Source organism: Oxalobacter vibrioformis (genome assembly GCF_027118995.1).
Lineage (GTDB): Bacteria > Pseudomonadota > Gammaproteobacteria > Burkholderiales > Burkholderiaceae_D > Oxalobacter > Oxalobacter vibrioformis.
Genome location: NZ_CP098242.1, coordinates 2063357 through 2178699, shown reverse-complemented (window position 1 = coordinate 2178699; position 115343 = coordinate 2063357). Strand labels below are relative to the sequence as shown.

Annotated in this window: 106 protein-coding genes, 4 pseudogenes and 1 riboswitch (2 of these 111 running past the window's edge); of the genes and pseudogenes, 45 read left to right on the top strand and 65 right to left on the bottom strand. The window is 53.5% G+C overall.

Annotated elements, in window-relative coordinates; genetic code table 11:
- The 3 genes from NB640_RS10660 to NB640_RS10650 form a co-directional block, all read left to right on the top strand.
- Positions 1–1601: the 3' portion of a methyl-accepting chemotaxis protein gene (locus NB640_RS10660; protein ID WP_269308682.1), read on the top strand. 73 nt of this gene lie to the left of the window's left edge; the window shows 1601 of its 1674 coding nt (coding positions 74–1674); its start codon lies beyond the left edge, outside the window; the stop codon is at positions 1599–1601.
- A gap of 95 nt (positions 1602–1696) precedes the next feature.
- Complete coding sequence (locus NB640_RS10655; protein WP_269308681.1) at positions 1697–2227, top strand: DNA-deoxyinosine glycosylase; 531 nt, start codon at positions 1697–1699, stop codon at positions 2225–2227.
- Between the two features lie 113 nt (positions 2228–2340).
- Positions 2341–3213, top strand: coding sequence for a fumarylacetoacetate hydrolase family protein (locus NB640_RS10650; RefSeq protein ID WP_269308680.1), 873 nt, complete (start codon positions 2341–2343; stop codon positions 3211–3213).
- A 14-nt stretch (positions 3214–3227) separates the two neighbouring features.
- On the opposite strand, the gene NB640_RS10645 is transcribed toward NB640_RS10650, so the two are convergent.
- Positions 3228–4142, bottom strand: coding sequence for a universal stress protein (locus NB640_RS10645; protein ID WP_269308679.1), 915 nt, complete (start codon positions 4140–4142; stop codon positions 3228–3230).
- 165 nt (positions 4143–4307) lie between these two features.
- On the opposite strand from NB640_RS10645, the gene NB640_RS10640 reads away from it, so the two are divergent.
- On the top strand, positions 4308–4601 hold the full coding sequence (locus NB640_RS10640) for a DUF1330 domain-containing protein (RefSeq protein WP_269308678.1): 294 nt from the start codon (positions 4308–4310) through the stop codon (positions 4599–4601).
- Positions 4602–4719: 118 nt separating this feature from the next.
- On the opposite strand, the gene NB640_RS10635 is transcribed toward NB640_RS10640, so the two are convergent.
- Entirely contained in the window at positions 4720–7461 is a 2742-nt protein-coding gene (locus NB640_RS10635; RefSeq protein WP_269308677.1) for a cation-transporting P-type ATPase, read from the bottom strand.
- 274 nt (positions 7462–7735) lie between these two features.
- On the opposite strand from NB640_RS10635, the gene NB640_RS10630 reads away from it, so the two are divergent.
- Together NB640_RS10630 and NB640_RS10625 are read left to right on the top strand one after the other, a co-directional pair.
- Positions 7736–8176 carry a low molecular weight protein-tyrosine-phosphatase gene (locus tag NB640_RS10630; RefSeq protein WP_269308676.1) on the top strand — a complete coding sequence of 147 codons (441 nt, stop codon included), beginning with the start codon at positions 7736–7738 and terminating at the stop codon, positions 8174–8176.
- A gap of 4 nt (positions 8177–8180) precedes the next feature.
- A complete protein-coding gene (locus NB640_RS10625; RefSeq protein WP_269308675.1) occupies positions 8181–9464 on the top strand; it encodes a DUF445 domain-containing protein in 1284 nt (427 codons plus the stop codon).
- On the opposite strand, the gene NB640_RS10620 is transcribed toward NB640_RS10625, so the two are convergent.
- The 4 genes from NB640_RS10620 to dusA form a co-directional block, all read right to left on the bottom strand.
- On the bottom strand, positions 9461–11140 hold the full coding sequence (locus tag NB640_RS10620; protein WP_269308674.1) for an FAD-dependent oxidoreductase: 1680 nt from the start codon (positions 11138–11140) through the stop codon (positions 9461–9463). The two genes, NB640_RS10625 and NB640_RS10620, sit on opposite strands and share 4 nt — an antisense overlap.
- A 132-nt stretch (positions 11141–11272) precedes the next feature.
- The gene (mdtD, locus tag NB640_RS10615; protein WP_269308673.1) at positions 11273–12718 is read right to left on the bottom strand and encodes a multidrug transporter subunit MdtD; all 1446 of its coding nucleotides are present in this window, start codon (positions 12716–12718) and stop codon (positions 11273–11275) included.
- Positions 12719–12812: 94 nt separating this feature from the next.
- Positions 12813–14696, bottom strand: coding sequence for an ATP-dependent zinc metalloprotease FtsH (gene ftsH / locus NB640_RS10610; protein ID WP_269308672.1), 1884 nt, complete (start codon positions 14694–14696; stop codon positions 12813–12815).
- A 440-nt stretch (positions 14697–15136) separates the two neighbouring features.
- On the bottom strand, positions 15137–16132 hold the full coding sequence (dusA, locus tag NB640_RS10605; protein ID WP_269308671.1) for a tRNA dihydrouridine(20/20a) synthase DusA: 996 nt from the start codon (positions 16130–16132) through the stop codon (positions 15137–15139).
- A gap of 175 nt (positions 16133–16307) precedes the next feature.
- Between dusA and NB640_RS10600 the strand changes: the two genes are divergently transcribed.
- Complete coding sequence (locus NB640_RS10600; protein ID WP_269308670.1) at positions 16308–19160, top strand: GDYXXLXY domain-containing protein; 2853 nt, start codon at positions 16308–16310, stop codon at positions 19158–19160.
- 17 nt (positions 19161–19177) lie between these two features.
- The gene (locus tag NB640_RS10595; RefSeq protein ID WP_332880213.1) at positions 19178–19582 is read left to right on the top strand and encodes a zinc ribbon domain-containing protein; all 405 of its coding nucleotides are present in this window, start codon (positions 19178–19180) and stop codon (positions 19580–19582) included.
- Between the two features lie 42 nt (positions 19583–19624).
- Here the strand turns inward: NB640_RS10595 and NB640_RS10590 are convergent, their stop codons facing one another.
- Positions 19625–20206, bottom strand: a complete 582-nt coding sequence (locus tag NB640_RS10590) for an NAD(P)H-dependent oxidoreductase (protein WP_269308668.1) — start codon at positions 20204–20206, stop codon at positions 19625–19627.
- A 67-nt stretch (positions 20207–20273) separates the two neighbouring features.
- Entirely contained in the window at positions 20274–20474 is a 201-nt protein-coding gene (locus NB640_RS10585) for a hypothetical protein (RefSeq protein WP_269308667.1), read from the bottom strand.
- 139 nt (positions 20475–20613) lie between these two features.
- Here NB640_RS10585 and aspT point away from each other — a divergent pair, with 139 nt between their 5' ends.
- Positions 20614–22350 (top strand): aspartate-alanine antiporter, encoded by a 1737-nt coding sequence (gene aspT / locus NB640_RS10580; protein WP_269308666.1) that lies wholly within the window; start codon positions 20614–20616, stop codon positions 22348–22350.
- A gap of 19 nt (positions 22351–22369) precedes the next feature.
- Here the strand turns inward: aspT and NB640_RS10575 are convergent, their stop codons facing one another.
- Positions 22370–22879: a GNAT family N-acetyltransferase gene (locus NB640_RS10575; RefSeq protein WP_269308665.1), complete on the bottom strand. Its 510-nt coding sequence runs from the start codon at positions 22877–22879 to the stop codon at positions 22370–22372.
- Between the two features lie 779 nt (positions 22880–23658).
- Here NB640_RS10575 and NB640_RS10570 point away from each other — a divergent pair.
- Entirely contained in the window at positions 23659–24048 is a 390-nt protein-coding gene (locus tag NB640_RS10570; protein WP_269308664.1) for a rhodanese-like domain-containing protein, read from the top strand.
- A 220-nt stretch (positions 24049–24268) separates the two neighbouring features.
- Here NB640_RS10570 and clpB read toward each other — a convergent pair whose 3' ends face one another.
- Positions 24269–26869, bottom strand: coding sequence for an ATP-dependent chaperone ClpB (gene clpB / locus NB640_RS10565; protein ID WP_269308663.1), 2601 nt, complete (start codon positions 26867–26869; stop codon positions 24269–24271).
- Between the two features lie 124 nt (positions 26870–26993).
- Positions 26994–27326, bottom strand: coding sequence for a fluoride efflux transporter CrcB (gene crcB / locus NB640_RS10560; protein WP_269310452.1), 333 nt, complete (start codon positions 27324–27326; stop codon positions 26994–26996).
- An 87-nt stretch (positions 27327–27413) separates the two neighbouring features.
- On the opposite strand from crcB, the pseudogene NB640_RS10555 reads away from it, so the two are divergent.
- Positions 27414–28455: pseudogene (locus tag NB640_RS10555) on the top strand (IS481 family transposase).
- Between the two features lie 124 nt (positions 28456–28579).
- Here NB640_RS10555 and NB640_RS10550 read toward each other — a convergent pair.
- The 17 genes and pseudogenes from NB640_RS10550 to NB640_RS10470 form a co-directional block, all read right to left on the bottom strand.
- Complete coding sequence (locus tag NB640_RS10550) at positions 28580–29044, bottom strand: molybdenum cofactor biosynthesis protein MoaE (protein WP_269308662.1); 465 nt, start codon at positions 29042–29044, stop codon at positions 28580–28582.
- A 299-nt stretch (positions 29045–29343) separates the two neighbouring features.
- A complete protein-coding gene (locus NB640_RS10545; RefSeq protein ID WP_269308661.1) occupies positions 29344–30636 on the bottom strand; it encodes a DUF3300 domain-containing protein in 1293 nt (430 codons plus the stop codon).
- 519 nt (positions 30637–31155) lie between these two features.
- The gene (locus NB640_RS10540; protein WP_269308660.1) at positions 31156–31461 is read right to left on the bottom strand and encodes a VanW family protein; all 306 of its coding nucleotides are present in this window, start codon (positions 31459–31461) and stop codon (positions 31156–31158) included.
- A gap of 216 nt (positions 31462–31677) precedes the next feature.
- Entirely contained in the window at positions 31678–32583 is a 906-nt protein-coding gene (gene nadC / locus NB640_RS10535; protein WP_269308659.1) for a carboxylating nicotinate-nucleotide diphosphorylase, read from the bottom strand.
- The gene (nadA, locus tag NB640_RS10530; RefSeq protein ID WP_269308658.1) at positions 32580–33737 is read right to left on the bottom strand and encodes a quinolinate synthase NadA; all 1158 of its coding nucleotides are present in this window, start codon (positions 33735–33737) and stop codon (positions 32580–32582) included. Before nadA ends, nadC begins: the two co-directional genes overlap by 4 nt.
- A gap of 243 nt (positions 33738–33980) precedes the next feature.
- Complete coding sequence (locus NB640_RS10525; protein WP_269308657.1) at positions 33981–35579, bottom strand: ABC-F family ATPase; 1599 nt, start codon at positions 35577–35579, stop codon at positions 33981–33983.
- A 160-nt stretch (positions 35580–35739) separates the two neighbouring features.
- Positions 35740–35955, bottom strand: a pseudogene (locus NB640_RS10520) (IS3 family transposase); the annotation flags it as partial.
- A gap of 11 nt (positions 35956–35966) precedes the next feature.
- Positions 35967–36893, bottom strand: coding sequence for a muramoyltetrapeptide carboxypeptidase (ldcA, locus tag NB640_RS10515; protein ID WP_269308656.1), 927 nt, complete (start codon positions 36891–36893; stop codon positions 35967–35969).
- A gap of 62 nt (positions 36894–36955) precedes the next feature.
- On the bottom strand, positions 36956–37477 hold the full coding sequence (gene tadA, locus NB640_RS10510) for a tRNA adenosine(34) deaminase TadA (protein ID WP_408637929.1): 522 nt from the start codon (positions 37475–37477) through the stop codon (positions 36956–36958).
- A complete protein-coding gene (gene queD, locus NB640_RS10505; RefSeq protein WP_269308655.1) occupies positions 37443–37895 on the bottom strand; it encodes a 6-carboxytetrahydropterin synthase QueD in 453 nt (150 codons plus the stop codon). Before queD ends, tadA begins: the two co-directional genes overlap by 35 nt.
- A gap of 23 nt (positions 37896–37918) precedes the next feature.
- Positions 37919–38553: pseudogene (gene queE / locus NB640_RS10500) on the bottom strand (7-carboxy-7-deazaguanine synthase).
- A 105-nt stretch (positions 38554–38658) separates the two neighbouring features.
- Positions 38659–39210, bottom strand: a complete 552-nt coding sequence (locus NB640_RS10495; protein ID WP_269308654.1) for an EAL domain-containing protein — start codon at positions 39208–39210, stop codon at positions 38659–38661.
- A complete protein-coding gene (locus tag NB640_RS10490; RefSeq protein WP_269308653.1) occupies positions 39138–39431 on the bottom strand; it encodes an EAL domain-containing protein in 294 nt (97 codons plus the stop codon). Before NB640_RS10490 ends, NB640_RS10495 begins: the two co-directional genes overlap by 73 nt.
- A gap of 518 nt (positions 39432–39949) precedes the next feature.
- Positions 39950–40759 carry a tetratricopeptide repeat protein gene (locus NB640_RS10485; protein ID WP_269308652.1) on the bottom strand — a complete coding sequence of 270 codons (810 nt, stop codon included), beginning with the start codon at positions 40757–40759 and terminating at the stop codon, positions 39950–39952.
- The gene (locus NB640_RS10480) at positions 40756–41967 is read right to left on the bottom strand and encodes a tetratricopeptide repeat protein (protein WP_269308651.1); all 1212 of its coding nucleotides are present in this window, start codon (positions 41965–41967) and stop codon (positions 40756–40758) included. The genes NB640_RS10485 and NB640_RS10480 overlap by 4 nt, the downstream gene beginning before the upstream one ends.
- A gap of 117 nt (positions 41968–42084) precedes the next feature.
- Positions 42085–43320 carry an MFS transporter gene (locus tag NB640_RS10475; RefSeq protein WP_269308650.1) on the bottom strand — a complete coding sequence of 412 codons (1236 nt, stop codon included), beginning with the start codon at positions 43318–43320 and terminating at the stop codon, positions 42085–42087.
- 104 nt (positions 43321–43424) lie between these two features.
- Positions 43425–44402 (bottom strand): SEL1-like repeat protein, encoded by a 978-nt coding sequence (locus NB640_RS10470; RefSeq protein ID WP_269308649.1) that lies wholly within the window; start codon positions 44400–44402, stop codon positions 43425–43427.
- A 571-nt stretch (positions 44403–44973) separates the two neighbouring features.
- On the opposite strand from NB640_RS10470, the pseudogene NB640_RS13065 reads away from it, so the two are divergent.
- Positions 44974–45626: pseudogene (locus NB640_RS13065) on the top strand (transposase).
- A 3-nt stretch (positions 45627–45629) separates the two neighbouring features.
- Here NB640_RS13065 and NB640_RS10460 read toward each other — a convergent pair.
- The 11 genes from NB640_RS10460 to NB640_RS10410 all read right to left on the bottom strand — a co-directional run bounded on the left by NB640_RS10460 (position 45630) and on the right by NB640_RS10410 (position 55947).
- Positions 45630–46405, bottom strand: a protein-coding gene (locus NB640_RS10460; protein ID WP_408637928.1) for an IS5 family transposase whose coding sequence is annotated in 2 segments (ribosomal slippage) — positions 45630–46033 and positions 46033–46405 — 777 coding nt in all. Because the reading frame shifts where the segments join, the coding sequence is not laid out codon by codon here.
- Between the two features lie 211 nt (positions 46406–46616).
- A complete protein-coding gene (locus tag NB640_RS10455; RefSeq protein WP_269308647.1) occupies positions 46617–47231 on the bottom strand; it encodes a hypothetical protein in 615 nt (204 codons plus the stop codon).
- A 39-nt stretch (positions 47232–47270) separates the two neighbouring features.
- Positions 47271–47897: a hypothetical protein gene (locus NB640_RS10450; RefSeq protein ID WP_269308646.1), complete on the bottom strand. Its 627-nt coding sequence runs from the start codon at positions 47895–47897 to the stop codon at positions 47271–47273.
- Positions 47894–48526 (bottom strand): hypothetical protein, encoded by a 633-nt coding sequence (locus tag NB640_RS10445; protein ID WP_269308645.1) that lies wholly within the window; start codon positions 48524–48526, stop codon positions 47894–47896. The genes NB640_RS10450 and NB640_RS10445 overlap by 4 nt, the downstream gene beginning before the upstream one ends.
- A gap of 298 nt (positions 48527–48824) precedes the next feature.
- A complete protein-coding gene (locus NB640_RS10440; protein WP_269308644.1) occupies positions 48825–49175 on the bottom strand; it encodes a hypothetical protein in 351 nt (116 codons plus the stop codon).
- A 37-nt stretch (positions 49176–49212) separates the two neighbouring features.
- Positions 49213–49845, bottom strand: a complete 633-nt coding sequence (locus NB640_RS10435; RefSeq protein WP_269308643.1) for a hypothetical protein — start codon at positions 49843–49845, stop codon at positions 49213–49215.
- A 36-nt stretch (positions 49846–49881) separates the two neighbouring features.
- On the bottom strand, positions 49882–52212 hold the full coding sequence (locus NB640_RS10430) for a hypothetical protein (RefSeq protein ID WP_269308642.1): 2331 nt from the start codon (positions 52210–52212) through the stop codon (positions 49882–49884).
- A 52-nt stretch (positions 52213–52264) separates the two neighbouring features.
- The gene (locus tag NB640_RS10425; protein WP_269308641.1) at positions 52265–52885 is read right to left on the bottom strand and encodes a hypothetical protein; all 621 of its coding nucleotides are present in this window, start codon (positions 52883–52885) and stop codon (positions 52265–52267) included.
- 12 nt (positions 52886–52897) lie between these two features.
- Positions 52898–53410 carry a DUF2569 family protein gene (locus NB640_RS10420; protein WP_269308640.1) on the bottom strand — a complete coding sequence of 171 codons (513 nt, stop codon included), beginning with the start codon at positions 53408–53410 and terminating at the stop codon, positions 52898–52900.
- Between the two features lie 19 nt (positions 53411–53429).
- Positions 53430–53933 carry a DUF2569 family protein gene (locus NB640_RS10415; protein WP_269308639.1) on the bottom strand — a complete coding sequence of 168 codons (504 nt, stop codon included), beginning with the start codon at positions 53931–53933 and terminating at the stop codon, positions 53430–53432.
- Entirely contained in the window at positions 53923–55947 is a 2025-nt protein-coding gene (locus tag NB640_RS10410) for an ATP-dependent DNA helicase (RefSeq protein ID WP_269308638.1), read from the bottom strand. Before NB640_RS10410 ends, NB640_RS10415 begins: the two co-directional genes overlap by 11 nt.
- Positions 55948–56077: 130 nt before the next feature.
- Between NB640_RS10410 and NB640_RS10405 the strand changes: the two genes are divergently transcribed.
- The 8 genes from NB640_RS10405 (at position 56078) to NB640_RS10370 (ending at position 61439) form a co-directional block, all read left to right on the top strand.
- Positions 56078–56239 (top strand): hypothetical protein, encoded by a 162-nt coding sequence (locus tag NB640_RS10405; RefSeq protein ID WP_269308637.1) that lies wholly within the window; start codon positions 56078–56080, stop codon positions 56237–56239.
- A 188-nt stretch (positions 56240–56427) separates the two neighbouring features.
- A complete protein-coding gene (locus tag NB640_RS10400; protein WP_269308636.1) occupies positions 56428–56580 on the top strand; it encodes a hypothetical protein in 153 nt (50 codons plus the stop codon).
- Positions 56580–57044: a LysE family translocator gene (locus NB640_RS10395; protein WP_269308635.1), complete on the top strand. Its 465-nt coding sequence runs from the start codon at positions 56580–56582 to the stop codon at positions 57042–57044. Before NB640_RS10400 ends, NB640_RS10395 begins: the two co-directional genes overlap by 1 nt.
- Before the next feature lie 132 nt (positions 57045–57176).
- Positions 57177–57485 carry a hypothetical protein gene (locus NB640_RS10390; RefSeq protein ID WP_269308634.1) on the top strand — a complete coding sequence of 103 codons (309 nt, stop codon included), beginning with the start codon at positions 57177–57179 and terminating at the stop codon, positions 57483–57485.
- A gap of 61 nt (positions 57486–57546) precedes the next feature.
- A complete protein-coding gene (locus tag NB640_RS10385; protein ID WP_269308633.1) occupies positions 57547–58308 on the top strand; it encodes an exodeoxyribonuclease III in 762 nt (253 codons plus the stop codon).
- A 189-nt stretch (positions 58309–58497) separates the two neighbouring features.
- A complete protein-coding gene (locus NB640_RS10380) occupies positions 58498–58851 on the top strand; it encodes a hypothetical protein (RefSeq protein ID WP_269308632.1) in 354 nt (117 codons plus the stop codon).
- Positions 58852–58877: 26 nt separating this feature from the next.
- Complete coding sequence (locus NB640_RS10375) at positions 58878–59087, top strand: hypothetical protein (RefSeq protein WP_269308631.1); 210 nt, start codon at positions 58878–58880, stop codon at positions 59085–59087.
- Positions 59088–59306: 219 nt separating this feature from the next.
- Positions 59307–61439: a hypothetical protein gene (locus tag NB640_RS10370; RefSeq protein WP_269308630.1), complete on the top strand. Its 2133-nt coding sequence runs from the start codon at positions 59307–59309 to the stop codon at positions 61437–61439.
- Between the two features lie 259 nt (positions 61440–61698).
- On the opposite strand, the gene NB640_RS10365 is transcribed toward NB640_RS10370, so the two are convergent.
- Positions 61699–61938, bottom strand: a complete 240-nt coding sequence (locus tag NB640_RS10365) for a hypothetical protein (RefSeq protein WP_269308629.1) — start codon at positions 61936–61938, stop codon at positions 61699–61701.
- Positions 61939–62045: 107 nt separating this feature from the next.
- Positions 62046–62327 carry a hypothetical protein gene (locus NB640_RS10360; RefSeq protein ID WP_269308628.1) on the bottom strand — a complete coding sequence of 94 codons (282 nt, stop codon included), beginning with the start codon at positions 62325–62327 and terminating at the stop codon, positions 62046–62048.
- A 199-nt stretch (positions 62328–62526) separates the two neighbouring features.
- Between NB640_RS10360 and NB640_RS10355 the strand changes: the two genes are divergently transcribed.
- Genes NB640_RS10355 through NB640_RS10345 form a run of 3 tightly spaced genes read left to right on the top strand, consistent with a single transcriptional unit; the run spans position 62527 to position 63989 of the window.
- Positions 62527–63117 (top strand): hypothetical protein, encoded by a 591-nt coding sequence (locus NB640_RS10355; RefSeq protein WP_269308627.1) that lies wholly within the window; start codon positions 62527–62529, stop codon positions 63115–63117.
- Positions 63089–63712 (top strand): HAD family hydrolase, encoded by a 624-nt coding sequence (locus NB640_RS10350; RefSeq protein WP_269308626.1) that lies wholly within the window; start codon positions 63089–63091, stop codon positions 63710–63712. Before NB640_RS10355 ends, NB640_RS10350 begins: the two co-directional genes overlap by 29 nt.
- A 31-nt stretch (positions 63713–63743) precedes the next feature.
- On the top strand, positions 63744–63989 hold the full coding sequence (locus NB640_RS10345) for a hypothetical protein (protein WP_269308625.1): 246 nt from the start codon (positions 63744–63746) through the stop codon (positions 63987–63989).
- Positions 63990–64229: 240 nt separating this feature from the next.
- Here the strand turns inward: NB640_RS10345 and NB640_RS10340 are convergent, their stop codons facing one another.
- The 3 genes from NB640_RS10340 to NB640_RS10330 all read right to left on the bottom strand — a co-directional run bounded on the left by NB640_RS10340 (position 64230) and on the right by NB640_RS10330 (position 68561).
- Entirely contained in the window at positions 64230–65927 is a 1698-nt protein-coding gene (locus NB640_RS10340) for a methyl-accepting chemotaxis protein (RefSeq protein WP_269308624.1), read from the bottom strand.
- 313 nt (positions 65928–66240) lie between these two features.
- Positions 66241–67803, bottom strand: coding sequence for a diguanylate cyclase (locus NB640_RS10335; protein ID WP_269308623.1), 1563 nt, complete (start codon positions 67801–67803; stop codon positions 66241–66243).
- Between the two features lie 305 nt (positions 67804–68108).
- Positions 68109–68561, bottom strand: a complete 453-nt coding sequence (locus NB640_RS10330) for an RrF2 family transcriptional regulator (RefSeq protein WP_269308622.1) — start codon at positions 68559–68561, stop codon at positions 68109–68111.
- A gap of 81 nt (positions 68562–68642) precedes the next feature.
- On the opposite strand from NB640_RS10330, the gene NB640_RS10325 reads away from it, so the two are divergent.
- The 5 genes from NB640_RS10325 to NB640_RS10305 all read left to right on the top strand — a co-directional run bounded on the left by NB640_RS10325 (position 68643) and on the right by NB640_RS10305 (position 75105).
- On the top strand, positions 68643–69191 hold the full coding sequence (locus NB640_RS10325; RefSeq protein ID WP_269308621.1) for an HPP family protein: 549 nt from the start codon (positions 68643–68645) through the stop codon (positions 69189–69191).
- A gap of 65 nt (positions 69192–69256) precedes the next feature.
- Positions 69257–69619, top strand: a riboswitch (cobalamin riboswitch).
- Positions 69620–69832: 213 nt separating this feature from the next.
- Entirely contained in the window at positions 69833–72133 is a 2301-nt protein-coding gene (gene metE, locus NB640_RS10320; protein ID WP_269308620.1) for a 5-methyltetrahydropteroyltriglutamate--homocysteine S-methyltransferase, read from the top strand.
- Between the two features lie 337 nt (positions 72134–72470).
- On the top strand, positions 72471–72653 hold the full coding sequence (locus NB640_RS10315; RefSeq protein ID WP_269308619.1) for a hypothetical protein: 183 nt from the start codon (positions 72471–72473) through the stop codon (positions 72651–72653).
- Between the two features lie 163 nt (positions 72654–72816).
- Entirely contained in the window at positions 72817–74061 is a 1245-nt protein-coding gene (locus NB640_RS10310) for a hypothetical protein (RefSeq protein ID WP_269308618.1), read from the top strand.
- Between the two features lie 66 nt (positions 74062–74127).
- The gene (locus NB640_RS10305) at positions 74128–75105 is read left to right on the top strand and encodes a tetratricopeptide repeat protein (protein WP_269308617.1); all 978 of its coding nucleotides are present in this window, start codon (positions 74128–74130) and stop codon (positions 75103–75105) included.
- 41 nt (positions 75106–75146) lie between these two features.
- Here the strand turns inward: NB640_RS10305 and NB640_RS10300 are convergent, their stop codons facing one another.
- Genes NB640_RS10300 through NB640_RS10285 form a run of 4 tightly spaced genes read right to left on the bottom strand, consistent with a single transcriptional unit; the run spans position 75147 to position 77220 of the window.
- A complete protein-coding gene (locus tag NB640_RS10300) occupies positions 75147–75668 on the bottom strand; it encodes an STM3941 family protein (protein WP_269308616.1) in 522 nt (173 codons plus the stop codon).
- A 32-nt stretch (positions 75669–75700) separates the two neighbouring features.
- Positions 75701–76348 (bottom strand): tetratricopeptide repeat protein, encoded by a 648-nt coding sequence (locus NB640_RS10295; RefSeq protein WP_269308615.1) that lies wholly within the window; start codon positions 76346–76348, stop codon positions 75701–75703.
- Positions 76309–76695: a tetratricopeptide repeat protein gene (locus NB640_RS10290; protein WP_269308614.1), complete on the bottom strand. Its 387-nt coding sequence runs from the start codon at positions 76693–76695 to the stop codon at positions 76309–76311. The genes NB640_RS10295 and NB640_RS10290 overlap by 40 nt, the downstream gene beginning before the upstream one ends.
- 24 nt (positions 76696–76719) lie before the next feature.
- The gene (locus tag NB640_RS10285) at positions 76720–77220 is read right to left on the bottom strand and encodes a MarR family winged helix-turn-helix transcriptional regulator (RefSeq protein ID WP_269308613.1); all 501 of its coding nucleotides are present in this window, start codon (positions 77218–77220) and stop codon (positions 76720–76722) included.
- A 172-nt stretch (positions 77221–77392) separates the two neighbouring features.
- On the opposite strand from NB640_RS10285, the gene NB640_RS10280 reads away from it, so the two are divergent.
- Genes NB640_RS10280 through NB640_RS10270 form a run of 3 tightly spaced genes read left to right on the top strand, consistent with a single transcriptional unit; the run spans position 77393 to position 82418 of the window.
- Entirely contained in the window at positions 77393–80560 is a 3168-nt protein-coding gene (locus NB640_RS10280; protein WP_269308612.1) for an efflux RND transporter permease subunit, read from the top strand.
- A complete protein-coding gene (locus tag NB640_RS10275; RefSeq protein WP_269308611.1) occupies positions 80553–81695 on the top strand; it encodes an efflux RND transporter periplasmic adaptor subunit in 1143 nt (380 codons plus the stop codon). The genes NB640_RS10280 and NB640_RS10275 overlap by 8 nt, the downstream gene beginning before the upstream one ends.
- A gap of 54 nt (positions 81696–81749) precedes the next feature.
- Entirely contained in the window at positions 81750–82418 is a 669-nt protein-coding gene (locus tag NB640_RS10270) for a hypothetical protein (RefSeq protein WP_269308610.1), read from the top strand.
- A gap of 526 nt (positions 82419–82944) precedes the next feature.
- On the opposite strand, the gene NB640_RS10265 is transcribed toward NB640_RS10270, so the two are convergent.
- The 3 genes from NB640_RS10265 to NB640_RS10255 all read right to left on the bottom strand — a co-directional run bounded on the left by NB640_RS10265 (position 82945) and on the right by NB640_RS10255 (position 84947).
- Positions 82945–83787, bottom strand: a complete 843-nt coding sequence (locus NB640_RS10265; protein ID WP_269308609.1) for a tetratricopeptide repeat protein — start codon at positions 83785–83787, stop codon at positions 82945–82947.
- Between the two features lie 112 nt (positions 83788–83899).
- A complete protein-coding gene (locus NB640_RS10260; protein WP_269308608.1) occupies positions 83900–84424 on the bottom strand; it encodes an imm11 family protein in 525 nt (174 codons plus the stop codon).
- A 19-nt stretch (positions 84425–84443) separates the two neighbouring features.
- A complete protein-coding gene (locus NB640_RS10255) occupies positions 84444–84947 on the bottom strand; it encodes a thermonuclease family protein (RefSeq protein WP_269308607.1) in 504 nt (167 codons plus the stop codon).
- 352 nt (positions 84948–85299) lie between these two features.
- Between NB640_RS10255 and NB640_RS10250 the strand changes: the two genes are divergently transcribed.
- From NB640_RS10250 to NB640_RS10195, 12 genes are all read left to right on the top strand, one after another.
- Complete coding sequence (locus tag NB640_RS10250) at positions 85300–87576, top strand: alpha,alpha-trehalose-phosphate synthase (UDP-forming) (protein ID WP_269308606.1); 2277 nt, start codon at positions 85300–85302, stop codon at positions 87574–87576.
- Positions 87573–88358 carry a trehalose-phosphatase gene (gene otsB / locus NB640_RS10245; protein WP_269308605.1) on the top strand — a complete coding sequence of 262 codons (786 nt, stop codon included), beginning with the start codon at positions 87573–87575 and terminating at the stop codon, positions 88356–88358. The genes NB640_RS10250 and otsB overlap by 4 nt, the downstream gene beginning before the upstream one ends.
- 4 nt (positions 88359–88362) lie before the next feature.
- Positions 88363–90150, top strand: coding sequence for a glycoside hydrolase family 15 protein (locus NB640_RS10240; protein WP_269308604.1), 1788 nt, complete (start codon positions 88363–88365; stop codon positions 90148–90150).
- A gap of 435 nt (positions 90151–90585) precedes the next feature.
- Positions 90586–90735: a hypothetical protein gene (locus NB640_RS10235; protein WP_269308603.1), complete on the top strand. Its 150-nt coding sequence runs from the start codon at positions 90586–90588 to the stop codon at positions 90733–90735.
- A gap of 97 nt (positions 90736–90832) precedes the next feature.
- A complete protein-coding gene (locus tag NB640_RS10230) occupies positions 90833–92800 on the top strand; it encodes an autotransporter domain-containing protein (RefSeq protein WP_269308602.1) in 1968 nt (655 codons plus the stop codon).
- Positions 92801–92840: 40 nt separating this feature from the next.
- Complete coding sequence (locus tag NB640_RS10225; RefSeq protein WP_269308601.1) at positions 92841–93059, top strand: hypothetical protein; 219 nt, start codon at positions 92841–92843, stop codon at positions 93057–93059.
- 266 nt (positions 93060–93325) lie between these two features.
- A complete protein-coding gene (locus NB640_RS10220; protein ID WP_269308600.1) occupies positions 93326–94114 on the top strand; it encodes a methyltransferase domain-containing protein in 789 nt (262 codons plus the stop codon).
- Positions 94115–94390: 276 nt separating this feature from the next.
- Positions 94391–94807 carry a hypothetical protein gene (locus NB640_RS10215; RefSeq protein ID WP_269308599.1) on the top strand — a complete coding sequence of 139 codons (417 nt, stop codon included), beginning with the start codon at positions 94391–94393 and terminating at the stop codon, positions 94805–94807.
- A 201-nt stretch (positions 94808–95008) separates the two neighbouring features.
- The gene (locus NB640_RS10210; RefSeq protein WP_269308598.1) at positions 95009–95746 is read left to right on the top strand and encodes a tetratricopeptide repeat protein; all 738 of its coding nucleotides are present in this window, start codon (positions 95009–95011) and stop codon (positions 95744–95746) included.
- 39 nt (positions 95747–95785) lie between these two features.
- Entirely contained in the window at positions 95786–96769 is a 984-nt protein-coding gene (locus tag NB640_RS10205) for an aldo/keto reductase (RefSeq protein WP_269308597.1), read from the top strand.
- A 426-nt stretch (positions 96770–97195) separates the two neighbouring features.
- Positions 97196–97699: a hypothetical protein gene (locus tag NB640_RS10200; protein ID WP_269308596.1), complete on the top strand. Its 504-nt coding sequence runs from the start codon at positions 97196–97198 to the stop codon at positions 97697–97699.
- A gap of 265 nt (positions 97700–97964) precedes the next feature.
- Positions 97965–98492, top strand: coding sequence for a hypothetical protein (locus NB640_RS10195; RefSeq protein WP_269308595.1), 528 nt, complete (start codon positions 97965–97967; stop codon positions 98490–98492).
- 69 nt (positions 98493–98561) lie between these two features.
- Here NB640_RS10195 and phoR read toward each other — a convergent pair whose 3' ends face one another.
- From phoR to pstS, 7 genes are all read right to left on the bottom strand, one after another.
- Positions 98562–99860 (bottom strand): phosphate regulon sensor histidine kinase PhoR, encoded by a 1299-nt coding sequence (gene phoR, locus NB640_RS10190; RefSeq protein ID WP_269308594.1) that lies wholly within the window; start codon positions 99858–99860, stop codon positions 98562–98564.
- Positions 99861–100052: 192 nt separating this feature from the next.
- A complete protein-coding gene (locus NB640_RS10185; protein ID WP_269308593.1) occupies positions 100053–100748 on the bottom strand; it encodes a response regulator in 696 nt (231 codons plus the stop codon).
- A 431-nt stretch (positions 100749–101179) separates the two neighbouring features.
- Positions 101180–101884, bottom strand: coding sequence for a phosphate signaling complex protein PhoU (phoU, locus tag NB640_RS10180; RefSeq protein ID WP_269308592.1), 705 nt, complete (start codon positions 101882–101884; stop codon positions 101180–101182).
- A 9-nt stretch (positions 101885–101893) separates the two neighbouring features.
- Positions 101894–102685: a phosphate ABC transporter ATP-binding protein PstB gene (gene pstB / locus NB640_RS10175; RefSeq protein ID WP_408637927.1), complete on the bottom strand. Its 792-nt coding sequence runs from the start codon at positions 102683–102685 to the stop codon at positions 101894–101896.
- Between the two features lie 9 nt (positions 102686–102694).
- The gene (pstA, locus tag NB640_RS10170) at positions 102695–103555 is read right to left on the bottom strand and encodes a phosphate ABC transporter permease PstA (protein WP_269308591.1); all 861 of its coding nucleotides are present in this window, start codon (positions 103553–103555) and stop codon (positions 102695–102697) included.
- Complete coding sequence (gene pstC, locus NB640_RS10165; RefSeq protein ID WP_269310449.1) at positions 103552–104523, bottom strand: phosphate ABC transporter permease subunit PstC; 972 nt, start codon at positions 104521–104523, stop codon at positions 103552–103554. The genes pstA and pstC overlap by 4 nt, the downstream gene beginning before the upstream one ends.
- A gap of 165 nt (positions 104524–104688) precedes the next feature.
- Entirely contained in the window at positions 104689–105708 is a 1020-nt protein-coding gene (pstS, locus tag NB640_RS10160) for a phosphate ABC transporter substrate-binding protein PstS (protein ID WP_269310448.1), read from the bottom strand.
- A gap of 237 nt (positions 105709–105945) precedes the next feature.
- Here pstS and NB640_RS10155 point away from each other — a divergent pair, with 237 nt between their 5' ends.
- A complete protein-coding gene (locus tag NB640_RS10155) occupies positions 105946–106632 on the top strand; it encodes a hypothetical protein (protein WP_269308590.1) in 687 nt (228 codons plus the stop codon).
- A 610-nt stretch (positions 106633–107242) separates the two neighbouring features.
- Here the strand turns inward: NB640_RS10155 and NB640_RS10150 are convergent.
- From NB640_RS10150 to NB640_RS10125, 6 genes are all read right to left on the bottom strand, one after another.
- On the bottom strand, positions 107243–108706 hold the full coding sequence (locus NB640_RS10150) for a flagellin N-terminal helical domain-containing protein (RefSeq protein WP_269308589.1): 1464 nt from the start codon (positions 108704–108706) through the stop codon (positions 107243–107245).
- A gap of 459 nt (positions 108707–109165) precedes the next feature.
- On the bottom strand, positions 109166–109453 hold the full coding sequence (locus tag NB640_RS10145; protein WP_269308588.1) for a hypothetical protein: 288 nt from the start codon (positions 109451–109453) through the stop codon (positions 109166–109168).
- A 7-nt stretch (positions 109454–109460) separates the two neighbouring features.
- A complete protein-coding gene (locus tag NB640_RS10140) occupies positions 109461–109991 on the bottom strand; it encodes a Spy/CpxP family protein refolding chaperone (RefSeq protein ID WP_269308587.1) in 531 nt (176 codons plus the stop codon).
- 251 nt (positions 109992–110242) lie between these two features.
- Entirely contained in the window at positions 110243–110818 is a 576-nt protein-coding gene (locus NB640_RS10135; RefSeq protein ID WP_269308586.1) for a GNAT family N-acetyltransferase, read from the bottom strand.
- A 14-nt stretch (positions 110819–110832) separates the two neighbouring features.
- On the bottom strand, positions 110833–111600 hold the full coding sequence (locus NB640_RS10130; protein ID WP_269308585.1) for a class I SAM-dependent methyltransferase: 768 nt from the start codon (positions 111598–111600) through the stop codon (positions 110833–110835).
- A gap of 46 nt (positions 111601–111646) precedes the next feature.
- A complete protein-coding gene (locus NB640_RS10125; protein ID WP_269308584.1) occupies positions 111647–112738 on the bottom strand; it encodes an SEL1-like repeat protein in 1092 nt (363 codons plus the stop codon).
- A gap of 285 nt (positions 112739–113023) precedes the next feature.
- On the opposite strand from NB640_RS10125, the gene NB640_RS10120 reads away from it, so the two are divergent.
- A complete protein-coding gene (locus NB640_RS10120) occupies positions 113024–114490 on the top strand; it encodes a flagellin N-terminal helical domain-containing protein (RefSeq protein ID WP_269308583.1) in 1467 nt (488 codons plus the stop codon).
- 168 nt (positions 114491–114658) lie between these two features.
- On the opposite strand, the gene NB640_RS10115 is transcribed toward NB640_RS10120, so the two are convergent.
- Positions 114659–115343 carry the 3' portion of a hypothetical protein gene (locus NB640_RS10115; RefSeq protein WP_269308582.1) on the bottom strand. Its footprint extends 494 nt past the window's final position, so only the last 685 of its 1179 coding nucleotides appear in the window; its start codon lies off the right edge, out of view — the gene reads right to left on this strand; the stop codon is at positions 114659–114661.

The following is a 115343-nucleotide window of genomic DNA, read 5'->3' as shown; positions in this document are numbered from 1 at the left end:
GTATCTGGGAACTGCAGCAAGTCGCAGATGCATCCGACCACCTGATGACACATACCGTCAACCTGGAAAAAGACGCTGTCAATTGGCTGTCAAAAACCACCCTGAACGGCGAACGGGCCTATGTCCTCGCACTGGGACAGGAGCCGGAAGACGAAAAGGCCATTGAAGCCTCAATGAAGCAAACCAGTGCCCAGATCAGCGAAATCCAGAAACGCCTCCAGGAGGCGGTTGCAACCGATACCGGACGTCAACTCCTTGCCACTATTGCCGAAAAACGCAAGATTTATGTGGATATCCGCAAGGAAGTCATCAAGCTGCAGCATGAGCAGAAATACGATGCGGCAAAAGTCCACTTGCACCAGAAAATGGTGCCTGCACGCGATGACTATGTAAAAAGCATTAATGATTTTGCTGACGCTCAGGCAGAGCGGTCCGCAAAAACCCACCAGGAAATCCTTTCTATTTACCAGACAGGCCGCTCCATCATTATCGGCATTACCGCTGTGGCGCTGATCCTCTCCATCATTATTGCCTGGCGCCTTACCACCGGCATTACCCGCCCGTTAAACCGTGCGGTGCAGGTCGCAGAAACGGTCGCATCGGGAGACCTTACGGTACAGGTTGAAATTACCGGCAATGATGAGACCGCCCAGCTTATGCGGGCAATGAAAAACATGGTGGACAGCCTGCTGAAAGTCATCGGGGAAGTGAGCAACAGCGCCAGTACGATTGCTACCGCCTCGGAACAGATTGCATCCGGCAACCTGGACCTTTCCTCCCGCACCGAACAGCAGGCCAGTTCGCTTGAAGAAACCGCTTCAGCAATGGAAGAGCTGACATCCACTGTCCGCCAGAATGGCGATAATGCCAGACAGGCCAACCAGTTGGCGACTTCCGCCTATGATGTCTCTGTCAAAGGCGGCGAAGCGATTAACCGGGTTGTCGCCACCATGAACGATATTGATGAGTCCGCCAACAAGATCGTGGATATCATCAGCGTGATTGACGGGATTGCTTTCCAGACCAATATTCTTGCACTGAATGCCTCCGTGGAAGCGGCCCGTGCCGGTGAACAGGGGCGTGGATTTGCCGTCGTTGCCAGTGAAGTGCGTAGCCTGGCACAGCGTAGCGCAACCGCAGCCCGCGAAATCAAGTCCCTGATTGATGACTCGGTGGATAAGGTCCGTTCAGGCAGCCAGCTGGTACATTCCGCGACGGAAACCATGAATGAGATCGGCACGAGCATTCGCCGGGTAAATGACATCATGAACGATATCACGCAGGCCACCCAGGAACAGATTTCCGGTATCGAACAGATCAACATGGCGGTAACGGAAATGGATACCGTTTCCCAGCAGAACGCGGCGCTCGTCTCACAGGCAACCTCAGCCACAAGCAGCCTGCGTGACCAGGCAAGCAACCTGGCAGAGCTGGTGCATGTCTTTAATATCGGCTCCTATCACTCTACAGTCAAACCGGTTGCCAAGCTAAAATCATCCAAACCGGCAACGCCAGCCAGAAAACCGGCACAGCTTGCCAAGCCATCATCACAAAAAGTGGCGGCAATAACAAACGAAGAGGATAACTGGGAAGAATTTTAAGCCCGTCCTTCCCCCACAAAAAAGCCGGATAACCCTCCGGTTTTTTGTGCATGAAAAGATAAAACTCCCTGCCCGTCTGTCGGATAATATAGAGGTTGAATCAACCGCCAATAACCATCAGCATGCGCCAGACGCCGACATCCATACCGCTGCCGTCACTTCACGGACTGGGTCCGGTTATGCAACCGGATGCCCATACCCTTATCTTATGCAGCTACCCGGGAAAGGACGCCCTGGAAAAAGGGCAATACTATGCCGGGAGCCAGAACCAGTTCTGGTTACTCATGTCTGCCGCCCTGGATACTTCCCTGTCTGACATGCCATACGAAAAAAAGCTGCAGATCCTGTTTTCACATGGTATTGGTCTTTGGGATGTTATTTCCGCATGCCAGAGCAAAGGCCCCCTGAAGTCCGTCCTGGCCGAAGACAGGCCGGATCGTTTCGATTTTCTCCGTACAAACTATCCTCTTGTGCGGAAAATCTGCTTTAACGGCCAGCCTGCAGGCGAATATGCCCCCCTGTTTGATGCTGCCGGCTATACCACCCTGATCCTCCCCTCCTCTTCCCCGGCCTATTCAAAACAGTCCCTTGAAAAAAAGGGGGAGACATGGCGGTATGTTTTATGAGCAGGATTGATACGTCTGCTACAGCTCTCAGGTACAATTCACCTGATTTTGCATATGAGCGCATCCCTTGAAAACACTGTATTCTGTTTTTCAATCTCCTGAAGGAAACGAGAATGAAACTGGTTCGCTACGGCCATCCCGGTAAAGAAAAACCGGGCCTGATTGATGAAAGCGGAAATATCCGTGATCTCTCCGGTGTTATTGATGACTTCACTGCCGGGCAACTGTCTGACACCGCTTTGGCCCGCATTGCCGCGATGAACCATGCCTCACTGCCGCTGGTATCCGGCAATCCCCGCCTGGGTGTCCCGGTTGCCCACGTCGGCAAATACATTGCCATCGGCATCAACTACATCGAACATGCGAAAGAAGCCAACATGCGGCTTCCCAAAGAACCCATTGTCTTCATGAAGGCAGTGACCTGCCTGTGCGGCGCAACCGACAACATCATCCTGCCGAAAGATTCAAAAAAATCCGACTGGGAAATCGAACTTGGCGTCATCATCGGCAGGAAAGCCCAGTACATTACCGAAGAAGAAGCACTGGATCATGTTGCCGGGTATTGTGTTGCCAATGATCTTTCGGAACGGGAATTCCAGATTGAACGTGGTACCCAGTGGGACAAGGGAAAAGGATGCGATACTTTCGGGCCGGTCGGACCCTGGCTTGTCACCCGTGACGAAGTGCCTGACCCGCAAAATCTGGACATGTATCTGGATGTCAACGGTGTTCGGATGCAGACAGGAAACACCAGAACCATGATCTTTTCTGTGGCAAAAATTGTCAGTTACCTCAGCCATTTCATGACACTGTTGCCGGGTGACATCATTGCGACAGGCACACCTCCCGGTGTGGGTATGGGCAGGGAACCGCAACTGTTCCTCAAACCGGGAGATAACGTGAGGGCGGGGATTGCCGGGCTGAGTGAGCAGAATCAGGACGTCATTGCCTGGTCGCGCACCCAGGAGGTGCCAGCACCCCCTTAACCGGTTTCGTTTTCTCAGGCAGCAGGCGCAGGCTGTTGCATTAAGGGGACAACCAGGATGTCACAGGACGTTTCGTTGACCGTATTCCTGGTCGTGCTGCCCAGCAGCAGGTTTTCCAAGTTGGAACGCCCCTGCTTGCCCATGACGATCAGATCCGGGTTGTTTGCATTGACATAATCCTCAATGATTCTCACCGCCCCGCCATACTGGATAACCTGTGAAATCCGATTGTCACTGCCTAATGACGCAATGAGTCTTCCCATTTCATCTTCCGCTTTTCTTTTTGCCTCTGTCCGGTAACTACCAATCAGGTCAGACGATACATTGGCATAGCGCATCAGGCCTTCATTGGGAATATCATAGGCATGCAAAAAGATTTTTCGGGACGCCGGCAGCATCATATCCACGGCAACCCGGGCAGCGTAGATCGAATTTTGCGAAAAATCGACAGGAATCAGGGCATTCTGGTACGGACTGTCAGGCTCCTGTCTGACAATCAGGAGGGGTACCGGGGTAATGTGCAACAGTCTGTCCGGTGTATTGCCCAAAAAGAATTTTTTACCGAGACCGGGACGTTTTGCCCCGGCAACAATCAGATCGGTACGGCTCTCTTTCGCGTATCGGGCAATTTCGATGGAAGGACGCCCGAACAGGACCGTCAGTTTTGTGCTGATACCGAATGAATCCGCAATCCGTTTTCTGACCGGTTCAAAGTCTCTGGTTACCTGCTCAATAACCAGTTCCTCGCTTTTCTTTTCCGTACCCGCCAGAATCTGGCCCAGTACCTCGACAAATCCCGTATCCTGGACATTGACCAGTTCCAGTTCAGTCAGTCCAAAGCGCAGGCAGAGTTTTGCCGCCCGTGTTTCAGCCAGCGCTGAACTTTCTGACATATCACTTGCTACAAGAATACGTTTGACGTCCAGCATCCTATTCCTCCTGAAAACCGACCTGCCGAATGGCAACCATGCGTTTCCTATATTATTTTTTTATCCATTTTTTGTCAAAAATCCAAGCATGAAATTATTTACTCAGCGAGATCATCAACCTGACGGTACAATAAAAGGATTAGAAGAGCAATAAAAGGAAAAATTATGTCTATATTTTTTATCATGAATATCGAGATTTCCAATCCGCAAGAACGCCGCGATTCCGATCTTTACACAGAAAAAGTCAGGCCGATTGTGGAAAGTTATGGCGGTGAATATCTTGTCAGAAGTGACAACATTACTTCACTTTCGGGAGAAAAGGCGCCTGACAGGCTCATTATTATCCGCTTTAAAACCCGTGAACAATTGCAGGCCTGCTTTACCTCCCGCGAATATGCCGGTATTCAGGATTTGCACCAGACGTCAGTAAAACTCCACGCTTTTATCGCCGAACAATAAGTACTGATTGTCCCTTCATTTCTGGCATCTGATACAAAAAAACAGGGACAGGATAACATGTTGTTCTGTCCCTGTTTTTCATACCGAAGCGAAACTCTCCTCGCCTTAGGCGGCATATTCAAGCCACAATAGCGTCCCTTTTTTCCGCCAGCTTTCGCTGAAAAAATTTATCCAGTTCCATCAGGAAAAAGGTCGTTATACCCACACAAATAACCAGCATCCACTCTTTGAGAGTCAGGTTGTCCGTACCAAAAAGATTATGCATCGTCGGCGTGTAGGTATACAGCAGTTGCAATGCAATCAGAACAGCAATAGCAATCCATATGGATTTATTGCCTGTCAGTGCACGAACCGACAATGAGGTTTCATAGAGGAACCGGCAACTCACCAGGTAAAACATCTGCCCGACGATGATGGTATTGCCGGCAATGGTTCGCGCCACCTCAATACTCTTCCCCCTGTCCAGTTCCCAATGAAAAAGCATGAGCGCTGCCGCCATCAGGATGACCGACGTGAAAAAAATGCGCCATATCATATAGCCCGGTACAGCAGCTTCCCGTGTGTTTCTGGGCTTTCTTCGCATGATGTTTTTTTCCACGGGCTCAAAAGTCAGGGCAATACACAACGTCACCGAAGTGATCATGTTGATCCACAGGATCTGCTTTGACGTCAGCGGCAATGCCATATCCATGAATACCGCGGCCATCACTACAAACGTCTGGCTGCCGTTGGTCGGCAGCAGAAAGAGGATACTTTTTTTCAGGTTGTCATAAATCCGGCGGCCTTCCCGTACGGCACAGACAATCGTGGCAAAGTTATCATCCGCCAGGATAATGCCAGCGGCCTCTTTCGCTGCCTCGGTTCCCTTCAGTCCCATTGCCAGGCCCACATCTGCCCGTTTCAATGCCGGTGCGTCATTCACACCATCCCCCGTCATGGCAGTGATCTCGCCATTGGCCTGCAATGCCTGGACAAGGCGCAGCTTGTGTTCGGGACTGGCCCGGGCAAAAACATCCACATCCCGAACAATCTGCTGCAGTTCTTCATCCGATTTTTCTTCAATCTCGGCACCCATCACAGGGCGTTTAGCAATACCGATACCCAGCCGTTCACCAATCACCCTTGCCGTTTCAGCATGATCCCCTGTAATCATGACAACCCGGATGCCGGCAGAATGACAGTGTCGCACTGCCTCAACGGATTCGTCACGCGGCGGATCAATAATGCCGAATACCCCCATTAGTATCATTCCGGTTTCAACGTCCCTGAAATCCAGTTCGTTCTGGCTACCGTCGACCGGTTTCATGGCAATAGCCAGCGTCCGCTGGCCTGACAGGGCGATTTCATTGATGCGCTTTTCCCAGTAGGAAAAGTTGATGGGACGTGCCCCGCACTCCAGATCACTTTCCATTGTGCACATGACCATCAGGCGCTCAGGCGCGCCCTTGACATAGATGAAGCGCTCTCCCCGGTGGGTGTGGTTAAGCGTCGCCATAAAACGGTGCTGTGATTCGAAAGGAATCGCATCATTTCTGGGCATCCTGGCTTTTTCCACTGCCGGATCAAGTCCTGCCTTCATCGCCAGGGACAACAGTGCGCCTTCTGTGGGATCACCCGCAACAAACCATTCCTCATTTTTCTGGTTCAATGATGAGTCGTTGCAAAGCACGGATGCGTGGGCAATATGATGAAGCTCCGGGCACTCCTGCAAAGCGACAGGCTTTCCATCCACAGAAAATCCACCTTCGGGGTAGTAACCTGTTCCGCTGACTTCATATACCCTGTCTGCGGTAACGAGCGTCTGCACAGTCATTTCATTGCGCGTGAGTGTGCCGGTCTTGTCTGAACAAATAACCGTCACAGAACCCAGGGTTTCCACTGCAGGAAGCTGTCTGACAATGGCGTGTTTTCTTGCCATACGCTGGACACCGAGCGCCAGCGTGATCGTCATGACGGCGGGCAGCCCCTCGGGAATCGCTGATACGGCAAGCGCAACCGACATCAGCATCATGTCCCCTATCTCGTGGTCCCGAATGAATACACCGATAAAGAACGTCACAACAGACAGTATCAGAATGCCAACCGTCAACCATTTTCCAAAATTGCCGATCTGCCGCAAGAGTGGCGTGGCGATATCCTCCATCTCATTCAAGAGTTTGCCGATACGGCCGAATTCAGTTTTGTCTCCTGTTGCAACCACAATACCGACAGCCGTGCCATAGGTGACAAGCGTGCCGGAATACACCATATTGGTCCGGTCACCCAAAGAAGCATCCTCATCAACCGTCCCTGTCGATTTTTCGACCGGTGCGGATTCACCAGTCAATGCAGACTCATCGACAGAAAAATTATTCTCTTCCATGAGGCGGATATCCGCCGGTATCCTGTCACCGGATACAAGGCTGACAATATCCCCCGGGACAAGTGACTCACTGAGCACCGTAAACCGCCGCCCGCCCCGCAGAATCGTCGCCTGAAGGGAAAGCATCTTGCGGATGGATTCCATAGCGCTGGCGGCCTTGCCTTCCTGAACGAAACCGATAATGGCATTAATCAGCACCACCCCCAGGATAACGCCGGTATCCACCCAGTGTTTCATGAAAGCCGTCATGATCGCTGCAAAGAGCAGCACGTAAATCAGGGCATTGTGAAACTGCATGAAAAAGCGATGCAATGCGCTCGGCGGCTTTGTCAGTGTCAGCGAATTAGGGCCATACAACTGCTGGCGCCGCTGGATTTCCTCCAACTGCAACCCTTCCGGCGGCACATTCAGGTAAGCCCTGACATCCTCAACCGAGTGACTGTGCCAGGAAAAATCGCTCGCCACAGGTGTCTTCGCGTTTTTTTTCTTGTTGATCATCGTTCTGCTCCGGCTGATTGTCGTTATTCCAGCAGGCATCTGGACTGCTGCTATGCCTGTTTCATCAGGAAAACCAGTTAACAAGAATAAGCTTTAGCATGACAGGCTTGCCTGATTTACCTCTATTTATCAGAAAAGAGGGGGCAAACTGCCATAAGCGGGCTCATGTTCCTTTATTCTTGCATAGATCAATACGATTATTAAACGCTTTGGTTATCATTACCCTGAAAAACCTGTCTACAATGCAACCTGCCGACTGTTTTCTGGAATTGCCGTGATTAACAATATTCTTGTACTCTGCCTGGGCAATATCTGCCGAAGCCCGATGGCCGAAGGATTGCTTAAAGAAAAATTTCCCGAAAAAACCATCAGTTCTGCCGGGCTGCGGGGCATGACAGGCTGGACAGCAGACCCCTCTTCCATCCGTATCATGCAGGAACACGGCATTGATATCACATCGCACCGCGCACGCAACCTGACCAGGGAAATGATCGAGCAAGCCAATCTGATACTGACAATGGAAGAACAGCAGACACGCACTGTTGAGTCACGTTTTCCCGAGGCACAGGGAAAAGTGATGCGCCTGGGAGAGTATGGAAGGTATGATATTGCTGATCCATTTAATCGAAGTATTGAATTTTTCATGAAAACCTACGAGCTGATTGAGCAGGGTGTCGACCAGTTGATCAGTAACAAACCGGACCTGAATGCCTAGACCAATGAAAAATTTATCCCGAAAGCAGCAGCTTGACCGCATGAAGCTGATTGCCACAGGACTGATGCTCCTGATGGCTGCTGTCCTGGTTTATTCACGTCTGCAGGCAGGGCGTGGGATATGGCACTGGGTCACGGCCTTTTCCGAAGCCGCACTGATTGGCGCGCTGGCCGACTGGTTTGCCGTTGTTGCGCTTTTCAGGCATCCGCTCAAACTCCCGATTCCCCGGACAGCGATCATCCCGGAAAACAAGGAACGTATTGCAGAAAGCCTTGCTGTCTTCATCCGGAACAACTTTCTGAGTTCGACCATCCTGATGGAAAGAATGCGTGCATTTCATCCTGCACAGCGTATTGGCGCATGGCTGTCATCACGGGACAAGGCCGATATGTTGTCCCGCCAGATGATCCTGGTCCTTGTTGGCGCACTGGCTTTCATTGACGACCAGCGTGTTGGCCGCATCCTGCGCAACACCATCTACAAACGGCTGCAGCAGGCAGACCTGGGTAGTCTCATTGGCCAGTTGCTCGATGTCCTGACACAGAATGACCAGCATCAGGCATTGTTGAATGAAGGACTGAGAAGGCTCTCAACCGTGCTTGACGAGCCGTCAACACAACGCCATGTTGCCAGCATTATCATTGAAGTATCCCGGCGCGAACATCCCAAGCTGTTGGCCATGCTGGGGATTGTCATGGATACGGAAGAATTCGGTATGCGGCTGTCAGCAACGCTTGTGGAAAGTATGCAGAACTGGCTGCATGATATCGGGAAGAACCCGTCTCACCCGAGACGCAAACAATTTGATGCGGTTGTCGAAAATTTCATCAGCAGCATGAAAAATGATCCGGGCTATCACCGGCGCGTGGAAAACTGGAAACAGCAACTGCTGACAACACCTGTTGTCGCTGATTATTTTGAAACCCTCTGGGTGCAGTTGCGCCAGTGGCTGCAAAAGGATGCCGGGAAAAGCGAATCGCGCATGCAGGTGCGTCTGTCCCACACTTTCCGTCATTTTGGCCGCTGGGTACTGGATAATCCTGACTTGTGTGATTCCATCAATGAACATCTCATTAAAATCACCAGCAATCTGTCAGAAGAACTGCGCACGTCCGTTAGCCAGCATATTGTCAGCACGATCGTCCAGTGGGATGACAAATCGCTCGTGCGTGAACTGGAACTGACCGTAGGCAGAGACCTTCAATTCATCCGGATAAACGGCACACTGGTCGGCGGCATCATCGGTGTTACGCTTCACGCCTTCGTCCTGCTGCTGTCAGCAGGCTAAATCGAAGAACAGGTTGTACAAGGCGTATATACCCCGCTTTTTTCTGTATGCCCCAACCCCCTGATACCTCCTGTGAGGCTCACTGCATGAAAACCGTTCTGTGACAGGACACGTGAAGCAAAATAACTCGTCCTGCCCAACTGGCAGATAACGATGACGGGCTTGTTTTTGTCCAGCTTGCCCAGATTTTTTCTCAGGGCGGGGAAAGGAATGTGAATCGCCCCCTCAACAGGGCTTCTTTCAACCAGTTGTCGCGAACGCACATCTAAAAGCTGCACTGCGGGATCATCCGGAATAGTGTGAATCAGCCTGATCAAGCCATCCCGCATATTGGTCGCCGCAAAACCGGCAATATTGATGATATCGCGCGCCGTGCCGAAAGGCGGCGCATAAGCCAGCTCAAGATGACAGAGATCGTCGATGGTCATGCGCCCGATAATGGCTGTTGCCAGCACATCAATACGCTTATCCACCCCGTCTTTTCCCGTTGCCTGGGCACCTAATATCTTCCCGGACTCCGGCTCCCAGATCAGCTTTAACGTAATCATTTCGGCGCCGGGATAATAGCTGGCATGCTGGTGTTCGTGCACGGTAACCGTGTTGTAGCTGCGACCGCTTTCGATTAAGGCCTGCTCTGTCCAGCCGGTTCCGGCTGCCACCATGCCAAAAAGACGCACAATGCTGGTGCCGATGCTCCCGGGATAAGGCTGTGCAAATATCTCCTGGAAAATATGATCCGCCGCCACGCGTCCCTGCCGGTTCGCCGGGCCTGCCAGGGCAATGGCAACCCGCTGTCCGTAATGGCGCTCACGGGTCTGCACAACGTCCCCCGCCGCATAAATGTCCGGATCCGAGGTCTGCATGAATTGATTGACCACCACATGACCGGCTTCGCTCAGCACGAGGCCAGCCTCTCTTGCCAGATCACTTTCAGGGCGTACACCGATGGAAAAAATCACCATGTCGGTCTCGACAACATCTCCTCTGGCAAGCTGGCACTTCAGTACCTCCCCCTCTCTGGAAAAGGAGGTGAAATGATTGTTGAAATACGTTTGTACCCCATTGGCTTTCAGCTCATTTTGCAGTGGCTGGATAACCTGGCTGTCAAACTGGTGAAGCACATGGGAATGCAGGTGCACCAACGAGGTTTTAAGGCCCTTTTTGTGCAATTGCTCTAACAGTTCCAGCCCGACATAACCGCCTCCCACGACAACAGCGCGCATATCAGGCCTGGCAATGGCAATAATACGATCCATATCCTGCAGATTGCGCAGGGTAAAGACAGCAGGATCATCGATACCCGGTATGTCCGGCATTGCGGGGCGGGCGCCCGGCGCGAGCATGAGCTTGTCGTAGGCAATCCACTCCTGTTCATTGCTGATACGGTCAACGACAAGTACCCGTTTTTTTTCACGGTCAATCTGGAGCGCGTTGCAATTGATACGCACATTCAGGCGGAACATGTCCTTCAGGCTCTGGGGCGTCTGAATGGTCAGAGACTGCCTGTTGGGTATTTCACCGCCGATATGATAGGGAAGTCCGCAATTGGCAAAGGAGATATCAGGCCCCCTTTCCAGGACCGTAATTTCGGCCTCTTCGTTAAGACGTCTTGCACGTGTTGCGAAAGAAAGGCCTCCGGCAACACCACCGATGACCAGCAATTGCATGGGTTTCATCTGCCACCTCAAAAAACAGTCCATCAGGCTTGTATTATGCCAACCGCTAAAATCAGCCTGCAGACGGACACTGCACAGGAAATCTCTTTAGGAATTATATGCTGTATTTCGTAGCGCCAAAAGGAAAAGCGCTCAATGCTCCATTTTCTTTTCCTGTTGATACACGTTTTTTTTCGTTCCTTTTTTACCGGCCGAAGGAGTAACGTGATAGAAAATCAGGGCAGAAAGAATGGCCATGAACCCCAGACACAGGTAGGTGCTTCTGAATGCGCTAGCCAGATCGCCTGTCGCCGAGAAAGAACGGATACCTGAAAATTCACCAAGAATAGCGGCCGCAATGGCAACCCCCATACTCATCGATAGTTGCATGATGACAGAAAGCAGGCTGTTACCGCTGCTGGCCTGTTCATCGCTCAAATCCAAAAGCGTGATGGTATTCATGGCGGAAAACTGCATGGAATTGATCATGCCGAATACCGTAAAAATCAGCAGGATCACCGGGTACGGCATCTCCTTGCTGATCAGGGAAAATCCCGCGATCATGATACCCAGGAACACGGTATTAATGGAGAGCAGCAGGCGATAACCCAGATGGTTTACCAGTGGGGTTACCACACTCTTGGCAATCATCGCCCCGAGTGTCATGGGAATCATGGTCATGCCTGCCTTTAAGGGCGTAAACCCCAGGCTGACCTGCAAAAGCAGTGGCGTCAGAAAAGGCATCGCTCCCGTGCCCAGGCGGGCAAACAGATTGCCTGCAATACCGACAGAAAAATTACGGACCCGGAAAAGATCAGGACTGAAAAGCGGATTCTCCGAACGGCGCGCATAAAAACAATACACCGCCAGGCTGACGAACCCTGTCACCAAAAGCAGAACCAGTTTGGTGTAAGCCGTGCTGTGCTCCCCTATGCCTTCCAGCGCGATTGTCAGTGTCAGCATGAAGGTGCTGAAAAAGAGAAAGCCGAATTTATCAAAGGGATTGAGCGCACCTGCCCGCGGAATATTCGGCATATAACGAAGCGCGCAGATGACACCAAGAATCCCGACCGGCAGATTGATCAGGAAAATCCAGTGCCAGCTGGCATAGTTCACCAGAAAACCACCCAGTGTCGGCCCGACCAGCGGCCCCAGCAGGCCGGGGATCGTAATAAAACTCAAAATCCGGACAAGCTGGTCACGCGGGTAGGCACGCAGGATACTGAGTCTTCCCACCGGCACCAAAATGGCACCGCCAATGCCCTGCAACACCCTTGACGCAATCAGAAGATCAAGCGTCGGCGACATCGCACAAGCCAATGATCCCAGCGTAAAAACAAAAATCGCCGCCAGAAATACCTGCCGGATGCCGAAGCGGTCTGCCAGCCACCCGGAAACCGGTATCAGCAATGCGACAGTCAGCATGTAGGCAATAACCACACCCTGCATCTGCAAAGGGTGTGTGCTGAGGCTTGCCGCCATACTTGGCAAAGCGGTATTGAGAATCGTCCCATCCAGTGTCTGCATGAAAAAAGCGATCGCGACTACCCATGGCAGTATGCGGGCGGTTCTGGCATCTATCTGGATGGTATCAGGCATAAGATCAGCTTATAGATTTACTATTCCCGCAGCATCGGCAGACAACGGTGCGCTGTTTATCCCTGTCATGACATATTCCTTTCCAGTGTTTTACTCATTTCACAACCTCATCCTGGTTTTCATCACCGAGATGGGCAATTGCCAGCGGAGCGGGGGCGCTTCCCCGCGCAATCGCCAGCACCTCCTCTTCCGTCAACGTCTCTTTTTCGAGGAGCGCCTTTGCCCCGGCCAACAAGGCATCATGTTTTCGGGCCAGTACCTCTGTCGCCTTCACGAAGGCATCGTTAATCAGGTGGCGAACCTCATCATCAATCTCCCGTGCGGTATGCTCGGAATAGTTCCGGAATTCGGGCATGTCGCCAGGCCGCGCAAGGAAGGTGTTCCGGGTATTTTCATACGCTATCTGGCCAAGTTTTTTGCTCATGCCATAACGCGTTACCATGCTTCGGGCTATCTCGGTTGCCCTGACAAGATCGTCTGCAGCCCCCGTTGTCACCGTGCCAAAATGCAGCATCTCGGCAGCACGCCCTCCCAGAAGAACTGCCATCTTGTTTTCCAGTTCTTCCTGTGACATCAGGTAACGGTCTTCTGTCGGACGATTGATGGTATAGCCCAGCGCCCCGATACCCCGGGGAATGATAGACACCTTGTGCACTACGTCGGTTCCCGGCAGTTCAATGCTGACCAGTGCGTGTCCCATCTCGTGATAAGCCACGATTTCCCGCTCAAGCGGATTAATCAGGCGGTTTTTCTTTTCCAGCCCGGCAACAATCCGTTCAATGCCGCCGGTAAAATCATCCAGCGTCACAAAATCATGGTTGCGCCGCGTAGCCAGCAATGCCGCCTCATTGACCAGGTTGGCCAGGTCCGCACCGGAAAAACCGGCGGTCAGTGCTGCAATCTGTTCCACATCGATATCCGGTGACAGCTTGATTTTCTTTACATGCACATTCAGGATCTGGATACGTCCTGTCTTGTCGGGCCGGTCCACCAGGATCTGCCGGTCAAACCGCCCGGCACGCAAAAGCGCCGGGTCCAGGATTTCCGGCCGGTTGGTTGCCGCAAGCAGTACCAGGCCGGATGCGGAATCAAATCCATCGAGTTCGGCAAGCAGTTGGTTCAATGTCTGCTCTTTTTCATCATGCCCGCCCAGGCCACCGGCACCGCGCGCCTTGCCAAGCGCATCGATTTCATCAATAAAAATAATGGCGGGCGCCTGTGCCCGCGCCTGCTGGAAAAGATCACGAACTCTTGCTGCGCCGACGCCCACAAACATCTCCACAAATTCCGATCCATTGATGGAAAAGAAAGGAACCCCTGCCTCACCCGCTACGGCGCGTGCAAGAAGGGTCTTGCCGGTTCCTGGCGGGCCTACCAGCAAAATGCCATGCGGCACCCTGCCGCCCAGACGCCCGTAGATCCCGGGATTGCGCAAGAAGCCGATCACTTCCTGCAATTCTTCCTTGGCTTCATCCACACCGGCAACATCGGCAAAAGTCACCCGGATATCCTTTTCCACATACACCCTGGCCTTGCTCTTGCCGATAGCCATAAATCCGGTGCCGCCGCCCATACCGCTTTGTGAAGCCATCCTGCGCATGAGGAAAAACCAGATTCCCATAAAAAACACCACCGGCACGATCCACCCCAGGATATCCCGCAGGAAAGTATTTTCAATCACACCGGTGAATTTCACATTATGTTTTGCCAGCAACTCGGATAAACCATCATCCACCCGTGTCGTGCTGAATTCCGATTTGCCGTCCGGCAGCGGTTTGACAAGATATCCCTGAATCTGGCTTCCGGTAATCCGGATTTCCCTGACATTGCCAGCCTCTAGCTGTGTCAAAAATTCGCTGTAAGGCAGGGGTTCTGTTCCGCGGAAATCCTCATAAAAGCCGCGCATCAGCAGCACGCCGATGATCGCAATGGCGATATACCAGCGAATGAGATTATTCGAGCGGTTGGAATCGTTCATATTTATCTCCCCGGTAACGAAGTGCCTCTGCGGCGCTGCGACCATCACCGTGAATGAAACCTGAAAAAACAGGGACATCCGAAAAGCTTAAAGGCGATTGACTCTCAAGCGTTGATTCGGCACAAATGGTGTTGTATTCCAACAGGCGCCCCATGACGTCCTGTCAGGCAAAATGCAGAACGATCTGCTTAGGGTCAGTCCTCATTAAATTGCCTGCTGCAAAGCCGTTGTGGCTCAAAGGGCCAGGGGCAACGGGAAATGGGGACGCAGGCGTAGCAGACCTTCCGTCAAGTTCCCATTTTTCGGTGCAACACCGCCATTTGGGATACAACGGCTTTGCAGCAGGCAATTTAATGAGGCCTGATCCTAAGATATCTTAACCAATAACGGGAAATATTGCTGCGTTTGCTGTGACAAAAGCATTTGTCATCAGGCAGAGCCTAAAGCGATGGCATCGCATTAACCGCTTCCATCAGTAAAGCAGGATCGCCTATGGCGAGGTGTTTCGGGTCAGACAGTATCTGCCTGAAGCGGCGGGCACCCGGTTCTGACGCCATCAAGCCCAGTATGTGGCGTGTCATGCTGTGCAGCTTGAGGCCACCGCCAGCGTCTTTGCCATAAAGGGAAAGCTGTTTTTCCATGTAGGGCATCAGGGCGTCAAGCACATCTTTCCGGCTTTTGGGTGGTGTGCTGTCCCCATAATAACGGGAATCAAAACTCATCATCAGCCAGGGATTGTGGTAAGCCGCGCGGCCAATCATCACGCCGTCAACATGCTGTAAATGCGTGTCAATTTCAGCCGTTGTGGTGATGCCGCCATTGAGTATGATTTCAAAGTCAGGAAAATCCTGTTTGAGCCGGTAGACCACATCATAATGAAGCGGGGGAATCTCCCGGTTTTCCTTCGGACTCAATCCTTTGAGAATGGCCGTTCTGGCATGCACGATGAAAGTTGAGCAGCCGGCTTCACCAATATCTCCGATAAAATCCCGCACAAAATCATACGAATCAATATTATCAATCCCGATACGATGCTTGACCGTCACATCAATGGTGACAGCATCGCGCATGGCTTTGACACAATCTGACACCAGGGGGGTCTCTTTCATCAGGCAGGCACCAAATGCCCCTTTCTGCACACGTTCGGACGGACAGCCGCAATTGAGATTGATCTCATCATATCCCCACTGCTCACCCAGTTTCGCACAATGCGCCAGGTCAGCCGGCTCACTGCCGCCAAGCTGCAAGGCAACCGGATGTTCCACCTCGTTGAAATCCAGATGACGCCCCACATCACCATGAATAAGCGCCCCGGTTGTCACCATTTCGGTATAAAGCCAGGTATGACGGCTTATCTGGCGGTGAAAAAAACGGCAATGCCGGTCTGTCCAGTCCAGCATGGGGGCAACGGATGTTTTTCGTGGCGGTAATGTCATGGTTGCGGAGTTTACCCCATTCCGCCGTGTTTTGAGAAATCGTTGAAAACATCCCCCTCAAAACCATTTTTCTTGACATTCTCCGAGATATGGCTTTTAATAACCAAAAAACTAGTTATTTAGTTATATTTAAATTGGATGAGCGTACAATCCAATCTGCAAACAGGAGCACATCATGAGCGAGACCACGTCATATCAGGAACCGGATATTTCCGGTAATGCTGCCGACTTACAGAAGGAAGAGGCATCTCTGCCATCACTGGGCTGGGGACTGTTTGGCCGTTTTATTTTCGCCAATGCAGGAACGCTCTTCCTGATGGCGGGCATCATCTGCTTTTTTGCCTATAACTGGGAAGACCTGTCCCCCTTTGCCAAATTCGGCATTATTGGCGCAGCCATGCTGGCAGCCGCCGCCTTTCCCCTGCTTCGCGGCCTGAACTCGACTGCCGGCAGCCTCGGCCTTCTCGCATGCGGTATTTTAGGTGGCGCACTCATGGCGGTGTATGGACAGGTCTACCAGACCGGTGCCAATGCCTGGGAACTCTTTCGCTCGTGGGCAATTTTCCTGATACCACTGACGCTTTTAGGCCGCCAGGCAGGGCTCTGGTTTGCCCTGTGGCTGGTCTCCTCATTATGGGGTATTTTCTATCTGGGACAACGCGCTGACGTCCTGCATGACAACACGGCAATGGCCAATATCCTGCTTTATCAATGCCTGGCCCAAACCGCTTTTTTTGTCCTGTGGGAAGCCGCTGCACGCTTTTTCTCCGGCCCGCGTTTTCCTTTCCTCACCACGCGCTGGCTGCCCCGGGTCATTGGCCTTGCCCTCCTCGCTTTCCTGACGTTCATGGTCAGCCTCATCATTACCAAAGAAGCGGCAGAATTCGGACATCCCGTCATTTACAGTGCCCTCTACCTGGCCCTGATTGCAGGGGGCGCTTTTTACTACCGGACAAGGCAAACTGATCTTTTCATGGTTGCCGCAGGCCTTCTCAGCCTGATTATGCTGGTGCTGACATTCACCATGCATCATCTCAGGGGAGTAAATATCACCACCATCTTTTTTACTGCGGTTGTCGTCCTGCTTGCCGGTTCTGCAATTTCCGGGAAGCTGTTGATCGCCCGTTACAGAAAATGGCGGGAAAGCATCCGCCAGCAGCGGGAAAAAGCACAGGCAGACGCCCGCATCACTACGACACCCATAGAAACCGCCGTATCAGAAACACCGACTCTTCCTGCCGGCTTTTCCCTGCCGCTACTGCGCCTTGCCCTCCAGGGCAGGTTGCCCCGGCCCCATCTGGCAGAAACAGATGAGGAACCGGACGCACCAGGCCACACAAAAGCGCATACGCCCTGGCAGGCACGGCTTTTGATGGGTATCTGCGCATGGATCGCGGTTCCCTGCATGATTGCGCTGATTTTTACCCTCACCGGCTGGAATCTGGATCAATCCGGATACAGTATCGTTTTCCTGATCCTGCTGGGTATCGGCATCGGCCTGACCTGGCTTCCTGGCGTCTTTTTCGAGCAGGCAGCACTTTGCCTTTGCCTCACCGGTGCCAGTGCCGCCGGTGTGCTGATCAGCATGGAAATCGGCAACCGCCAGCTGTGCCTTCTCCCTCCCATCATCCTCTTTGCCGCCAGTGCTTTTCCGGCAAGAAACAATGCCTACCGTTTCCTGGCCGCAGCCCTGGCCATCACCATGGTATTTTTCCAGGCGGACCTCTTCTTTTTCCCGCTGGAGAGGGGACATTACCGATACCTCGATGCCGTGGAAAACAGCCTCACAGATATTTCCACCCCCATGCTGGTCATCTTTGGTGTGATTTATGCAGCCTGTGCGGTTGGCCTGACTCATGTATGGCGCAAATTCACCCAAAAGCAGGCGCTCGTCCTGCAGCGCCATCCTTTCATTGCCGCAGGGTATGCCGTACCGCTTTTCCTGGGCATTTTTTCCGTGCTGTTCCACTCCAGTAAAATCCTGATGTTTCTCTCCATGGGAGTGGGCATGTCAGGCGTTTCCATCAAAATGGCCGGTATCGGTGCTGCGATCGGCCTGGGATATCTTGTGTTTCAACTGGCGAAAGATCTGAGTATCCACCCTTTTACCCGGATCATCATGGCAGGGCTTTCAATCCCGGTTGCCATCGTCTCCTGGTATATGCCCTGGTTTGGCATTGGCCTCTTGATACTGGCCATGTCCCGTCAGGCAAAATCCATGGTGCTGCTTGGCACCGCCACTTTTTTCCTGTCGGTATGCACCGTGCTGGAATACTATGCCCTTTCCACCACCCTGCTCATAAAATCCCTCTCGCTGGGCGGCATCGGCATTTTCCTGCTTCTCTCAGCTGTCGCGCTGCACCGGTACATGACACACTGCTTTCGTAACGGAACGCGGCATCTTCCAGCTTCGCTTGCTCCTGTTCGGTCAACCAAAGCCGCCAATGGAGCAGACAGGCATGACACCGTCGTTTCTGCCAGCAAAACCCGGCTCGCACAGACCATCCTTGCCGGCTGTGTTCTCGTGTTTTTTCTCTTTTTCGGTTACGCCGTCCAGCAGAAAGAACAGCTGCTTGAAAACGGGGAACGCGTCATTCTCGCGCTGCGTCCTGTTGACCCGCGCTCGCTGATGCAGGGCGACTATATGACGCTTTCCCTGGAAATAGAAAATACCATCCATCAGGCTCTGCGCACTGAAAAATCCCCTGAAAATAACACGGATGCCTGGGTCAAAGGCACCATCATTGCCGCTCCGGATGAAACAGGCGTTTATCACTTTGTCCGCTTTGACGATGGGGCAACGCTCCAGCCGGGAGACGTCAGGCTCATTTACCGGGGAAAACGGTTTGGCTCCCGTGTCGGCTCAGGTTCCTTCTTTTTCCAGGAAGGTTATGGAAAAATATTTGAGCGCGCCCGCTTTGTCGAACTCCGGGCAGGAAAAGATGGTGAAACCCTGATCACTCATCTCCTGGATGAAAACCGGCAACGCATTAACCCGAAAGCGTCTCTTGCAAAAGACCCTGCCTGATACAGGGTCTTGCAGGCATGCCGCATCAGCAATCAGCAAAAAAATGCCTGAGTGAAAGTTTAAATCCGGCAATATTTTGTCTGAAAAGCTCATCATCTCCGCATTATCATGATAGGCTAAGTGCTGTTTCCAACAAGGACCCTTTGATGAACCCGACCTTTTGTCAAAGCTGCTGCATGCCCATGAATACAGCAGTTGATCATGGCACCAATCAGGACGCCAGCCCCAGTACAGACTATTGCCGCTATTGTTTTCAAAACGGCGCCTTTACCCGGGAAACCGGTATGGAAGGCATGATTGAACATTGCCTGAAATTTCTGGATGAGTACAATCGCAATGCCCAGACGCCCCTGTCCCGTGACGATGCCGCTGCACAGATGCGACAGGTATTCCCCCAACTGAAACGCTGGTCAGGCCAATAAAAAACGGCAGCTTTTGCTGCCGTTTTTTGCGCGAGTGACAGGTCAGCCGAATATGCGGGTGAGATGTTCGCGATACTGCTTCTCGTAAGCAGGAACATCAGGCGCCTTCATCACATCATTGCACATGAATGTGGGCAGCGGGGCCATCCCCAGAAACTGGTTTGCCTTGTGCACCGGCATCATGACTCCATCAATCCCGACCCCTTCAAAAAACTGCGAAGGATCAGTAAACGCCTCCAGGGGCGCATTCCATGTCGTTGAGATCATGTATTTCCGGCCCTGGAGCAAACCACCGGAACCATATTTTTTTGCGTCGTCCGAACGGGTTCTGCCATCATTGGCATAAAGCTTTCCATGCCCTTCGGTAAAAACGTCATCCATGTATTTTTTCAGAATCCATGGCGGCCCCATCCACCATCCGGGAATCTGGTAAATGATGGCATCCGCCCAGAGATATTTTTCCACTTCTTCCTGGATATTGTATCCATCATCCACCACCGTAATCCGGACGTCATGCCCTTTTTCCTTCAGGCAGTCGGCCGCAACCTGTGTCAATGTTGTATTGAGCCGTCCCCCGGAGTGGGCAAACGGTTTCATGGAATTGATGATAAGTATCTTTGTCACAATCTGTCGCTCCGTCAGGTTGGGGCGTATTGACACTAAATTGACGTTCGCGAAAAATCGTTTTGTTTCAAAGGGCAAGGCGCAGCGGAAAATCTGGACGCAGGTGGTGTAAACCACCATCAAGTTCATATTTTTCGATGCAACGCAGCGATTTGGGACAAAATGGTTTTGCAGCAGACTGTTTAGTGTCAATACGCCCTAAAAGATTAATGGGAACATCTTCCTGCCATATCGCCATCTGCTCATAAAGGAAAACAGCATGAATCACACGGTTGTCTTATGCTGGCAAAACCGGTTCTTGTATTTTCCCTGCACGGCAGTCACAGGATTTGACATTGCTCTACAACAGCAAAAAAATGTTTCCGATAATGGCTCATCCATCTTAAACACTCCCAAGGAGTCTGTCCATGAGTGATGCAATTACCGCGTTCCTGCAGTTTGCCTGGCATTACCTTGGTTTGCCTGGCTCGTGGCTGGGACACGAACCGGAAATAGCGGTCTTTCTTTCCATCGGCATCGGCTTTTACATTGGCTCCCGGAAAATCGGCCCCATCCAGCTTGGCGGTGTATGCGGGACCCTCATGATAGCGCTGGTTTTAGGCCAGTCAGGTATTGTGGTTCCGCCTGAAGTCAAAAACGTTTTTTTCGCCCTTTTTATCTTTGCCCTGGGTTATGCCGGTGGCCCCCAGTTTTTTGGCAGCCTGAATGCAAAGGGATTGCGCCTGGGCCTATTCAGCGTCATTGAAGTCAGCGTTGTCCTTCTGATCGCCTGGCTTTCCATGCGGATATTTTCACTGGATGGGGGCACCACGGCAGGACTGGTTGCCGGGGCAGCGACAGAATCGGCCGTCATCGGCACAGCGTCAGACGCCATTTCCAGGCTGCCGTTTACCCCTGAATATATCCGGACACTGCAGGCCAATGTGGTCACGGCATACTCGGTTACCTATATCTTCGGCCTCATTACCATCGTGCTGTTTACCAGCCAGATTATCCCCCTTATCCTGCGCAAAAATGTACAGGAAGAAGCGGACAAGCTCTGGAAATCGCTGGGAAGCAACAATCTTGCAGACACCCCCGAAGCTGGAGATGCCCTGCCGGAAATGATCGGCAGAAGCTTTATTGTTACCGCAGGCGCCAAAAAGGAGGTAGGACATATCAACCGTCTCCTGGGGGAAAGCGCGTTTATCGAATCCCTCTATCGCCGCAAAAAACCGGTTGAAGTGACAGACAGTACCGTTTTGCGATCAGGTGATGCCGTACTGGTATTTGGTCAAAGAGAGGCTGTCATGCTGGCAGGCACGGTACTGGGAGAGGAATGCGGTAAGCCCGGTGCGCTTAACATGGCACTGGATACCGAAAAATATATTGTTTCAAGAAAAGGCGCCGCTGGCCTGACACTCGGGGAACTGGCGAACCGGGTCCGGGAAGAAGAGTTGACCCGGCATGTTCATCTGGTTTCAGTCATGCGAAACACGCATGCCATGCCACTGGTTCCCCAGCTCACCCTGCAGGCCGGTGATCAACTGCAATTGCTTGGTTCGCCGGAAACCATCCGCCAGGCCGGGCGTTTCATTGGCGATCCGCTTGTCAGTAATAAAAAAACCAACTTCGTCTATATCGGACTCGGTCTTATCCTGGGCATTCTGATCGGCCAGATCAGTATTCCTTTCAAGGGCATCGATCTTTCTTTGGGAACAGGTGGTGGCGCATTGCTCACCGGCCTGGTATTCGGATGGTTCCAGACCCGGTCCCCCCGCATATCAGCGACACCACCCGCCTCGCTTGAGTTGATGAAAGATATCGGCCTTGCGGCTTTTGTCGCCTGCATCGGCCTGTCAGCCGGGAAACAGGCTTTTCTGCTCGTCAGGCAATACGGCCCTATTTTGCCGCTCGCCGGGGTTTCCATTGCGCTGACTCCCGCCATCATCTCTTTTCTGGTGGGGCACTTCCTGCTGAAACTGGAATTACCTGTTCTTCTGGGCGGAATAGCAGGCCAGCAATGCAGCACACCCGCATTAAGCGCTGTTCAGGCAGCAGCAGGCAATACAACCCCGCTGATGGGTTATACCATCACGTATGCCATATCCAATGTGCTATTGCCGCTACTGGGGCCAATCATTGTTGGAATCGCTTTTTCCTGATCGGCAACCGGCAGGAAAATCAGATGATCGTAATCGTGCCATCAATACCGTCAAGCACACCGGGAACCAGCGCTTTGGCCATGATGTACTGATCCGGTATCTCGCTGTTATGCCGGATGCCGTAGCTTGCAACCGGGTGAAATCCGAAACGGGAGTAATAATCCGGGTCGCCCACCAGAAAAATCGAGGTAAATCCCATCGCTTTTGCCCTGCGCATACCTTCTTCAATCAGGGCAGAGCCGATTCCCCTGTCACGCTGTTCCAGCGCAACGGCCACCGGTGCCAGAAGAAGCGCCTCAAAACGTTTGCCAGGTACAGAAAGATAGGTCCTGGTGAACATGATATGACCGATGATCTTTCCATCCGCTTCTGCCACCAGTGCCAGATCCGGAATGTAGTTGACCCCTTCCCGCAGCACATTCACAAAATCGGGTTCCGTACCATCTGAGACTTTTGCTGTTGCGAAAGCCGTTTGCACAAAATCGTACAGATAAGGAAATTCTTCCGGTTTTTCCGGCCTGATGCGCATGATTTTTCTCTTTTTGTCCAAACACAATTGCTGTCTGACGGCATTCTATCAGAGGCCCGCCCTGCTGGATTATTTTACTTTCGGCAGGGAAAATCCGCATCATGTACGATCTTTATCGCATGGTCCTGTTTCGCCTGTGATTATCATAATCACACCCTTGAGTCAGGATACCAACCCGGATTACCTTCAGTTAAGGGAACTCATCATGAAAGTCGTGTTCTGACCGGCGACCGTGACAATGAATTTTCAAACCCGGCAAAAGAGAGCACGTCCTTCCTCATAAAATAAAACCGCTGCCTGCTGATGCCGGAAAATTGTTTTCGCATATTCCATTCACCGCTGACTTTGCCTGGGCGGGTGTATCCGGCAATACGAAAGACAGACTGGGCTATATAGGAAAAGTACCGGGAATGCGCAATTACCATGCGATTTTAGGGGGCGGTGAAAATAGCCTTGTTTTCAAAATGATAGGGACCCGCATTATCCTGAACGAGTTAATGGGACAGAAAAACCCTGTTCATCCCCTTTTGTATTTGAACGGTAGGCAGCTTAAAAATACACGTAAATGTGTTGACATTTAACCAACATTTTATTATCGTGACATGCAGCTTTTAAAATCAGCAGATCATAATGAAAAACCTGTTTTGTGCAAAACCCGGAAAACTCTGCGCAATTTGTATTAACCCTGATACCCAATTGACCTGCACACTTTCCTGATCCTGTGTGCAAAAACCAAGGAGCAAAATATGCATAGGGCAATTAAAGCAAGAAATGCTTTCATGACCGCTTTGTTGGCCATTGCTGTTGTTTTCACTTTCTCGGGCAATGCTTTCGCACAGCAAAAGGACATCGGCCGTCTGACCCCGACTGAAGCGCTGGAATACATGAAAAAAACACCCAATGTGTTTATTGTGGATGTATCCCCGCCGGAAAAATTTCAGGCCGAGCACTTCACCGGTTCCGTAAATATCCCAATGAACGAGCTGTTATCGCGCATGAATGAGATCCCCAAGGATCGCCCGGTGCTTATTCACTGCCGTCTTGGCAGAACCTGTGTGAAAGCCTATCCGCTGGTCAAGAAAATGCGCCCTGATATTCCGGAAGTCTCTTATATCGACGGAGTGCCTCTCTTTACCGAATACAACAACTGGGTAAAGACCCAAAAGTAATCCACGCCATACAGATCACTTTTTACACAAAGCAAAAAACCCTGTCTTGAACTGCACCCCAGAAGCTGGACATAGTCTGACGAAAAGGAGGTGCAGTTCAAGGCAGGGTTTTTTATGGCTCTTGTCAGCACCACCGGACAGGGAGTGAATCACCACTGTGCAAACGCCGGCATGTCAGGCCATGCCGCACGCTTGCAGAGCAGCTTCGGAGAGTTCCTGTTTAAGCGCCGGTTTTCTTGTCAAACACCAGCTCCCCATTCTTTTCATCAATCACAATGGTATCTTTCGGCCCATATTTGCCTTCCAGGATCAGTTTGGAAACCGGGTTTTCAATCTGGTGCTGGATAGCCCGTTTGAGCGGACGCGCACCATAAAGCGGATCAAAACCGGCCTCTGCAATCTTCTGGAGGGCTTTTTCGGAAATTTCAAGTGACATTTCCATGCTTTCCAGACGTTTTTCGAGAATAGCCAACTGGATCTTCGCAATCGAGCCGATATTCTTTTCATCCAGGCCATGGAAAACGATCGTCTCATCAATACGGTTGATGAATTCCGGCCTGAAGTGGCGCCGTACCTCATCCATGACGGCCACCTTGACCAGGCCGGATTCCACACCTTCTGCTTCCATGTCCTGGATAAGGTGCGATCCCAGATTGGATGTCATGACAATCACGGTATTCTTGAAATCCACCGTCCTGCCCTGCCCGTCGGTCATCCGGCCATCATCCAGCACCTGCAAAAGGACATTGAAAACATCCGGATGGGCTTTTTCAATCTCATCTAAAAGGATGACACTGTATGGCTTGCGGCGGACGGCCTCGGTCAGATAGCCGCCTTCTTCATAGCCCACGTATCCCGGCGGCGCGCCAATCAGCCTTGCGACAGAATGCTTTTCCATGAATTCACTCATGTCGATCCGAACCATGGATTCATCCGTGTCAAACAGGAAACTGGCCAGCGATTTGCACAGTTCGGTTTTACCCACGCCCGTTGGCCCCAGGAACATGAAAGAGCCATAGGGGCGATCCGGATCACCCAGGCCCGCGCGGGAACGGCGGATCGCATCAGAAACCGCGACAATCGCCTCGTCCTGGCCGACAACCCGCTTGTGCAGTTCATCTTCCATGTGCAGCAGCTTTTCACGCTCACCCTGCATCATCTTGGAGACAGGGATACCGGTAGCACGGGAAACCACCTCGGCAATTTCTTCCGCCTCCACCTGGGTACGAAGCAGCTTCGGATGCTCTGTTTCCAGTGTGCTTTCCTTTTTATTCTGCTCATCCAGCGCTTTTTCCAGCTCGGGCATTTTGCCGTACATCAGTTCTGACATTTTCTGGAAGTCACCCATGCGTTTGGCTTCGTCCATCTCCTGCCGTACTTTTTCGATTTCCTCCTTGATGTGCTTGGCGCCTTCCACACCGGCTTTTTCCGCTTTCAGCACTTCATCATAGTCCGCATATTCCCGCTCAAGCTTTTCGATTTCTTCCTCGATCAGGCCCAGGCGTTTCTGGGAGGCTTCATCTTTTTCTTTCTTGACCGCCTCGCGTTCAATCTTGAGCTGGATGATCCGGCGATCAAGCTTGTCCATTACTTCCGGCTTGGAGTCAATCTCCATCTTGATACGGGATGCCGCTTCGTCAATCAGGTCAATCGCCTTGTCCGGCAGGAAACGGTCCGTAATATAGCGGTGTGAAAGTTCGGCAGCCGCAATAATGGCCGGGTCAGTAATTTCCACACCGTGGTGCACCTCATATTTTTCCTGCAAACCACGCAAGATGGCGATGGTATCTTCAACAGAAGGCTCATCCACCATGATTTTCTGGAAACGGCGCTCCAGTGCGGCATCCTTTTCCACGTATTTGCGGTATTCATCCAGCGTGGTTGCACCCACACAATGCAGCTCGCCCCGTGCCAGTGCCGGTTTGAGCATATTGCCCGCATCCATTGAGCCTTCGGTCTTGCCGGCACCCACCATGGTATGGATCTCGTCAATAAAGACGATGGTCTGCCCTTCATCTTCCGCCAGTTCATTCAATACGGCCTTGAGACGTTCCTCAAATTCACCACGGTACTTGGCGCCTGCTAAAAGGGCTGCCATATCCAAAACCAGCACGCGTTTGCCTTTCAGGCTTTCCGGCACTTCGTTGTTGACGATACGCTGGGCCAGCCCTTCGACAATCGCGGTTTTACCCACACCCGGTTCGCCGATCAGGACAGGATTGTTCTTGCTGCGGCGCTGGAGCACCTGGATGGCACGGCGGATTTCGTCATCACGGCCGATCACCGGGTCCAGTTTGCCCATGCGGGCACGCTCGGTCAGGTCCAGGGTGAATTTTTTCAGGGCTTCACGCTGGTCTTCCGCATTGGCAGCGTTGACCGGCCCGCTGCCGCGCACCGCCTTGATGGCGGCTTCCAGCGAAGAGCGATCCAGCCCGTTTTCCCGTGCGATTCGTCCGGCATCTGATTTGTCTTCCAGAAGGCCAAGCAACACCATTTCACTGGCAATAAACTGGTCACCCCGTTTCTGGGCTTCCTTGTCTGACAGATTAAGTAACGCCAGCAATTCCCGTCCTACCTGCACATCCCCGCCGGTACCCGATACTTTCGGGAGGCGGTCAAGAGCGCTTTTCAGCCCCGAGTCCAGCGCATTGACGTTCACACCGGCTCTTTGTAACAGTGATCTGGCGCTGCCGTCATTCTGCTGCAAAAGCGCCATGGTCAAATGCACGGGATTGATATACTGGTTGTCGTTTCCAACCGCCAGGCTGTGTGCGTCTCCAATGGCTTCCTGCAGTTTTGTTGTCAATTTGTCTTGACGCATTGCATTCTCCAAATGATTAATTCCGATTCTTTGTAAATGGGTGCAACAACTTCAATTTCAAGACATTTTCGGCTTTTTTGTCAGCGAAAATATCAAATAATGGCTAAAGGCAGGTCAATAAAGCTCAGGAAGACGCAAAGAGCCTGAAACAGGCAAAACCGGCAATGCAGAAAAGGATGGAGCCCAGCAGATGCAAAAGGACATGTCCGAGCATCCAGAGATATTCACCCCGCTGTAACAGCATGACCGACTCGGCAGAAAAAGTGGAAAAAGTGGTCAACCCGCCTAAAAAACCGGTGATAACAAAAAGACGCCACTCAGGGCTTAAGACAGTGGAATGATTGAAAAAAGCGACGGAAAGACCGACCAGGTAACCCCCAAGCAGGTTGGCCAAGAGGGTACCAAGCGGCAAATGGGCATGAATGTGGTTCATCAGCTGAAGTAGTTTGAATCTAATCTGACAGTTATCTCTTGCAAAGGAGAGAGTTACCGGTTTTGATATGGGTGTCGAATCCGTAAACAAAACCTTAAGGAGGTAACTCTCATGTTACATACTACCAATCCGATCATCAAACACAAAGTCGGGCTGCTTAATCTGGCATCCGAGCTCAATAACGTATCGAAAGCCTGCAAAGTCATGGGCGTATCACGTGATACCTTTTATCGCTATCACGAGCAAGTAGGACAAGGGGGTATTGATGCCCTGATAAACCAGAGCAGACGTGTTCCCAATCTCAAGAACCGGACAGAAGAAGCCACAGAAAAAGCTGTTGTTCAATATGCCATCGACTACCCGGCCCACGGTCAGGTCCGCACCAGTAATGAGCTGAGAAAGCTCGGCATTTTTATATCTGGCAGCGGTGTTCGATCTGTCTGGCTGCGCCATGACCTGGAGAACTTCAAAAAACGCCTGAAAGCACTGGAAGCCAAGGTAGCCAGCGAAGGTATTATTCTCACGGAAGAACAGGTTGCCGCTCTTGAGAAGAAAAAGCAGGATGACATCGTTCATGGCGAGATAGAAACCGCCCATCCGGGTTATCTGGGTTCTCAGGACACCTTCTATGTCGGTACCCTGAAAGGAGTAGGCCGGATATATCAACAAACGTATGTTGATACCTATAGCCGTGTTGCTCACTGTAAGTTGTATACCAGCAAGACACCCATTACCGCAGCAGATTTGCTCAACGACAGGGTGCTGCCGTTTCACGCATCCCAGGATGTACCGGTATTACGCATCCTTACGGATAGGGGAACAGAGTTCTGTGGCCGCGTTGAGAACCATGATTATCAGCTTTATCTGGCAATCAATGACATCGATCACACGAAAACGAAAGTCAGGTCACCCCAGACAAACGGTATCTGTGAGCGCTTTCACAAGACTGTTTTACAGGAGTTTTACCAGGTGGCATTCCGGAAAAAACTGTACTACGATCTGGATTCACTGCAATCCGATCTGGACAACTGGCTTCATTATTACAATAATGAACGAACCCATCAGGGAAAAAATGTGCTGTGGCAGAACGCCCATGCAGACCTTTCTTGATGGATTGAATGTCTGGAAGGAGAAAAATCTGATCCAGATGTAATCTGACAGATACCCAAACAAAACCGGCTTCTGTCAGATCAGGTCTAAACTACTACACATCAGCACACCCAGCCCCCATCTGAGCCAGGCGCCAATCGCCGCACCAGCGCCAACCGCCAGCCAGCTCATTCCACGTCCTCCTTTTGCCACCGTTTTGCCGCGCTGGTATCGGCTGCTTTGGCATCCACCCAGCGCGAACCGACAGCCGTTGTTTCTTTTTTCCAGAAAGGCGCACGGGTTTTCAGGCAATCCATCATGAATTCACACGCTGAAAAAGCATCCGCACGATGTGAAGCCGCCACAGCAACCAGAACAATCTGCGCCATGGGTTCCAGCTTTCCGACACGATGGATAATCCGGGCAGCCAGGACAGGCCATCGTTCTTTCGCCTCCTCGACTATCTGCTGAAGCGATTTTTCCGTCATCCCCGGATAATGTTCCAGTTCCATCATCGAAACCGTTTCACCGTCACTTAGGTCCCGCACGGTGCCGACAAAGCTCACCACAGCACCTATACTGGCGTTGCCGTCACGAAGACGGGCCAGTTCCACAGAAACATCAAAATCCCCGGTTTGAACACTGACAGACATGATGCCAATTACAGGTCAAAAAGAGAAGCATACCCGCAAACGTTCGCTTCTGCCAGATTCACCCGGCAAAACGCCGGACAGGGATAAAAGGAATCGGTGATTAACGTGTTTTGTAAGATGAAGTGCAAGGCGCACGGAGCACAGCAAGCGCGGCATATCTCGCGATAGACAAGCTTGCGAGCACCGAAGAGCGCAGCAACTCGCTCACAAAACACGTTAATCACCGATTCCAAAAAAATCCTCCGGGGGCATAATAAGCCCTGCCGGAGGATCAACCACGAGGAGAGAAATTTTTTACCCTATCGGCGAGCGCCTCCTTTGTGCCCGCCGCCCTGGGAAAACCAGCCGCCCGGACGTAGTCCTGCCTGGCGGGAAACATTTGCCGGTGGCGTCATGGCCGGGCGTGATGATGCACGGGCCATGCCCCCTGACTGATGTGTCCCAGCTGGCTGGCGAACGGCGGATTGTGAACCCCGTGACATGCGGGTATGCACCGCACTGACGTCCTGATGTGTTGCCGACGGATGGTTGTATCCCATGCTGCGGGACGGGTGCCCTGTCGTGGCAGAACGATTATGTGCCTGTCGATAGGCCGCAGCCATCCCGGGGCGCTGTCCCGGACGGCTGGTGATGGTGGATGGCCTGTTCAGGCCAGGCCTGATATATCCTGGTCGAACATGGCCTGAGCTGGCATCTCCGGGCCTTACACCTGGCCGCGCCTGATTATGGCCGTTTTGCCCCGGCCGGTTGCCCGGTCTGGCATGGTTCTGGCCCGGATGCGGTTTGACACCCGGCCTGACATGGCCGGGAGCGGTATATTTGGGCGGCGGGTTCCAGTGCACATGGCGGCGACGCCAGTCCATACGGCCATGGAAACGGGTATAGCTGAACCAGATACCGCTTCCCCACATAAAGCTGCTTGAGTAATAACCCGGATACCAGGCATACCCCCGCCAGGGGGACCAGTAATAAGGCGCATAGCCTGGCCACGCCCAGGAACCGTAAACAATGGCCGGATTGTAGTAAGGCACATAAATCACCTCGCGGGATACCGGCTCAATCGCAATATTGTTGCTGGTCCTGATGACATTCATCCGTTCATCCGATTTGAGATTGCCTGCCGCACGTGCCTGGCGGCGAAGATGCTGAACACGCTCCATCATGTCTTCACGCTGGGCAGTGAAGGCATTCCCCAGCTTCACCGCCCATTCCATATTGGAGGACATCGTGAAAAGCACATCGGGAAAAGCCAGGAGGGCCATCACACTGGCATGCCAGCCGAAACTCTCTGCCGCCTCAACTGCCGTGTCACCACTCAAGTCCGGATTCGCGTCAAGCCATCTGCCCGCCTCCACGACTTCTGCCGGATGTGATGACGCCATCAGCACCTGCAGCAGCAGCCCGTCGGGATACAGCGCAACAGGCGCCAGCATCTGATCCAGCTCGGCAGTTGTATAGCCTTTTTTCAGGGATGCCGTACTGATTGTTTCTGCATCGGCGGACACCACAGCAAAAAAGCAAAGAAACCCGGCAGATACGCTTGCCTGAAACCATCGTCTCAAGGGGACTTTCTTCCTGTGGGCGTTTCCCATATCAGCCTCTCTCGCCAGCAAACCGCATCAGCATGAAAGCGGTTTTTCGATAAGGCTATTATTTCGGATTCAGCCAACGCAAATTCTTTTTTTAACAAATTATTACATCTGCAATGATTCGTCATATTCTGCGTCGGGAACGCAGAAAACCCGGCAGGCAAAGCGAAAAAAGGGAATGTGAAGTCAGTCCTGAAAGGATGTCAGCGCACTGGCATCCGCCTCGGTAAATTCTGCCGGCACATACATCACCCGCGCAAAATTTTTCGTCAGCAGTTCTTCTGATGAGTCTTTGGAAGAGCGGTTTTCACGCCAGATTTCATTCTTGCGGTAAAAAGTCTAACCAATCTTCAGGAACTGGTGTTCCCGCTCAAAGACACGATAGTCATAATCCGGCGCGGCATCGGTATACAGTTCACCATGCAGGAATTTATCAGACAGCGAGATACGCAGCTGGAAAGTCTGTTTCGTTCTGTTGATGAACGGGTAGTCACGATAATTGAAAAAGATGGTAGCGCCTGTTCAGAAGGGAACCACCCGGCCATCATCCGGAAAGGGGTCAAAAGAATGCCGGTGGCGCTCTGTCACAGTCAGCGGGCTATGAAGAACCAGCCAGTGAATCAGATTGGCAATCTGGCAGATACCGCCGCCAATTCCGGTTGTCGGCTCGCCAAATGACAGTTCCATACCGGGCAGATACCCTTTTGCCGCTGTTGGCCGTCCGACCAGCCGGCAATAGAAAAAAACCCCACCCGGACGGATCACAATGCCGTCAAGATGCTTTACCGCCAGCCTCAGGTTTGTCACCTTGTTGATCTGGAGTTGCATTTCGCTTTTGCCAAGCTGGCGAAGCAGCACAGACTGATGTTCGCGAATACGATGCGGCAGGGTTTCCTTTACGAGCCGGGAGGCATACTTCCTGCCATCGGAAATTCATCGGACATAACGCCTGATCCGCTTTTCCCAGACAGAAATAAAATAGAAAGCGGGATGACGCTGGCTGAGCAGCTTCTTCTGTGGCTTCATATCCAGTCGGCCGACAGGCTACTTTCCGGGAACAATGCGCAGAGAATAATCCGTTGCCCTGACACTCTTGGTCAATTCGCCCACCGAAATACGATCCACGCCGGTTTCCGCAATCAGGCGCACATTTGCCGTATTCACACCCCCGGAAGCTTCCAGAACAGCCCGCTCGCTGTCTTTCTCTGCCGGTGTTTTCCTTTCCGCCGTGCGTTTGACCGCCTTTTTCATCATCTCAACCCCGAAATTATCCAGGAGGATGGATTTGGCACCGGCCGCCAGCGCTTCTTCCAGCTGCTGAAGGTTTTCCACCTCAATCTGTACCGGCACACGGCTGTTTTCGGCGCGGGCAGCGTCAATAGCCTGACGGATGCCGCCTGCCGCAGCGATATGGTTTTCCTTGATCAGGATGGCGTCATACAACCCCATGCGCTGGTTTTCTCCGCCACCCACGCGCACGGCATATTTCTGTGCCAGTCTGAGCCCCGGAAGGGTCTTTCTCGTGTCATAAATCCTGGAACGCGTGCCGGAAATCAGGCGGGTATATTCCCGTGTCAGTGTCGCCACACCCGAGAGCAACTGCAGGAAATTGAGTGCGGGGCGTTCCGCTGTCAGAAGCGAACGCACCGGTGCATGGATGAGGCAAACCTCCGTATACGCCGGCATCAGATCACCTTCGGCAAAGTGCCATTCCGTACTGATACGACTGTCGATTTTCTCCATCAGTGCATCAAACCAGGGCGCGCCGCATAATACCGCCTCTTCACGCACCACCACATGTGCCTTGACAATACGGCTTTCCGGCAAAAGCGATGCGGTCAGGTCGCCTGACCCGACGTCTTCTTCCAGCGCCGCATCAATACTGGCGGCCATGGCTCTTTCCAGTTCCATATCAAGTGGCGCAAACGGATTTTTCAGATTGCTGCTCATGCCGGACCTACTCCAGAAAATAATTGTCCTTCAGCCGAAAGATCGCCTTTGGGCTGTACTCTTGCCTTGTGCCTGGCCGCAAAATCCAGCATTCGCTCAATACTGGTCACCGCCTTTTCCCTGATCGCCGGATCGACGTGGATTTCATTTTTTTCCGTCTCGATGACCTCCAGCAAATTGGAGAGGTAATTCATCGCCATCCAGGGACAATGCGCGCAGCTCTTGCAGGTGGCGCTGTTACCCGCTGTAGGCGCCTCAATCAGGACTTTGCCGGGGGCTGCCTGCTGCATCTTGTGGAAAATACCCTTGTCTGTGGCCACAATAAATTCCGGCGCGTCCATATTCACGGCAGCGGCAATAATCTGGGATGTCGATCCCACCACATCGGCCAGTGCCACGACGGCAGCAGGCGACTCGGGGTGAACCAGCACTTTGGCCTCTGGATGTTTTTCCATGAGCATTTCCAGTTCAGCCCCCTTGAATTCATCATGCACCAGGCAGGACCCCTGCCAGAGCAGCATATCAGCGCCTGTCTGCTGCTGGATATAACTGCCCAGATGCCGGTCTGGCCCCCAGATGATTTTTTTACCCTGAGCGTGAAGATGCGCAACGATTTCCAGTCCGATGGATGATGTCACCATCCAGTCGGCCCGCGCCTTCACCGCCGCACTGGTATTGGCATATACTACGACCGTCCTGTCCGGATGCGCATCACAAAAGGCTGTAAACTCCTCGACCGGGCATCCCAGATCAAGCGAACAGTTGGCATCCAGGTCCGGCATGAAAATCCGCTTTTCCGGGCTCAGCATCTTGGCTGTCTCCCCCATAAAGCGCACACCGGCAACAAACAGGGTCTTTGCAGGGTGGTCCCGTCCGAAACGGGCCATCTCCAGTGAGTCGGCAACGCATCCGCCCGTTTCCTCAGCCAGATCCTGGATATCAGGGTCCACATAGTAATGGGCAACCAGCACCGCCTCTTTTTCCTTGAGAAGGCGACGGATTTTTTCTTTCATCTCCGCTTTTTCCGACTGTGTCGGTTCGGGCGGAACACGCGCCCACGCACAGGCAATGCTGACTGCGCCACTTTCGCGTTGCGGAAGATCATACTCGACTTCCTTGATATATTCAGCGTCTGTCGGGTTAAGCATATTCATCACAGGCAAAAGTCATTCACGGTTTTACTATCGCATATCCGGCCATTGTTTGCAGCAAATAATCGCAAAGGAAACGCTGATTACATGATTTTGGGAGATGAAGTGCAAGGCGCACGGCGCGCAGCAACCAGGACATACCTTCAGACAGGCGACGGTTGCGAGCACCGCGTAACGCAGCAATTCGCTCTCAAAACCTTTTAATCAGCGGTTCCCAAAGAAACCGGCATCACAAGGTTTACGCAACTATTCAATCCCCTGGCTGGCCAGATACTCTTCATAGGTGCCTTTAAAGTCAATCACCTGCCCGTCTTTCACCTCAAGAATGCGGGTAGCTAAAGACGAAACAAATTCACGGTCATGCGAAACAAAAATCAATGTGCCAGCATATCGATCCAGTGCGATGTTCAATGATTCGATGGATTCCATATCCATGTGGTTGGTCGGCTCATCAAGCAGCATCACGTTGTGGCGCCCCAGCATCAGTTTGCCATACATCATTCTACCCTTTTCACCGCCTGAGAGCACCTTCACCGGCTTTCTCACCTCATCACCACTGAAAAGCAGCCGGCCTAAAATGGAACGGACAGCCTGGTCGTCATCTCCTTCTTTTGTCCATCGCCCCATCCACTCGGTAAGATTCAACCCGCTTTCAAATTCATCTGACGGGTCCTGCGGCATATAGCCGATATCAGCATGCTCAGCCCACTTGACAGTACCACTGTGGGCGGCCATATCACATACCGTACTGCCGATAGCGCGCAGCAACGTCGTTTTACCGGCACCATTGGCACCGATGATGGCGACTTTTTCTCCCGCTTCAATCATGATGTTGAAATTCGTGAAAATGGCCCGGTCATAGGCATGGGACAGGCCTTGTGCCTCAACAGCCAGACGATGCAGCTTCCTGCTGCCGTCAAAGCGGATATAGGGATGTGAACGGCTGGATGGCACCACATCTTCCACCTTGATCTTTTCAATCTGGCGGGCACGTGATGTTGCCTGTCTGGCTTTGGATTTGTTGGCAGAAAAACGCCTGACAAATTCCTGCAGTTCGGCTATGCGCTCCTTCGCCTTGGTATTGGCCGCCTGGATCTGGGCCTGTGCCTGGGCAGACGCCATCATATAGTCGTCATAATTGCCCGGATAGACTTTCAGCGTGCCGTAATCCATATCGGCAATATGCGTGCATACCTGGTTTAAGAAGTGACGGTCATGCGAAATAATGATCATGGTTGAGTCACGCTCATTCAGCGTATTTTCCAGCCAGCGGATCGTGTGAATATCAAGATTGTTGGTTGGCTCGTCTAAAAGCAGGATGTCAGGATTGGAAAAAAGCGCCTGTGCCAGAAGAACACGCAGCTTCCACCCCGGCGCTACCGCACTCATGGTGCCTTCATGCAAATCAATCCCGATACCGACACCCATCAGCAACTCACCGGCACGCGCCTCTGCGGTATAGCCATCATATTCGGCAAACTTCGCTTCAAGATCCGCCGCCTTCATATAATCCTCATCGGTTGCATCCGGATTGGCATAGATCGCATCGCGTTCTTCTTTAGCCTGCCACATTTCGGTATGCCCCATCATCACGACATCCAGAACGCGCATTTCCTCATAGGCAAACTGATCCTGGCGCAACTTGCCCAGCCGTTCATTGGAATCCAGCATTACCGTCCCGGACGAAGGTTCCAGATCCCCGCCGAGAATACGCATGAAGGTGGATTTTCCACTGCCATTTGCCCCGATCAGGCCATAGCGGTTCCCCTCTCCAAATTTCATGGAAATATTTTCAAAAAGCGGCTTGGCGCCAAACTGCATCGTAATATTGGCTGTAGACAGCACCGTACTCCTCCAATGGGTAAAACATAAAACCGCCCATTGTATCAAAGCCCCCGAAGCATTTCATCCGTATATAGAGAAAAAAGCAGTAAAATCCGGCATGTACTGACCGGTTTGTATGAAAAGAGGGAAAAGAAAAAGTCGGCATCCATGAAGTGAACGCTTAATATCGGATATTTCCTGCGGTTATTGAAATGGCCTGAGTACGGTATTGCATCGGACTCAGGCCGTTTAAATTCAGTTTTATCCGTTCATTGTTGCAGTAATGGATATACGCATTTATTGCGGATTTCAGTTGTTGTATATCAGTAAAATCCGAAGAGCAGCAGCCTTCAGATTTCAGTATGCCAAAGAAACTTTCCATTACTGCATTAACCAGAAAAAAGCTTCCTATCGCTGTTTCAGACTTTCCAGCGTAGGATAGGCCGCCACTTTCAGCCTGACGGTTCCGCTGTCGGAAACAAGACGGCTGTAGGCGCCGACAGGCAATGTCACCTTGTCACGAATATGTCCGAAAGGTAATCCCGTAACAAGAGGAACCGGGATATGGGAACGAATCCAGTCCAGCATGGATTCAAAGTCATACCCGTTATCATATTCTGTCACGGAATACCCGGAAAAATCCCCGAAAACCAGTGCCTGCTGAGTCGCAATAATACCGGCGTGATAAAGATGCAGAAGCATCCGCTCAATACGGTATGGATGCTCATTGATATCTTCAATAAAAAGAATGCCGTCTTCAACTCTTGGCATCCACCGGGTGCCAAGCAGCTGTGTAATCATGGTCAGATTACCGCCCCAGAGTGTCCCGACCACATCCACTTCGGGATTTTCCTCGGCTTTCCACTCGACAGCATAGTCCGGACCATTCAGGCAATTCCAGAAATGGCTGAGGGTAAATTCACTCTTGTCGTCACGCGTGAAATCATTACAGATCATGGGGCCGGCAAAACTGATCGCATTGGTTTTTCTCAGAAAAGCCAGCTGAAATGCCGTGAAATCACTGTGTCCCACAAAAAGCTTACCACTGGACGCATACATATCAAAATCCAGGTGCGGCAACAGGCGTGACATGCCATACCCGCCTCTCAGGGCAATAACGACATCCACATCCGGGTTGAAAGCCGCTGCCTGTATCTGGCTCAACCGGGCGATATCATTACCGCCAAACCGCTGGGAGCGCTCGGCATGCTGGTAATAATTGTAAACACGGCAATTCTGCGCCTCCAGCTCCGCGATAGCGCGCTCAACAGCATCATTGTCCGGGGCATACCCTCCCGGCGCAACAATGGCAATACCTGTCGTGTTTTTACGCATAAACCTGTTTTTGAACCTGAAACAATATTTCCTGAAATTATATTGCCAAGGGGATTTTGGCCTTACCCGGAAAGCGAAGGTGTTTTGGCTTCTTTTCTTCGCATGGCAAAAAACGCCTTCAGCAACTGTGCACAATCCGACGCTAAAATGCCACCGGTTACCGTGGCATGATGATTAAGCGTTTTTTCTTCAAAAAGATTAATCACACTGCCGGCCGCACCGGTTTTTGGATCATGTGCCCCGAAAATCACACGCCGGATTCTGGCATGAATCATCGCCCCGATACACATGGCACAGGGTTCAAGCGTAACATACAGATCACATGCCGGCAGACGGTAATTACCCAGCACCTGTCCGGCTTCCCTGAGCGCCATGATTTCCGCATGGGCCGTCGGATCATGGCCGGAAACAGGCTGGTTGTGCCCTCTTGCGACGACCTTGCCATCCTTCACAATCACCGCCCCAACCGGCACCTCACCGATTGCGCCCGCTTTCTCTGCCTCAAGAAGGGCCAGCCGCATGAAATCCTGGTCGCTACCCATTGAGAGACTACAGCGAAGATGAGGTGACTTCCGCCCAGGCATTGGGCGTCTCATACAGTTTGATACTCTGTAATGTCAGGCCGGAATCATAATGTGTCTCATAGACGTCCTTGAGCGTATCAAACGCAATCTGCGCAAGATTCTCAACTGTCGGTATCCGGTCGACAACAACGGTTTTGTGGCCGGGCAGACTGTCTAAAAACTGGCGCACCGCCGTATCGTGCTCATACACCAGAAAGGCATGATCCCAATGGGAAACCAGGTGGGTTTCGGCGAGCTTTTTCACATCGGAAAAATCCAGCAGCATCCCTTCTGAAGAGGAACCCTTCTTTTCCTGCACTTTGCCTGTCAGTGTGATATGCATGACATAACGATGGCCGTGCACATTACGGCACTCGCTCCGATGATTCGGAATCCGGTGCCCGGCGTCGAATTCGAGTTTTCGTGTAATCGTCAGCATATCTTGTTCTATTCTCCCTTCCTTTATGGAATCTGCAAATATTTATGTGTCTGCAGACTCAGCTTCCAGCGGGGATGCTTAAGGCATGTCTCAACCGCCAGTGCCGTATTTTTATCCCGCTCAACCCCATCCATCGGCTGGAGATAAAAATGATCAAATGCCAGATGCTCATAGTCTGCCAGATTTTGGCCGTTTTGCGGTATGACCAGCTTCAATTCATTCCCGAAGTCCTGAACCAGCGGTACACCTGCCTTGGGGCTCACACATATCCAGTTAACGCCAGCGGGTGCTGCTATCGTGCCATTTGTCTCAATGGCCACCTCGAACCCGCGCGCGTGCATGGCATTGATCAGGGCTTTATCCAGCTGCAAAAGCGGCTCCCCCCTGTGAAAACCACATACTTTGCCGGTACAGTCGGGTCCGGCCACAACGCCGCTATACGGTCAGCCAGCATACCGCTGCCGGTATACTTCCCGCCGTTTTCCCCATCCGTTCCGACAAATTCCGTATCACAGAAGCGACAGGCGGCCGTCGGGCGGTCCTCATCACGCCCGGACCAGAGATTGCATCCCGAAAAACGGCAGAACACAGCAGGACGGCCACTTTGGGCACCCTCGCCTTGCAGGGTATAGAAAATTTCCCGAACACTGTACGTCAAGCTGGCCTTCCGCAGGTTGTTGATTGATTCCGGTTCCCATTGTCTCACCTCTTGCGGATTTCGTCATTTTTTCAGGCGAATGACGGAAAAAGGAAAAAGAGGTTATCAGGGCAAGGACGACCGGCTTATCCGGTCCGGCGGATAGGGGAGAAATTTTTCACATTCTTCGGCGCTCAATGCTTCTGACACCCTGAAACCCTGCACATAATCACAGCCCATCGACATGAGGACATCAAGCTGATCCTGGCATTCCACCCCTTCTGCAATAACCTGCATACCCAGCTTGTGCGCCATGACCGTCATCGCTTCGCACAGTGTCCTGTCATCCTTGTTATGAACAATATTGCGGGTGAAGCTCCGGTCAATCTTCACATAATCAATATCCAGGCGGGTCAGATAGAAAAGGGAAGAATAACCGGTTCCAAAATCATCCAGAGCAACCGAAATGCCCGCATCGCGAAACTTCAACAGCTGATGGACAATACTGTCGTTGACGTCCAGGAGCAGCCCCTCGGTGATTTCAATAATAATGGCCTCAGGAGAAAGCCCGAGACCATTCAGGTAATCAATCCAGGCATTGATATTTATCCCTTCTTTTTGAACTGAACCGGGGAAATATTCAGCCCCATCCTGAAGTCCAGTATGAATGTCCGCCACTTCCTGACCTGCCTGGCCGCCTGGAGGAAGACCCAGTCGCTGAACTCCTGGATAATGCCCGTCTCTTCTGACAGTGGGATAAATTCAGCAGGATCGATCACACCCCGTGCAGGATGATGCCATCGGATAAGCGTCTCGGCATGGTCTATCCTGCCTGAAATCAGGTTGAGTATCAGCTGGTAAACCACCTCAAACTGGTTTTTATCCAACGCGCAGCGCATATCACTGATCAGCCAAAGTCGTATAGTTCATATGTAATGCGGCGCACGATGAGCGCTCGGCAAGAACGGGCATCCTCTTTTTTGCTGGAGCAATGGCTTCGTGCGCTTCGCAACAGGCTCAGCACACGCTACGATTCCTCGCTATGCCCGACTTTTCAAGGCAGCTTCGCTGCCATACTGTCTGCAACGCAGAGGCATCTCACACCACGTAGTGGTGTCACTTCTCTTCTATAGTCCGCGATTGCACCGTAGCCGGGACAGGGAGGAGCGACTGGAGCTTCGCAGACGGCTGTTTGAGCGTAGCGAGTTCCGGCTGCCGTCCCTGTCACGACGAGCTGTCACGGGTACCCCGCCTTTGGCGGGGCAAGGGGTTGCGGTGCCTTTTTTGGTTAGCTTTTTGTGGCAAGAAAAAGTAACCTGCCGTGGGTCAGCCACCCACCTTATGAACCCATCTCGAGGTGCATCTCATCGCAGAGAACCCAACAAGCGAAGGGTAAAAAATACGCTTCGCCGTCGCGCTATGGCCGCCCCTGCTGCGGTTGCGCAGCCTCCTCCTTCGCTGCCCTTGCTGCTTCCCTCTCCGCCTCGTCTGCGGCACGTGCGGCCGCATCCATTTCCTCTTCCTGCTTTCTCATGGTTTCCAGGCGGGCCAGTGCATCCTCATTGCCCATGGTGGCAGCCTTCCGGTACCACAAAAGCGCTGCCGCCATGCTGGGTCTTACCCCCTTGCCTTCCTCGTACAACGTGCCCACACGGTACGTGGCAGGAGAATACCCCTTGCCGGATGCCCACATGTAAAGCGTGCGAGCCTGGTAATAGCTCTGCTTCACACCACCATCACCAAACTCGTACAAAAGCCCCAGCGCATACTGCGCCTCGGGTACGCCCTGCCTGGAAGCCTTCAGGTAATAGTCCAGCGCCGCTGCCGGGTCCTTTGCCACGCCCCAGCCTGTCTGAAGACTCGAAGCCATCTCATGTTCAGCCGGGCCATACCCCTGATCGGCCGATTTCTTGCACCAGACATATGCCTCGCCGGCATCCGGCGCTTTCATGCCCTGCCCGCGCTTGAACATCAGGCAAAGCTGGTATTGCGCCTCCTGGCGGCCCTCGGAAGCGGCCTTGTGGATATGCGACAGCGCTTCCTCATAATGCCCTTCCTTGTAGAGTTTCATGCCCGACGCATAGTCATCCACATACTGTCCCTGTGATTGTGACTGGGCAAAAGCACCTGCCATCGCAAGGGGGAAAAGGACTGCTGCAAGCAAAACACCCCTGATACCCATCCTGCTGCTTTTAGACTGGTCTTTACCGGATAGCTGTTGCCTCATTGACTCCCATCTCCTTCGCGTTGTTTTTCATTTGCCGGGACGGCATTGCTGCTTTTTTCATCACCGGATACCGCCTGCGGCACTGCACCCAGGCGAGCTTCAAGCTGGCCAGCCTTCACCTGTGCCTGCCGCATGCCTGCCTCGGCAGCCATCCCGTACCATTTTAGCGCGGCTTTGGCATCAGGAGCCACCCCCCGGCCTGCTTCGTAAAAAGTGCCCACCATGAAAAGCGCGCGGTCCAGTCCTTTTTCCGCCGCCTTTTTGTACCAGATGAGCGCCTTTTCATCACTTGCTTCGGCCAGCTGGCCCTTTTCATACATGGTCCCGACAAGATACATTGCCTGCGCGTCTCCCTGATCAGCCGCCTTCGTATACCAGTGCATGGCTTTGGCAACATCCTGCTCGAGACCCATCCCGCGCGCATAACATTTTCCGAGTGAGGTCTGCGCAGCGGCATAGCCCTGGTTTGCCGCCTTTTCATACCATCGGGCTGCCTCGGTAAAATCCTGCCGCACCCCATTGCCGTATTCCAGCATCAGGCCATAGTTGAACTGCGCCTCCTTATCCCCTCCCTCACCAGCAAGATGAAAGTAACGTGCCGCATGGGGAGCGCTCTGCGGCACCCCTCTCCCGGTAAGATACATCGTCCCCAGGTTGAATTGCGCCTGCGGTTCACCCTGCCTGGCAGACAGCTCTAAAAGCCGCCCGGCTTTGGCCAGGTCCTGCTTCACCAGGCTGCCATCGTAATACAGGTTACCCAGGTTAAGCTGGGCATAGGCGTTGCCCTGCCTTGCGGCGGCCTCAAGCCAGAAAACCGCTTTTTCCCCATCCTGCCCCGCTCCCCTGCCATCACGAAGCATCAGCCCCAGGTTATTCTGGGCTGGCGCATATCCCTGCTTTGCTGCCAGCATATACCAGCCCAGCGCCGTCTCTTCATCCTTTGTGATCCCTTCCCCGATCTCATACGCTCGAGCGAGGGCATGCTGTGCAGCAGCGTGCCCCCTTACCGCAGCTTTCTGGTACCAGCTCACCGCTGCAAACGCATCCGGTATGCTTCCTTCCCCGCTGGCAAGCCTGACGCCCAGCCGGTACATCGCATCTGCATCACCTGCGCTGGCCTTTTCCTCCAGTCTCACATCAGCAATCGTCTTTTCCGCTTTATCCTGCCCCCACGCGCCCGCAGAACACACAAAAAAGAAAAAAGGCATAATTAACGCGTTTTTCAGCATTTTATAAATAATTAACAAGAATTAACCGAACTTAACAACGCAAAAAGGGCAGCCTGTTGCCAGGCTGCCCTATTGTATCGCAGCATCAGGCCGCGATCACTCAGGGAGACGGGATTTTTCCTGCGAAGGCAAAAAGATGGTCAGGATGCCCAAAAGTGGCAGGAAAGCACAAAGCCGATAAACGGTGACAATCCCTTCAAGGTCAGCCATCCAGCCGAGAAAGACCGCCGCAATACCGCCAATGCCAAACATCAGTCCGAAAAAGCCGCCGGCGATCAGGCCCGGATTGCCCGGGATAAGCTCCTGCGCATAAACAATGATGGCAGAAAAGGCCGAGGCGAGAATAAAACCGGTCACTACGGTAAGCACCGCCGTCCAGAAAAGATCGGCATAAGGCAGAATCAGGGCAAAGGGTGCCGCGCCAAGGATAGAAAACCAGATCACCGCCTTTCGCCCCAAACGGTCGCCAATCGGCCCGCCCAGGAAAGTACCTGCCGCCACTGCGCCCAGGAAGAGGAAAAGATAAATCTGTGATGCCCCTATCGACACCTGGAAGCGCTCCATCATGTAAAACGTCAGGAAATTATGCAGGCTGGCCATGTAAACATACTTGGAAAAAACCAGCATGCCCAGTACGCCCAGCGCCAGAAGAATCTGTTGTCTGGAATGCACAGGTGTCAACGCCTGCCCCCCGCGCTTCCAGAAAAGCCCGCTCTGCTGGCTATACCAGCGGCTGACATAATGCAAAAGGACAATGGCAACCACCGCCGGCAGCGCAAACCACACCACATGCGTCTGCCCGAAAGGAATCACGACAGCAGCAGCCAAAAGCGGTCCTAGTGCGCTCCCCGCATTGCCTCCCACCTGGAAAGTCGATTGGGCCAGCCCGAAGCGCCCGGGGGACGACATCAGCGCCACGCGTGAACCTTCCGGATGAAAAGTGGATGAGCCGATGCCGATCAGGGTCGATGCCACCAGGATCAGCGGAAAAGTCTGCGCATAAGCCAACAGGACAACACCAGCCAGAATGGACACCATGCCTGCAGGCAACAGCCATGGCTGCGGGCGCCTGTCAGAATACCAGCCGATCAGAGGCTGCAAAAGCGAAGCCGATACCTGGTAAACCAGCGTAATAATACCGATCTCAAAAAAACTCAAATGATAGTTTACCTTGAGCATCGGATAAATTGCGGGCAGCACAGCCTGGATCAGGTCATTGATGAGATGCCCCATCGTCACCGCCACCAGCACGGGAAGCACCATGCCATGCGCGGTACGTGTTATTCCTGCCCCGGCTGAGGTTGCTTTGTGAGTTGGATTATTGGTTCCCATGGAAAATCGTGCATCATGTTCTTAAAGCTGTATTATACATCTGATATATCAAATGATTGATTGTGATATATCAGCAGGGCTATTCCGCTACCAGAGCGGTAGCATCATGGCTGGGCCGCCAGCTTTGCCTTCGCCTCTTCAGACCCTTTTGCAGCGGCTTTTTCATACCAGCTGCGGGATGCCTGCGGATCAGCAGCCACCCCGATCCCGTCGCCATACAGCGCGCCCAGCCGCAGCATGGCCTTTACACTATCGCTTTGTGCTGCCCGCTCATACCAGGCAATCGCCTGCTGGATATCTTTCAAGCCAGCGTATCCTGTCTCGAACATCATCCCGGTCTGGAACTGTGCCTCGGCATTGCCCAGGGCTGCAGCACGGCTGATCAGCTTCACGCTCTGGTCCACATCCTGTGCGACACCCCTGCCCAGCCCGTAAGACAGCCCGGCAGCCAACAGCCCTTCCGGATAATTCTGCGCGGCGGACTTCTCATACCAGGAAAACGCCTTCTGGTCATTTTTCTCAACAGCCTCACCGCGGGTATACATCACGCCCAGGGCAAATTGCCCCTGCGGGTCCCCATTCTCGGCGGAATTGATCAGCCAGGCCAGTGCCTGCTGCAAATTGCGTGTCACACCGCGCCCCTCGGCATACATCATGCCCAGATTGTATTGCGCCATCGGGTCTTTCTGCCCGGCCGCTTTTTTATACCAGATAGCGGCCCGCGCTTCATCCTTTTTGACGCCCTCACCCTTGGCATACATCACCCCCAGGTTGTACTGGGCCGGCGCATACCCCTGCTCGGCAGCCCGCCGGTACCAGGCCAGCGCCTTTTCCGGATCTTTCTGGACACCCCTGCCCATACGGTACATCATCGCCAGCCCAACCTGGGCACTCGCATCACCTCTGGCCGCTGCGCGCTGCAAGGAATTGAATGAGCGAACGTACTGCTCCCGGTCATAACTTTGTTCCTGGGCAGCAGTCGGACTGGCCGCCATCACCGCCGGGCCTGAAAACACCAATCCCAGAAAAAGCACGCCTGCCTTTATCAGAACACTGTGATGAGCCTGTGCTTTTACCTTCATTTTCCGTTTTCCTGTTTTGCCGAATACAGCCGCTATCATACCCTAACCGTTGCAGTTAATTCTCTTCATGACAGTACCCGTCGTGTGTCGGGTACCCTACGATCAGATTTCCTCTCGATTTCATCTCATAAAGTGGGTGATTGACCCACGGCAACGATCTTTTTGTCCTCGCTGCGCTCGTTCTTACCCCACTGGCCCGGCAGCAAAAAAACGCAAAAAGTGCTGTGCGGACTTCTCGTCCCCCGCTATGCGGGGGATTCCTGATTCGGCGCTTCGCGGCAGGGGCGTCGCGCTTAACTCGCCCCTTCGGGGCTCAAACAGAACCGCTCCTGCTCCAGCCACTCATCACCTCATCGGCTTCGCCGTAACGCACTTGCCTGCTAATAGTGATACAGATATTAGCAGGGTATCTTCTCATGCTAAGGCTAATGCACAGGATACAGGTGGCTACTCTTTCTCTGCCGGAATGTGTAGCGTGTGCCAAACGCAGTGCGGCGCACGATGGGTAGGGTTTTCCCCCTGCATGATGGACACTTTGAAAAAGAGCCGATAATAAGGCAGGAGGAGTGTCATGCAAACAAGACGCAAATACACATCGGAGTACAAACATGAAGCGGTTCAACTGGTTATAAGCAGCGGTCAGTCGATTCGGCAGGTTGCTGGCAATCTGGGAATCCGCGTGATGAAAAATTGGCGCGATTGCGAAAAGAGCTTGCCCAGGTCAAAAAGGAGCGTGATTTTTTAAAGGACGCGGCAGTCTTCTTCGCGAAAGAATCGAAGTGAAAGACAAGACGATAGAACACTGCCGCCGTCACTATCCCATCCGGCTGATGTGCCGTTGCCTGAATATTTCGCCAGGCGATTACTATGCGTGGAAATCGCGAGTATCCAGTGCACGCCGGCAGGACAACCAGAGGCTTGGCAAACACATAAAAGCCTTGCATCAGCAAAGCGATGGGGTCATGGGAAGTCCGCGTATCTGGAAAGCCTTGCGCCACCAGCGATGAATATCAGCATTTTTTAAAGCAACACAATCTCATTTGCAGCATGAGCGCCGTTGGCAGTTGTGCAGACAATGCCGCAGCGGAGCGCTTCTTTGGCCCGCTGAAACGGGAACGGGTTAACAGGCGTGTTTACAGATCTTGCGCGCAGGCCAGATCGGATATCTTCGACTACAACAATGAACGGATAAAACTGAATTTAAACGGCCTGAGCCCTAGATAGCGTCTACTTGAGTGTGGTTAATGCATTCAGCCAAAGAGAGATACAGCGCACCTGCACAGCGGCGGCAAATGTCGCGAGATTTTTTGCGTATCTTGTGGCAATACCCCGCCAGCGTTTGAGATAAAGAAAGACATTTTCCACCAGGTGACGCTTCTGATAAATCTGCCGATCATAGTCTGTTTGCACCTTGCGATTCCTTTTTGGGGGTATGACCGGTATGATGTTGCGGGATTTTGCATGGTCAAGAATGGCGTTTGAATCATAACCCCGATCCGCCACCAGATGGCGAGGGGATATCCCATCCATTAACCGTGAAGCCTGCGTACAATCTGCAACGGTACCCGATGTGACAAGACATCTGACCGGCATACCATTCGCATCCACGGCCAGATGTATTTTTGAGTTGAGCCCCCTTTTGTGCGCCCCATGCCCTGGTTGCCTCCTCTTGCACCAGCAGCATGGGGGTGAATCTTGATGTGACTTGCATCTATCAAAAGCCATTCAAAATCAGGCTCATCTATCAGGATTTCCAGCAGGCGCTCCCATATGCCCTTGTCGCGCCAGCGGATGAAGCGCTGGTGAACGCTTCCCCATTTTCCGTACTCCGGCAAAAGATCACGCCAGGGGGCGCCTGTGCGTAATATCCAGAATACAGCATTAATGAAGGTGCGGTTATCTTTGGCTATCCTGCCCCATTGACCAGGCTGTCCTGGAAGGTGGGGCTCAAGTAAAGCCCAGGCCTGGTCGGATATGTCGTGACGTCTGTACGCTGGTCTCATGGAATCTCCTGTTAAAGGGTGGTCTTCCTATAATGATCATCGCTTCATAACATCTGCCATCTGGCAAACAGAGGGTTTTTTATGCCTTATATCTCATGTAGACACTATCTAGGCAATACCGTACTCAGGCCATTTCAATAACCGCAGGAAATGTCCAATATTAAGCGTTCACTTCACCACCCGAGCGCGGTTTTCCGATAAGAAAAAAAGATCATTCCATGAATTTCAGGCTGTCAAAATAATGGCGGCACAGGCCATCCTCATGGATTCTCTGAAGCGAATCAACCTTTTCCTGTTCAGACGCTGACGCACTGACACCGCAGGTCAGTATCAGCATATTGCCCTTGTCCTGCACCATCAGCATACGGCTGGCCAGATACGTCTCTGACTGTGCGCCCGTACGGTTCACCTTCAGGTCAACCATGACAGCAGGCCTTCCTGCATGCGTTAACGCCTTCAGGCCACCCACCTGTGTTCCCGAGACACTGCCCAGCACATGTATCCATTTTGCCCGCCGGGGAGAATTGTCAAACCCCGCCTCATCCCCGAAAAGAATCCCGGCATCCTCGCCCAGCGCCATCGCCTGCAACAGCAGATGCGTATTGTAGCCATCCGCTTCATGGCGGAAAGTCCGGATGATCGTCGAACGCGCCTGATCCTCCTCCATCGTCCAGTCAGCCGGATACGAAACCTGCACCCGCATCCCCAGCGCCTTTGGTTCGTCAACCGTATCGTACACTGCATAGCCGTCAGTCGCTGTCGTGGCGCACGATGCCAGCAGTACAGCTGCCGCAGCCAGCACCATTGGCCTTATTATTCTCATCATCACGCATCCTCCCTGTTCATCTATTCATGTCCTTTGGCATCAGTCCCCTCTGCGCTTTTCCGGCAACAGCTTCACGCTGTCAAAAAAAGATTTGCAGGCCATATTTGCACTGGTCGCATACAGCTTGTCCACTGCGGCCTTTTCTGACGGCGGGCCACTCACGCTACAGGTGAGTATCACTCCCCTGCCATTATCATAAATATTCAGCGTCTGTATTCTCACATAGCGCATCTCATCCTCAGCGGAAGGGCGCATCGTAACTGCCATAAAAACAGCCGGTCGGCCATCTGCCGTCACATCGCTTATCTCCTGTACTGTCGCAGTCGGCAAAAACGCCATCGGTCTTCTCCAGTACTGCTGCCTTTCTTCTGCCGGTGGTGAGCCTGGCAGGGCAAAACCGGCCTTCGCATCCTCCTCATCCAGGTCAACAAGCTGCAGCATCAGGTTTTCCTCCAACTCCCCGCTTTTACGGGTAAACTCCTGCACCACATAGCCATCCATGTGCTCATGTGCGCCAAACCCTTTCGGAGAAGTCACCAGAATACGAATACCCGATACCTTCTCATGGCCCGCTGTATCAAAAACCGTCCCGTCAGCTGCTGCCAACCCTGAAAAAAACAGTCCCGCCATCACCAGCAGCATCCCCGCCAGCCGTTTCATCATCATTTTCTCCCACCCTCCTGCCGCTTTTGCGGCGTACTCTCCTTGAACACCAGGCTCTCAAAAAACATCCCGGCATCCCCCGCTTCACCCTCTTTTTGATACCTTAGCACCTTCTCCCGGTCTTCCGGGCGGGCCATGACCATATAATTCAGCAATACCATTTTCCCGTCTGCATAAACCATCTGCTTTTGGACACGCATGAAAATCGGCTGAGGCCCCTTCTCATCCGGCCGTTCCAGATTCACCACAACGGCAGGGTATCCACCCGCCACCATATCGTCAAATGACAGCAACTTCATCCCGGCGCGCTTCCTGAAACAGCTCGCAACCACTCTTTCACGCGTTTTCCTGTCCGCTCCCGGTCTCAACGCAAAAAGCGCCCCTGCCTCCTGCCGCGTGATGGGATTTACCTGCAGTTCCAGCACCTGTGCCACATTATCTTTCCCATATCCCGCAGCAAAAAGCACATTGCCCTTCGGCTTTAACACCTTCCACTTTCCGGGGCAGCTCACCTGCAAATGCAGCCCGAGCGCTTCCGGATTGTCTGCCGTATCAAAAACCCTGCCGTCAGCGGCGGATACTCCTGCGGCAAAGAGGGCCAGGACCGCCATCATCCATCTGAAGTATTTCATCGTCCATCCTCTCGATCACCTCCGGCCCGTTCACTCCCGTATTTTCCATAAAACGCAGGCTCTTCAGAAAAGGCTGACAAGCCGTTTTGCTGCTTTTCGCATATTGCCTGTCAACAGCCGCTTTCCTTTCTTCAGGACCCGTTACCGTACAGGAGAGCATGATCATGTTTTTACCATCATACACAGTCAGCACCTCTATCTGTGAGTAATACGGTTTTCCCCGTTTTTTCGTGATATCCGTCCCGGCAACAAAGACCCCAGGCCGCCCGTGGGCCTTCGTATCCCGGATATCCCGCAGTCATTTGTTTTTCCCGGTCAGCATCTTCCTCCACAGGCTATGCCGCTCCTTTTGGGAAAGCGCGCTGGGTATCGGCATGGCCTGCTTCACCCGCTTTTCAGACACATCAGGAAAGACTTGCAGGATCAGTATCTCCTCCAGCTCCCCGCTTTTCCTCGTGAATTTCCGCACCTCATCGGCCTCCGCATCCTCGCGGCTTTCAAACCCCGCCGGATAAGCCACCTGCACCCGAACCCCTTTCGCCCTGGGCTGTCCTGTCGAATCAAAGACAGACATGCCAGCAGCCATCGCAGCAACAGGCAGCACAAAAAGCCCTGCCGTCATCAGCAATCTGGGAAAAATAGTCTTCATCGTCACTCCTGTTATCTCTTCACCCTGCCGTTGGCGCTTATGGCGCTGCTTTTTCCATCCGTGCCTTGTTCAGAAAATGCAGGCTGCCCATGAATGTTCCGGGATCATCCCTTTCTCCCCGGGCAAAGCGCTTCACCACGGCCACCCGGTTTTCCACCTGGCCGGTTACCAGATAATTCTGGGTAATTTTCCGTCCCCAGGCCCAGACCACCTGAATCATCTCCTTGTGAAAAAACGTGCCGGCCGCATTTTTCACCTGTTCTTCCATTGTAATGAGCACGGCAGGCTGCCCCGCTATCCGGATATCCTCCAGCGAAAGCACTTTCACCTCCCGCGCCACACCAATAACCCGCTGCGCCAGCGACAAACGCGCTTCCGGCGTCATACCGCCCTTTTCGGCAAAAACCCATGCAGCCTCTTCCTCTGTCATTTTCTCCACCCGCAGCATGAGCATTTCGGAAAGATTTGCATCCCCGCGGCCCAGCGCCAGCACCACGCCTTTTTCCGCAGTCGGCACAGGCTCCCATCCGTCAGGATAAACCACACGAAACCGGATATCCGCCGCCGGGTCACCCGTCACATTCGGTATGGCCATCGTCACGTCTGCCTGCACCATTCCTGCCCACAGGCTGCCAATGGCAAAAACCACTGATATCCAGAACCGCCTCATTCCTTCCTCCCGTTTTTACGCAGGCCCGCGCCTGGCTTACTCCACAAATTCCAGGCTTTCAAACATGGGATTGCAGTTTTTTTCCAGATTCTCCACCTGCAGCGCGTCCACCTCCTTTTTCATCTCCTCAGGGCCAACCGTGGAGCACAGTACAGTAATCCGGCGCTCACCGTCATACACTTCCAGTACGCGCGATTTCATATACATCTGCATTCCGCCCGCACTTCTCGATACAGCCAGATCAGACAAAACGGCAGGCCGCCCCTTGAAAACCGTATCCTGTGCATCAAATCCCAGCAATGTCAGCCCCGGCTGGTACAGCTTGCGCAAGTGGGCGCGCCGCTCTTTTTCCGGCAAAGCGCCTTTCAGTGCAAAAATGGAGCGGTTGGCGGCATCATCCATTTTGTACACATTCAATGTAATCCCCTTGACCAGCAATCCGTCAGGCGAGGCGCGTTCTTCTACCGTATCCTGGGCCGGGGAGGGGTTGCTTTCCCACCCGGCAGGCATAAGCAGCCTGATCCTGGCGTTTTTCGCCTGTGGATTTCCTGTCGCGTCAACCAGGGAAAACGCATTCGAAACAACCGGCGCCTTTCGGTTTTTCTCTTTTACCTGCTTTGCCATTTCGGCTTTATTCAAAAAACGCAGACTGCCAAAACAGGCAGGAACAATACTGCGTTCCCCTTGTGCAAACTGCTTTAAAACGGCAGCCCGGTTTTCCGGCTTTGATCCCACCATATAATTAAGAAAAACCAGCTTTTCCCCGTAATAAACCATAAGCACTTTTGCCCTTACGAAAAGCGTGACCTTGCCGGTGGCATGCACTTTTTCAAAATCCCATACAGTGGCAGGCTGCCCATCCACCGTGACATCCTTAAGTGAAACCACCCGGATATCCCGCATATCCTTCATATATTTCCGGGCGACTTCCAGTCGTGTCTTCTGGCTTAAGCCGCCTTCCATGCCGAATATCGAAGCCGCATCCTCCTGGCTCAGATCAGCCATCTTCAGTTCCATCATCTCCAGCACATTATCCTGCCGTCTTGTCAGTTCCAGAAGGCCATCCTTTTCGTGAGGAGGATGCGATTGCCAGCTTTTTGGATAACGAACCTGCAAGTGTGCCATACCCGCAACAGGATGCCCTGCCGTATCAAAAAGCGTCATGGTTTCTGCATTCGGCTGTGCGGCGCCCGATGCTTCCGGCGGTGGCTTGTCGGCAAAAACGAGGCTGTCAAAAACAGGGCGGCACACCCCCTTTTCCATAACGGAAAACGCCTTTTCCAGTTCCTTGCGATTGCCATTATTCGCTGTTACCGCACAGGTTACGGCAACAAGCCCTTTCGGATGATGAATAAACATTTCACGGCTTTTCGTCACCCTCCCCATGGCCTTTCCTCCCTCGACGGGTACCTTTTCCATGAGAACGGCTGGCAGGCCATCGACTGTCACATCGTCAATAAGACTGATCCTTTTCTCCGGAGACTCCAGCATTTTTTGCCATTTTTGCTGCCTCACCTTTTTAGCAGGCGATCCCTTGATATCAAAAAGCGCCTTTGTCTCATCCGGCGGCGCTGCATACACAGCCAGATTCAGCTTTTCGGTGACAGCCCCCCGGTGCATGGATGCAAACAGGACCGTGTTCTTCGTGCCTTTCAGTGAAAGCTGCCAGCTTTCCGGATAAACCAGTTTGACTTCCACCCCCTTTGCCTGGGGGTGCCCCGTCGAATCAAACCCTGTCATGACGGGCGCAACAGAAGACTCGATGCCAGCAATACGGATACTGCCGACACTCTGCCCGAAAAGGCCCCCTTCTGCCTGTGCAAAAACCGCATCAACAAGATTCCTGTTTTCCGCCCGGCCTCCCACGCTGTATGCCAGGTCAACCAGCCTGTCCTGGTAAATAATACGCAGCACCCTGCGCACGAGATAAACCGGACGATCCCCACCGGTAGAGAAGGACTCATCAAACTGGATGGCAGGCTGCCCGTCAACAAAACGATCCTGTATGGAAGACAGGTTTTTTTGATGCGCATCCCCCCATATCTTTTTGATATAGGCATGCCGGGTTTTCCTGTCCTTTGCCCCCTTGACCGGAAAGATATCGCCCATGCCGCGGCTATCCATCAGATATACCTTCATCTCCAGGCTCTCCAGCACCTCCTTCCCTGGAAAATTCAGGCTCAGTATCTCGTCTTTGTCACGGCTATCCGATGGCTGCCCGCGCAGGGGATAACTCATCCGCATCTGCAATCCCTTCGCCAGGGGATTACCTGTTGTATCCAGCCACGTCACCGGCTCCTGCGCAAAAACCACTGACGACATCAAACCACCTGCCAGCAACAATGCGCGCACTAAAAAAACTTTCATCCGCATCTTTTTTCCACCTGTTCCTCTATCTGCTCCTGCGCTTTTTCATCATTTATGGCGTAATATCCACAAACCGCAGGCTGTCAAAATACGGCTGGCACACAGGGGTCATCATGTTCTCCATGAGCACATCCACTCCTGCCTTTTTCTCCATCACGCTACCTGCAGTGCAGGTAAGCACCACCATCCGTCCCTTTTCATACACATACAGCATCTTCATACGGAGATAGACATCGTCTTTTGAACCGGAAGGCAGGCTCACCAGTTCAATCATGGCCGCAGGACGCCCGCTTGGCACCACAGTGTCTGCGACAAAAACCAGCTTTGTGTGAGGGCGTGAATCAATCGTCCGTTTCCACATGACATAGCGTGCCTCCTGTGGTTCGGCATTTGCCACCGGAAGCATGAATCTCGCCTCATTCTCATCAAAAGCATTCACCTGAAGCATCAGCATTTCCACACTCGCTTCATTTCTCCGGGTAAATTCCACGAGTATATTCTTATCGTCACCATGTCCTCTTTTCCAGCCTTCTTCAGGAAAATTCACCTGCACATGAACGCCAAGTGCCCTCGGTTCACCCGCGCTGTCATACACGTTTCCCGGTATCGTCGCCGCACAGCCTGCCAACCCTAAAACCGCCAGCAGCAAAATCCCTGCCCGTCCCATTATCATCACTTTCTCCCCTTACTTTTCCCTGACCCCCAGGTGACGCGCCAGTTCTTCCATGTCCGTTTCCCTGCGGTACGTATTTTTCACCCGTTTTGATTTCAGCAGGTACAGTGTCCAGATTGTCGGGTATACCAGCCCTTTTATCAGCTCTCCCGTCACATTCTGGAAGATCACGACAGCAAATTCCCCGCCAAAGACAACGTAAAGCGCAACCATCCCTACCGCATCCATCCCGGCGCATGCGACCCACATCGCAATAATCGCAAAGCGCACCGAGCGCCACACATGCTGCCGGTAAAGCCGGTACGCCGCCAGGAAAAAGAGCAGACAGCTGATGACTACCAGCGTGAGCACGATCGTCGTATACGTTTCCCATACCGGATTGCCTGCCAGCCCCATATTGTGCTCGGTGACGACCACATCCCGGTAATACCCGTACAACGTCCGCACAGGACTTAAAAGCGCCATGGAAAGCACCAGAAAGGCCAACCATCCGCCGACCCCTTTCAGTTCCGTTTTCTCTGCCATCGTTTCTGAGCCTGCCCCCTTATTCCTTTACCCCCAGGTACTGCGCCAGTTCCTCCTTGTCACTTTCCCTGCGATAGGTATTTTTCACCCTGACCGAACGCAGCAGATAAAGCGTCCATACCGTCGGGTAGATAAACTGCCTGACGCCGTCCTTATCGGTGGAAAGCACACTGGCAACCCCGGCCCATCCCCCGAAAATCAGCCCGACAAGAAGAAGAAAAACCGTCGCAAGAAAGCCGCCCACCCACAAACAGATGATCGCTAAACGCACCGAACGCCACACATGCCGGCTGTTCAATCGCCAGGCGCCATAGACATAAAACCCGCAGGCGGCCAAATTAATCACCAGCATCAAAATGGCGGCGGCATGCCACTCAGTCGTCCCACGGAAAAAAGAATAAAGCGAATAGATCGGGCTTAAGATGCCCATCGAGATAACCAGAAAAGCCAGCCAGCCGCCGACCCCCTGCAATATCTCCCCTTTCGCTGCAGGCGTTTCTCCCGCTGTTTTTTCAGACATCATCTTCCTCCTTTTTATCCCTGAAAAATAAACAGGCATCATCCAGGCTCCTCGTGCGCGAAAAAGGCGGCAGGCTCTGCCAGATGCGCCGTCCGTATCCCTTCGAGATCAGGCGCGTATCGCAAATCATCAGCACCCCCCGGTCTGTCTCGTCACGTATCAGCCTGCCTGAGCCCTGCTTGAGATTCATGATCGCTTCGGGCAACTGATAATCCATGAAGCCGTTTCCCCCCTCCTTTTCCAGCACCGAAATCCTTGCGGCCAACACCGGATCATCCGGCGGTGCAAACGGCAGCTTGTCCACCACCACCAGAGAAAGCGCCTCACCGCGTACATCCACCCCTTCCCAGAAACTCTGGCTGCCTACCAGCACCCCGTTGCCCGCATCCCGAAAACGTTCCAGCAGATCCGTCCTGCTGGATTCCCCCTGCACAAAAAGCGGAAAAAGCCAGCCCCGCGCCGCAAACTCTGCTTTCAGGCGTGCGGAAATCCTGTCCACGGCGCGCAACGTCGTACACAGTACAAAGGTTTTGCCGCCTGCCGCCTCAATCAGCGGCAGGATCGCATCGACCACCGCATCCGAAAAGGCAGGCGCATTGGGCTGCGGCATATTGTCCGGTACATATAAAAGCCCCTGTGTCCCGTAGTCAAAAGGACTCGGCCAGGTCTGCGAACGCACAGTTTCCAGCCCGAGCTGCGAGGCAAAATAATTGAAATTTTCCCGGATGGCCAGCGTGGCTGATGTGAATATCCAGGCGCGCGGCGGCCCTTCCTCCCGCTGGCGGGTAAAAATCGTTGCGATCGACAATGGCGTCTTGTGCAACTGGAGCGAATTGCCAAACGCCTCCACCCACAACACATGCTCCCCGTCACCCTCCCCCTTGGCTTCATCAAACCATGTCCTGAACTGGACAGCCAGTTGCTGTGCCCGGTTACGGCACAGTGCCAGCATCTCGGTCCGCTCGGCCTGCGTGTCCAGCACATCCACCAGCTTGCCGATCTCTGCCGCCAGATCAGCCACCCGCTCAAACAACGGATTTTCCGTTGATACCTGGTTGATTGCCAGCTTGAGATAATCCTCGGAAAAAGACAGCCGCAGATCACGTGCCGACTTTTCCACCGCAGATACGAGCTTGCCCCAGTCTGCCGCATCCCGCGCGTGCGCCAGCCCTTCCACCAGCGTCTCGCGGGTGAGGTCAAACACATGCGATGTCGATACCAGCTCACCAAAGAAAAGCGTCGCCGTATCGGGCAACTGGTGCGCCTCGTCAAAAATCACCGTATTGGCCGTTGGCAACAGCTCGGCCACACCGGAATCCTTCAGCGCAATATCCGCAAAAAAGAGATGGTGGTTCACCACCACCACATCCGCCTGCTGGGCATTGGCCCGCGCCTTCATCACGAAGCAATCCTGGTAATACGCACATTCCGCGCCGGGGCAATTGTCCCGCGTGGAGGTCACCATATTCCACACCATCGCATTTTCCGGCACCTCGGCAAGCTCGGCCTTGTCCCCTGTCTTTGTCGCCTTGGCAAATCGCGCAATCGAGCGCAGGTACCCCGCATCCGCACGCGACGTCAGGCGCCCCTGGTCCAGCGTGCGCTCCAGGTGCAGATGGCACACATAATTGGCCCGCCCTTTCAACAGCGCAATTGTCACCGGCGCATTCAATGCCTTCCTGACCATCGGCATATCTTTCAGGAAAAGCTGGTCCTGCAGGTTTTTTGTCCCGGTAGAGATAATCACCTTGCCGCCCCAGAGCAGCGCGGGTACCAGATAGGCAAAGGTCTTTCCCGTTCCTGTGCCGGCTTCGGCCACCAGTGTCTCCCCTTTTTCAATCGCCGCGGCAATGGCCTGCGACATCTCCACCTGCAGCGGCCGCATGCGGTACCCCTCAATCGTCTCCGCAAAAGGCCCCGCCGGATCAAAAAACCGGGCAACCGCCGCATCATGCTTTCCCGGTTCACGAGCAGCATCGGCATCAGGTGGCAATGTAGAAGTGGCGGTGTCTGTCAAGGTAAAGCCGTCATCATAAAAAAACAGTATCTAATTAATATTATATGATTCAAATTTGAAATGCTGTATAAAAAAACAGGGTTTTATTATAATTATAGGGGTTAAAAATACCTTTATGAAAGGATATCAAATGTCAGATTGGCAACTAAAACAAGCAACAGAAGCTCTCTTTAAAGTTCTTGAATCTCAAGAAGGAATGATTCCTAAAAATCCTACAGGTTTTGGCGCAGCAAAATTTTGTACTGATTTCATTGATGCGTATGTTCTTTGGCTTAAAAATAAAAAAGATTAAAAAAAAATTTCTATAATTTCCATTTAGATTTTATCGGGCAAGTTAAAGCGCCCCATAAAATTCTCTCATATGCAACTTCAATTTTGCAGAGAACATTATTGTCTTTTTTCAAAGTCAACTCCAACTCTCTACATAATCTCAAAACCCGCTACACTGACACCTTCAGCAAACACACCTGCACACATCCCATGTCAATCGAATTCCTCATCACCGCCTTCATCATCGTGATCACCCCCGGCGGCGGCGTCATTTATACCCTTGGCGCAGGACTGTCGCGCGGCCCCAAGGCCGGCATACCTATGCCGCCATCGGCTGCACCCTCGGTATCATCCCCCACCTGATGGCCGTCCTTTTCGGGCTGACAGCCATTCTGCACGCCAGCGCCGTTGTCTTTAACATCATCAAGTACGCCGGTATCGTGTACCTGCTCTACATGGCATGGCAGTTTCTTCGTGAAAAAGGCACCCTCGCTCTCGAAACAACAGCACAGAAAAAGACATCCGGCCTGAAAATCATCCGCGACGCCATCCTGGTCAATATCCTCAACCCCAAGCTGTCGATCTTCTTTCTGGCCTTTTTGCCGCAGTTCATCGATCCCAAAGACACCACGCCGCTCGTGACCATGACCATCCTCTCTGTCACCTTCATGCTCATGACACAGGTGGTATTCATCGTATACGGCGTCTTTGCGGGGCTCATGCGTGAAAACGTCATCAATCGCCCCGTCATCATGAAATGGATGCGCAGGAGCTTTGCTGCCGCTTTCGGGCTTTTGGCCGCCAGGCTTGCCTGGGCACAAAGATAAAGAAGGGGTGTCTTGCATGATGTCTACAGGTACAATAGAGACATCTTGCGGGTGACGGAGGTGAAAGCAGTGCAGCCTTACCTGCCATCGTCAGGATGTCTGTCATAAATTCAGGGAGCATGAGGAAAACAAATGAAATACCAAAAGGCAGGAGAAGGCACCGTCGTTGATGCGGTCCAGTGGTTCAAGGAAGGAGATCACCCCGAAGTGGTCAAGATACTGGTTACACCGGAAGGCACTGTCAGGGAAGATTCGATTATTTATGCCGCCTGGGAATATGCCATCGGCGACATGGTCACCCTGGTATACGCCATTGAAACAGAGGAAGAAGGACTGCTGCCGGTCTCGCCGGGGGATTACATTATCACCAGCGCGCCAGGAGAACACCTGCTTTGCAAGCCGGATGTATTTGAGAGTACCTACAAGCCGGTCGCATTTTAGGACACCTCAGGCCGCTTCACCCGGCCTGTCACGAAAACACACCGAAAAATAAATCATCCCGATGAAACTCGTCTCCTGGAATGTAAACGGCCTTCGCGCCGCACTGGGCAAAGGCTTTCTTGATACCGTCGCCCGGCTCGATGCCGACATCATCTGCCTGCAGGAAACCAAGATGCAGCAGGGACAGGCCATCATCGATCTGCCGGACTATGAAGAGTACTGGAACAGCGCGGTAACAAAAGGCTACTCCGGCACCGCCATCTTCACCCGCAAAAAGCCCCTCGCCGCCACCTACGGCATCGGCATGGCCGAACACGATAACGAAGGCAGGGTAATCACGCTGGAATTTGGCACCTTTTACCTCGTAAATGTCTACACCCCCAATTCACAGCAGGGGCTTGCACGGCTCGATTACCGCATGCGCTGGGAAAATGAATTTCGCCGCTACCTGCAGAGTCTGGACAGGGAAAAGCCTGTCATCCTCTGCGGCGACCTTAATGTTGCCCATGAAGAGATCGACCTCAAAAACCCGAAGTCCAACCGAAAAAACGCCGGCTTCACCGATGAAGAACGCGCGAAAATGACCGAACTGCTTGCTGCGGGCTTTACCGATACCTTCCGTGCCCTGCACCCCGATGCCCGCGATGCCTATACTTGGTGGAGCTTTCGCAGCAATGCCCGCGCCAATAATGTCGGGTGGCGGATCGATTACTTCGTTGTATCTGACCGCCTGATGAAGGATGTCACCGCCGCCACGATTCACCCCGACATTACCGGCAGCGACCACTGCCCCGTCGAACTCCACATCCGCATCACCCCCTAAGCATCACCCGCGACAGACTCTCTTTTCTCCCCGGCAGCTTCAGGCTGCCAGGTATTCGCGTCTCTTTTTCACAACCTTTTTACCACGAATTAACCATTTATGGCTTAAAACAATTGACTAACGGTTCGTTTATGGTTAATATATAGCCATAAACGAACCGAACGAGGCTGAAGGCCTGATGGAGACAACATGCGATACGACAAACCTGCCTGGTCTGATCCGGTCATCTGGGGGCCGCCCCCCCGGCAGTCGGCTGACCCCAAAAATGAAGAGGCCCAATCGGAAGAACGCCTGAAAAGGCTCACCCGGATCAATGCCACGCACCTGAGGAACGCTATTTCCCGAAATGATGAGGCCGCGCTTGAAGTCGCCAGTCACATCGGCCGCTATATCAGCGACATCATGATCGTCGACATCATTCGCGCATCGATCAGGGGAGACCGCTATGGCATGCACGAACTGGTCCGCAAAATGACGGAAGAATCCATTGGCTTCATCGCCGAGCAAAAAGCACAGGACCAGATCGAAAGATACAGCGCATAGCACAGCTGACAAGACAAAGGAAAACGATGAACGCCGATTTTTACAAGAGTCCGTGGTTTCTGACACTGGCCGGCATCACCCTCTGGGCCTGCGGCTACATCACGGCTGATGACAACCGTATCGAACGCGAAAACCAGGCTGGCATCAGCATAAGAACCGGACAGCCGGTGAACCGGTACGCCGGATGCCGTCCTTATGGCTGGCAGGAAGTGGCCGAAAACCATCACAGCCGGTAATACTTTCGGCCAGCGCAGACCGCACACACTGCCTTGGCCCGTTACCCCTGAAGTGTGCAGGTGTAAAGTGCGCTCCCCGGGGTCCCCATGAAGCCCCATAGCGGGAGATTTGCCATCCCGGTATGCCTGGTTTGAGGTTGCCAGGCATACCGGGGGCTTTTTTCCTTATTGAGCTTGCCGTTTTATAATTAGATTATTTGCTTACTGTTGGAGGAATATATGCAGCGCCTATGTATCGATCTGCAAAACTGTTATGGAATCAAATCTCTCAAAAAAGAGTTTGACTTTACACGCAACAAAGCAAATGTTATTTATGCGCAAAATGGCGCTATGAAATCTTCGCTTGCCAAGACCTTTAAGGATTTTTCTGAAGGATTATTATCGGCAGATCGTATCTACACAGCGAGGGTAACCTCTAGAGAAATTCTAGACGAAAATGGCAATGAAATTCCTGCTGAAAATATATTTGTTATAGAACCTTATATTCCAAAATACGAATCTAATAGAATTTCCACATTATTAGTTAATCAAAGACTAAAAGCAGAATATGACGAAATTTTAAAATCTATAGAAAAAAGAAAAGATGAGTTAATTAAAGAACTCCGCAAAGACTCCGGATTGAAAAACAAAATTGAAGAATCAATTTCAAAAGATATTGCACGAGTAGAAGATAAGCTTTACATAGCATTAGGACGAGTCGAAAAAGAAATTCACGACGAATCGTTAACAATTTTATCTGATGTTTTATATTCAAAAATATTTACCCCACAAATTGAAACTTTTTTACAAAGAAAAGATGTAATTGAGCAATTAAAGAAATATACCGAGACTTATGATCAATTATTAAGTAAATCTACCTTTTTCAAAAAAGGCATCTTCAATCATTATCATGCCAGTTCGATTGCAGAAATTTTAAAAAATCATGGTTTTTTCAAAGCTGATCACTCATTATATTTAAATAAAAGCACAACAAAAAAAGAAGTTTTAGATGAAAATGAGTTAGAAAACATTATTAAAGAAGAAAAAGAAAATATTCTTAATGATCCAGCATTAATAAAATGCTTTGAAGAAATTGGAAAGCAAATGGATAAAAATGCTGCATTGAGGGAATTTAGAGAGTATTTATTAAGCAAGCCTGAAATAATAATAGAATTAAAAAACATTGATTTATTTAAAGAAAATTTATGGAAAGCATATCTCGTAAAGCATAAAAATTTATATGAAGCATTAATGACTGAGTATAATGCAGGCAAGGCCCGTATTGACGAAATTACTAGACAAGCAAGCCTTGAAGCCACTAAATGGCAGGAAGTTTTATACATATTTAACGAAAGATTTTCCGTTCCATTTAAAGTTTCAATTGAAAATCAAGAAGATGTCATATTAAAAAATATTACTCCTAATATAAAGTTTGAGTTTACGGAAATGGATGAAAATACCATACCGGTACCTGTAGATCGAGATGATTTGATTGACGTTTTAAGCAATGGCGAGAAAAGAGCTTTATACATATTAAATATAATATTTGAAATCGAGGCAAGAAAATCAGCTAATATAAAAACTTTATTTGTAATTGATGATGTGGCCGATTCATTTGACTATAAAAATAAATATGCAATTGTAGAATATTTACATGATATTTTAAATGAAGGTGACTTTTATCAACTAATCCTGACACATAATTATGATTTTTATAGAACCATAAGTAGCAGGTTAGAGCTTAATGGAACCAGATACCATGCGGTCAAAGATGAGAATGGAATAAAATTAGAACAAGAAACAATGTATCAAAATCCATTTAATTCATGGAAAACAAAATTCCATGATTTGAACAATTCTCACAATCTCATTGCTATGATACCCTTTGTGAGAAATCTTGCAGAATTTTGCGGAAACAGCTTAGTGGAAAACAAGCTTACATCACTTTTGCATATCAAAAGTGATACAGATACTATTACAATTAAAGAACTTTTGGAAAATTTTAGAGAAATTCTAAGCGACAATTTAAATTGTCCAAACGAAAGATTAGATTCAACTGTTAAGCAAATTATTTACGAAGCTGCGGAAAAACTAATTCTCGAACCATCAGAAGGAATAGAACTTGATAAAAAAATAGCGCTGTCAATTGCTATAAGATTAAAGACTGAAGAATTCTTGATTAATAAAATAAATGATTTAAATTTTATTAATAATATAAATAGCAACCAAACAGGAAAGCTCATAAGAAAATATAAAAAATTATATATGACTAATATTAATGAAAAAAATAATATGAAAATCATTGAAAGAGTAAATTTGATGACACCAGAAAACATACACATTAATTCTTTCATGTATGAACCGATCATTTAAAACAATTGTATAGAGATATTGGCACACTGAACTAAACAAATATGTACTTTTTTTATTCTTCTCGCAGTAAATGTTTTTAGCGCTTCAACGTTCCTGCTCTTTGTACAGATTTTCCGTTGTGCGCTTAAAGATGATTTGCGGATATCTTTGATCTTTTCCAGATAGGCAATCTTGCGGCCTCTCTCAGGGCTTTATCCCCATTGTCGATCGACCGCTTATGGCTTTGGCCGTTCAGTCCTTTTGCCTGATGAAAAATTTCTTATACATAATCCGCATAGGCGAAAAAACGATCATCCGCTGTCCCAATGTATTCACTCCAGCTGTCTTCCGACTGGATGCTTGCCTCAGCGACACGAATCGTTGTATTGCCGAATTTCTCTTCAAATGTAATCGAATCATCATGCCTTTTCTGGACAGTGATACTGACCGTATCCATACAGCCGCAACCGCCATAAAATACTTCCCCGGTATACTTGTTACCTTCAATAAACTGACACATTTTCTTTCTCCTTTCCCTCCGGGCCGAAACCTTCAGAGGGCATAAAGCATTTTTCAGCAAGCGTGAAAAGCCCCCTGGAACGGATGGGCCTTTCACGCCGTCAGACATTACGCCACGTCGTAGATACGGATTTCCGGATCAGCCGTCAGGTAAGGGGCCAGCCCCTTTACCACATCCGCATTGAACATCTCCGAGCCGAGATAGGCATTTGCATTGGCAGTGGTATCAAAGCCGTGCAGTACCTGGACATCCTCATCGCGGATCAGCAGTTCCTTGGATTTGGCACCCGTGATCTGTGTCAGGAAGGGCTGCTTGTATTCGTTGTATACCCCTGCGGTAGCCGGACGGTTTTCGTTTGCGATTTTGAGAGTGATTTCAAGATAAGCCATGGTGTTTCTCCTTGTTGGTTTTTCAAAGTTTCCAGCTCAAGTGCTGTTGCATCCACTATAGAAAACCACCGGGCAAAAGAGAAATTGTCTTTTCACATGCGATTTATTCACACCATCTATCAATGCTCCCTGTCCTTATTCGTTTCATCGATGAATACGCGAAACCGTACAATAAAAACCCATCCACGGAAAAAACATCATGCGAACACGCACCCTCTTTTTATCTCTCTTGCTTGTCATTTGTGCGGGTATTCTTCCCGCCAGTCACGCGAAAGCTTTCGACGCGTGGACGACACAATTTGAGACCACCTTCACTGCCTCCTGCGAAGTCGGCAATGTACGTTTTGCCTACCCGGCACAATTCATCCTGTCAGAAACCACGAAAGGCGTTTGCCTGGAGACAAAAGCCATCTCCGGACAAATCAGCACCGGATCGTCCCGCTGGAAAACAAAAGAAGCGGCAACCGAGCTGCTGATCACGCGCCAGGGCGGAAAAAAAATCAATGAATTCACGGTTAACAGCCATACCGTATACGCCTCGACAAGCCTGCAGGGAAACCAGCGCTGCCGGACCTATCTCATTGTGCTGAAAAACAGCGACAGCGACACCCTGTACCTCCAGTTCCGGTGGCAGGCCCAAAACCCGATTGACTATACCCCCATGCTGGACCGCCTTGTCGCTTCAATGCAAGGAGAATCCCCATTGGCCTCATCGGGGCTCAAGTGGCATAATCAGCATTTCACCGCCCGGAAAACAAACTATGTCACTCCATCCCACCGTCGTATTTGACCTTGGCAATGTCCTCATCCGCTGGAACCCGCGCAATCTTTACCGCAGGCTTTTTGGTGATGATGAAAACGCCATGGAAACCTTTCTCACCGAAGTATGCCCTCCAGCCTGGAACGAAGAACAGGATCGGGGCCGTACCTGGGCAGAAGCCATAAAAGAAGCCATTGGCCGCCACCCCTCACAGGAAGCCTTCATTCGCGCTTACGACGAAAGATGGGAAGAAACCATCCTTGGCCCCATTGAGGGTACCGTCGATATTCTCAGGGAACTGAAAGAAAAAGACGTCAGGATTTTAGCCCTGACCAACTGGTCGGCTGAAAAATTTCCTGTCGCGCACCGTATGTTCGACTTTCTGCACTGGTTTGAAGGCATCCTCGTGTCCGGGGAAGAGCGGCTCATCAAGCCTGACCCGGCGATTTTCCGCCTGATGATCTCGCGTTATACGCTTGATCCGGCCCGTACCATTTTCATTGACGATTCCATGCCCAACATCACATCCGCCAGCCAGGCGGGATTTCAGGCATTGCATTTCACCGACCCCGACAGGCTGCGCAAGGAACTTCTCGCCTTCGGCCTTCCTCTCAGCCAGCCCTGAACCCCCTGCCCTGCTCGTAAAGGACTTTCCCATGAGCACAGAAGTAACCGCTTCCCCCTTGAATGACGATTTCACCAGCGCCATCAATAACAAGACCGGGGAAGCCAACGCCTTTCTTTCCCTGTCCGGCAATGAAACGCCGGAAATTGTGGTCGGAAAAATCCGTGACGCCGTGGACAGGCTGCTGTCAGAAAACCATGATCCGGAAAATTTAAGGGAATATGCCCTCCAGCTCGGCTGCCTGTGGGGCATGATGGTAGCGCGCCGGTACCAGTGACAATGGCAATACCTCGATTTCGGGGATGAGGTACAGGGCATTTACCTTGTCTCACCCCAGGCGCTCTACTGCTGTCCGCCACTCTATTTCCTGGACCGGATTCTCTCTGGGGGAAACACCGGGCTGGATGGCAAAAACGATAACACCGTCATGCTGCTCTTTAACATGCTCGACGGCATTGAAAACCAGGTGCCACCACAGAAATACCCGGTCGTTGCCTGAGCCTTCCTGTCAGGGCAATTAAAACTCTTCCCAATCCTCTTCGTTGTCAGTTGACGCTTTCGGTACCGCACCCTTGGGCGCCGCTTCCGGTTTCGGCAACGCCGCTGCCTTTTTCACCAGCGACGCCGCCGCAGGCTTTTTGCCCGCTACGGCTTTGGGCTTTGTCCCGCCTGCCCCGGTAATATGATCCTGCCCTGTCTTGAAGACGCTCACCACATTCACCAGGTTTTGCGCCTGGTTCTGCAGGCTCTCGGCTGCTGCCGCTGATTGTTCTACAAGTGCCGCATTCTGCTGGGAGGCCGTGTCCATCTGGGTTACTGCCTGGTTGACCTGTTCGATGCCACGCACCTGTTCCTGGGTGGCTTCGGTGATTTCGTTCATGATGTCGTTGACCTGACGGATGCTGTCGACGATTTCCTGGGTGGTCGCTGTGGATTCCTTGACCAGGGCACTGCCGGTGCTGACTTTTTCGACGGAGTCATCTATCAGTGTCTTGATTTCACGTGCCGCTGAGGCGCTTCTCTGGGCAAGGCTCCTGACTTCGGTGGCGACAACGGCAAATCCACGGCCCTGCTCTCCTGCGCGGGCAGCCTCTACTGCTGCATTTAAGGCCAGGATGTTGGTCTGGAAGGCGATGCCATCAATGACGCTGATGATGTCGACGATTTTTCTGGCAGAGGAGTCGATGATGCCCATGGTTTCATCTACTCGCGCAGAGGCTTCTCCGCCCTTGACCGCGATGTCTGTGGCAGAGCCCGCCAGTTGGTTGGCCTGGCGGGCGTTGTCGCCGTTCTGGCGAACGGTGGAGGTGAGTTCTTCCATGGAGGCTGCGGTTTCCTGCAGGGATTGGGCCTGGTCTTCTGTCCGGCTGGAAAGGTCCTGGTTGCCGGAGGCGATTTCTGCGGAGGCGGTGGCGATCGCATCTGCGCTCATCCGCACCTGGGATACGGTCTGCAGCAGGCTTTCGTTCATGCCTTTCAAGGCGTGCATGAGTTGCCCTGTCTCGTCCTTGCCGGTAACCTCGATCCGGCTGGTCAGGTCGCCTCCTGCCACCCGCTCCGCCAGTGACACCGCCTCACGCAATGGACGGGTGATGCCTGCCGTCAAACGCCAGGCGATGAGCAATCCCAATATGGCAGCAACTACCATGATAGCGCTCATTGTCAGCTGGCTTTCCTTGTAAATCCTGACAATATTGTCAGACGCCCGCTGGGTTATCTCTACCTCGATTTCCTTGTACCGTTCCACCCTGCCCAGATAAGCATCCCTTACCGGAATAAAGCGCTTGTCGGCCAGTTCGATGGCTGCTTCCTGGTTGCCTGCCTCGTACAGTTCCAGCATCTCATCAACGATCTTGATATATTCCTCATGAAGCGCCTCTGCTTCCGCATATACCGCATCTTCTTCCGGCTCGCCTTCAACGGCATCCATGGATTCCATCAGGACATCCACTTTCTTCATGGGGGCATCCATCTGCTTTTTATAGTATGCATAATTGGACTGGTTGGCGGCTCTCGTCGCCGCATAAGCGTAGATAGCATGCTTTTCAACATTTTCCTTCCACTCACGGCCCTCCCGTTCCCACGCAATGGTCTGGTCGATACGCTTGGACGATGTCATGATGTCTTTCATCTCCCACAGGCCGGTACCCCCCAGGACAAGCATCAGAAAAAGCACTGCAATAAATCCGCTGATAAGACGCACACCAATTTTCATTCTTCTGCCTTTTCAAAAATAAATGTTCTGCAAAAAAGGAATAGCAAAACCGGAACGAAGAGGGATACCCGGTTACCAGAAACGAAAAAGACAACACCAAAAAAGCGGGGTTGCCACAACCAGGTCGGTCAGGGGTGTACAGGGAAAGCCGCCGCCGTTACTCAATCAATGCCGTGCTTTTAGCCACCTTTCCATCAAAAAGATGCCTCAAGGAAACCCATTAAGCTACATTTAACAATAATTTGAAAAAAAAGGAAACTATTTTCCCGGATATTTCTGTATTTTTGTTGTGTTCCGGAAAACAGGGTGATATTCAGCGCGTGGCTTCGGTGAGAGCCTGCTGGCGGGCTGCACGTTTTTGCTTCTTGTGTTCGTACATATTGAAATCCGCTTCCTCGATCAGTTCGGTAAACGTCGTGCTGTTGCCTTGCGGATAATAGGCAAAACCATAACTGATACTCATCCGGTAGGATTTTGCGTTCGCTTTCCGGATCGCTTCCAGGCGGTCCTTCACCGCATCAATCTGGCTTTCAAAGCCGTTGATATCCTCGCCTTCGGCCAGGACAATCATTTCATCCCCGCCATAGCGGATGCTCTTGTAGCGTTTTCCGACGACATCATGCACGGCCTGTGCCACGGACTGGATGTAAAAGTCTCCTTCCTGGTGGCCATACTCGTCATTGACCATCTTGAGATTATCGATATCAATAAAACAGATGCCGATCGACACCTGTCGGGTGGCATCCTGCTCGAAAAGATAATTCAGAAGCTCCATGCCGGCGCGCCGGTTCAGCATGTTGGTCATCCCATCAAAGGTAGCCATCTGCTTGACCGTCGTGATGTCCGACAGCCCGATCAGGTATAGCTCCCTGTCACCGGACTGAACCGTCTTGGCGGAAAGCATGACAACCCTATCCGGGCAAATCCCCACTTCCAGATTGGAAAACTCCTTCTCGCCGCGTATCCGTTCCAGCAGACGCACCGGGAGATCCGGATCATCCACGCCAGGCATAATATCGGCAAAAGACGTCGCCTCAGACAGCTCGATCCCCAGCCACTCGCGGATCAGCTGGATGGCCATCGCATTGTATTTCACCGCCTTTAAGCTTTCCCCGTCAAAAAGGATCGTAATCGACGGCGAGGTTTCAAAGAGCTGGTTCAGGTACTTCTCATTTTTCCGGATATTTTCAAAGCCTTCCCGGATTTCCTTCTGGGCGGGCTTAAACACGATTCGCCACTCGAAAATCAGCACCACCAGCGCGACGAAAAGAATGGACAACTCCAGTATCTGGAGCATGAGCAGCTTGAAATTGGATTCCTCGTCATACTGGAAGACTATCCGGTTCATGTAATCCAGAAAATGAATTTCATTGGCGCGAATCGTTCTCACATATGGCAGCAATGCCTCTGACCCCGCCCGCTCCCGGGAAAGGGCAATGATCATTTCTGCGGAATGGATCATGGCCTCATAATGCGGCTCCATCTTTCCATAAAGCGCATTCACCGCCGCACTGTTATCTCCCGGCAGCTTCAGTTCCCTGCTGCCATAATGCAACGCCTTATGGGTCTTTTCCCATATTTCCTTGGCACTTTCCAGCTCAGCAGCATACACCATGCGCTCCGCCCCGGTTTGCGCCTTCACCACGCCAAACGCTGATTTGGTGATCTTCTGGCTCAGCATCCGCTGCCGGCCGGACAGATTCACCACGCGTGCGTCGCTCTTCATATTCATGATGGTGAGTTGGATGATCACCTGGCTGACGAAAAGCAGCGACGCGGTTACCAGCAGCGCTGCCGCATATCGCTTGTTGATGTATTTGAAACCTTCCTCGGTTTCAGGCTTGGGATCCTTGAGCACCTCCTCCTCACTGCTCATGCTGTTGCCGTTGGATTAACAATAGCGTTTATATACTTATGGTGATAATTTAACCACAATTATTTCCACAAAGAAATATTTTCTATCCTGAAAACCCTGATTTTTTATACAGAATGGCAATATATTTATTTCCGGCCTGTATTTTACCTGCCGACAGCGGGCGAAAAACGGAAAGCCCCCTTTGGAACAGGGTTTTTCTCGCATCATCCTATTGATAAGCTTGTCCATGGAAAATGACCGGGACAGCACATGCCGCAATGGATAAAAACGGGAGTAGCACTGGCAGCAGAAAAAACCGCGTTGCGTTACCGGTTGATGCCGTGGATGAAGATAGGCTTTTCTCTCTCTTCCTCGCGCCGGTACTGCGTCAGGATCGAATCCAGCGAAACCGCGTCCAGTTCCTGCTGTATCCGGTTTGAGACACTGCCCCACACCGAACGGGTATCACACACGAGCTGGCGCGGACAGTCATTGGATTTGTTGCCAAAGCATACGGCAAATTCGACCCCGTCATCAAAAAGCGTCACCATCCGCCCCAGGCTGATCCGGGAAAGCGGCATCGCCAGGTGGATACCGCCTTTTGCCCCTATGGTACTTGCTGTAATGTCATGCTGGCGCAGGACAGTATGGATATTTTCCACCGTACGCTGGGCAATACCGGCTTTCTCGGACAACGCAGGAATAGGCAATGGCCCCTCGGCCAGGGCCAGCTCAAAAATCACTCGGATCGCATACCGTGTATTGGCAGAAAGTCGCATCGTCATCCGGAAAAAACAGGCCCGGGGATTCGGGCGTAACTTTCATTTTAAGGCAATATACCGGTCCTCACAGGAAAAATCATGAAACGCTATTTCAGAAAAATGCGGGGCACCCCGGGAAAATACACCCGCAAGCCGCTTTCCGACATCTTCTGGGCCTGGCTTGGCGCCTTTGCCGGCATTTACGCCATCTGGCAACTCAACCATCTCATGGGCATCCAGAAAAACGACAATCTTTTCCTGATCGGCTCTTTCGGCGCCACCGCCGTTTTGCTTTATGCCGCACCCGAAGCGCCCCTCTCCCAGCCGCGCAACCTTATCGGTGGGCACGTTATTTCTGCGTTCACAGGAGTTGCCGCCATTATGCTCTTCCCCGAAAACCAGCCCCTGGCGGCAGCACTGGCTGTCTCGGTTGCCATTGCCCTCATGATGGCAACGCACACTACCCACCCCCCGGGCGGCGCCACCGCCTTAATCGCCGTTATCGGCGGTCCGTCCATCCGCGAACTGGGCTTTGGCTATGCCCTTTCCCCTGTCCTTGTGGGGGTACTGATCATGCTGGCCATTGCCCTCTTGGTCAACAACCTCTCATCAGCCGAAAACCGCCATTACCCGCGGCACTGGCTGTAGGCTCAGCCCTTCGCCGGATTGTGCCTCACAGAGTCAAACAATGATATAGTAACCCTCTGCCGGAAAGAAGCTTCATCGTTTCCGGCAAGGCAAGCGATCGGGAAACGGAAACCGGTGCAAATCCGGTACAGACGCGCTGCCGTAAGCGGGGTAATCCGTCCGGTATTCACTGGCAGGGGCCTGTTGACACAAGGATGCCATTTGTGAAAAACCAATGTGTTGCAAAGGGCAAGGCGCAGCGGGAAAGACGAGCGCAGGCGTAGTCGACCTACGTCAAGCTTGGATTTCTCGCTGCAACACCGCCATTGGTGACACAGTGGTTTTGCAGCTGGTTTCTTTGTGCCAACAGGTCCCATAGTCGGGAAGGATGCCGGACAGTTGTTGCAGTACCCGTAAGTCGGAAGACGTCCCGAACGTGAATTGTTGAAACCGCGCGAACCGGAAATCGGCATGCCACCATCCACGCCCTTATGAGAGGCGGGATGGCTGCACGTTTACGCCTTTGGGCGCAGGCAGTTTTCCTCTGGCAGCTTTGCCATGGGAGGGTTTTACCGGAATTATTCCGCTGAAAACCGGGCTTGCTTGCCACCTCAGGGCGGCCATTTGCGCGTGTGTTGATCACTGTAACAACTGGAGATAACATGCGTACACACACCCTGGGTTTTCCCCGGATCGGTGAAAACCGTGAACAGAAAACCCTCATTGAAAATTACTGGAAATCCACCCTTACCCTGCCGGAACTGGTTGATGGAGGGAAAAAACAGCGCCTGAGAAACTGGGCCATCCAGAAAGAAGCCGGCATCCAGATCCTGCCTGTTGGCGATTTTTCCAGCTATGACCACATCCTCGACATGGCACTCATGCTGGGCGTTGTTCCGCCGCGCTTTGCAGGCGATGCGCCCGGCGTCAACCGCATGTTCAGGATGGCACGCGGCGAAGACGGGGCAAACGCCGTCACCCCTCTCGAGATGACCAAGTGGTTCGATACCAACTATCACTACCTCGTCCCCGAACTGGAAGCCCCCACCGTCTTCAAACCGGATGTTTCGCCACTCCTGGCCCAGATCGATGAAGCCATTGCTGCGGGTTATACCCCCAAAGCCGTCATCCCGGGCCCGCTCTCTTTCCTGTGGCTGTCCAAGACCACGGACGGCAGCGACAAGTGGCAATTCCTCCATGCCCTGACCGAAGCCTATATCAGCATCCTGGCCGAACTCAGCACCCGCTGCTCGTACATCCAGATCGATGAGCCCATCTTCGCCCTTGATCTGCCCGAGGACATCCGGGCCAGCTTCCCCGACGTCTATTCCAGGCTGCGCAGTGCAACGAAAGCCGTTCTCATTCTTGCCAGCTATTTCGCCGGATTTGATGACAACCTGGTCACGGCGATTACCCTGCCGGTTGACGTGCTCCACCTGGATCTGGCACGCGCGCCGCAGGACCTTGACCGCGCACTCAAACTCATTGCTGACGGCAAGGCCACCAAAGACATTTCGCTGTCGCTGGGCCTCGTCAACGGGCGCAACGTCTGGAAGGTCAATGCAGAACACGCCATTGCCGAAGCGAAAAAAGCCGTTGCCGCCCTGGGCAGGAACCGGGTCTGGATTGGCAGCTCCTGCTCACTTTTACACAGCCCGGTTGACCTTGATGCCGAGAAAAACCTCCCGGCAGAGGTAAAAGAATGGCTGGCTTTCGCCAAACAGAAATGTGCGGAAATCCGTCTCATTGCCGAAACCGTGGATGACTCCCCCTCGGAATGGGCTGTTACCGAACTGGAAAAAAACCGCCAGGCACAGATTTCCCGTGAAAAAAGCCCGCTGTTGCACGACCCCGCTGTCGAAAAACGCGTCGCGGCTGTCGATCAGGCCATGCTGCACCGGTCCAAAGCCTATTCTGATCGGATCGAGAGCCAGCGCGTATCCATCGGGCTGGATATCCTGCCCACCACCACCATCGGTTCCTTCCCGCAAACCCCGGCGATTCGCGGCGCCCGCAGCCAGTTCAAAAACGGCAAGATCAGCGAAAGCGACTATCAGGCAGCCATGAAACAAGCGATTGAAGAAACCATCCGCGAACAGGAAAAGCTTGGCCTGGACGTGCTGGTTCACGGAGAAGCCGAACGCAATGACATGGTGGAATATTTCGGCGAGCAACTGGCCGGCTTTGCCTTTACCGCCAACGGCTGGGTACAAAGCTACGGCACCCGCTGCGTGAAGCCGCCCATTCTTTATGGCGATGTGTCCCGTCCGCGTCCAATGACCGTGGAATGGATCACCTACGCCCAGTCACTCACCGACAAGCCCGTCAAGGGAATGCTCACCGGCCCGGTCACCATTGCCTGCTGGAGCTTCGTGCGCGACGATATCCCCCAGGAAACCGTCTTGAAACAGCTGGCGCTTGCTGTGCGTGATGAAGTCGTCGATCTGGAAAAAGCAGGCATCAAGGTCATCCAGGTGGACGAACCGGCGCTTCGCGAAGGCCTGCCGCTTCGCAAGGCCCACCAGGATGAATACCTGCGCTATGCCGTCGAGGCATTCCGGCTGGCAACCAGCGGGGTGCAGGACCAGACCCAGATCCACACGCACATGTGCTACTGCGACTACCACCAGATCATCGACCCTATCGCCGATATGGACGCCGATGTCATCAGCCTGGAAGCCAGCAGAAGCGGCATGGAACTCCTGGACGTCTTTGCCGACAATGCCTATCCCAATGAGGCAGGCCCTGGCGTCTACGACATCCACAGCCCGCGCGTGCCATCAGCAGAAGAAATCGAAAGCCTGCTGAAAAAAGCCGTGGAAACCATGCCTGTTGAGCGGATATGGGTCAACCCGGATTGCGGACTCAAGACCCGCAACTGGGAAGAAACCCGCGCGTCACTTGCCAACATGGTCAAGGCCGCCGAAAAAGTGCGCCAGATCTGCAAGACAGGCGGCGCATAACATCGCAGCACCCGAAAAAACGGCAGCCCGTCACAGGCTGCCGTTTTTTTAATCGGGCGGCGGCTATCGATCGATTCCATCAGTTGATAAACTGATACGCCTTTTACTGATGACGTGCCGGAAAACTTTTACCCGGAAAAAACCTCTTCAAAAACAGCGTTTGCCCCTACCTTCTACACCCGCATGAACAAAGGCTTTCCGACGCGCCATGATAAACATTGGACAAATGTTCTTAAGGGGTTGGCTGCAGACGTATAGTGGTATAGCAACGCATTCACGACGAAACCATATCGCGCAAAGCGCAATACCCAATACGATACAATCGAGAGGAGATACCATGAAACAAAATCTTTTGGGCAGTCCGGATTACAACATCTGGGAGGATGAGACTCCGGCGGCCAGAGCATTACGGGAAAACCTTCCCTGGCATTTATCCACTGAAGAAAAGGCAAGACAACCCGTACCCCCCCCTTCCCCTGCCCGAGATACCCGCTGCCCCGTCACTCCCGGGTACCGATAGCACCATAAACGACATTAGCAACATGGTCGAAGACGCGGCACAAAACAGCTTTTATCAGCGTCAGGAAAAAAAGCGCATAGACGATTTCTTCAACAACCGCGCCACACCTTCTGTAACACGTGACCCGTCAGGAACACCCGATCTCCCAGGCTGGCAAAAAAACGTGCGACAACAGATGGGGAAAACAGAAGCCCCCCTGAAACAACATCAACCCCTTACGGCCAATCCGGCAGCCAACACCCCTGCCAGCACTTACCCGTACAATGACATGGGAAAGCTCGTTAAACCCTTAAGTGACAGGACTATCGACAATCTGGTTGAGCCCGCCGTGAAGACCATCAAAACAGCCGTCACAAACAAGGTACCCGTTTCCGCTGCAGAAGATGATCTGGTGAATCTCACAGGCGCTTTCAAAAACAGCGTCATCGAAGCCGCAAAAAACAAAAAGCCATTCATTGCCACGCCTGAAGCCGATCTCGTCAACACCACCGGCGTCATCAGGGACGGCATCACCGACTACCTCGACAACACCTACACCACCGGCAATCATGAGAAAGCGGTGGATGCCGTAAACAACGGAGAAGCACATGGACATCCAGAAGACTTTGAAAACCCCGACCCGGATACCCTAAACGGCCTCGAGAAAACATGGAGAGGTCTCAAACTCTCAGCAGCAGAAAACAAATACCTCCTCGACAAGGTCATTGATCCCGAAGGTAAATACCTTGACCACAAGGCAGAAAAAGCATGGATGAACCAGGAAAGAAAAGACATCGCTGCCATCAAAACCACCGATATCCCGGCACTCGGCGACATAGACTGGAAAAACCGCCCTGATCTGGGTATCAAAACCGCTGGTAAATGGCTCAGGGAATCATTTGCGGGAGAGCACCTACCTGGCCTTGCCATCGAATTGGCCAAAAACCCGGCTGGCCCTGTCGGCAACATCGCCATGGGCATCATGAGTGGCATCGCCTCCTTTAATGCCCGTTCCGATGAACTGATGCAAGCCCTCATACAGGGCGGTGGCGCTGGCGGCGCCGTCGAAAGCTGGAATTTTCTCATTGGCGAAGTCGCCAACACACTGCCAGCCTACCAGCGCGCAGGCCTCATCATGATGAATAACAATTTCAGCAATGAGTGGAAGGAGCGGATGTTCAAGGGGATGATGGAGGACTATGAGCAGAAGGATAATAATTCTATTAGGGATGTTTCAAAAGCTCATGAAAGTAAGAGTGAAAATCCCTCTATCAAATTACGTGAAGTAAAAGGCACAAATCACTGGGCAGAAAACGAGGAGGGGATTCTTATTGAAGTGGATCCTGATGAATATCACGAATACATGAAGGGATTAGAACTTGACCCTATCAACATAATTGATCCTGATAGCCGGCGACAAAAACCATAATGTCTGTTCCCCTCTTTTTTAATTCGGGATAAGCTTTGGCTTATGCCGAATTAAAAAGGGATATAAATGAAAAACCTCTTTAAGACATTGTTGCTCGTCATAAGCGGCTTTACCGCCACCCTCTCTATTGCCAATGATCTGCAAACCGCAGATATTCTCTATGAAAAAGAAAAAATCAGGGAAGCACTCGAAATCTATCTGAAGCCTGGAAACCGCGACAAAACACCTGTGCAGTTCCGTATATGGAACATTTATCTCAGCTCACCCGATTCAGAAAGATCGGTTGAATGGTTCAGTCAATCCGCAAAAGAAGGAAATGTATATGCCCAGTACCATCTCGGACTGATTTATACAAACGGCATCGGGGTAAAACAAGACTATAACAAGGCTTTGGCGCTATTCACCCAAACAGCAGAACGTGGTTATCCACCGGCACTAAATTCGATGGGCATTCTGTATGAAGAAGGATCAGGAGTAAAACAAAGCGACTATGAAGCTGCTCAGTGGTACTTGAAAGCCGCAAAAAAAAATCATGCCCGTTCCCAGTGTAACCTGGCAGGAATACTCACCTATAGTAAAACCATTGACAGGAATTACCGCAATGCCTATCTTCTCTTGCAAACATGTCTTCGACTCAAGCCAAATAACGAATGTTGCCTGAATCGCATGGCCGAACTCTACTCCAACGGGTGGGGTGTCAAAATGGATAACAAAAAAGCCATCGAGCTGCGCGAAAAAGCTGCAACAGTTGGCAGCGAGGTAGCCATGTATAACCTCGGGATTTATTACGATTACGGCATCGGCATCAAAAAAGACCCCCAGACCGCAATGGACTGGTACCTGAAAGCTGCTGCCAAAGATAATGCCAAGGCCATGCATCGGCTCTATGAAATTTACGAATACGGCAAACTGGGGCAAACCGTGGACAAGGCAACAGCAGCCGAATGGAAAGTGAAGGCAGAAAAAGCCATGAAGGAACAGGGACTTTCCCGCAATGAGTTGATGGACAGCTTCCGCCTGCTGATGGAAACTGATGAAAACTAAGACATGAAAAACCGGTTCAAGATCATTTTTATGACAGTGGGCTACCCGCCAAAACCGGCCCGAGCCGCCGCATAAAAACGACCCATCGCTTCCAGCACCTCATCAACGGTATGGTCTGCTGTCTGCATGGGAAATGAAAAGAGAGGATGGCCAAGCGCCATATTTGCCCTGACCGCCTTTTCCTTCCAGGCGGGCAATGTCGCCAAAAAAGCATCCACATCGTTTACGTCAACAGAAATGAAGCGTTGTCCTATCATGGCGGTGACACCAAATCCTGCTACAGACTGCCAGGGAATAAGCCCTGTGCTGAGCGCACCGCTGAAATCCCCGCTGATACCGGATGCGTTGATGACCATGAGCACCCTGGGATGCGCCAGCTGTACCAAGAGCAACACCAGGCAAAGTGAGAAAAATACCCCGCCGGCTATACCGATAATCCGGATAATTCCGGAGGTTTTTCCTGGCTGGAGCACACAGAATACAGAAGCCGCCACCAGAATAATGGCATACACAACCAGCTTGATCTGCTTCGATGATTTCTGCCTGACAACCAGTTCGTCCATGCCAATCCCCTCAGGCTCAGGAAGAAAAACGGCTATTCCTCCTCTGGCGCCTTCAACACGGCAAGACGCTGTTTTGCCAGCAAGTGGCCTTCCTCAGCCGCATTTTCATAGCACTGCATGGCGTAGCTCGGTCTTTTTTTCATCCCGCTACCGCGTTCTGCCATCAGCCCCATCATGTAATAAGCCTCGGCCCGCACGTTCGGGTCCTTGCCCATGAGTTTGCCAACCCCTCTCGGGTATTCGTATCCCGGCAGGTAAGCCTCACCAAAAAGATCAGGCCCGAAATTAAACATCCCCGGAGAACGCTTGTAAGTCGCCCTGTCAAAATAGCCGAGCGCCTTTTTATCATCCTGGGGGACTCCCTTGCCTTCGTAATACATCATCCCAAGCTGGAATGCCGCATGGTTGTCCCTGTTGTCAGCAGCCTCTTCAAGATGCGCCAGCGCCTTTTCCTTATCCGCCCTGACCCCTTTTCCCTCAAGATAAAACATCCCGAGACGGTAGTCTCCCCCGATATCCGAGCGGCCCGTATCCGTCTTGCGGTAGTATTCAGCCGCTTTGGCATAATCGCGCCGGCTGCCTGAGCCCTCGTCATACAGCGCGCCCAGCAGCAGGTAACCTTCACTTTTGTCGGATGCAATCAGTTTCCTGGCCCACTTTTCTGTCCTGCCAGATCGCATTTTGTCCCCATGCCTTCCACGTACAGGACATAGGCCATATAACAGGCGGTTTCTTCTCCCTGTGATGCCGCCTTTTCATACCAGTAAAGCGCCTTTTTGTAATCGGGTTTGCCCTCAATGCCTGCCGCATAGACAAAGCCCAGCAGGAACTGATCTTCAGGATTGCCGGACTCCGCTTTCCTGATCATTTCCGGCAGGTCCTTGCGCATTTCGGACAATTCCTCAGCATTTCTTTCACTGGCCGACGAAGCGGATACCGGCATGGCACAGAAAAATGACAGCAACAGCACCGCTATTCCTGCCGCCATCGCAATAATCCCTTTCTTTTCTCCCGCTTTGACACGCATTGTATTTCCCTCTGCCCTCATCCGTTATCCTGTTGAAAAATCGAGATTAACCTTTTCCAGCAGTTCCCGCAATGCCGCGCGTGACGCCGCATCCAGCTTTTCAAACGCCCGGTTCATGAAGCCGTAGTTGCCCGGTAAAAGCGAAAACAGCAGTTCCCTGCCCTTTTCCGTTATCCGCACGATCGTCGCACGGCGGTCGGTCTCATGCGGCATACGTGACACAATCCCGTCCTTTTCCATATACCCGATCAGCCGCAGGGTATTTTTCATCGCAATCCCCATCTCCCGCGTCAGATCGGCCGGTGTCATTTCGCCATTGCCGCTGCGTTCAAGCAGAATCAGCAACTGGAAGCGGGCCTGCGACAGCCCGAATTTCGCCAGGTGCCGGTCCTGCTGGCGCAACAGTTCACTGGCTGTTTTGGCCAGCAGCAGGTAGGTCACCACCGTATCCGGCTCCATCTCGGGAACCCGTGACGCCAGGCGCGCCATCATCTCTACCGTGGGCAGATTATCAAGAAAGAACATATTTGATTGACTCCATTGGTTACCATGGTTATTATATGTGCTTACCATGGTAACAATCAAGGCAAATAGCATTTGCAAAACAAAATGAAGGATCGGCACACCCTGGCTTTCCCGCTGTCATGGCGGATAATACGCAGCCCGCAGGTGTGAATCATTTCCGGAAAAATCAATCATGTGGATAGTCAGATACGCACTCAGAAGGCCATACTCCGTTGCGGCAATGGCGCTGATCATCCTCATTGCCGGCATCATCAGCTACCTGCGCCTGCCCGTTGACGTGCTTCCCAATGTCGACATCCCCTCTGTCAAGATCGTCTGGAACTACAAGGGCTTGAACGCCAACGAGATGGCCGCCAAGATCACCTCCTGGAGCGAGATCGCCGTTATCAACAACGTCGACAATGTCCAGGAAGTCACCTCCCAGACCCTAAGCGGCATTTCCGTTATCCGGGTGGCCTTCCAGCCCGATGTCGATATTCCCAAGTCGCTCGCGCAGATCACGGCAATCACCCAGACCATCATGAAGCGCATGCCGCGCGGGATCACGCCACCCAATATTTTGCAGTACAACCAGTCGCGCACCCCCATCATGCAGCTGGTGCTTTCCTCAAACACCCTGCCCGACTCCAGGCTTGCCGATTTCGCCCGCATGCAGCTTCGCAGCATGGTGCAAAGCATCCCCGGCGTGCTGCTGACGCTTCCCTATGGCGCGGTCAACCGCCAGATCATGGTCGATCTGAAGCCCGATGCCGCCCATGTGCACGGCATCACTGCCGCTGAAGTCACCGAAGCTGTCGACAACCAGAACACCACCCTGCCCTCAGGGTCACTCCGCGAAAATGAAAAAGACCTCCAGATCACCTTGAATACCAGCCCCGATTCCGTCGAGGCTTTCGGGATGATGCCGGTACGCGCAAAAGACGGGCGCACCGTCCTCTTGCGGGATGTGGCCGATGTGCGTGACGGTGTACCCATGAAGACCAACGTGGCACGCGTCAATGGTGAAAACGCGGTCATCGTCTCGCTGATCCGCATCGGCAATGCCTCCACCATCAGCATCATCAAACAATTGCAGGAACGCCTGCCGGAAATCCGGCAGGCAGCCCCCGAAGGCATGACCATCACCCCCATCTTTGACCAGTCTGTTTTCGTCAGCGGCGCCATGACCCACATTGAAAGCGAGATTTTCATCGTCGCCTCACTCGTCGCCCTTGTCGTCATGTTTTTCCTCGGCTCCTGGCGCGCCACCCTGATCGTCCTCACCTCGATCCCGCTGTCGCTTTTGGCCGCGCTCGTCATGCTCCGCATCACCGGCCACACCCTGAACCTCATCAGCCTGGGCGGGCTGGCACTGGCCATTGGTATCCTCGTTGACAATGCGCTTGTCGAAATCGAAAACATCACCCGCAATATCGGGCTGGGACTGGAACCGCGCGAAGCCGCGCTGGAAAGCGCGCGCCAGGTCGCCTTCCCCGAACTCATTTCCACACTTTCCACCTGCCTCGTCTTTTCACCCATCTTCCTGTTGAGTGGCGTGGCCGGCTTTATCTTCCGCCCGATGGCCATCGTCGTCATTGCCTCGCTGGCCATGTCGTACCTGCTTTCGCGCACTGTCGTGCCGGTACTGGCCATGCTGCTCATGAAACCGGCCAGCAGTGAAAAAACCGCACACGGGCGCCTGGCACGCATCCACCACCACATCGAACACGGGCTGGATGGTATTCAGGCCCTTGTCGGCAGGCTGCTTGGCGTTATCCAGCGCGCATGGTTCATCGCTGTTATCGGCATGCTCATCGTCATCGCCGGGGGCGCCTTTACCCTCATGACACTCGGGCGCGATTTCTTTCCCAAAACCGATGCCGGGCTCATGCGCTTTTACATCCGCGTGGCACCCGGCACCCGCATTGAAAACACCAGCGACATTTATGCCAGTATCCAGGGCGACATCCGCAACATCATTCCCGAAAACGAGATTGACACTATCGTCGAAAACATCGGCGTGCCTGAAGCCGCCAATCTCGGCTGGGTCGACAGCTATGCCGTAGGCAGCTACGATGGCGAACTCCAGATACAGCTAGCAAAAAACCATCACCCCAGCGCCGGGTATGAAAAGGCCATCCGCGCCATGCTCCAGGAAAAATACCCTGATGTTGTCATGTTTTCACAGCCAGCCGACACCACCAACCTCACGCTCGCCGGGGCAACGCCCACCGCGCTGGATATCCGCATTGCCGGGCGCGATACCGCGGGCAACCGCATCCTGGCTGCCGAACTCGTCGACAAACTGAAAGATGTCAAAGGCGCCGTGGATATCGGCATCCAGCAGGTATTCAACCAGCCCGAATACTATGTCGCCATCGACCGCGCCCGCGCCATCCAGCTCGGGGTCAACATGAGCGAAGCCCAGTCTGTCCTCCTGGCTGCGCTGGGTTCAGCCGGCTCAGTCAACGAAAACTTCTGGGTCGACCCCGTCAGCGGCTTTTCCTACACCGTGCAGGTACAGGCCCCCGTGCAGCGCATGGACACCATCGATATCCTGACCAATCTCAGGGTACCGGCCCAGCGTGCTGAAACCGGCACCGTGCCGCTGGCATCCATCGCCTCGGTTACCCCGCGCCTTGTCTCCGCCTCTGTCGGGCGTGTGACCCTCATGCCCATGATCAATGTGCTCGTCAACACGGAAGACACCGATATCGGCACTGTCTACAAAGCAGTTGAAAAAGGCATTGCCGAACTCAAGCCGCGCTTGAAGCCCGGCAACAGCATGCGTATCCTCGGACAGGCCGACTCCATGATGCACGCCTACGGCGATCTTTTCTTCGGCTTTGCCCTGGCACTTTTCTTCATCTACATCATCATGCTCTTTAATTTCGCCTCGTGGGTCCTGCCCGTCATTGCCCTGGCAGGCGCGCCCATCGCGCTTTCCGGCGCGGCCTTTGCCCTGGCGCTTACCGGCACCACCCTTTCCGTTCCGGCACTCATGGGCTTTATCATGGTCATGGGCGTCTCCACCGCCAACAGCGTACTGGTTACCACCTTTGCCCGCGATCAGTGGCTCGCCGGCATGGATGCCATCGAAGCGGCAAGAAGCGCAGCAACCACCCGATTACGCCCGGTGCTCATGACAGCCATCACCATGATCGTCGGCGTCGTTCCCATGGCGCTGGCTGCCGGACAGGGGGGTGAGCAAAACGCACCGCTGGCCCGCGCCGTGATCGGCGGCCTGCTGTTGGGCACCTGTGCATCGCTTATACTGGTACCCACCCTCTTTGGCATCGTCATGCGCCACGTACGCCGCCCGGCCCCTGACAACAGACTGGAGACACCCCAACATGAGTAACAGACGAAAAACCGGCATCCTGGCCCTTGTAGCCGGCCTCCTGCTCGGCGCCGGCACCCTCTGGTATGTCTTTTATGGCGAAGGCCGCATCCAGGCTGCCGTGCCACCCGAAGCCACGCGCTCCATCCAGCGGGTCACCATCATCCACCCGGCCTCGCTGGCGCGTACCGCCCCACTCATCTACAACATCCGCGTCGAACCTATCGAACAGGCATCCGTCTTCGCCCGCGCCAATGGCTTTGTCGAAGAACGCCTGGTTGACATCGGCGACGATGTCAAAGCGGGACAGCTCCTGGCGCGCCTGTCATCCCCCGAACTGGAAGAAGGCATCAAGCAGGTCAAGGCAGACATCAACCGCCAGAAAGCCATCGTCAATCTCGCCAAAAAAATGCTTGCGCGCGCCGAAGCCCTTATCGACATCGGCGCTGTCTCGAAGACCGAATACGATGAGCGTGACGCCGAAAACCAGGTCGCCATTGCCACCCTGGCCACACTACGGGCAAAACGGGAGCAGCTGGAAAACGAATATGCCTACACCCGCATCACCGCCCCCTTTGACGGACGTATCACCGTGCGTAACATTGACAAGGGTGACAGGATCAGTAGCTCGGACACCACTGCGCTTTTCCGGATCGTGCGCGACGACACCCTGCGCATCATCGTCGATGTGCCGCAGACCCAGATCTACGCCATTGACGCCACCGGCGAAGCAACACTCACCCTGCCAGAAATGCCTGACAAGGCTTTTGCGCTTACCTACGACCGCACCTCGCACGAAGTCGACCCCAGCCTTGGCACCATGCGCATGGAATACCTGCTGGACAACCGCGAACACCGCCTGCCCGCCGGCATAGCCGGTGAAATCCGCATTGCCCCGGCAAAAGACTCCACAACACTCACCGTTCCCGACAACACCATCCGCACGCACGATGGCAAGACTGCCGTCATGGTGCTCGATGAACAAAACCGGGCCGTACTGAAAAACATCGTCACCGGCCGCTATACCAGTACCGTGGTCGAAGTCGCCTCGGGCCTGTCTGCCACAGACCGTGTTATCCTCAACCCCAATGCCCTGATCAAGCCGGGCGACACCGTCGACGTCGGCAAAAACGAAACCCCGCCGGAAAAACCATGACACCGCAACTGAAAAAAATCACCCATTCCTTCCTGCTGTCAGCAGCGCTCATCTTTGTGGGCATCGCATCGGCCTGGTGCAAAACACCCGAAATCGAAGCCGCCAAAAAAAACCGTAAAAGAAGCGCAAGCCAGCTTCGCCTCCCTTATCAGGCTGCCCGTCTACCATCGCATTGACGCCCTGTACCGCAAAGCAAAAAATACCGCCGCCGATACAGCAATCGACGAAGCTGAAGACGCGGCATCAGATGCGGGCGGGGTGGGCAACAAGGAAGAAGCCCATCAGGTTGCCGCCACCTTCGCCAATCAGGCCGCAAACGAATTGGTAGAGCGTGTGGAGCGCCGGATCAGCAGAATTCCTCCGCCTGATGCCGGCAGCAAACAATACGACATCACTTTCCGGCTGGTATACCCGCAAATCTACCGGGAAACACTCGATGCACAACTGCGTGCCCCGGAAAATATCGCCCGCTACCACGAACTGATCGCACCGGTACTGGCAACGCTTTCCCTTCTGCGTGACGTACTGCCCGCATTGGCAAAACACGATGCCGAACTCAAAGAAAAACAATTTCCGCGCACCGCCAAAGACTGGTCAGCACTGATCGACGAAACAGAAAAAAAACTGGTGGAGGGTAACGATGTCGAGACCACCCTGATCGTGATTGAATACGGCATCATGGAAGAAATGGCTGCTGGATTGAAGATTATGGGTGAGCTGTAGCACGACAGTCTTTCCCCTTATTTTTCCCAATCAGGAAAAAGTAGTAGAAAAAAACAGACATCCAGTGTTCAGAGAAACTTTTGCAGGGTGATGTGCTGAACAGCGAAAAAGGCGTTAGTCTCCCTGCGTCCAGCCGCTGCTGACTTTTTTCCAATGGCAGCGTAGCTGCCATGCCGTCCGCGAAGCGGGGGCATCTTCACACCGCAACGCGGTGTCACTTCTTCAAGAATCCGCGATTACGCCGCAGCCGGGACTGTAAGGAGTGACTGGAGCTTCGCAGACGGCTGTTTGAGCGCAGCGAGTTCCGGCTGCCGCCCCTGTCACGACGAGCAGTTCCGGGAATCCCGCCTTTGGCGGGACAAGGTGTTGCGGTGCCTTTTTTTGGTTACTTCTTTTGTGGCAAGACAAAAAAGTAACCTGCCGTGGGTCAGCCACCCACCGTATCAGCCCAATCTCGAGAGCCAATCTCATCGTAGCGTACCCAACATGCGCAGGATAAAAAAACAAAAACACGCCGCACCCACAGCTACTCTTTCCCTGGCAAGGCCCGCTGGGCATCCAGCCTGGCCTGAGCCGCCCGGTTCCCGCCTTCGGCCGCTTTCCGATACCATGAAAGTGCAATATCATTATCAGCCGCCACACCACCCCGGCCTTCCTTGATCATCCTGCCCAGGTGATACTGCGCCTCCGAGCGGCTTTCAAGCGCTGCCTTTCGGTAAGTCAGCTTCTCCACATCCTTGCCGGCGGCTTCGGTAAAAAGCGCCAGTGCCATAGCCTCATCTTTTTCCACCTGCTCGCCATTCTCGTACATGATCCCCAGCATGGTCAGCGCAGTCACATTGCCGTCTTCGGCTGCCTTGTGAAACCACTTGAGCGCCTTGTCCACATTTTTTTCGGTGACGGTTCCCCGGTAATACATCAGTGCCATAGCCAGCCGCCCGTTTTCCATATCCAGTTCGGCCGCCCGCCTGAACCAGTAATAGGCCTGGTAGCTGTCGTCGTCAACAATACCTTTGCGGTACATGTCGGAAAGCGCATAAGCCGCCTTGACATGATCCTGGAATGCCGAGCGCCTGACCCACAGAAAAGCCGCTTCATAATTGGCATCTACTCCCCTGCCATGCCAGTACATGGAAGAGAGACGGTATTGCGCATCCGGGTTATCGGCCTCGGCTGCCTTTCTGATGAACTCAAACGCCTCGGCATAACGACCGCTATCATACAGCGCCATCCCCTCCCGGAAATCATCAGCCAGCGCCACACCGCCCAAGCCCAGCCCCGCCATCCCGAAAAGCAGGACAATCACCTGCCTGCAAAAACCGGTCGTCACCCGGTGAAAAACCGGCCACCCCATCCCATATCGTTTCATGCCGCATTACCTTCCTGTGGAGCCTGCACCATCATCCATTGCCACGCCGACCCGACGTCTCTTTGCCCAAAAAAAGCTGACCATCTTTTTCCTGTCAGCTTTTCCTCTTTTCTCACGCCACTTTCACGGGAACAAATTCTACCCCGGTAATATTCACCGCTTCCAGCCTGTCTTTTACACTGCCTGAGACTACCAACCGGATCTCGGCTCCCGGCTCCACCGGGAAAAAATCCAGCCCGTTAATCTTTCTGGCCTCAAAAACCGGCTCAACCAGGACACCATCCACCATTTCCGACTTCCGCTTGTTCAACACCTTCGCCGCCTGCCTGAAAACGGGGATATGGTAAGGCCATGCCCGCCCTTCCCTGTCGATAACATCCACCTGGTACCAGCTCGCCTTTTCCGCGCCGCTCACCCCGGCAAGCAGCGTTTTCATCCGCTCGGACATCAGCGGCGGGTTGGCATTGTTTGTCAGGTAGTCATTGAGCCGCCTGGCATCCACAGCAAAATGAAAATCCGGCCCCATCTGCTGCAACTCAGACGTCCATTCACTACTGGCATAGGCAACCGGCTTTGTCAGCAGACGCTCATCCTGAGCAAAGTGAATGTAAAAATATGTTTTTCCATTATTTTCCATCAATTACAAGCAAAACCCATTAATTTTGCCGTTTCTTTTTCTGCCCTTCCAGACGCTTGGCTTTGCGCCACTCCCATGGGGGATACGGATAGATTTCCTGCCACAGCCCCCGGCGCGAGGCACGGGCATTACGCATTCTGATCCGCCAGCTGTCACAAAAATCCTCCTGGCAATACCGGTCATACACCCAGGCCATACCTGCATCAAGCATCACTTCCTGCAAGATACGGCCATCCGGCAATACCACAATCACCACTGTCCGCTTATACCTGTCCTTATACATCGGCGTCACCCCAACTGTGCGGTTAATCGCATGGGTGAAAGCCACCTGCCGCGCCTGCTTGCCCCAGTCCTGGTTGATTTCCGGCGAATCCACCCCGTAAAGCCGCAGTTTGTGGGAAACACCATCGTCCGTTCTGACCGTGATACTGTCCCCATCCGACACACGCACCACCATGCCGGTCCAGGCATGGGCCGCCGAAACGGTAAACAACAGCAACAGCGAAAAAAAATAAGGTTTCATCAATAGCTTTTATTTCGTTTGATTATAGGATGAAAAGACAGCACAGATAAAGCGATCCGCACCGGAAAAACAAGTGACACACCCGCGTAAAGGCAGGAAAAACCGGATATTGAGCCACATGCCCCCATTACGCCTTTCCCGGGCGAAAATCAGGTAAAAAACGCGATAGGCTATAATCTTCTGGTATGAATAAACAAAAAAGCAGTATTGCTGTCCAAAAGCAGGTCACCGGACAACCTTACACTATTCGCGTCCGGCTTTTTTATTCACCAATGGGGACGCTGCCCGCCACGCACAAGGCGCAAGCCGGATCGCTATCGGCAAGGGCAGAAAACAACAGGCCCAAGCACCGATGAATATCCGATTTTCACGCCAGTCACTGCGATTCATCCTGCCACTTCTGGTTGTGCTGGGCATTTTTGCCCTGGCCGCCTGGCCGCTTGTTGACAGCCTGACCCAGCGCTGGTTTGTCCGTGATGTCGAAGCCCGCTCCCAGCTCCTGGCCAATACCCTCGAAAAACCCCTGGCGGAATTTATCCCGCTTAACGAAAAAGCGAGGATAGGGCAACTGCTGGACAGTGCCATCAGGGATGAACGCCTCTTCGGCATTGCCATTTGCGACCCCAGCAACAAAATCCGGTACAAGACCTCATTTTACCTGGACAGCCTGGGCTGCCAGCCTCTGAAAAAACACAGCGAAAGCGGAGTGACCGCTTCGCTTCTCGACCTGCCGCAGGGTCCTGTGCATATTACCGAGCATTTGATCGAAAGCAACGAGGATGACACCCTGATCGGCAAACTCATCCTGGTTCAGGACATGAGTTTCATGCAAAACCGCAGTGCCAGCACGAAAATGTGGATCATCGCCACTTTTATCCTGCTGGGCGCCATCATCTCCGCAATCACTGTCGTCATTGCCCACCTGACCTGGCGCAGTTGGAACAAATCCATGAAACAGATGATCCGGGGAGAGCTCCGCGAAAACCCGGATGAGCCGCCGCCACCTGAATTTGAACATATCCTGGGTGAAATCCGTGCGCTGATGCGGGATGTCTCCATGGAACAGCGCGAAATTGAGGGACTGCCGCAAATATGGAACCCGGACCGCCTTCGCTCACTTTTGCATGACGAGCTATCCGGTGATGAAATCCTCGTGGTTTCCAACCGGGAACCCTACATCCACAACCAGGCCGGCGACAAAATCAATGTCCTGCGCCCGGCAAGCGGCCTTGTCACCGCGGTTGAGCCGGTCATGCGCGCCTGCTCCGGCACCTGGATCGCCCACGGCGCTGGCTCTGCCGACAGGCAAACCGTCGATGCCGAAGACCATGTGCGTGTCCCGCCGGAAAACCCCAGCTACACCTTGAGACGTGTCTGGCTGACCGAAGAGGAAGAACAGGGCTACTACTACGGCTTTGCCAACGAAGGCCTGTGGCCGCTTTGTCATATCGCCCACGTGCGCCCCATCTTCCGTGCCTCTGACTGGGAGCAGTATGTTGAAGTCAACCAGCGCTTTGCCAATGCCGTCATAAAGGAAGCGCGCACGGACAACCCGGTCATCCTGGTGCAGGATTACCATTTTGCGCTGTTGCCCCGCATGGTCAGCGAAGTCCTGCCCAAGGCAACCATCATCACCTTCTGGCATATCCCCTGGCCCAACCCGGAGTCCTTCGGCATCTGTCCCTGGCGTGAGGAAATCCTCGAAGGCCTTTTAGGCAGCACGATCCTGGGCTTTCACACGCCGTACCACTGCAAGAATTTCATCGAGACAGTCGACCGTTACCTGGAAACCCGGATTGAACATGAAGACTCGACCATCTCGTACAACAGCAAGCTGACCCAGATCAGGCCGTATCCCATCTCCATTGCCTGGCCCGACCCGGCAGAAGAAGCCGCCGAGCCGTCCATCCCTGAAGCGCGTCACAGCGTGCGGGAGCAATTCGGCATTGCAGACAATATCCTGCTCGGCGTGGGGGTGGACAGGCTGGATTACACCAAAGGCATCATCGAGCGTTTTGAAGCCATTGAACGCATGCTGGAGCTGCATCCTGATATGATCGGCCACTTCACCCTGCTCCAGATTGCAGCGCCCAGCCGCTCATCGCTGGATGAATACCAGTTTTTCGAGAGCCGTGTGCTTGAGCTGGCCAACCGGATCAATGAAAAATACGGCAACAACAGCTACACCCCTATCATCCTCAGAATAGAACATCACACCAATGATGATGTGCGCCGCATTTACCGGGCGGCCGACACCTGCCTCGTTACCAGCCTGCATGACGGCATGAACCTGGTGGCAAAAGAATTCATTGCCGAGCGCAGCGACGACCACGGCGTACTGATTCTTTCCCAGTTTACCGGGGCTGCGCGTGAGCTGCACGAAGCCCTGATCGTCAATCCGTACAATATCGAAATGAGTGCCCAGGCCCTGTACCGTGCCCTCATCATGCCCGAAGCGGAACAGCGCGACCGCATGAAAGCCATGCGCACCCAGATCAAGGAATACAATGTCTACCGCTGGGCTGGCCGGATGCTGGCCGATGCCGCCCGCCTGAGAAACCGCGAGCGCGTCCAGCAGCGCATCTACTCCTACAGCAGAAAATACCGCCATCGAGGATACCCCCTATGAACTCGATCTTTTCACAAAAAGGAAAAGAACAACTTGACAAAATCATTAAAAAAGGCGTCCTGTGCGCCTTTGACTTTGACGGCACCCTGGCCCCCATCGTCAGCCAACCTGATGATGCCCGTTTGCCTGACGCCATCGGGAAGCGCATGGCGACCCTGACGCAGCTCACCCCGGTCGCCATCCTCACCGGCCGCGCCATTGATGACATCACGCCGCGCCTGACCTTCACCCCGGCCTATCTCATCGGAAACCACGGGCTGGAAGGCATTCCCGGCTGGGAAAAATACAGCAGCATGTACCGCGATCTCTGCGCCAGATGGGACAGCACCCTGCGCGAGACCCTGCCCGGCTGGTCCGGCAATGACAGCGGTATCGACATCGAAAACAAGACCTACTCGTTAGCGGTCCATTACCGCCACGCAGCCGATCCGGACAAAACCGGAAAAGCCCTGTTGCCCTTCCTGAAAAAAGCCGCGCCGGACGCACTCATCGTGCCGGGAAAATACATGGTCAGCCTAGTGCCGCCGGATGCGCCAAACAAGGGGATTGCCTTGAATGAACTCATGACCATCAGCCAGGCCCCATCGGTGCTCTATGCCGGTGACGACATCACCGACGAGGATGTCTTTAAGCTCAAACGAAAAGACCTTGTCTCCATCCATGTGGAAAAAAGCCCGGCAAGCGCCGCCCCCTGGTATATCGAAACCCATGAAGACATGATAAAACTGCTTGATGACCTCATCAATCGTTTACAATCATTCAAGGCAACCCGGACAGGATAAACACATGAACAACCTTGCTCTCGGACTCATCGGCAATTCCAGGACCAATGCACTCATCGACAAAAATGCCTCCATCGTCTGGTGGTGCTACCCCTACTTTGACAGCGACCCGATCTGCAGCAGGCTCTTGACACCCGAAGTAAAAGACCGCGAAGCCGGTTTCATCGATGTGATTTGTGACAACCTGAAGCAATCCGACCAGAAATACGAGCGCAACACCGCTATCCTTTCCACCCACTTTGAAGACCACAACGGCAATCGCTTTGAAGTCATCGACTTTGCCCCGCGCTTCCAGATGCACGGGCGCCTTTTTGCCCCCTCCATGCTGGTGCGCATCATCCGCCGGATAGCCGGCAGGCCACGCATCACCATCCGTATCCGCCCTACCGTCAACTACGGCACAGAACAGGCCGAAGTCCGGGCTGGCGCCCATCACATCACTTACATGGGATCGCTCCAGGCCATGCGCATGACCACCGATGCCCCCGTTTCCACCATCCTGGCCGAGCAGCCCTTTTATCTCAATGACACCATCACCCTGCTGATGGGGTCGGATCAGACTGTGGACGGCGCCCCGCGTGAAGTCGGCCGCTCCTTTTTAGAGCGCACCCAGCGCTACTGGTACGCCTGGGTGAGAAACCTCGCCATTCCCTTTGAATGGCAGGAAGCCACCATCAGGGCTGCCATCACCCTGCGCCTGAACACCTTCGACGATACCGGGGCAATCATTGCCGCAGTCACCACCTCCATCCCCGAGGCGCCTGACAGCGGACGCAACTGGGATTACCGCTACTGCTGGCTGCGTGATGCCTACTTCGTTGTCTCTGCCTTGAATGCCCTGGGCGCCACCGGCACCATGCAGCGTTATCTCGATTACATTCTCAATATCATTGCCGACACACGTGATGCACCCATCCAGCCTGTCTATGGCATTCACCGTGATGCCGTGCTTGAAGAGCGCGAAGCGGTATGCCTCTCCGGCTACCGCAAGATGGGACCGGTTCGCGTTGGCAACCTGGCCTACCTCCAGATCCAGAACGATGTCTTTGGCTCAGCCGTGCTTGCCAGTACCCACGCCTTTTTTGACGGGCGGCTTGAGCGCCCTGCCGACACCCACATCTACAACGACCTGGAACGCCTGGGCGAACTGGCAATCCGCAACTACAACATGCCGGATGCCGGTATCTGGGAACTGAGGGGCACCAAGCGGGTGCATACCTTCTCTTCCGTCATGTGCTGGGCCGCCTGCGACCGTCTCGGCACCATCGCCAGACAGCTGGGGCTGGATGAGCGTGCCCGCTACTGGATAGATAATGCCCGCGAAATGCATGCAGAAATCTGCCGCCGGGCCTGGAATCCGGAGCTAAACAGTTTTGTCTCCACCTTCGGGGGAGACCGGCTGGATGCAAGCCTTCTGCTCATGGGCGAACTGCGCTTTTTGGAACCGGACGACCCGCGTTTTGCCGGCACCATTGCCGCCGTGGAAAAATTCCTGCGCCGGGGCAATTACCTCCTGCGTTACGACGAACAGGACGATTTCGGCATGCCAGAAACCGCCTTTGTCGTATGCACTTTCTGGTGGATACTGGCACTCACCTACATTGGCGAGACGGACCGTGCCCGCGAACTCTTTGAAAACATCCTCTCCAAGCGCAACCATCTCGGCCTGCTCTCGGAAGATGTCGACCCGCTCACCGGCGAACTCTGGGGCAATTTCCCCCAAACCTATAGCATGGTAGGAATCGTGCAGTGCGCGATTCGCTTATCCATTCCCTGGCACGATGCGTTCTGACGCGTTGCACCGGCAGCAGGTGCAAAATACAATGCGGCACACGAGAAACACCGCTAGGGGTGAGCAGTAGAGTGCAGGATGGGCACTAGCGAAGCGGTGCCCATGCCGGTGATAAACCAATGCGGCTATGAGATGGTGTTTGGATACGGGCGGCGGTGAAGCATTATCATCCGACGCGCCACCGGCAAAAGACAAAAACAGCACCCAGCACCCTCCTGTACCCCGCAATACCATCCCTCGCAGCACCAAAAAAACCACCCTTGACATATTGACAACACCACACCCTGTACCCGATAATTCATTAAATATGCGCCTGACGCACAAACCGGCTTTTTCCCCTGCCACAGGATGCAGAAAACCATCCGAAACACACCCTTTTTCCCCGCTTTTTTGAGGGGGAAAATTGACATAACCTTTTGACTTTAAAGAGAAAACATGGCACAATACCTTGAAGCAAGCAAGCAAGCAAGCAAGCAAGCAAGCAAGCAAGCAAGCAAGCAAGCAAGCAAGCAAGCAAGCAAGCAAGCAAGCAAGCAAGCAAGCAAGCAAGCAAGCAAGCAAGCAAGCAAGCAAGCAAAAGTCTGACCTGACCACTCCACGCGCTCCCCTCCGCACCCCCTTACCCGCTCGCAAATCAACCCTTGCCATCTTCATCGCCACTGCCATTGCCGCAAGTCCGGCCATGACGCACGCCGATACACTCACTTATACCGGTAATGCCAGTGACCTGAAGCTCATACCGGCATGGGTGCCAGGCATGTCCAACGATCTTTACCCCGGCACCCGGGCAAACCCTTCGGGTTCCGGCAATACCATCATCATCGACTATGATCCCGCCGCTACCGGTATGGCTAATCCCGGCTACGTCTCCGGCGGACTATCACAAACTGAGGCCTCCTGCAATACCGTTATCCTCCGTAATGGCAATGTCCGGTTCAATGTCAACGGCGGGGAGGTCTACTCCACCGGCACCGACAGCAGTACCGCAAACTACAATACCGTCATCATCAACGGCGGTAGTGTCAGTAGTGTCTACGGCGGGTATGCCAACTCCACCGGCGGCACAGGCAACGCTACCGCAAACTACAACACCGTCAACATTACCGGCGGCACCATTCGCAACACTGTCTACGGCGGGTATGCCCTCTCCAGCGGCGGCATCGGCACCGCTACCGCAAACTACAACACCGTCAACATTACCGGCGGCACCATTCGCAACACTGTCTACGGCGGGTATGCCCTCTCCAGCGGCGGCATCGGCACCGCTACCGCAAACTACAACACAGTGACCATCGGACAAAACGCCACTCTTGCCAACTCAACCCAACTCTGGGGCGGCAGCGGCTCTGGCGGCGGCGACAGCTTCACCGGCAACACCCTCAATATTGCCGGGCAGCATACGGTAGGCGGCATCTATAGCTTCGAGCACCTCAACATCACGCTGGCCGGTGACGGCGGGCATGTGAGCGCTACCAACATTTTCTTTGGCGGCACTACCGTGACCGTTGACAGCGTCAACCTCATGGGCGGCAGCTATGTCCCCGGCGCAGGTGAAACTGTCGTGCTGCTCGAAAGTGGTGGCGTCATTGGCGGCTCACTTGCCGGAGCACCCCAGACCGCCTCCGGTATGAAGGGTATGTCGCTTTTGTATGAGTGGGACAATATCGCCATTACCGGCGGCGGCAACAACCAGCTCACCGCCCGCGTTGCAGGCTACCGCTTCAACCCCCAAACCCACGCCCTGCTCTCAGGCCGCTCTGCCCAGGGCGCCTTGCTTACGCAGGGTGCTGATCTTGCCGCCGGACGCGGCATGGCTGCCATGAAGGCTTCTGCTGGTGCAGGCCATCGCGGCTTCATGGCCGTACAGGGTGGGTCTTCCCGTTACAGGACCGGCTCGGGCATTGATATGGACAGTTTTTCTTTTATGGCGGGTGCGGCATGGGGATCAAGGATCAACCCTGAGCTTGATCTCTCCCTTGGCGCTTTTGTGGAAATGGGCACCGGCAGCTACAACAGTTCCAACAGTTTTACGGGGATGGCTTCTGTGAGGGGCAGCGGGGATACTGACTTCATCGGCGCGGGGCTTTTGGGTTCGCTGACATGGGCCAATGGCTTTTATCTTGACGGGTCTTTCAGGGCGGGACGGGTGAAGTCTGATCTTTCGACGAATGTGGTTAATTACGGCCAGAACGCCTCCTATGACGACACCAGCTCCCTCTACCTTGGCGCCCATGCTGGCGTGGGTTATCGCTGGGAAATGACAAAGGCTGATTCGCTTGATGTGTATACCCGGTACCTCTGGACCTACACCGACAGCGATAGTGTGAAGGTACTCGGTGATAAATATCACTTCGACAGCACCAATTCTCACCGGTGGCGTACCGGCATGAAGTATGGTCATACTATCGGCAGCCTAACGCCTTATGCAGGCGTCGCGTATGAATTTGAGTTTGACGGCAAGGCGGGTGGTTCGGTACACGGCTACAACCTCAAGGAAACCGATATGGGGGGTTCCACCTTCATTGGCGAAGTGGGCCTTACCTGGGTACCGAAGGATGAGCCCAACATGAGCCTTGACCTGGCACTCGAAGGCTTTGCCGGAGAACGGGACGGGTTTATGGGGAATGTCAGGTTTAATTACCGGTTTTGATACCACGTTGTAGCGTGTGCCAAACGCAGTGCGGCGCACGATGAGCGCACGGCAAGAGCGGGCACTCTTCTTTTTGCCGGCTTGGGTTCGTGCGCTTCGCCACAGGCTCAGCACACGCTACTTCCCGCCAGGCCGCTTTTTCAAGGCAGTGTGCAGGATGGGCACCAGCGAAGCGGTGCCCATGCCGCCTGCACCGCAGGGGTATCTCACACCACGCAGTGGTGTCACTTCTCTACTGAAATCCGCGATTGCACTGTAGCCGGGGCGGGTACCCTGAAGGGGCAAGGGGTTGCGGTCCCTTTTTTGGTTACTTCTTTTGTGGCAAGACAAAAAAGTAACCTGACGTGGGTCAGCCACCCACCTTATGAGGATAAATAGAGGACTAATCTGATCGTAGACACGCCCACCCGCGCAGGGTAATAACAATAACGCGCTGCCGTCGCGTAACAACGCCCCCTCCCCCTTGCCATCCTCCCCCAACCCTCCTATCATTAAGAAATAGACAACAACCATCCGGAGGCTTTCATGGCTGACTGGAATCCTGACCAATACCTCAAGTTTGCCGATGAGCGCACCCAGCCCTCCATCGACCTGACATCCCGTATCCGCCTCCAGAAAAAACCGCACAAGATCCTGGATATCGGCTGCGGCCCGGGCAACAGCACCCATGTGCTTGCACAGCAATTCCCGCATGCCTGCATCATCGGCATCGACAGCTCGGAAAACATGATCCAGGTGGCAAAAAGCACCAGCATCGATCTGGATGCCGATCTTGACTTCATGATCTGCGATGCCGCAACCGGACTGCCAAGCCTGGAGACCAACTACGACATCGTTTTTTCCAATGCCGCCATCCAGTGGATACCCCGGCATGACGAATTGCTGAGAAACATGATGGGGCGCTTAAAACCCGGCGGCGTCATGGCGGTGCAGACACCGCTGCTGGAAAAACATCCCCTTCACCGCATCATCCGCAGCGTGGCCAACCAGGAAAAATACAAAGGCACTTTTTCGAGAAACATCCAGCGGAGAAACAATCTCTCGCCGCAGGAGTACGCCACTATCCTGAGTGATATCGCCGAGCGCTTTGATATCTGGGAAACGACTTACTACCACATCATGCCTTCCCATCGGGACATTATCGAATGGTTCCGCTCCACCCGGCTGCGTCCCTACCTGGCTGCGCTTTCGCCAGACAGGGTTCCCGAATTTGAAGCGGATCTCCTCGACGCTTTCACGCGGAACATGCCCGTACTGGAAAACGGCAAGATCCTCATGCCTTTCCCGCGCCTCTTTTTCACTGCCGTGAGATAACCTATTCTCCCATCACGCAAACACGCCCTTTTCCATAGGGGGGTGTGGCGTTTTTTTCTTTCCGCTTTTTGTATTCCGGCCTTTTTCAATCTGAAAAAAACCGCCCGCTTCCCTCGGGAAAGATAAAAGTTACGGGAAACACCTCAAGCACACACACACAAAATTGCCGCACCCCCTTGATTTTCACAAAAATTTTCCGTTATCATTCTTTAAGGCAATAAAAAATACAGCTTTCTGAATTTATTACCCAAGACACAAGCAAACGGAACCTGAACCATGAATGAAAGAAACCGCCTCTTGTTCACAGGCAGGGCCAGGCGATTCCCCCTGATGAAAATCGCCCTGGGCTTTCTGCTTCTCTTCATTTTCTGCGCATGGGCTTATGCCGCACCGCAGACTGATACATCCCCTTTTACCGAGACACTCAAGGCCCCGCCTGCTTTCGTCCCGGAATATATGGCAGAAAAAGACAATGCGGCTGCCATGTATTCAGATGGCATCTATGCGGTTTATGCCGCAGACAAGGCCAGCATCAGAGAAGGACAACCGGTATCGGTTACCGCCAGCCAGATCAGTGACAGCAACTGGTCGCTCGCTGTAGAAGCCGTGAACTCTCCTGTCAAGGAAGAACACGGCAATGAAGAAAGACATGAAAGCCTCGGCGGCATGGTCAAGGGAACCCTTCACTTTTAAGCGACTCTTCATCAATTTCCCCACACCGGCTGGCACAAGACATTGCATTTTTGATAAGATATCTGGCATACGCCGGATACCCGGCATTGAAGGTGCAAAAAAAACGGAAACATCTGTTATTCTGTCTGGTATATCAGCATCGCTGAGAGACAGGTTTATCACGCAGGCCAACATGCCATGAAGGTAACTGACCGGGGTCACATGCAAAAAACATCCGCCATGTGGAAAAGGCTGCCCGTTCTTTTTGCATGCCTGCTGCTTTCCCTCCCTGTCATGGCTGACGATCTGGCTGACGGAAAATCCCACCTCGAAAAGCGTGAATATGCCCCCGCTTTTGCTGCATTCCAGAAAAGCGCGGCGCAGGAAAACCCCGAAGCCGAATATTACCTGGGACTCTTTTACCGAAACGGTATCGCAACGGTTCAGGACAATGAAAAAGCCATGGCATCGTTCAAGGATGCTGCCGGACACGGCCACCTTCAGTCCCAATACATTCTCGGATACTCCTACCTCACCGGTGAAGGCGCTGAACAGGACTACTGGTCAGCAAAACACTGGTTTGAGAAAAGCGCAAACGCCGGATACCCGTTATCCATGGTCCAGCTTGCCTTCATGTATGACGATGGCGTGGGAATGAAGCCCGACCGCAAAAAAGCGCTTTACTGGTTTGAAAAAGCAGCCGCAGCAGAGCAACCCACCGCCATGCTGTATCTGGGTGTTTTTTACGAAACCGGAACCGCTGTCAAAAAAGACGAGGAAATCGCCTTTCACTGGTACAAAAAAAGCGCCGAGGCCGGTGAACCCCGCGCGCTGGTGCGCATGATCCAGATTTATGAAAACGGCGAGCTCGGCGAAAAGCCCGACAAGGCAAAAGCGCTAAAATGGAGTGAAAAAGCAGAAAACGCCCGCCCCGAACACATGAAACCCCTGATCGAATAACACAATAACAAAAACAACAGAACAACAAAGAGGCAAACTATGGAATATCGCACCCTGGCAGGAACCGATCTCAAACTCTCCGCCCTCACCTTTGGCGCCTGGGCTGCAGGCGGCTGGATGTGGGGTACAACCGAGAGAAAGGATGCGCTTCAAGCCATACGTGCCAGCTATGACAATGGCATCACTTCCATTGACACCGCCCCCATTTATGGACAGGGCAACAGCGAGGAAATCGTGGGGGAAGCGATCGCCGGCATACCGCGGGACAAAGTCCAGATCCTGACAAAATTCGGCCTGCGCTGGGATCTCGACAAGGGCAGGCTCTCCATGCGCAGCAAGGACCTCAAAGGCGAAAGCATCAATATCCATATCTATGCCGGAAAAGAAAGCATCATCAAGGAATGCGAAGACAGCTTGAGACGCCTGAAAACAGACTATATTGATCTCTACCAGCTTCACTGGCCGGATCCGACCACCCCTATTGCCGAATCCTTTGAGGCAGTCAACAGACTGATCGAACAGGGCAAGGTCCGCTATGCCGGTGTGTCCAACTACAATGCCGAGCAGATGGCTGAAGCGGAAAAAACCACCTTTATTGCCTCCAACCAGATTCCCTACAGCATGGTCAACCGCCGCATCGAAAAAGAAACCCTGCCTTACTGTATCAAGCACCACAAATCCATCCTGGCCTACAGCCCGCTTGAGCGCGGTCTTCTAACCGGTAAACTGAAGCCCGGCCATGAATTTGCCGAAGGCGACCACCGCGCCACCAACAGTTACTTTACCGATGACAGCATTGAGCGTACCAATGCTTTTCTGGCCAAGCTCAAACCCATGGCAGAAGCCAAGGACGCCACGCTTTCGCAGCTTGTCCTGCGCTGGACCATCGAACAGCCCGGCATCACGATTGCACTGGTGGGCGCCAGAAACGCCGAACAAGCCATCCAGAACGCGGCAGCCATCCATATAAAACTCACCCCGGAAGAAATCCAGTTCATCAACGACCTGATTCCCCCGGCATAAACAAAAAAACCGGCAGCCGGATAAAAAAGGGGCTTCATCAAAGCCCCTTTCTTGTCATGTCTTTTTGCCTTTTCAACTTGTGCGCAAAACGCATATTTTTGCTTTTTTGCCTTTGACAAAACGCATTTACTTCCATTTTGCATCACCCGGAAAACGCTTATGTGACGTGTATCATGAAAATACAACCTGTTCAGAAAAACTCATCCACCATAATGTCTATTACGCATTTTTTGTGTGTCTTAAGACTTCCGGACCGCTATTACTCGCAAGTAGTCCTGCTCAGGACTGCCGGGGCGGCTTTTTTGTTCGCTGCCACCTCTTCCCGGCAAAACGTTACATGGCGTTACAGAAAACCCGCAATTTCCTGAACCATGCCATACTTTTTTCAGGCAATATACACCAGACAGATCATCATCGCAGGACATCATGTATTTCACCCGGCACACGCTTCACCTGCCTACCCGATCGGCTTTCATGCTGCCCTCTGCTGTTCTTGCCCTTTTCCTCTTCAGCAGTGTTTTATCCCCCGCGCATGCCGAACCGGCTAAATCGCATACCGGCTTTTCCTATCATCTGGAAACACCGCCTGCCTTTACCCCGCAAACAGGCACAGAGGAAGATCAGCCTGACTGCACGGTACCAGACAATAACCGTACCCGCCCCATGGTGTGTTCCATCAGTGCCCGCCAAAACCCCACTCGCAGCGCTTCCATAAAAAACGGTTACCTGGACAATACAGATCTTGTCCCTATGCCGGGTCAGGACAACATCGGCCGGAAAATGGGTAAAACGCTGGCAGACCCGAAAAAAAGCGAGTACGACTGGGGCGTTGAAGTCGAGCTTCGGGATTCACCCGTGCTTGAAGACACGGGTAACGCGCAACGAAATGAGGGTAAAGGCGCCCTCATCAAGGGAAATATCCGCTTCTGACAAAAGCCTCCCCCCTGTTTCGGATGTGCCCATCATTCAAAATCACGCAATGCCCCCAATGGCGACAGATTATAACAAACGCGGTATTTCCTGCTTTTCACCAAAAAATGCCTGATGCGCACAAAATCGCTTGCTCATCCTCATCCTGAATGCCGAACCATCAATCTCCTGCCAGAAAATCCGCATAGCTTGAGTCCGCGCAAAAACAGCGAATACAACAAAAATCATAATAAGCCCCTGACACGTTATCCATACAAGGGCATACATGAATACGGGTACACACTCCTCGAAACGCTTACATGCCATCGCGCATCAGGTTCGCCGCAAGGGCAGGCTGGTTTTCCTTCCCCTGGTCTGTCTCGTCATTTTCCTTTCATCCCTCTTTCCTGCCCATGCCCTGGCCCGGGAAACCTCCCCTTTTGCCAACCACCTGGCTGTACCACCGCCTTTCAATCCTGAAGCGGAAAATACCGATACCCAGGCAGACGCCACAGCTGCGGACAATCAGCAGACACAACCCCTTGTGTCCCGCAGCGGGAAAGCCCCCGTCACAAAGGGGAAACCGGAAAAAGAACAACACCATATGAATCCGGATATCAATAACCTTCCCCCACCGGGAGCCGGCAGCCGGAAAATCAGCCAGGCCATTGCGGCATCAAAAAAAGATGACATGATCGAGAACGAATGGAAAATGGGGTTCGAGCTGCGCAGTTCCCCCGTGCTTGAAGAACATGGCAATGCCGAACGGCACGACAGCATTGGCGGCCTCGTCAAGGGGCATCTCAAATTCTGACGAAAAAAGCAGGCTGAAAAGCCTGCTTTTTTTATGCTCTCCCGGGTATTCCGGACAACAGCAAACGCCTTATGGCACCAAGGCGCTGTTCGGAAACTGTGCCGTAAATTCGCTGCCCACGCCGACCTGCGATTTGACCTGCAGCTCCCCCTTGTGCCGCATGAGCGCATGCCGCACAATCGCCAGCCCCAGTCCCGAGCCACGCTCTTTCCTGCTGCGCGTCTTATCCACCAGATAAAAGCGCTGGGTCAGACGCGGAATATGTTCCGCAGCAATGCCAATCCCGGTATCGGTCACCACAAAGTGCGGCCCTTTTTCCGTATTTTCCCACTTCAGGGCAACCTTCCCGCCCGGCGGGGTGTAGCGAACCGCATTCCTGACCAGATTCCACAGGGCGGTACGAATCTCGTCCTCGCTGCCATACATCGTTTCCGGCCCATCGGCCATATCCAGGCTGATATCATGGCGGCCATTCGATACCATATTGGCCTCGTCACATACCCCCTGGATCAGCTCATACATATTCACCGCCTCCCGGACCACCGGATTATCCGGCGACTCCAGCGCAGTGAGCTGCAACATGCTGTCCACCAGGCGCTGCATCCGCTCCCCCTGTTCACGCATCAGTTGCAGATGGGCTGTGCGGGTATCCTTGTCCATGTCCGGCTGCGCCTCGGCCACTTCTAAAAAGCCATTGATCACCGTTAAAGGTGTTCTGAGCTCATGCGAAGCATTCGCCACAAAATCGCGGCGCATCTTGGCAATATTTTCCTGCTCCGTCGTATCGTACGTGACGAAAATCTGACGGCGGTTTTCAAAGGGGATCACCTGCAAAACCAGCCGCCTGTCGTTGAGCGTCATCGGCAGCGGCTTATCGTACCGTCCCAGCACCAGGTAATTGATAAATTCCGGGTTGCGCACCAGATTGGTGATCCGCATCCCCCTGTCTTCTGTCTCGGACAATCCCAGGTGTTTTTCTGCTGCCGGATTGCACCATTCCAAAAACATCACATCATCTGCAATCACCACGCCAATGGGAAGCAGTGCCATCGCCTGCCTGAAGCGTACCAGCCACTCGGTCAGCTCGGCCTGGCTTTTTTCCTCATCGCGCTGCAGTTGCATCAGCCGGTCATAAATCGCCGCCCAGGCGCCCCAGCCGCCGGGAGACTCAGCACTATTCGGATTGTCCAGCCAGATATCCAGCCGGGAAAGAAAATACAGCTGCACAAAAACCATGGCCGTCATCAGGACAAAACCGGCCAGAAGGCCGATTACCGGGCCGTAGTAATACCAGAGCACACCGGCAACAATCCAGGTCAGCGCAAGCCTCAACGCGGCAGGAATCCAGAACATAACATGGGGATTCATGAAAAACCTTATGGAAACAAACAAAAAAGAAGCACACAGTATACCCGATGCACTGCCCTCAAGCGAGAAAAAACCATTCGGATTCCTGCCGGAAAAAACCGCTTTCAAGAACGAAACCGCCACTTTCTGATTTATCCCATTTGAGCGTATCCCGGCATACCGGGATCAGGCAGAAACAGGTATCGAAAACGTTTATTCCCGCCTGTCCGTAAACAGATACCCCACACCGCGCACGGTACGGACCATGTAGCCATCCTCACCCATTGCAATCCTCAGGCGCCGCACATGCACATCCACCGTGCGCTCCTCGATTTCCGGCTGGTTGGGCCATACCCTGTCCAGGATCTGGTGACGGGAAAACACCCGTTCCGGGTTGGACAGGAAAAAACGCAGCAGCCTGAACTCCACATTGCCCAGCTCCAGCGGCGTCTCCCCTGCACGCGCCTGCCGCGTATCCGGGTCCAGCGCAATATTGCCCAGCGTCAACAGGCTTTTTGCCCGATCCGGCGCCTTGCGTCTTAACACCGCATTGATCCGCGCGATCAGTTCCTTCGTGGAAAAAGGCTTGGTGATATAGTCGTCCGCCCCCTTGTCGAGCCCCATTACCCGGTCTTCCTCACCACCTCTGGCCGTCAGCATGATCACCGGCAGGTGTTTCCTGTCGCGATCCGCCCTTAAGCGCTTCAGAAACCGGATACCGCTTTCATCCGGCAACATCCAGTCAAGCAGGATCACATCCGGCGTCATCCGCTCCAGCACATGCGTCGCAGCCGATGAAGACTCCGCCATCACCGGCTGCCAACCGGCCGATTTCAGCGTATAAACCACCAGCTCCATAATCGCCGGTTCATCCTCCACCACCAGTACCTGCACCTTGTCCGCTGCCACCGTATATCCCTTTCCCGTTACAGAAACATCATACAGTCAAAACTCTCTGAAACATATTCCCACCCATACCCACGCTATCCCCCCAAGGCAGCTCTGCTGCCATGCCATCTGCGCAGCAGGGGCATCCCCACACCGCAACGCGGTGTCACTTCTCTACTGAATTCCGCAATTACGCCGCAGCCGGGACTGTAAGGAGTGACTGGAGCTTCGCAGACGGCTGTCTGAGCGCAGCGAGTTCCGGCTGCCGCCCCTGTCACGAAGAGCAGTCACGGGTACCCCCGATAGGGGGCAAGGGGTTGCGGTGCCTTTTTCGGTTACTTCTTTTGTGGCAAGACAAAAAAGTAACCTGCCGTGGGTCAGCCACCCACCGTATGAACCCAAACCGAGGGCCAATCTCATCGTAGCTAACTACACCAACAAAACATCCCCCCTCACTTCACTATCCCCAACACCTTCCTCGCATAATCCGAATGCCGGATATCATCCCCATCCACAATATAAATCACATACTCCCCGATATTCGTCGCATGATCCCCGATCCGCTCAATCGCCTTGGCTGCCCAGAGAATATCCAGCGACGCCGAAATCGTTTTCGGCTCCTCCATCATGTAGGTAATCAGGCTTCGCATCATGTCATGGAATTCCCGGTCCAGGTCCTCGTCCAGCGCCATCATCCTCACCGCCTTGTCCCTGTCCAGCCGCGCATACGCGTCCAGCGCGTCGCGCAGCATCTGCTGCGCCGTCCCCGCAATCGCATGGATCGGCTGGTACTGGTTCAACAGCAACAGGTTTCTCGTCTGCAGATTCTTCGCGGCACGCGCCACCTTGGTGGCCTCATCGGCGATCCGCTCCACATCCGTTATCACCCGCATCGTCGCAATCACCGTACGCAGATCGCCCGCCGCAGGCTGACGCCGCACGATGAGCTCCGTACATGCATTATCCAGCGACACCTGCAACTGGTTCACCTGCTCATCGGTGGCCATCACCTTTTCCGCCAGTTCCACATCCCCTTCCTGCAGCGCATGAATGGCATTGGCAAGCTGTTCTTCGGCCAGCCCGCCCATCAGGAGTGCCTTCGATTTGATCGTTTCCAGATCCTGATCGTACTGTTTTGACCAGTGCAAACCCGTCATATTCCCTCCCTATCCAAAACGGCCCGTAATATAATCCTGCGTGCCTTTCTTCGCCGGATTCATGAAAATCTTCGCCGTATCGTCAAACTCCACCACCTCGCCCAGGTACATGTAGGCCGTATAGTCCGAGCAGCGCGCCGCCTGCTGCATGTTGTGCGTCACAATCACGATCGTGTAATCCTTTTTCAGTTCCGCAATCAGCTCTTCCACCTTCGCCGTCGAGATCGGGTCGAGTGCCGAGGTTGGCTCATCCAGGAGCAGCACCTCCGGCTTCACCGCCACGCAGCGCGCAATGCACAGCCGCTGCTGCTGCCCGCCGGACAATGACAATCCGCTCTTGTTGAGCTTGTCCTTCACCTCGTCCCAGAGCGCCGCCTGCTTCAATGCCCATTCCACCCGCTCGTCCATCAGCGTTTTCGACAGCGACTCGTACAGCCGCACCCCGAAAGCGATATTCTCATAAATCGACATCGGAAAAGGCGTCGGCTTCTGGAAAACCATCCCGATACGGGAACGCAGCAGGTTCACGTCCACATCCGCATCCAGGATATTGCGCCCCCCGAATGCGATCATCCCTTCCGCCCGCTGGTTCGGGTACAAGTCGTACATCCGGTTCATCGTCCGCAAGAGCGTCGATTTTCCGCACCCGGAAGGCCCGATAAACGCCGTGACCTTGCGGTGGGCAATCGTCAGATCAATCCCTTTCAAGGCATGAAAATCCCCGTAGTAAAAATCCAGGCTTTCAATCCCGATACTGTTTCTTGTCACCGCCTGTTCCATCATCATCTGTCCTGTCATCATCCACTTTCCTTATTCGGCCGCCCGCTTCGCAAAGAGCAGCCGTGACACCATGTTCAGCCCCAGCACCCCCAGGGTGATCAGGAGCGCGCCGCCCCATGCCAATTCGCGCCAGTTGTCGTAAGGGCTCATGGCAAACTGGTAAATCACCACCGGCAGGTTTGCCATCGGCTCATTCATGTCCGCCGAGAAAAACTGGTTGTTGAGCGCCGTAAAGAGAAGCGGCGCCGTCTCGCCCGAAATCCGCGCCACCGCGAGCAGTACCCCGGTCAGCACCCCGGCCTGCACCGCTTTCAGGCGGATCATCAGCGCCACCTTCCACTGCGGCGCGCCCAGCGCATAGGCCGCTTCCCTCAGGCTCACCGGCACCAGCGAGAGAAAATTGTCCGTTGTGCGCACCACCACCGGCAGCGCGATCAGCGCCAGCGAAAAGCTGCCCGCCCAGCCGGAGAAATGCCGCACATGCATCACATACACCGCGTACACAAAGAGACCGATCACGATCGACGGCGCGGACAGCATCACGTCCACCAGGAAACGCACCACCTTTGCAAACACGCTGCTTTCCCCGTACTCCGCCAGGTAAATCCCGGCGAGAATCCCCACCGGCGTCACGATCAGGGTCGATACCGTCACCATCATCACGCTGCCGACAAACGCGTTCAGCAGTCCCCCGCCCTCGCTTCCCGGCGCGGGCGTGGACTGCGTCAGCATGGCCCAGCTCATCCCGCCCATGCCTTTCACCAGCAGGGTGCCCAGTATCCACATCAGCAGGAAAATCCCCAGTCCCATCGCAAAAACCGACAGGGCCATCCCGATCCGGTGCCTTGCCATGCGCCGGCGATAAATCCGTTTTACCCGTTTTTCCCTCATCCCAGCCCCTCCCGGCGAGACATGCGCAGCAGCATCAGCTTCGCGGCCGACAGCACGACAAACGTGATGAGGAACAGCAGCAGCCCCAGCGCAAAAAGACTCGATACATGAAGCGTCGATGCCGCTTCCGCAAACTCGTTGGCCAGCGTCGAGGCAATGCTGTTGCCCGGCGCATACAGCGACGCCGACAGGCGGTGCGCATTGCCGATCACGAAGGTCACCGCCATCGTCTCGCCCAGCGCGCGGCCCAGGCCGAGCATGATGCCGCCCACCACCCCGTTGCGGGTATAGTGCAGCACGATCCGCCTGACCACCTCCCACCGGGTGCATCCCAGCGCGTAGGCCGATTCCTTCAGGATCGGCGGCACCGTCTCAAAGACATCCCGCATGACCGACGAAATAAAAGGAATAATCATCACCGCCAGGATCACCCCGGCGGTGAAAATGCCGATCCCCATCATCGGCCCGGAAAAAAGCGGCCCGATGCCCGGTACCCACCCCAGCAGGAGCGTCAGCCCCGGCTGCACGTAATCCGCAAAAAGCGGCACCAGCACGAAAAGCCCCCACATGCCGTAAATAATGCTGGGCACACCGGCCAGCAGCTCCACCGCCATCCCCATCGGGCGTTTCAGCCAAACCGGGCACAGCTCCGTCAAAAACATCGCAATCCCGAAACTCAGCGGCACGGCAATCAGCAGCGCGATCACGGATGTTGCGACCGTTCCGAAAATCGCGATCATCGCCCCGTACTCGTCGTTGACCGGGTCCCATTCGGTACGGGTAATAAAGCCCGCGCCGAATGTCCTGAAAGCCGGGATCGACTCCACGAGGAGCGACAGCAGGATGCCGCCGAGCACGAGCACCACCAGCAGGGCAAAAAGCAGCGTCATCCCGTGAAAAACACGATCCTGCCAGGGCTTGCCGCTCGACGGCGGCCTGCCGGAACGGGCGCCGTCTCCCGTTTTCATTGCCGTCTCTTTCCCGGCGGTATCCAGTGTCAGTTCAGGCACACTCATGATCCTCCTGTCCTTTTTTCCCATTCCTCGCGCCCATGACGCCAGAAAACGCATCGCGCCGCAAGGGGAGTGTACTCCCCTTGCGGCCCATTGAACCTGACAAGCCGGTTCTATCCATTACCAGACAGCCTTGCCCGACGCATCCTTGATTGACGTTTTCCATGCCTGCCGTACCTGCCGGATCACCGCAGGCGGCAGCATCACATAATCCAGCTCGGATGCCATCTTCCCGCCATTATTGAAAGACCAGTCAAAAAACTTCAGGACTGCTTTCCCTTTTTCCGCATCCGCCTGCACCTTCTGCATCAGGATGAAAGAAGCGCCTGTTACCGGCCAGCCCGAGCCATTGGTCAGGATCACCCCGAAGCCAGGCGCATTGCTCCAGTCAGCCCCGGCTGCCGCTTCCTTGAAAGCCGCCTCATCCGGTTGCACATACTTGCCATCCCGGTTCAAGAGCTGAGTGTGCGAAATGTTGTTGCGCCTGGCATAAGCATATTCCACGTAACCGATTGCCCCCTTGATGCGCTGCACATTCGCCGCCACGCCCTCATTACCCTTGCCGCCAACACCGGTGGGCCATTTCACTGCTGTGCCGGCACCTACCTGTGACTTGAAATCACTGCTCACCTTGGAAAGAAAATCCGTCCAGAGAAAAGACGTCCCTGACCCATCTGCGCGGTGCACCACCGTAATCGCCCGTGCCGGCAGCGTCACCCCCGGATTCAGCGCAGCAATCTCAGGCGCATTCCATTGCGTGATTTTTCCCAGATAAATATCGGCAATCACCGGACCGGAAAGCTTCAGTTGCCCCGGCCTGATCCCTTCCACATTGACAACCGGCACCACGCCGCCCAGCACCACCGGGAACTGGACAAGACCGGATGACGCCAGTTCGGCCGCATCCAGCGGCTTGTCCGAAGCGCCGAAATCCACCGTCTTTGCCTTGATCTGCTTGATCCCGCCACCCGAACCGATCGACTGGTAATTCAGCCGGTCACCCGAGTGCTTCTGATAACTTTCCGCCCATTTGGCATAAATCGGGTAAGGAAAAGTCGCCCCCGCTCCCGTGATATCAGCCGCAAACGCCTTGGCACAAAGCAGCACCGATGCCGCTGTTAACAGCAGTTTTCCCGTCATTGCTCTCATAAAACCTCCCTAAAACAGTTGATCCTGAAAACAATGTAACGGGCAAATATGACAGTTTTGTGACAAAACACAAACTAACGGTAAAACAGCCCCCTACCATGGTCACATGGCCTTCCTGCACCAGCCATCCAGGCTTGATTGATCGCAAGGAAAGCCGACACCCCCTGAATTTTCCGTTGCCGGGCAGGACTAAACATCACCACACAACCATCATGAGCTGAAAACACCATGAGACCACGCCGCACCGCCAGCCAGAAAATCCTCCACCCCGCCCTGATCGGCCTGCCATCCGGGCTGGATGAAACCGGCAGGCTCGACGTATTGCAGGACCACACCAAACCCAAACGAAACCCGAACCCCAAAAAACCCCGCGATCCCAAACCGGGAAGCAGGCGTGACCCCCATCCTATCCAACACCCCGAAATCCATCCACCACAAAACAGGCGATGCCCCTGCCTGAAAAAACGGGATGAAAAAAACGCATACAGGGAAGACGACAGCGACAAGCCGGGCTTTAACTATTCCGACTGGCACAAAACCGGACATCATGCACTGGAAGAACACCTGGTATGCGGATATGAAAAGAGTGGAAACAACATCAGCCAGCTTATCCTTGGCACGGAAAGCGACAACGGCGCCATCCGGTATACCGGCCATGTCCCGCTCGGTGAACACCCGTTAGACGAACTCATCATTGCCAGCCAGTCAAAAACAGATACCCACCCTTTTTCCACCATGGCCTTTATGAGTGACAATCCGGCCGTCTGGTTAAAGCCCAGCCTGGCCTGTCTCGTGGAATGCAGTGAAAAAACCGATTGCGGATTGCTGATGACGCCCGTCTACCGGGGACTGAAAGCAGACCGACCGCTCAAGACAAGATCAGCCACCGGCCTTATGGCAACGGCCATCCAGTAAAACAGGAATTCTCGGGAAATACCCGCCTCAACAGGGTGTCAAGGCGGGCGGGAGCTAAAGACCGGGTTACGAGCCGGCGGACTTATTTCCACGAAAGGGGTCTTGTATTAGGTCCACTCCCGCCCGTATGGAGATACAGAATCTGGTGACAAGATACTGCTAGCCCGGATGCCACCAGCGATCTCCATCAGGGGGGGAAGCATCAAGATAATCTGAAAGATTAGTTTTGTAAACCGTTAACTTATTTTTTCACCAAAAAAACTGTTCTGCATGGTAAAAACAGCCCCTTTGCCGGGTACAGACAATCGATTCCGCCTGACCGGAAAAACAGTACCTCCCTGCAAGTACGCGACATGCAGAAAAAAACGCTTCATAAAATACAGCAGGATCATCCAAAAGCACCTCAGGACACTTTTGGCAGGCCCGTTTCTTTACATCACAACAAAATGAGCCGCATTTTGCCAGAAATCCCTCAGGCGGGAAACAACATTACCAAATAAACGCCTGTTTTTTTACGCACAGCCCACGCACAAAAGGCACCGTTGAGGGTGCCTTTTGTGCCCCCCGCCAGGGAATCAGGCTGGCGGGGTATTCCAGTTTATACAGGAGATTACTGGAGAAGACCTAAAACTGTCTGTGGTATCTGGTTAGCCTGCGCAAGCATCGAAGTACCGGCCTGCTGCAGGATGGATGCCCTTGAAAGTGCTGCTGTTTCCTGGGCATAGTCCGCATCCGTGATACGGCTTCGGGAGTTGGTCGTATTTTCAGCTGTCACTTCCAGGTTGGAGATGGTTGACTCAAAGCGGGCCTGGAGCGCGCCGTAGCGGGCCATTTCACCAACAATATGCACAAGGGCGGAGTCTACTATGGCAAGCGTTTTCTGTGCCTCGTCAAAGGTCGACACATCCATGGTGGAGACCGGCATCAACTGGCCTGTGCCTCCCAGCAAATATTGCGCAAAAGCCGTCGTCTCTGTTACAACAAAGCTGTTGGGGGAATCTATTGTCACCTGCCCGAATGCTGTGCCAGCAGTACCTGCAGCTATGGCAATGCCTCCTCCAATGGTGCCATCGGCATTAAAAGTAGCCAGACTCATTGGTGCGGTTGATGCCGCATCAGATTCCAGAGAAATGTCATTCCCGTTCGGATTTGTGAGTCTGATACCCGGCTCTCCACCGCTGGCAACATAATATTCCGCTGTGACACCGGTTTTTGATGCCTGCGCATTAATCGCGTTAATTCCGGCCGCGTAGGCATCACCCAGGGTATTATCCGCACCGATAGCAAAAGAGACGACAACCGGCGTTGCATTGTTTGATTGCAGTGCAAGCGCATAAGTCGCGCCATTAGCAAGCGTGTTCAGGTGCGCTGTTGTCTTGGCCGATGCCGTTACACCGGTATCCCCCTCAAGCAGATTGATCTTTTCTGCAATCGTTCTTGCCGAGTCTTGTGCTGTCATGTTCAGTGTCGCCTTGCCAAGATAGCCTGTAATCACTGAGCTGGCATTAGCTGTTTTGGCAGGCGTACCTTCCGGGGTAGCGCCATCTTTTAACACGCGATAATTGCCATAAGTCGTTGTCATGAAGTTAGTGCCATTGGCGCTGATCACCTCATTGGCATTCGGGCCTACCTGGAAGTACTGCGTGCCCATCGTCCCGTTAAGGAGATTCTGGCCGTTAAAGGTCGTCACTTCCGCTATCCGGTTCAGCTCTGACACCAGTTGCCCGACTTCATCCTGAAGGGCCTGGCGGTCTGCCGGGGAGTTGGTCGCGTTGGAGGACTGTACTGCCAGCACCCTTACACGCTGGAGCATGTCATTCATGGTGGAAAGTGCACCTTCGGCTGTCTGGCCAAGCGAGATGCCGTCACGGGCATTTCTGATTGCCTGGTTCATGCCGTTGATCTGGGAGGTCATTCTTTCCGAGATGCCTAAACCGGCTGCATCGTCCTTGGCGCTGTTAATGCGCTTGCCTGAGGACAGGCGTTCCATGGCCTGGGAAAGGGCTGACTGTGTGGCATTCAAGTGTCGCTGTGAATTCAGCGACATCATGTTGGTATTGATAATCTGAGGCATAACCTACTCTCCTGTAAATCTTTCGCTATGGTTAAGGCGCCTGATTTCGCCTTTTCATTGGTGGGCTTTGCAAATAAGGTCTTTACGTTGCATTGGTGTGTTCCTTGTTTTTTGAACCGACCGCTGCGGGTATTCAAAGCCGACCGCTGTTGTCCTGTTAACGGAGGGGGTGGTGAAAGGTTTAATTTGAGGCGGGTCGAAATGGCGATGGAAACGCCTTGTGCAATTCGCGCTCTAGGCGGCATTTTTCCGGAAAACTTTAGGGTGGGCGAAGATTTTTTTCAAGCAAGGAAACAAGGCAAATATATTTAATTAAATCAATATACTAAAACAAATTCAACCTGTTTGACACACCCGATTCAAAACGCCGATAAGCGTGGTGTTTTGCCTTTTTATCATCGTTTTGAATGTGATGTTTTTTTCAGGATAAACCATAAATCGCCGCTTTTTCGCTTTTTTTCATCCACCGGGGATGGTGCCAATTCGATGAATTGAACGGCTTTTACCCCTTATTTCATGGATTTGAATGCGGGAAAACACCATCGCCACCACTAAAAAACCGGTTGCTTTTCCTTTTTTCTCGCAAGCAAAGCGAAGAAATAAAGGGTGTTTACCCCTCAATTCTTCGCCTTGAAAACCGCAAATACCAGCACCACCCCGAAAAATCAATAAAAAAAGCGCCTTTCGGCGCTTCGGGCTACCTCCCGAAAAAAACGCCAGCGTCAGGCTGGCGTTCGGGAAATTCAATCAATGATCAATAATGCGGCCCCATGCCGCCACGATGCCAGCGGCCACCGCGACGATAACCATAGCCAGGGCCTGGTCCTGTCTCCGCCTCAAAAACCTGCTGCTGCTCTGGAGACAATGTGGAATAAAACGCCTTTAACGCTTCCAGGTGCTTTGCCATGCGTGCATCACGCTCCTTCATCAGTTGCTGGGATTTCTCCAGGCGCTCAGGCGCCGTCATGCTGGAAAAATCAATCAGCTCACGATCCTGCATCGCCTTGATATTGGCCGTAATCGTGGCCTGGTAATCCTTCCATGCCTTTTCCTGTGTGGCATTCAGCTTCAGCTGGTCATGCAGGTAAGCCGTCCTTTGCTGGCCGACATCGCGCCAGTGCGATGCGCTTGCGCCGCCGTCATAACCCCAGCACGGGCCGCCGCCCCCCATATGTCCGGGCCCCATGCCGCCGCCATGCCAGTACGGATTTGCCAGTGCAACACCCGCTGCACCCAGACCCAGCACCAAAAGGCCCGCCATTACTTTCCTGTTCATTTTCTTCATCGCTGTTCCTTTCAAAATAAAACCAGCCATTCCGGGTAAACCAACCATTTACCGCTTCAGTATAGACAGCCGCCCTGTTTCAGTCCGCTACATTGTGTAACTCTTTGTATCACCTGCGCAGGATCGGGATATTGCGCTGCGTCACGTTTCGCCCGCCGCCCACAACAACACCCTCTCACAATGACAGAAAAACAACAAAAAAGCCGGATTTTGCCGGTTTTTAAAAGAAATTGACAGCCATCAACAAACCGTCAGCTTGCCGCATCCACCCATTCACTGCGCGTTATCCGGTACAGGCAATGCTCCCTCAACGGGCTGCCTTTGGGCACATCGGGGTGCGGAAAATTCTGGCCGGGGTCCGTTACCATCCCCAGCCGCTGCATGACCGCCATGGAGCGGGTATTCAACAGCGAGGTAAAGGCCACAATCTCCGGCAACGCCAGCACCTCAAAACCGAAACGCAGGACTTCCCTGGCGGCTTCCGTGGCATAGCCATGTCCCCAGTACGCCTGCGCCAGACGCCAGCCCACCTCCACACAAGGCGTAAAAGGCAGCTTTGCATGCGGCACATGCAACCCGACAGAGCCGATGAACGCGCCGTCCGATTTACGCTCCACCGCCCAGACACCCCAGCCGCGCCGCGCTATCAGCGATTGCAGGTACGCCACCATCGCATCGCTTTCCTTGCGGGTAAACGTCGCCGTAAAAAACGCCATCACCACCCGGTCGGCATTCAGCTCGGCATAAGGCGCATAATCCTTGCGTTTCCATTGCCTCAGAATCAGGCGCTCCGTCTCCAGCTCGGCAGAGGGGGAGATATTTTTCATACGGGCGGCCTGATTCACATCCGGGTTGCAATCAGCATCACTTCATCAATCGAAAAAGAACCATCGGCCTCCACCTGGAAATACGAGCGCACCTCCTCGGGCGCCGCCTTGAGCACCTCCCTGATCGCTGTCACATGGTGCTCAGGCGTTTTCATCCGGGTGACCCAGGACATGAATTCGTAGCGAAGACGAAGCGAAAGAAGCTCATTAACCCGGAAAGCCGCATCTGAAACAAAGCCCAGCCATTCGCCTGGCGAATACGCCCGCACATGCGACATATCCCGCAAAAACTCCACCGTCTGCAGGAAAATATCCCGCAAAGGCTCCCCTGGTGAAGCCGTATCCATCATCACAAAAAGACCGCCCGGCTTTAACACCCGGCAGATCTCGCGCACTCCCTGGCCCACATCACGCCAGTGATGCGCCGAATAGCGGCTTGCCACCACATCAAACGTCCCATCCTCAAAAGGCAGGCGTTCCGCTGGCCCCTGCCGCGTCATAATATTGGAAAGACTTCGCGTGGCCGCTTCCTTCTCCACCGCCGCCAGCATCTTTTCGGAGAGGTCGTAAGCCGTCACCTCTTTCACATGCCGCGCCGCCAGGTAAGAAACATGGCCGCCGCCCGTTCCCACATCCAGCAGTTTCGCCTCGGGATACTCGCCTAACATCCGCTCAAGAAGCGCCAGATCCTCACCCGCCGCATGCAGTGTACTCTGCACATAAGCCTCTGCCTGTGAGCCAAAATTTTCCTTTACCAGGTCCCTGTGCTTCTTCGTTCCCATCACTTCCTCACTGTCTGATCCAACCCATCGACCCTGACCGGCCCTGTCACGACGACATGCCGCGCAGCCGTGCCTGTGCGTCGGAGTTGCCTGTCCGGGCTGCACGCCGATACCACTGGAGCGCCACATTCCTGTCCTTGTCCACGCCCCGGCCCGTTTCATAAAACAGCCCCAGCCGGTACATGGCCTCACCATTGTTTTTCAATGCCGCCTGCCGGTAATAGTCCGCCGCCCTGGCATCATCCCTTTTCACATGAATCCCCCCGGCATACCATTCACCGAGGCGCAGTTGCGCCTCCGGCATCCCCCTGGCAGCCGCCTTTTCGTACAGCCCGAGCGCTTTATCCATATCCTGCGGGGCGCCGATACCGCGCTCGGCCATCCTGCCCAGCCGGTACTGTGACAGTCCCGACCCGGCTGCTGCCATCCGGGTATAAATCGCCATTGCGCCATCGACATCACGCGTTGTCCCGCGTCCCTCTTCCATCATCATCGCCAGGCGCACACCCGCCTGCCGGTTGCCTGCGGCGTAAGCCTTCTGAAGCCACTTCACCGCTTCCCAGTCATCACGCTCTACCCCTTTTCCCTCAGCAAGCAGATAACCGTAGCTGCCCATCCCGAGCACGTGCCCCTGCCCGGCAGATTGCTTAAACCATCCCGCCGCCAGCGCCTCTTCCGGTCCCTGCACACCGTCTCCCCTCGTACACACGGCACCCAGGTTGTTTTGCGCACCGGCATGGCCTGCAGTGGCCGCTTCCCAGTAATAACGGGCAGCCTTCACCTTGTCCTTTTTCACCCCGCCGCCCTGTGAATAAATCTGACCCGATGAAAAAGCCGCCTGCACATGACCCTTTTCCGCCGCGCGCTGGTACCACCTGAGCGCCTCGCGCCGGTCTTGCGAAAGCCCGTTACCGCAGCCGCAGTAATAAAACTCCCCCAACTGGTACATCGCCTGCGGGTTGCCATCCCTGGCCGCCTTTCTCACCAGCCTTACCGCTGACCGGTAGTCTCCCGCCTCATAAAGCCGCATGCCGTCCTCAAAATCATCCGCCAGGACATCCGCTGAAAAACCCGCCCATGAAAAAGCCGCCAGCAGCAGGCCTGATACCAGCCATCCCCTTTTTTGCCGTTTCCCCATCGAAAATTCCCCAAAAGACCGTCCTTACCGGACAAACACACCAATGATGCCACACAACCCGCCCAAATCCCACCCAAAAAATGCCGCAAGGCAACGCATAACGGCAGCTTTGTCATGCGAACACTTCAGCATCAAGCTGGAGCCCGACTAAACTTTCCCCTTATTTTGCCGTTAAAAAAAGCGTGACGGTCGGCTTTATTTATTTTCTGGCAAGGCAAACCAACGCAGCAAATTGGAATCAACCTTGCATTCGCCTGACAGGAGAGGCGAAAGGGAATTTGTATCGTGCCGATCACACTCACCAACATCGCGGGGATGTCTGCCCAAAGGCATCTCAACGCGGCACAGTCGAGAGCGTCAACAGCGCTGGAACGGTTGTCGTCCGGCAAGCGCATCAACAGCGCAAAGGATGACCCGGCCGGCTTTGCCATTGCCAGCCGCATGACATCCCAGATCAATGGCATGAACCAGTCCATCCGAAATGCCAATGACGGTATTTCCTTTGCGCAGACAGCCGAAGGCGCTCTCGGCACGACCGCCGATATGCTCCAGCGCGTGCGTGTCCTTGCGCTACAGGCCTCAAACACCACCAACATCTGGGACAGGCAGGCTATCCAGGAAGAAGTCACCCAGCTCATCGCCGAAATCAACCGGAGCGCGGAGACACTGACCTTTAACGGCATGAAAATCTTCGACGGCAGTTGCGGCAGCATGACCTACCAGGTCGGTCCCAATGCAGGTGATACCCTTACCTACGCCTCAGCCAACATGCTCACCCGTCACTATGGCACTTACCGTGTCAGCCAGAGCACACCGGGCGTCGGTGCTGCCTCCAATGTCACCGGAGGCGACATTACCATCAGCGGCTCACAGGGCAGCGCTACCTACACAGCAGCAGCCGGCGCCAGCGCCAGAGCCATTGCCAGTGGCATCAACGCCATGAGCGCTCGGACCGGTGTCACGGCCACCGCCAAAACTGACGTCAACCTCATACCGGCAAGCGGAGCAAACACCACATTCGAACTCACAGCCGACAACGGCAAAGCCATCGTCATCTCCTTTTCCACCGCCAACACCGGCAATGCAACTGACGACCTCGCCGCAGCCGTCAATGCCATCAATGCCCAGGCAGGCAAGACAGGCGTTACCGCCCAGGCCGACCGGCAAAACGGCGGCATACGCTTAACGCACAACAAAGGCAGCGACATCACCATCACCAACACCAACACCTCTGACACCGCCGCCATCACCATGAGCAACTACGGCCCTGACAGTAAACCCGGTGCCGCCACCACCCTTGCCAACAGCCAAACCGGCGTAGCCAATGGTGCCATCACCTACGACTCACCCTACGGCTTTATTGTCACTGACAACTCAGGGCTCATGAGCAATGGCGGCAGCACAGCAGTTGCCCGCCTGCACTCCGTCTCCGCCATCGACGTCACCTCATTTGACGGCGCCCAGCTCGCCATCAGTATCATTGACTCCGCCCTCACCACCGTCAACCGTGAGCGCTCCCGCTACGGCGCCATGCAAAACCGCTTCGGCTACATCATCGACAACCTCGCCATCTCGGCAGAAAACCTCTCAAACGCCAAAAGCCGCATAGAAGATGCCGATTACGCCGCAGAGACTGCGGCACTGGCCAAGGCGTCCCTCCTCATGCAGGCAACCACCGCCATGATCGCCCAGGCCAACCAGATCAACCGCAACCTCATCCTCACCCTTCTGGATTCCATGCGCCGCCATTAAAAACACCCCGCACCCTCCTGTAGCGTTTGCTGAGCCACCGGCGAAGCGAACGGACACCCATCGGCCCGCCGCACAACGTTTGGTACCCCCGCCAACAAACCACCCGCCTTTCATAAAAAAAGCGGCCCCTTCAGGCCGCTTCCCGGTGTGGCTGAGAACAAACAGCGCCTACAGCCCCCGCATCGCATTCATGCGGGCTGCCGCGCCCTGGTGGCCCTGTGCCGCTGCCAGGCCATACCAGCGCAGCGCTTCGTCGCGATTTTGCCTGACGCCATAGCCCTTCTCATACGCCAGCCCCATCGCCGCCTGCGCTTCCTTGAGCCCCTGCGATGCCGCGCGCTCATACCACCTCACCGCTTCCGGCACATCCTGCGCGACCCCCTCACCATCCACATACAGCTTGCCCAGCATATACTGCGCCACCACATACCCCTGCTCGGCAGACTTCCTGAACCACGCCGCCGCAATCGACTCACTCGCCGTGACGCCCTGCCCCTTCAGGTAAACATTGCCCAGGTTGAATTGTGCAATCGCATTGCCCTGGCTGGCCGATTTCTCAAAATGCACAACCCCCAGCTTCATGTCCTGCCCGACCCCGCGCCCCTGGTAAAACATCAGGCCCAAATTAAGCTGCGCGGCGGCATGTCCCTGCTGCGACGCTTTTGCATACCACTGGGCTGCCTGCTTCAAGTCTTCCTTCACCCCCCAGCCATGCTCATAAGCCAGCCCCAGATTAAACTGCGCACTCGCCTCCCCCTTCTTCGCCGCCTTTTTCAGGGCCGCAACCGTTTTCACATCATCCACCTTGCCATCCGGGCCGATCACCACATGGCCGATCCGCGACTCCTTGCCG

Bases quoted from the DNA above. Each gene is read 5' to 3' on its own strand.
- NB640_RS10650 (WP_269308680.1), top strand. From the start codon at position 2,341: ATGAAACTGGTTCGCTACGGCCATCCCGGTAAAGAAAAACCGGGCCTG.
- NB640_RS10645 (WP_269308679.1), bottom strand. From the start codon at position 4,142: ATGCTGGACGTCAAACGTATTCTTGTAGCAAGTGATATGTCAGAAAGT.
- NB640_RS10640 (WP_269308678.1), top strand. From the start codon at position 4,308: ATGTCTATATTTTTTATCATGAATATCGAGATTTCCAATCCGCAAGAA.
- NB640_RS10635 (WP_269308677.1), bottom strand. From the start codon at position 7,461: ATGATCAACAAGAAAAAAAACGCGAAGACACCTGTGGCGAGCGATTTT.
- NB640_RS10625 (WP_269308675.1), top strand. From the start codon at position 8,181: ATGAAAAATTTATCCCGAAAGCAGCAGCTTGACCGCATGAAGCTGATT.
- NB640_RS10620 (WP_269308674.1), bottom strand. From the start codon at position 11,140: ATGAAACCCATGCAATTGCTGGTCATCGGTGGTGTTGCCGGAGGCCTT.
- mdtD (WP_269308673.1), bottom strand. From the start codon at position 12,718: ATGCCTGATACCATCCAGATAGATGCCAGAACCGCCCGCATACTGCCA.
- ftsH (WP_269308672.1), bottom strand. From the start codon at position 14,696: ATGAACGATTCCAACCGCTCGAATAATCTCATTCGCTGGTATATCGCC.
- dusA (WP_269308671.1), bottom strand. From the start codon at position 16,132: ATGACATTACCGCCACGAAAAACATCCGTTGCCCCCATGCTGGACTGG.
- NB640_RS10600 (WP_269308670.1), top strand. From the start codon at position 16,308: ATGAGCGAGACCACGTCATATCAGGAACCGGATATTTCCGGTAATGCT.
- NB640_RS10595 (WP_332880213.1), top strand. From the start codon at position 19,178: ATGCCGCATCAGCAATCAGCAAAAAAATGCCTGAGTGAAAGTTTAAAT.
- aspT (WP_269308666.1), top strand. From the start codon at position 20,614: ATGAGTGATGCAATTACCGCGTTCCTGCAGTTTGCCTGGCATTACCTT.
- NB640_RS10575 (WP_269308665.1), bottom strand. From the start codon at position 22,879: ATGCGCATCAGGCCGGAAAAACCGGAAGAATTTCCTTATCTGTACGAT.
- NB640_RS10570 (WP_269308664.1), top strand. From the start codon at position 23,659: ATGACCGCTTTGTTGGCCATTGCTGTTGTTTTCACTTTCTCGGGCAAT.
- clpB (WP_269308663.1), bottom strand. From the start codon at position 26,869: ATGCGTCAAGACAAATTGACAACAAAACTGCAGGAAGCCATTGGAGAC.
- NB640_RS10550 (WP_269308662.1), bottom strand. From the start codon at position 29,044: ATGTCTGTCAGTGTTCAAACCGGGGATTTTGATGTTTCTGTGGAACTG.
- NB640_RS10545 (WP_269308661.1), bottom strand. From the start codon at position 30,636: ATGGGAAACGCCCACAGGAAGAAAGTCCCCTTGAGACGATGGTTTCAG.
- NB640_RS10540 (WP_269308660.1), bottom strand. From the start codon at position 31,461: ATGCAACTCCAGATCAACAAGGTGACAAACCTGAGGCTGGCGGTAAAG.
- nadC (WP_269308659.1), bottom strand. From the start codon at position 32,583: ATGAGCAGCAATCTGAAAAATCCGTTTGCGCCACTTGATATGGAACTG.
- nadA (WP_269308658.1), bottom strand. From the start codon at position 33,737: ATGAATATGCTTAACCCGACAGACGCTGAATATATCAAGGAAGTCGAG.
- ldcA (WP_269308656.1), bottom strand. From the start codon at position 36,893: ATGCGTAAAAACACGACAGGTATTGCCATTGTTGCGCCGGGAGGGTAT.
- tadA (WP_408637929.1), bottom strand. From the start codon at position 37,477: ATGCCTGGGCGGAAGTCACCTCATCTTCGCTGTAGTCTCTCAATGGGT.
- queD (WP_269308655.1), bottom strand. From the start codon at position 37,895: ATGCTGACGATTACACGAAAACTCGAATTCGACGCCGGGCACCGGATT.
- NB640_RS10490 (WP_269308653.1), bottom strand. From the start codon at position 39,431: ATGCGCTGCGCGTTGGATAAAAACCAGTTTGAGGTGGTTTACCAGCTG.
- NB640_RS10485 (WP_269308652.1), bottom strand. From the start codon at position 40,759: ATGAGGCAACAGCTATCCGGTAAAGACCAGTCTAAAAGCAGCAGGATG.
- NB640_RS10480 (WP_269308651.1), bottom strand. From the start codon at position 41,967: ATGCCTTTTTTCTTTTTTGTGTGTTCTGCGGGCGCGTGGGGGCAGGAT.
- NB640_RS10475 (WP_269308650.1), bottom strand. From the start codon at position 43,320: ATGGGAACCAATAATCCAACTCACAAAGCAACCTCAGCCGGGGCAGGA.
- NB640_RS10470 (WP_269308649.1), bottom strand. From the start codon at position 44,402: ATGAAGGTAAAAGCACAGGCTCATCACAGTGTTCTGATAAAGGCAGGC.
- NB640_RS10455 (WP_269308647.1), bottom strand. From the start codon at position 47,231: ATGATGAGAATAATAAGGCCAATGGTGCTGGCTGCGGCAGCTGTACTG.
- NB640_RS10450 (WP_269308646.1), bottom strand. From the start codon at position 47,897: ATGATGATGAAACGGCTGGCGGGGATGCTGCTGGTGATGGCGGGACTG.
- NB640_RS10445 (WP_269308645.1), bottom strand. From the start codon at position 48,526: ATGAAATACTTCAGATGGATGATGGCGGTCCTGGCCCTCTTTGCCGCA.
- NB640_RS10440 (WP_269308644.1), bottom strand. From the start codon at position 49,175: ATGAAGACTATTTTTCCCAGATTGCTGATGACGGCAGGGCTTTTTGTG.
- NB640_RS10435 (WP_269308643.1), bottom strand. From the start codon at position 49,845: ATGAGGCGGTTCTGGATATCAGTGGTTTTTGCCATTGGCAGCCTGTGG.
- NB640_RS10430 (WP_269308642.1), bottom strand. From the start codon at position 52,212: ATGAAAGTTTTTTTAGTGCGCGCATTGTTGCTGGCAGGTGGTTTGATG.
- NB640_RS10425 (WP_269308641.1), bottom strand. From the start codon at position 52,885: ATGATAATGGGACGGGCAGGGATTTTGCTGCTGGCGGTTTTAGGGTTG.
- NB640_RS10420 (WP_269308640.1), bottom strand. From the start codon at position 53,410: ATGGCAGAGAAAACGGAACTGAAAGGGGTCGGCGGATGGTTGGCCTTT.
- NB640_RS10415 (WP_269308639.1), bottom strand. From the start codon at position 53,933: ATGATGTCTGAAAAAACAGCGGGAGAAACGCCTGCAGCGAAAGGGGAG.
- NB640_RS10405 (WP_269308637.1), top strand. From the start codon at position 56,078: ATGTCAGATTGGCAACTAAAACAAGCAACAGAAGCTCTCTTTAAAGTT.
- NB640_RS10400 (WP_269308636.1), top strand. From the start codon at position 56,428: ATGTCAATCGAATTCCTCATCACCGCCTTCATCATCGTGATCACCCCC.
- NB640_RS10395 (WP_269308635.1), top strand. From the start codon at position 56,580: ATGGCCGTCCTTTTCGGGCTGACAGCCATTCTGCACGCCAGCGCCGTT.
- NB640_RS10390 (WP_269308634.1), top strand. From the start codon at position 57,177: ATGAAATACCAAAAGGCAGGAGAAGGCACCGTCGTTGATGCGGTCCAG.
- NB640_RS10385 (WP_269308633.1), top strand. From the start codon at position 57,547: ATGAAACTCGTCTCCTGGAATGTAAACGGCCTTCGCGCCGCACTGGGC.
- NB640_RS10380 (WP_269308632.1), top strand. From the start codon at position 58,498: ATGCGATACGACAAACCTGCCTGGTCTGATCCGGTCATCTGGGGGCCG.
- NB640_RS10375 (WP_269308631.1), top strand. From the start codon at position 58,878: ATGAACGCCGATTTTTACAAGAGTCCGTGGTTTCTGACACTGGCCGGC.
- NB640_RS10370 (WP_269308630.1), top strand. From the start codon at position 59,307: ATGCAGCGCCTATGTATCGATCTGCAAAACTGTTATGGAATCAAATCT.
- NB640_RS10365 (WP_269308629.1), bottom strand. From the start codon at position 61,938: ATGTGTCAGTTTATTGAAGGTAACAAGTATACCGGGGAAGTATTTTAT.
- NB640_RS10360 (WP_269308628.1), bottom strand. From the start codon at position 62,327: ATGGCTTATCTTGAAATCACTCTCAAAATCGCAAACGAAAACCGTCCG.
- NB640_RS10355 (WP_269308627.1), top strand. From the start codon at position 62,527: ATGCGAACACGCACCCTCTTTTTATCTCTCTTGCTTGTCATTTGTGCG.
- NB640_RS10350 (WP_269308626.1), top strand. From the start codon at position 63,089: ATGTCACTCCATCCCACCGTCGTATTTGACCTTGGCAATGTCCTCATC.
- NB640_RS10345 (WP_269308625.1), top strand. From the start codon at position 63,744: ATGAGCACAGAAGTAACCGCTTCCCCCTTGAATGACGATTTCACCAGC.
- NB640_RS10340 (WP_269308624.1), bottom strand. From the start codon at position 65,927: ATGAAAATTGGTGTGCGTCTTATCAGCGGATTTATTGCAGTGCTTTTT.
- NB640_RS10335 (WP_269308623.1), bottom strand. From the start codon at position 67,803: ATGAGCAGTGAGGAGGAGGTGCTCAAGGATCCCAAGCCTGAAACCGAG.
- NB640_RS10330 (WP_269308622.1), bottom strand. From the start codon at position 68,561: ATGCGACTTTCTGCCAATACACGGTATGCGATCCGAGTGATTTTTGAG.
- NB640_RS10325 (WP_269308621.1), top strand. From the start codon at position 68,643: ATGAAACGCTATTTCAGAAAAATGCGGGGCACCCCGGGAAAATACACC.
- metE (WP_269308620.1), top strand. From the start codon at position 69,833: ATGCGTACACACACCCTGGGTTTTCCCCGGATCGGTGAAAACCGTGAA.
- NB640_RS10315 (WP_269308619.1), top strand. From the start codon at position 72,471: ATGAAACAAAATCTTTTGGGCAGTCCGGATTACAACATCTGGGAGGAT.
- NB640_RS10305 (WP_269308617.1), top strand. From the start codon at position 74,128: ATGAAAAACCTCTTTAAGACATTGTTGCTCGTCATAAGCGGCTTTACC.
- NB640_RS10300 (WP_269308616.1), bottom strand. From the start codon at position 75,668: ATGGACGAACTGGTTGTCAGGCAGAAATCATCGAAGCAGATCAAGCTG.
- NB640_RS10295 (WP_269308615.1), bottom strand. From the start codon at position 76,348: ATGCGATCTGGCAGGACAGAAAAGTGGGCCAGGAAACTGATTGCATCC.
- NB640_RS10290 (WP_269308614.1), bottom strand. From the start codon at position 76,695: ATGCGTGTCAAAGCGGGAGAAAAGAAAGGGATTATTGCGATGGCGGCA.
- NB640_RS10285 (WP_269308613.1), bottom strand. From the start codon at position 77,220: ATGTTCTTTCTTGATAATCTGCCCACGGTAGAGATGATGGCGCGCCTG.
- NB640_RS10280 (WP_269308612.1), top strand. From the start codon at position 77,393: ATGTGGATAGTCAGATACGCACTCAGAAGGCCATACTCCGTTGCGGCA.
- NB640_RS10275 (WP_269308611.1), top strand. From the start codon at position 80,553: ATGAGTAACAGACGAAAAACCGGCATCCTGGCCCTTGTAGCCGGCCTC.
- NB640_RS10265 (WP_269308609.1), bottom strand. From the start codon at position 83,787: ATGAAACGATATGGGATGGGGTGGCCGGTTTTTCACCGGGTGACGACC.
- NB640_RS10260 (WP_269308608.1), bottom strand. From the start codon at position 84,424: ATGGAAAATAATGGAAAAACATATTTTTACATTCACTTTGCTCAGGAT.
- NB640_RS10255 (WP_269308607.1), bottom strand. From the start codon at position 84,947: ATGAAACCTTATTTTTTTTCGCTGTTGCTGTTGTTTACCGTTTCGGCG.
- NB640_RS10250 (WP_269308606.1), top strand. From the start codon at position 85,300: ATGAATATCCGATTTTCACGCCAGTCACTGCGATTCATCCTGCCACTT.
- otsB (WP_269308605.1), top strand. From the start codon at position 87,573: ATGAACTCGATCTTTTCACAAAAAGGAAAAGAACAACTTGACAAAATC.
- NB640_RS10240 (WP_269308604.1), top strand. From the start codon at position 88,363: ATGAACAACCTTGCTCTCGGACTCATCGGCAATTCCAGGACCAATGCA.
- NB640_RS10235 (WP_269308603.1), top strand. From the start codon at position 90,586: ATGGCACAATACCTTGAAGCAAGCAAGCAAGCAAGCAAGCAAGCAAGC.
- NB640_RS10230 (WP_269308602.1), top strand. From the start codon at position 90,833: ATGACGCACGCCGATACACTCACTTATACCGGTAATGCCAGTGACCTG.
- NB640_RS10225 (WP_269308601.1), top strand. From the start codon at position 92,841: ATGAGCGCACGGCAAGAGCGGGCACTCTTCTTTTTGCCGGCTTGGGTT.
- NB640_RS10220 (WP_269308600.1), top strand. From the start codon at position 93,326: ATGGCTGACTGGAATCCTGACCAATACCTCAAGTTTGCCGATGAGCGC.
- NB640_RS10215 (WP_269308599.1), top strand. From the start codon at position 94,391: ATGAATGAAAGAAACCGCCTCTTGTTCACAGGCAGGGCCAGGCGATTC.
- NB640_RS10210 (WP_269308598.1), top strand. From the start codon at position 95,009: ATGCAAAAAACATCCGCCATGTGGAAAAGGCTGCCCGTTCTTTTTGCA.
- NB640_RS10205 (WP_269308597.1), top strand. From the start codon at position 95,786: ATGGAATATCGCACCCTGGCAGGAACCGATCTCAAACTCTCCGCCCTC.
- NB640_RS10200 (WP_269308596.1), top strand. From the start codon at position 97,196: ATGTATTTCACCCGGCACACGCTTCACCTGCCTACCCGATCGGCTTTC.
- NB640_RS10195 (WP_269308595.1), top strand. From the start codon at position 97,965: ATGAATACGGGTACACACTCCTCGAAACGCTTACATGCCATCGCGCAT.
- phoR (WP_269308594.1), bottom strand. From the start codon at position 99,860: ATGAATCCCCATGTTATGTTCTGGATTCCTGCCGCGTTGAGGCTTGCG.
- phoU (WP_269308592.1), bottom strand. From the start codon at position 101,884: ATGACGGGTTTGCACTGGTCAAAACAGTACGATCAGGATCTGGAAACG.
- pstB (WP_408637927.1), bottom strand. From the start codon at position 102,685: ATGATGACAGGACAGATGATGATGGAACAGGCGGTGACAAGAAACAGT.
- pstA (WP_269308591.1), bottom strand. From the start codon at position 103,555: ATGAGGGAAAAACGGGTAAAACGGATTTATCGCCGGCGCATGGCAAGG.
- pstC (WP_269310449.1), bottom strand. From the start codon at position 104,523: ATGAAAACGGGAGACGGCGCCCGTTCCGGCAGGCCGCCGTCGAGCGGC.
- pstS (WP_269310448.1), bottom strand. From the start codon at position 105,708: ATGACGGGAAAACTGCTGTTAACAGCGGCATCGGTGCTGCTTTGTGCC.
- NB640_RS10155 (WP_269308590.1), top strand. From the start codon at position 105,946: ATGAGACCACGCCGCACCGCCAGCCAGAAAATCCTCCACCCCGCCCTG.
- NB640_RS10150 (WP_269308589.1), bottom strand. From the start codon at position 108,706: ATGCCTCAGATTATCAATACCAACATGATGTCGCTGAATTCACAGCGA.
- NB640_RS10140 (WP_269308587.1), bottom strand. From the start codon at position 109,991: ATGAAGAAAATGAACAGGAAAGTAATGGCGGGCCTTTTGGTGCTGGGT.
- NB640_RS10135 (WP_269308586.1), bottom strand. From the start codon at position 110,818: ATGAAAAATATCTCCCCCTCTGCCGAGCTGGAGACGGAGCGCCTGATT.
- NB640_RS10130 (WP_269308585.1), bottom strand. From the start codon at position 111,600: ATGGGAACGAAGAAGCACAGGGACCTGGTAAAGGAAAATTTTGGCTCA.
- NB640_RS10125 (WP_269308584.1), bottom strand. From the start codon at position 112,738: ATGGGGAAACGGCAAAAAAGGGGATGGCTGGTATCAGGCCTGCTGCTG.